Origin of the sequence: Piscicoccus intestinalis NBRC 104926, from assembly GCF_001515525.1 — a bacterium.
Lineage (GTDB): Bacteria > Actinomycetota > Actinomycetes > Actinomycetales > Dermatophilaceae > Kineosphaera > Kineosphaera intestinalis.
The window spans coordinates 1-82,179 of sequence record NZ_BCNQ01000005.1 but is presented as its reverse complement, the minus strand read 5'-3'; the positions used below and the strand labels follow the sequence as shown (position 1 = coordinate 82,179).

The window sequence follows — 82,179 nt, the reverse complement described above, 5'->3', positions numbered from 1 at the left end:
GCGGCGGTGGCGACGACGCCCAGCGCGAGCGAGCCGGCGACGAGCAGCGTGCCGACGAGCAGCGGCGGGTTGATGACCCGGCGGGTCTTGCGCGCGAGCCACACCCCGGTGCCGGCGAGCAGCACGGTGCCGGCGCCGCCGACGAGGATCGGCAGCAGCGTCGCCACCGTGGAGCCGGTGGTGGTGCGCCCCTCGAAGGCCAGCTGGGAGACGGTGTTCGTGGCCTGCGCGAGGGCGGCGTCGGCGGCCTGCAGCCGCTGCCCGGCGGCCCTGTCGGTGGACCCGGCGGAGACGGCTGTGGACGAGGTGGCGGCGTACCCGGTGAGGGCGCGTTGCGCCTGCTCCACCGCGGCGGCGCTCTGCTCGGACGCCGGGCGCAGCGCGGCGAGGCTGACCGCCGCGTCGCCGACCGCCTCCTGCACGTCGGCGGCCGACGCGCCGGAGGCCCCGAGGTAGGCGCTCGTGGCCTGGCCGCGGGCGACGTCGATGTCGGTCAGGGCGCGGGTCGCCGACGAGGCCGTGGCCAGCGTGGCGGCGTCGGTGCGGGCGGTCGATTCGCCGATCGTGATCGCGCCGAACGAGGCCGCGCCCGTCAGCACACCGGCGAGCAGCCCGAGCGCGGAGAGGCGTCGCAGCATCTGCGGGGTCGAACGCGCCGGACGGCCGCCCGGCGCGGTGTTGGTCGCCTTTCGGTCCGGACGCCCCTGCCGGCGGCCCGGGCCGCGTGCGCCGGGGGCCTGCGCGACGCCGGTAGCTCCCGCCCCGGCCGAGGCACCCGAGGTCGTCGAGGCCGTGGACGCTGTCGAGCCCGCCGAAGACGCCGCGGCCGCGGAGCCGGCCGAGGCCGTGGCAGCCGTGGAACCCGGCGAGGCCGTCGCGCCGGGTGCGCCCCGCCCGGAGCGCTGCCTCGCGCCCCGTCCTGCGCCTCGTCCTGTGCCCTGCCCGGAGGGGCCCCGTGGGGGTGTGCTCACGGCGCCTCCTCCTGGCTTTTGTCCGGTGTGTCTGGGCCGTCGATGCTACCCGCGGCGCCGGCGGCGCCCCCGCCCCCCACGGACCCCGGCTCCGCGTCCGGCTCAGAGTCGGGCTCCGCGTCGGGCCCAGAGTCGGGCTCAGCGCCGGGCTTCAGGTCTGGCCCCAGGTCGAGCCCCACGTGGCGCCCCGACGCGGGCCCGGACCCGGGCTCCGACTCGGGCTGCGGACCCGCCGGCGCCGCGAGGTCGTCGTGCTCCTCGAGGTCGACCATCTCGATGGTGCGCAGCTGCTCGGTGGTCGGCTCGGCCTCGTCCTGCAGCCGCCAGGCGTGTCGCCCGATGGCGCCCTCGAGCATGTTGCGGGCGAACCGGCCATTGCCGAACGTCTCGTCGCGCGGGGTGGCGGCGAGGATCTCCCGAAAACGCGTGAGCGCCTGTGGGGACAGGTCGTAATCGGTTGCGGTGGCCATCGATTGCAGGATCGACGTGATCTCGTCGTCGCTGTAGTCGTCAAAGGTGATCGTTGTCCGAAAGCGACTGGCCAGGCCCGGGTTCGTGTCGATGAACCGGGCCATCGGCTCGGGGTAGCCGGCGACGATGACGACGAGGCTGGAGCGGCGGTCCTCCATCTCCTTGACGAGGGTGTCGACCGCCTCCTGCCCGTACTGGTCGCCGGCGAGGGTGTACGCCTCGTCGATGAACAGCACTCCGCCCTCGGCGGATTCGACGACCGTGACGGTCTTCTCGGCGGTCTGCCCGAGGTAGCCGGCGACGAGTTCGCTGCGGTCGACCTCGATGAGCTGGCCCTTCTCCAGGAGCCCGAGCGCGTGGTAGATGCCGCCGACGAGCCGCGCGACGGTCGTCTTGCCGGTGCCGGGGTTGCCGACGAACACCAGGTGCCGGGTGACGGTGGCGGTCTTCAGGCCCGCCTCCTGGCGGCGCAGGTCCATCTTCAGCATCGCGACTTGCCGGTGCACTTCCCGCTTGACGCGCCCCAGCCCGATGAGCTCGTCGAGCTCGGCGAGCAGCTCCTCGACGGATTTCTCCGGAGGCGGTGCCTCCTCCGGCTGCGCCGGTTCGCCCGCCGCGGCCTGGGCGGCGGTGCCGGCCGGCGCGCCCTGGGTCGGGGTGCCCGACGAGACGCCGGTCTCGGCGGACGTGCCGTCGTCGAGCGTGGGCGTGGGGAACTGGATCGGCTGGTCCGGCGCGGCCGGCTGGGGGTCTGGTGCCCGCCGAGGTGGTCGCGCAGCACCTGCCGGGTGGCGTCGGAGAGCGCGCCGAGCTGGTCGAGCACGCGCGCAGCGTTGAGCGAGACCGGAGGCGGGGTCGAGACCTGCGGCCCGAGATCCAGGCTCGACCCGGAACCGGTTCGCGCGCCCGGATCGGCGCCGCGCCGGGTGCCCGGGGCGGGGGAGGGCACGCTGACCGGCGGCGTCAGGCCGGGCACGTTGGAGGCCACCCCGGCGGCCCGCAGCTGGGTGGCGCCGGTCATCGTGGCGCGCCCGATCGACTCCTGCGGGGCGCCGGGGATCGCCGCGGCCGCGGTGGCCACCTCGGCGAGGGCCTTCGCGTAGGCGGGCGCGTCGGCGGGCCGGTCGAGCAGCAACTCGCTGAGCAGGGCGGTCGGGCCGGTGGCGAACCGCCTCCCGCGGGAGGCGTCGTCGAAGAAGTCCTGGACGCTGCCGCCCATGACCTCCTGCCATTGCCGGTGCACCCCGCCCGGCCGGGACGTCTCGAGCACCCCCGCCGCCAGCCGCCGCCCCTCCCGGCGCGCCTCGTCGCCGGACAACCCGGCGGCCTCGCCCACGCGAGCGAGGTCGGCCACGGCATCCGGCAGGCTCGGGGCCTTCGTGCGGGTCATCGGGTCAGCTCCATCGGCATCATCGGCATCATGCTCGTTCACTCACGGGTGGGTGGGGCCACGCAGGTCGGCGCGCAGTTCCGTTCATAGGTCGAGTCACAGGTCGAGTCACAGGTCGAGTCATCGGTCCAGTCACGGGTCCAGTCATCGGTCCAGCACAGGTCCGGTCACAGGTCGAGGCTGCTCGGCGGCCGGAGCCGGTCGACGCGCGGCTCCGGCGGGGACGCGGGCGTCTCGGTCCTCACCGGCTCCTCGGTCTTCACCGGCTCCTCGGTCGTCGTCGGCTCTGGCTCGTCGACCGTCCGCTCGTCGGTCTTCGGCGCGCCCGGCTCGTCGGACCCCTGCGTGACCGGCGCGACCGGCGCGACGGGCCGTTCGAGCCGCCCGCCCGAGCCGCTCGACGCGCTCGAGTCGCTCGACGCGCCCGAGCCGCCCGAGCCCGCTTCCGCCTCCTCGGTTGGCGCAGCCGGCTCGGAGGGCGTGGGCGGCATCGGCGGCACAGGCAGTCCGGCCACCTCCAGGTCGCCGCCGCGGGACCGGGCGCCGAACTTCTCGGCGAGGAACCGCCCGTGGGCGACGAGCGCGTTGGCGTCGTCGCGGCAGACCGCATCGAAGACGGCGTCCATGGTGGCGCCGAGCAGGTCGAGCTGGTCGACGAGCACCATGAGCGCGGTCTTGGGCCCGTCGATGGGGCGCGTGTCGGCGAACCGCCGCGGCAGCCGCAGGTATCCACCGACGGCCTCGGGCAGGTAGTCGGTGGCCGTCGCCATCACCGCGTACGCGCGGTCGCTGCCGGCGCCGAGCGCGTCGAGCCGGGGGATCGTGTCGCGCACCGTGCCCGTGACCCGCAGCACCCGCGCGGTGACCGGTGAGGGCACCCCGCCGTCGGCCACGAGCCGCTCGGTCTCCGCCAGGGCCTCGCGCAGGGCGTCGCCGGTCGGTGGTCGTTGCGGCTCGGGCTCGGGCGCGGGTTCTTCGCTCCGGCCGCCGAGGCGGGAGAAGAAATCCCCGATTGCCATGCCGTCGTCCCCTTCGTCTCACGTGGGCTGGTGCCCCCATCGGTGCCCTCGCTGCGGCTACGAACCGCGGGGCCGCGCGGTTCCGCCCCGGCACCTGTTGGACAGCCTGTCAGATCCCACCGACAAGACCCGTCGGCGAACAGTGCGCACCGTGCCGGAACCGCCCCGCGTCGGCTGTCCCGGCCGGCCGACAGCGGGCGAGTGCGGTCCGGCCGGCGCGGGCGCGTCAGGCTCAGATCCGTTGGCCGCCGCCGAGATCGAGGGTGCCGGTGCGCGTGCGCTGGTCGCTCTTGACGACCCGGTCGAGGTACTCGCGTGACTTGCCGACCTCCGACTCCAGCACCCCGATCGTCGCGGCCATGTTGTCGAGCGCCTCGACCTTGAACGCGTCGATCGCGTCCATCGTCTCGTAGATGTTCTGGAACGCCGCCTGCAGCTGCGGCAGCCCGATCGTCGCGCTCGCGGCCTGCTGCTGGATCGCCACCGAGTTGTCGCGCAGCATCTCGGACGTCGACTGGATCATGTTGCTCGTCGTCGTGTTGAGCGCGGTGATCTGGTCGAGCACGAGCTTCTGGTTGTTCAGCGCCTGCGCGACGATGACCGCCGTGCGCAGCGCGGAGACCGTGGTCGTCGAGGCCCGGTCGACGCCCTTGATCAACTCGATGTTGTTCTTGATGACGATGTCGATCGCCAGGTAGTTCTGGATCGAGACCGCGAGTTGGGTGAGCAGGTCCTGGTGCTTCTGCCGCACGTAGAAGAGCACGTCCTCGCGCATCGACTTGGCCCGGTCGGGGTCGGTGGCCTCGAGCTCGGCGATCTGCGCCGCGATGCGGGCGTCGAGCCGCTCGGCGATGTACACGTACTGGTTGAGCCGGCCCATCGAGTCCCACAGCTGCTGCTTCTCGAGGTTGAGCGCCGCGTTGTCGCGCAGCAGCTCGTCCTGACCGTTGCGCAGCGAGTGCAGGATCGCGTCGAGCTGCTTCTCCGCCGACTCGTAGCGGCGGAAGTAGTCGGTGACCTTGTTGCCCATCGGGATCATCCCGAGCAGCCGCTTGGGCACCGACGCCTGCTTGGGGTCGAGATCTTCGACGGTGCGCCGCAGCTGCTGCAGCGTCGTGCCGACCTTGGAGCCCGACGTGAGGTTTCCTTCGTTGAGGGCCTTCACCGGCGACTTCAGGAGCCGGTTCGAGGTCTCGGCCGCGCGCCGGATGTCGGCGTCGCCCATCGTGCGCACGTCGGCGGCCCGGGTGTCGAACTCCGGCGACTTCGTCGCGGTGCCGCTCAGACCCTCCAGGTACGACTCGACCTTGGCGTCGAGGGCGGGAATGGCTTCCTGCGGCACGGCCGGCGCCATCTTCGGAGCGGCGGTCTGCGCGACCGGCTGGGTCGCGGCGGGCGCCTCGAGCGTCAGCGGGGCCGCCTGGGCGGCGGGCGGGGGTGTCAACGGCTGGGTCATCGATGTCCTCCGTGTGTGGTGTCGCTGTGCCCACGAGTGGTGCAACGGTCCTGCTATCGAGGATCGCAGACGTTGCGGCGATGCGTCGTCTCGCATGTCGGCCCGCGCCCGTCGAGGCCGGTGAGCCCGCCGAACCCGCTCAGCCCACCGAGCCCGCCGAGCCCGCCGAGCCCGCCGAGCCCGCCGAGCCCGCCCGCCGAGCCCGGGGTCAGCGGAACCGGCGACCCTCGTCTCGCGCGTACGCCCGCGCGGCGCCGACGAGCGCCGCCACCGCCCAGGCCGCCCAGACGAGTACCGGTACCCACCCGCCCCCGCCGGCCCACACGGGCTCGACGAAGCCCTGCCCGAGCACCGCGAGCACGCCCTCGCGCACGGCCCGCGTCGGCAGCGCCCATGACAAGGCCTCCAGCCAGGGCGGAAACACCCCCGGAGGCAGCACCAGCCCGCCCGCGAACGCCAGCGGCACAACGAGCAGTTGGGTCATCGCCACCGTCGTCGAGGGGGAGAACGAGTAGCCGACGATCAGCGCGAGCCCGAGAAACGGCACGCACCCGACGATGGCCACCACCCAAGCCCCCAGCATCGACGCGAGCCTGGCGAGTGCCCCGGCTGCCCCGCTGGTCGCGGCGCCGGACACGTGCCCGAGCGCCTCGGGCAGCGCGGTCGTCGCCAGCGCGGCGAGCGTCAGCGGCAGCAGGCATCCGGCCACGGCGATGAGGGTGACGGCGAGCCGGCCGGCGGTCATGATCCACCCCGACGCGGGCAGGGTACGCACGTACGTCGACCACGCGGAGGCGCGTTCCTCCGCGGCGTTGATGCCGAGCCCGAAGACGCTGACCGCGAGGCCGCCGAACACTGCCATCTGCGCGAAGGCCTGTGCCGACTGGGTCGGGTCGCCCGCCAGCGCGTCGATCGGCGCGACGATCGCCAGCAGCGCCACCGCCGGCGCCAGCAGGAGGAACACCAACTGGGCCGGGGAGCGCAGCAACACCTGGCCCTGGGCCCGGGCGTGCGCGCGCACGAGGCGGGCACTCGGCACACGCGCCTCGTCCGGCCCATTCGGCCCGCGTGAGTCGTCACGAGTCATGTCTGCTCCGCCCCGCGCAGGGTGCTGCGCAGCACGTCGTCGAGGTCGGCGCGCTGCACGAGGATGTCGTGGGCGTCGGGGTCGAGGCTCAGCAGCGCGCGCAGCGACGCGTCCGAATCGGCGCTGTCGAGCTCCACGAGCCGTCCGGCACCCGCGGACGTTTCGCCGAATCGACTATCCCGATCGCTGCCGCGCCGCGCACCGCCGGTATCGTCGCAGGTCAGCGACTTGGGGGTGACGGTCGGGAAGAATCGCGATCGTCGATTTGGCGATTCCTTCGGCGAGCCTGCACCGGATGCCGTCGCGGTCGAGCCCCCGGACTCCTCGGCGCGGCGCTCGTCGGGCGCCCCAGACCCCGCCAACCCCGCGAACCCCTCGGACCCCTCGGGCGCCGTGGACCTCTCGGGCGCTGCGGACCCCTCGGAAGCCTCGGATGCCTCGAACCCCCCGGACCCCTCGGACGCCTCGATCGTCGCGCCCGCCTCGACGACGCGGGCCCCGAGCACTCCCGGCAGGTCGCGCAGCCGATCCAGGCCGACGGTGGTGCGCGCACGCAGCCGCCGCGCTCGGGCCCGGGCGCGAAAGTCCTCGAGGGTGTCGTCGGCGACGATGCGCCCGCCGCTCAGAACGACGACGCGCTCGCAGCCACGCTCGACGTCACGCAGGTCGTGGCTGCTCAGCAGCACGGTCACACCGTCTACCCGGGCCCGCTCGACGACCCGACTGACGACATCGCGCGAATCGGTGTCCAGCCCGGCCGTCGGCTCGTCGAGCAGCAGCACCCGAGGCCGTCCGGCCAGCGCGAGTGCCAGGCTGATCCGGCGCCGCTGCCCGCCGGACAGCGCCCCGCACTGCCGGTCGCGCGCCGACTCCAGCCCGACGAGCCGCAGCAGCTCTCGCGCACCGACCGGGTCGGGGTGGTGCGCGCGCACCAGGTCGAGCACCTCCTCGACGCGCAGCGTGTCCGGCAGCGCGTCGACCTGCGGCGTCATCCCGAGCCCCCGGCGCGTCGCGGCGCGCACCGGATCGGCGCCCAGCAGCCGCACCTGCCCGGAGTCGGGGCGCCGCAGCCCCGCGACGAGCCCGAGCAGTGTCGACTTTCCCGCGCCGTTCGGGCCCAGCAGCCCCACGCTCTCACCGGGCCCAACCGCCAGGTCGATGCCCTCCAGCGCGCGGACCGGCCCGAACGACTTCGACACCCCCGCGCACGCCACGGCCGCGTGGGACGTGCTGCCCATCAGAACACCCCCGGTCACGTCGCGTGGTCTGCCGCCAACCGTAGGTCGCCCGTGCCAGCAGCGCGCCCCGAAACTCCCGTGAGCCCGCACGAAGCCGCCCCGGCCCGAGGTGCCCCGGAACGCGTTGAATCCTCCTGCCCCGCATCGGCGTAGCCCGGGCCCGCGGTGGGCACAGGGAGGCATGCCCGTCGTCCACCTCGTCGCGCTCGGCACGCGCGGCGACGTCGCGCCCGCGGTGGTGGTGGCCGCGCAGCTGCGCGCCCGCGGGCACGAGGTGCTCGTGCACGGCGCGGACCGCTACGCCGGGCTCGCCGCGGCGGAGTCGGTGCCGTACCGCGCCGCGGGCGACGTCGACCTCTTCGGCAGCACCCCGACGAGCCGACGGCTCACCCTCTCGCAGGCGGGAATCACCTACGCGCTGCTACGCCGTCGCTACCGTGCGTGGAGCGCGGGCCTGTGGGCGCGGCTGCGTGACGCCGACCCGCGCGACGTGCTGCTGTGCGGTCTCGGCAGCGCCGCCCTCGCCTCCGCCTGGCGCGGACGAGGCGGGCGCGCGGCCCTCCTGCTCGTCGGCGACGTGCGCCCGCCCGGGCCACCCGCCCCCGGGGTGTCAGGGCAGAACGGGCAGCCAGGGCAGCCCGGGCGGCTGACCGTCTCCGAACGCTGCCGGCGCAGCCTGATGTGGCCGTTGACGATGCAGATGTCGGCGGCTCCGGGCGCCGCGCGACACGACGTGCCGCTGCCGACCGTGCTCGCGGTCAGCCGCACGCTCGCCGGTGGCGCGCCGCTGCCCGCTCACGTCGTGCGCACCGGACACCTGTTCGGCCCTGTTCCGGCGGCGGCAGCCCCGCAGCCGGCGACACCCGTGGTCTATGTCGGCCTCGGCTGGTTGACCGACCCCTCCGGCCGGCTCCTGCACCGGCTCGCCGACGCCGCCGGCGCCGTCGGCTGCCGGCTCGTCACCGATGCGGCGCCGCTCGCGGAGATCGACGACCCGCCGCGGTCGGTGGCGAGCGCCGACGAGACCGATCATCGCCGGCTCTTCGGGCAGGTCGCCGGGGTGCTGCACCACGGCGGCGCGGGCACCACCGTGACCGGACTGCTCGCCGCGCGCCCGACGGCGATCATCCCGATGCTCGGCGACCAGTTCGCCCTCGCGCGCCGGGTGCACGACCTCGGAGCCGGCCCGCGCCCGCTGCACCGCCACGTCCTCACCGATCGGGCCCTGCGCCGCACGCTCGCCGCGCTCGCCGACCCGCCCGAGCGGTTTCGCCGCGCGGCTAGCGAGCTCGCCGACGCCCTGACGGCCGAGGATGGCGTCAGGCGCACGACCGAGGCGTGCGAACGGATCATCGAGGGAGGCCGACCTGCGTGCACGTCGTCGTGAGCACCACCCCGATCCCCGCGCATACCTTCAACGCGAGCGTGTTCGTCGCGGCGCTGGTGGCCGGCGGCGACCGGGTGACCTGGCACGCTCCCCGCGAATACCACGCGGCGATCAGCGCGCTCGGCGCCGAGCCGGCCGACGTCGAGCGAGCCTGGGACCCGCAGCGCGACAGCGGCGGCATCCCGGTCATGGGCACGCTGCGCGAGGTGCGCCGCGGGTACGCCCGCCACATCGTCGGGCGCGCCGCCGGCCGGGTCGACGACGTCGAGCGGCTGCTGCGCCGCACGGGCGCCGACCTGGTGCTCGCCGACACCCTCGCCTACGGAGCCGGGCTGGCCGCCCAGGCCGTCGGTGTGCCCTGGGCGAGCTTCGGCGACGGCCCGCTGCACGACCGCGATCCCGACACCCCGCCCTTCGGCTCCGGCCTGCCGTACCGCACCGGCCCGCACCAGCGGCTGCGCAACCGTGTCGTGCATCGCGCCAGCGACGCGCTGTTCACCGCCTCCGCGCGCGCCCTGCGGGAGACGGCCCGCGCCCGCGGCCTGCCGCCCGACCCCCGTGGGGTGCTCGCCGCCGGGGTCTCGCCGCAGCTGCACCTGCACGGCGGGGTGCCGGGGCTGGAGTACCCGCGCCACCACGGTCTGCCCGCCGGGCTGCAGTTCGTCGGGAGTCTGTACCGGCGCCCACCCGGGGCACAGTCTCCGCGGTGGTGCGCCGGGCTCGGCGCCGATCCCCGGCCGGTGATCGCCCTGACCCAGGGCAGCCTGCGGCGCGACCCGGCCGAACTCATCGAGCCGACGCTGCACGCGCTGGCCGACGAGGACTGCACGATCGTCGTCGCCGCAGGCTCCCCGGCCGTCGCCGCGCGCCTGCGCCCGCCGGCGGGGCGCGCGCGAGTGCTCGCCGACGCCTACGTGCCGTACGACGACCTGCTGCGCCACGCCACGGTCTTCGTCACCAACGGCGGCTGGACGGGAGTGACCACCGCGCTGGCGTACGGCGTGCCCGTCGTGCAGGCCGGGCGCACGGAGGAGAAGGCCGACATCGGGCGCCGGGTCGAATGGAGTTCCTCGGGATGCTCGCTGCGCGGGCGCCGCATCACTGCGCGAGCCCTGCGAGCCGCCGTTCGTCGGGTGCGCACCGATCCCGCGATCCGACGCGGGGTCGCCGCGGTGCGAGCCGAATTCGACGCGCGCGACGCCGGGATCGCCGGGCGAGAGCTGCTGCGCCAGCAGGCGGGTGCCGACCCCGCCGCACCCACCCGCTCCTGATGTATACATGGCCGTCTCGACACGAGAACGACTCGCGGGAACCAAGTTGTGGTGGCCGCCCTCGAAACCGGTAGCGTCGCGCTCGAACGGTGGTTCCACGCGGGGGGTCTGACGTGGGCATCGTTCGTCGTTCGGGGGGTGTCTACCGCCGCTACCGACCCCGGTCGGTACGGCAAATGTGTTGTAGCGCATACGGACTCGCAGGCACGAGAGTGCTCAGTGCGGCGCCCCGGATGCCGAAGAGGAGGCAACGCCCAGCAGTACCAGCAGGCAGGAGGTGACACGATGACCAGCACATTCGACCTTTCGCTGCTGCTGCACGCGGCAGCGGCCGAGACGGGTCGTTTCGTCACCGGCGACGTGCGATGGATGCCCGCCGCGCCGGACGATCTGCGCGTTCTCACCGAGTCCGATCGCGAACTGCTCGAGGTCGTCACCGGCGAACGCTTCGGCCGCGACACCGCCCCCGGGAAGCCTGGCGCCGAGCCGAACGAGCTGAACGGGCCGACCGAGCCGACCGAGCCGACCGAGCCGACCGAGCCGACCGAGCCGACCGAAGCGACCGAACCGGCTCCGGCCAGCTTTCTTGCCTGGCAGCTCATCTGCGACCGTCGCACCGGCGCCCTCACCGGCCCGGTGACGGTGCCGTACGTCGAGTCTTTGTTCACCGACTACGAGATGTGCGTCGACGGAAACCCCATGTCCGACGACATCTTCGACCTCGCGCTCGCCTACCTCGTGGGCCGCGACCTGCGGGTCGACCCCACCGTCATCTGGGTCTGAGCCCACCTGAGCCCATCTGAGCCCATCTGAGTCCACCGGCACCGGTCAGAGGAACAGCCGACCCAACCCCTCGACTCGGCCGTGCCAGCCGGCCAGCCGCAGCCCGTACCACGCGGTCACCTGATTGGCCGTGAGCACGATCTTGTCGAGACCGCGCTCCAGATCGTCGATGAGCCGCAGGGTGTGCAGCGCGGTGTCCGGCACGACGACGGCCTGCACGTCGGCGGGAAACCGGTCTCCGATGAGGTCGCGCACCTGCTCGGCGCTCAGGGCGTCCGCGTGCTCGCCGATGCGAGGCCGGCTGCAGCACGAGGCGACCGAGAAGCCCTCGTCGGTGAGCAGGTGCACGAAGTGCCCGGTGACGGCCGGCGGGTAGGTCGCCGCCACCGCGATCCTCGTCACCCGCAGGGCCCGCAAGGCCTCGACGAAGGCGATGCTCGTCGACGAGGCGGGCACTCGCGCGGCATCGGCGATCCACCGCGCCTGCCGCTGGACGCCGGCCGTGCCGTAGACGAAGCTGCCCGACGTGCAGGCCCACATCACCGCGTCGGCCCCGTGGATCCGCGCCGCGCGCAGCGCCGCCGGCGCCAGCCGCTCCTTGGTGCCCAGCGCGAGCAGCGACTCGACGTCGTGCAGGGTGGGCCCCCGCCAGGTGTGCTCGACGGGCAGGTTGACGCCGTCGAGCTGCTCTGCGAGCCAGGCGTATTCGTCCTGCGCGCCGTGCCCCGGATAGAGCATCGCGACCGTGTGGGTGCGTTCGGAGACCGTGGTGACCGACCCGGTGGCCGGCTCCCCGGCGGGCCCGCCGCGGGCGGTGTCGTGACGCCGGCCTCCGGCTCCGGCCAGCGGCCGGATCACCGACAGCGACCCGGTGGGGGAGTCGGAGACCGAAGAGAAGGACGAGGTGGACATTCTTGAACTCTCTCAGCCCGAGCCGATGCTGTCGACACGCGCGGAGGCCGCCCCGGCACACTGCGCGGGGCGGCCCCTGGGCGTCATCCGGCGGTGCGGTCGCGCCCGCGACCTCCCGCCGAGGGGTCAGGCCTTCTGCGCCTCCATCGTGAGCACGGTGCGGTTGACGATGGTGAACGTCAGCAGCAGGGTCAGGGCGGCGGTGGCCGCGAGCATCCACAATCCGATGGCGTAGGAGCCGGTGTTGCCGTAGACGGCGCCCATGATGAGCGGCGGCACGAACCCGCCGAGGCCGCCGGCCGCGCCGACCAGACCGGTCACGCCGCCGACCCGGCTCGGCTCGGTGGCCTGCGCGATGAGTGCGAATGTGGCGCCGCTACCGGCGCCGAGGGCGGCGGCCAGCACGAGGAAGGCGATCGTTCCGCCCGCCTCCAGGGCGGGGGAGGCCGCGGCGATCGCCGCGCAGACGGCGACGTGCGAGAACACCATGCCGAGCACGGGCACGGCGCCGAACTTGTCGGCCAGCCAGCCGCCGACCGGCCGCATGAGCACCGCGATGACCACGAAGCCGGCCATGCGGTTGGCGGCGTCGGCCGTCTCCAGGCCGTGCGCGGTGCGCAGGTAGGCGGGCAGGTACACGGAGAAGGCCACGTAGCCACCGAAGGAGACGGCGTACAGGATGCAGGCCTGCCACGTGATCGGCAGCTTGCTCGTGGCGGCGAGCCGGCTCATGAGGGTGCCGGGGGCCTGGGTCCGGCCGGGCGCATCGCGCATGAGTAGCCAGGAGATGACGGTGAACGCGCCGAGCGCGGCGGCGGTGATGAGGAACGGCAGCAGCTGACCCTGCTTGAACAGCGGCACCGTGGTCAGCGCGCTGATCGCCGTGCCACCCATGCCGACACCGAAGATGCCGACCACCAGTCCGCGCTTCTGCGGCGGGAACCACGCGTTGACGAACGGCACGCCGACCGCGAACGCGGTGCCTCCGATGCCGAGGAAGAAGCCCCCGATGAGGATCAGCACGTAGGAGTGGATGCCGATGAAGCCGAGGAAGAGCACCGGCACGATCGTGATCGCCGAGACCAGCGGGAACATGATGCGGCCGCCGTAGCGGTCGGTGAGCGCGCCGACGGGGATGCGCCCGAGCGAGCCGACGATCACCGGCACCGCGACCATGAGGGAGACCTGGAACTCGGAGAGCTCACCCAGCGTCTTGTCCGCGCGGAACAGCGGGCCGAGCGGGCTCAGCAGCGCCCAGGCCCAGAAGTTCAGCGCGAAGCCGAGGGTGGCCAGACCGAGCATGAGCCACGGGTTGCCCGGCGACTTCGCGCCGGTGTCGGTCGGGTGGCCGGGACTGCTCATCGTCGCTCCTGTGCGGGTGGGTGGGGCGTGGGATGTGGCGTCAAGCTAGCCCCCCATGGACGTGGGGCCGGTGTAACAGTAGGCGGTACGTCGGCGGCACTGGCCGGGACGAGCCGGGCATATTGCTACCCGTCGGCCTGGCCGACCGGGCCGGTGGCCTGCCTAGTATTAGACCGAAGTTTCAAGTAACAAATATAGGAGCGATCGTTGTCGCTCCACGCTCGCTGACCTGAGCAGTTTCCGGCGGGGGCCCGTGGACGTCGACGGTTCCCGCCTCGCGGCGTTCGACGACAGATGGCCTGACGACGAAGGAGACACGGGTGAGCACCACGGCACAGCGGCCGGCTTCCGGGCACAACGGTTCTGGGGACGGGGTCCTCGGGATGGGGCGCTTCTTCCACAAGCGGGGCGAGGTCTCGCAGGACGGGCGCAGCATCACCCACGAGGGCGGGCGCGGAGCCGACAGCTTCTACCGCGACCGGTGGAGCCACGACAAGGTGGTGCGCTCCACGCACGGCGTCAACTGCACCGGCTCCTGCTCGTGGAAGGTCTACGTCAAGGACGGGATCATCACGTGGGAGGCGCAGCAGACCGACTATCCGACGACCGGTGACGACAGTCCGGAGTACGAGCCGCGCGGCTGCCCCCGCGGCGCCGCCTTCTCCTGGTACACCTACAGCCCGACGCGGGTGCGCTACCCGTACGCGCGCGGCGTGCTGCTGACGATGTACCGCGAGGCCAAGGAGCAGTACGGCGACCCGGTCGAGGCGTGGGCGAGCATCGTCGAAGACCCGGAGAAGTCCCGCACGTACAAGCGGGCCCGCGGCAAGGGCGGCCTCGTGCGCACCTCCTGGGAGGAGGCCGTCGAGATCGCGGCCGCGGCCCACGTCTACACGACGAAGACGTACGGGCCCGACCGCCTCGCCGGGTTCTCGGTCATCCCCGCGATGTCGCAGATCTCCTACGCCGCGGGCACGCGGTTCTACTCGCTGGTCGGCGGAACCGTGCTGTCGTTCTACGACTGGTACGCCGACCTGCCGCCGGCTTCGCCGCAGATGTTCGGCGACCAGACCGACGTGCCGGAGTCGGCCGACTGGTGGAACTCCGCCTACCTCATGATGTGGGGGTCGAACGTGCCGGTCACCCGCACGCCCGACGCGCACTTCATGGCCGAGGTGCGCTACCGCGGCACGAAGGTCGTCTCGGTCAGCCCCGACTTCGCCGACAACGCCAAGTTCGCCGACGAGTGGGTGGCGGTGCACCCCGGCACCGACGCGGCGATGGCGATCGCGATGGGGCACGTGATCCTCAAGGAGTTCTTCGTCGAGCAGCCGACGAAGGAGTTCATCGACTACACCAAGACGTTCAGCGACCTGCCGTTCCTCGTGCAGCTCGAGCGCCGCGGCGACGCCTTCGTGCCGGGCAAGTTCCTCGTCGCCTCCGACCTCACCCACGACGACTGGGCGCACGAGGACGCGGCCTCCGAGAACGCCGACTTCAAGACCGTGCTCATGGCCCCCGACGGCGGCCCGGTCGTGCCGAACGGCTCGATGGGCTTTCGCTACGGCGAGTCCGGCAAGGGCAAGTGGAACCTCGACCTGGAGGGCCTCGACCCCGTGCTCAGCGTCATGGACGTCGACGGCTCCGACGAGCAGACCTACGCCGTCGAAGTCGAGCTGCCGCGCTTCGACACCCCCGGCGGGCAGGGCGCCGTGCTGCGGCGCGGCGTGCCCGTCCGCGAGGTGGCGGGTCGGCCGGTCTGCACCGTCTACGACCTCATGCTCGCCAACTACGGCGTCGCCCGGGAGGGCATGCCCGGCACGTGGCCCGCCTCCTACGACGACCCGAGCCAGGTCGGCACCCCCGAGTGGCAGGAGTCGTTCACCGGCGTCCCCGCCGCGCAGTGCATCCGCATCGCCCGCGAATTCGCTACGACCGCACGCGATTCCGGCGGTCGCTGCATGATCATCATGGGAGCCGGTACCAACCACTGGTTCCACTCCGACACGATCTACCGCTCGTTCCTCACGCTGACCACGCTCACCGGCTGCCAGGGCAAGAACGGAGGCGGGTGGGCCCACTACGTCGGTCAGGAGAAGGTGCGCCCGCAAACGGGATTCGCGCAGATGGCGTTCGCTCTCGACTGGCAGCGCCCGGCCCGGCAGAACATCTCCGCGGCGTTCTTCTACCTGCACACCGGTCAGTGGCGCTACGACTCCCACGGCGCCGACGTGCTCTCCTCGGCCACGGGCACCGGTCTGTTCGAAGGCAAGTCGCCGGCCGACCTGCTCGCCGCCTCCGCCCGGATGGGGTGGATGCCGAGCTATCCGACGCTGTCGGGCAACATCCTCGACCACTGCGACGCCGCGAAGTCCGAGGGCATCAGCCCGCAGGAGTACGTGCTGCGCGAACTGCAGAACGGCAACATCCGATTCGTCGCCGAGGATCCCGACGGCGAGGGCAACTGCCCCAAGGTGCTGACGATCTGGCGCTCGAACCTGCTGGGCTCCAGCTCGAAGGGCAACGAGTACTTCAACAAGATCCTGCTCGGCGCCGACAACTCGCTGCGCGCGCAGATGGCGCCCGAGGGTAAGCGCGGCAGCGAGGTGCGCTGGAACGACGACCTGCCCGAGGGCAAGCTCGACATGGTGCTCACCCTCGACTTCCGCATGACGAGCACGACGCTGTTCTCCGACATCGTGTTGCCCGCGGCCACCTGGTACGAGAAGCACGACCTGTCGACCACCGACATGCACCCGTTCGTGCACGCGTTCAACCCGGCGATCAACCCGCCGTGGCAGACCCGCACCGACTACGCGACGTTCGGCGCCCTCGCCGAGAAGTTCAGCGAACTCGCCCGCGTGCACCTGGGAACCCGCACCGATATGATCCTCGCGCCGCTGCAGCACGACACCCCCGATCAGCTGGCGTACTCGCGGGGCATCGTCAAGGACTGGCGCCACGGCGACTGCGAGCCCGTTCCCGGCAAGACGATGCCGAAGATGATCCCCATCGAGCGCGACTACACCGCGATCGCGCAGAAGTGGGGGGCGATCGGGCCGCTGGCCGAGAAGCTCGGCATGCCGACCAAGGGCGTCGTTTTCGACCCGACTCCGGAGATCGACAAGCTGCGCCACCACAACGGCACCGTGCGGGGCGGCGCCGGAGCCGGGCGGCCCTCGCTGGCCCGCGACCGCGACATGGGCGACGCGATCCTGCACCTGTCCGGCACCACCAACGGCCGGCTGGCGACCGAGGGCTGGAAGCAGGTCGAGGCCCGCACCGGCAAGCACTTCACCGACCTGTCCGAGGGCGAGGCCGGGCACCTCATCACGTTCCGCGACACTCAGGAACGGCCGCAGCCGGTCATCACCTCCCCGGAGTGGTCCGGCTCCGAGCACGGCGGCCGGCGCTACAGCGCCTTCGTCGTCAACGTCGAGCGGCTCAAGCCGTGGCACACGCTCACCGGCCGGCCGCAGTTCTACATCGACCACGACTGGCTGCAAGAGATCGGCGAGGCGCTCCCGGTGTTCCGGCCGCCGCTGAACCTCACCGCCTTGTACGGCGAGCCGGGCATCGGCCAGCCGGGCGCCGACGGGGTCGGCATCACCGTGCGCTACCTCACGCCGCACAACAAGTGGTCGATCCACTCGGAGTACCAGGACAACCTGCTCATGCTCAGCCTCGCGCGCGGCGGCCAGGTCATCTGGATGAGCGTGCAGGACGCCGCGAAGTGCGGCATCGCCGACAACGACTGGATCGAGGCGGTCAACCGCAACGGCGTCGTCGCCGCCCGTGCGATCGTCTCCTCGCGCATGCCCGAGGGACTGGTGTACATGCACCACGCCCAGGACCGCACGATCGACGTGCCGATCGCCGAGGCATCCGGCAAGCGCGGCGGCATCCACAACTCGATCACCCGGGTGATGTTCAAGCCCTCGCACGTGGCCGGCGGGTACGCCCAGATCAGCTGGGCCTTCAACTACTACGGCCCGACCGGCAACAACCGCGACGAGGTCACCGTGATCCGGCGCCGTTCGCAGGACGTGACGTACTGATGAACGCGACGAGCAGCAACCAGCACCGGCAGGCGAAGGCAGGAGAGCTCTGATGCGTGTCATGGCCCAGATGGCGATGGTGATGAACCTCGACAAGTGCATCGGGTGTCACACCTGTTCGGTCACGTGCAAGCAGGCGTGGACCAACCGCACCGGCACCGAGTACGTGTGGTGGAACAACGTCGAGACCCGGCCCGGCCAGGGCTACCCGCGCACCTACGAAGACCAGGAGCGCTGGAAGGGCGGCTGGATCGTCAAGAACGGCAAGCTCGAACTCAAGGCCGGCGGGCGCATCAAGAAGCTGCTGCAGATCTTCGCCAACCCCGTGCTGCCCGGCATCGAGGACTACTACGAGCCGTGGACGTACGACTACGACACGCTCATCAGCGCGCCGCTCGGCGAACACACCCCGGTCGCGCGTCCGTACTCGCTGATCTCCGGCAAGCCGATGAACATCTCGTGGTCGGCGAACTGGGACGACAACCTCGGCGGCTCGCCCAACCTCACGCGCAGCGACCCGATCCTGCGCAAGGTCAACGAGGACGTCAAGCTCGAGTTCGAGAAGACGTTCATGTTCTACCTGCCCCGCATCTGCGAGCACTGCCTCAACCCGGCGTGCGCGGCCAGCTGCCCCAGCGGCGCGATCTACAAGCGCACCGAGGACGGCATCGTGCTCGTCGACCAGGACGCGTGCCGCGGCTGGCGGCAGTGCATCACCGGCTGCCCGTACAAGAAGGTCTACTTCAACCACCGCACCGGCAAGGCCGAGAAGTGCACGTTCTGCTTCCCGCGCGTCGAGGTCGGCATCCCCACGGTCTGCTCCGAGACCTGCGTGGGCCGGCTGCGCTACATCGGCCTGGTGCTCTACGACGCCGACAAGGTCGCGGAAGCCGCCGCCAACCCCGACGACAAGGCGCTCTACCAGGCGCAGCGCGAGTGCTTCCTCGACCCCGACGACGTCGAGGTGCAGCGCGCGGCCGTCGCCGCCGGCATCCCGGAGGACTGGCTGGAGGCGGCCCGACGGTCTCCGGTGTGGGCGCTCATCAACAAGTACGAGGTGGCGCTGCCGCTGCACCCGGAGTACCGCACGATGCCGATGGTCTGGTACATCCCGCCGCTGAGCCCGATCGTCGACGAGGTCACCAAGACCGGTGTCGACGGTGAAGACAGCGACGTGCTGTTCGCCGCCATCGACAGCCTGCGCATTCCCACCAGCTACCTGGCCGAGTTGTTCACCGCCGGTGACGTGGCCGTCGTCGAGGGCGTGCTGAAGAAGCTCGCGGCGATGCGCTCGTACATGCGCGACATCAACCTCGGTCGCGACCCCCGCGGCGAGATCCCCGCCGCCGTCGGCATGGAGGAGGAGGAGATGTACGACATGTACCGCCTCCTGGCCATCGCCAAGTACGACGAGCGCTACGTCATCCCCACCGCCCACGCCGAAGACGCCCACCGCCTCGAGGAACTCGCCACCGACTGCGCCGTCTCCGAATACGGCGGAGGCAGCCCGTTCGGCCAGGACTCCGGCCGCGGCGGCCCCGTGCCGGTGGCCATCCAGACGTTCGCGGAGACCAAGCGCCGTCAGGAGTCCGACGCGATGGGTACGCCCGCCGACCGCGAGGGAGGCCTGACCCAATGAGGATCCCGCTGACTCTGCTGCGCCGGCCTCCCAAGTCCGCGCAGCCGAAGGACGCCGCGGGCTCGGCGCCCGCCCGCCGGCCGGCCCACGAACGCGCCGCCGGCGTGCACGTCGACGACGCGACCCGGCAGTTGTACCAGGTGCTCTCGCTCGTGCTCGACTACCCGACCCGGCAGCTGCAGGACCGGCTCCCGCTGCTGCGCGAGGCGGTCGACGGCGCCGCCGGCCACGGCGTGAAGTCGGCGCGCACCCTCCTGCCGCTGCTCGACCGGCTCCAGCACACCCCGCTGGAGGCCCTCGAACGGGAGTACGTCGAGACCTTCGACCTGCGCCGCCGCTGCTGCCTGCACCTGAGCTACTACGGCTACGGCGACACTCGTAAGCGCGGCATGGCGCTGCTCGACATCAAGCAGGCGTATCAGGCCAGTGGTGTCGACCTCTCCGAGGACGAACTGCCCGACCACCTGTGCGTGCTGCTGGAGTTCACCGCCACCGTCGACCCCGCCGTCGGCCGCGTGCTGCTCCTGGACCACCGGGCTGGCATCGAGCTGCTGCGCATCTCGCTCGCCGACCGCAGCTCCGCCTACCTGGCCGCCATCGAGGCCCTCACCGGCACCTTCCCCGTCCTGGTCGGCAGCGACCGCGACGCCGTGAGCAAGCTCATCGCCACCGGCCCTCCCGACGAGGAAGTCGGCATGGAGGCATACCAGTCCGGCAGTTTTTCGAGCGAATTCGTGAGGGCGTAGTCATGGCAGTCTTCTTGTGGGTCATCATCCCCTACATGTGTCTGATCACCTTCCTGGTCGGACACTGGTGGCGCTACCGCTACGACAAGTTCGGCTGGACCACCCGCAGCTCCCAGATGTACGAATCGAAACTGCTGCGCATCGGCTCCCCGATGTTCCACTTCGGCCTGCTGTTCGTCATCGGCGGCCACTTCCTCGGCCTCGTCATCCCCAAGTCGTGGACCCAGGCCGTCGGCATCAGCCAGGAGATGTACCACTTCATGGCCATCTCCATCGGCGCCGTCGCCGGCGTCTGCACCGTGCTCGGCATGATCATCCTCATCTACCGACGCCGATTCACCGGCCCCGTCTTCGCCGCCACCACCGCCAACGACAAGATCATGTACGTCTTCCTCGCCGCCGTGATCCTGCTCGGCCTCGCCAACACCGTGCTCGGCAACATCGTCTCCCACTACGACTACCGCGAGGGCGTCTCCATCTGGTGGCGGCAGTTCTTCACCCTCCACCCCAACCCCGACCTCATGAGCGCCGCCCCGCTCACCTTCCAGCTGCACACCCTCATGGCCTGCCTGCTGTTCGCGCTCTGGCCCTTCACCCGGCTCGTGCACGTGTTCAGCGCCCCGCTGGAGTACCTCTGGCGCCCGTTCGTCGTCTACCGCTCCAAGCCCGAAGGCCACCTCGGCGCCCGCGACGCCCGCCGCGGCTGGGAGCGCAGCGAGCTCACCCGCCGCTGAGGTTGCACTCCGCTATGCCAGACGGGCGATATGTCGCCCGTCTGGCATAGCGCTGTTCGGGGTCGGCCCGGGTGATGCCTGGCCGTTGGGGCGGGCGGCCGTTGGGGACCGCGTGGCGGGCGGTGGGCCCTGCGGTCGGCGACCATCCGCCCGACCTGCGCTAGCGCTCCGGTCGGGCTCCCGCCAGACCCAGCCAGCCTCCCTTAGGGCCCACCGCCCGCCACGCTCCTTTGTCTGCGCGCGTCACCTCTGCGGTCGGCGACCATCCGCCAGGCTCAGGCTCAGCCAGCCTCCCTTCGGGCCCACCGCCCGCCGCGCGGCCCCGACGCGGGGCAACCGAACGAGGCCGCCGACCGCAGGGCCCACCGCCACGGTGCGACCATTGACGCTGACTCCGCTATGCCAGACGGGCGATATACCGCGCGTTTGGCAGAGCGCCTTCCGGACGCTGAAGTCCGCCCAGGCTCTGGCCACGGACGCGGAACGCCCTGCAGGCCGGGCAACTGGTGACCGACCTGCAGGGCGCGTGGCGAGCGGCGCTTACGCGGAGGTGCGCTCGCGGTAGGTCTTCTCGATCGAGGCGCCGACCTCGTCGTCGATGTTGCGCCAGTAGGCGAACACGTTCGAGAGCACCGGCTCCTCGACGCCGGCCTCCAGCATCGTGGCGACGGTGTCGACGAGGCGCTCGCGCTGGGCGTCGTCGTAGACCTCACGCACGAGGGTGTGCGCCTGGCCGAAGTCGTCGTCCTCGGCGTGCAGGGTGTAGGCGGCGCGCACGAGGGTGCCGTCGGTCTCCCAGCCGTTGTCGACCTTGCCCTGCTGGTCCTGGAACGCGCGCCCGTACGAGTTCGGCGCGTACACCGGGGCGTTGCCGCTGTGGTGGTACTGCATCTGCCCCTCCTTGTCGAAGGAGTTGGTGGGCACCACCGGCGCGTTGACGGGCAGGGAGTTGAAGTTGGTGCCGATGCGGTTGCGGTGCGCGTCCGGGTAGGAGAACACGCGGCCCAGCAGCATCTTGTCGGGGGAGACGCCGGTGCCCGGCACCGTGTTCGACGGGCTGAACGCGGCTTGCTCGATCTGCGCGAAGTGGTTCGAGGGGTTGGCGTTCAGGGTGAACCGGCCGACCTCGATGAGCGGGTAGTCCTTGTGCGACCACGTCTTGGTGAGGTCGAACGGGTTGAATCGGTAGGTCTTCGCGTCCTCGTACGGCATGACCTGCACGTGCAGGGTCCACGACGGGAAGTCGCCGCGTGCGATGGCGTCGAACAGGTCGCGGCGGTGGTAGTCCGCGTCCGCGCCCGCGATCTTGGCCGCCTCCTCGTTGGTCATGTTCTCCACGCCCTGGTCGGTGTGGAAGTGGTACTGCACCCAGAACTTCTCGCCCGCCTCGTTGACCCACAGGTAGGTGTGTGAGGAGTAGCCGTTCATGTGCCGCCACGAGCGCGGCAGGCCACGGTCTCCCATGAGGTAGGCCACCTGGTGCGCCGACTCCGGCGACAGCGACCAGAAGTCCCACTGCATGTTGTTCGAGCGCAGCCCGGAGTCGGGCAGCCGCTTCTGGGAGTGGATGAAGTCGGCGAACTTCATCGGGTCGCGCACGAAGAAGATCGGCGTGTTGTTGCCGACCATGTCGAAGTTGCCGTCCTGGGTGTAGAACTTCAGCGCGAAACCGCGCACGTCGCGCCACGTGTCGGGGGAGCCCAGCTCGCCGGCCACGGTGGAGAAACGCGCCAGCATCGGGGTCGTCGCGCCCGGCTGCAGAAACTTGGCCTTCGTGTAGGCGGAGACGTCGCCGGTGACGACGAACTCACCGAACGCGCCGGAGCCCTTGGCGTGCGGGCTGCGCTCCGGCACTCGCTCCCGGTCGAAACGGGCCAGCTTCTCGACGAGCGCGACGTCGTGCAGCAGCAGCGGGCCGTCGGGGCCGACCGACAGCGAGTTGGCGTCGGACTCCCGAGGCGCGCCGACCTCCGTGGTCGAGGGGATGCTCGGGTCGAATCCCGCGTAGTCGTGATCCTGGTGCTGAGCCATGGGGTGCTCTCCTTCGTCATCGTGCGGTTTCCGTGGGCGGCCCACGCGGCGACTCCCAGGTGCTGCGCGACCGAGGTTGGGGGGCACCGCGATTCGGCCGATGCCCCGGGGCCTCGTGTGCTCGTCGATGAGCACGAGCCGCCCTCGCACCCCACGGTAGCCGCAGGACTTGAATGAATCCAGAAAACTTAGCCTTAGCTGACTACGGCTCCGTGGCCGCGGGTCGGCGTGCTCAGCGATCGCTGAGCAGGTCGCCGAACCCGATGCCCAGGTGCCGTTCGAGGTCGGCGGCGGAGTGGTTGCACAGGAAGTCGGAGAACCGGCGGGTCACCTCGCCCATGTACTCCTCGGCGGTCTTCGGCGCGATGTCGAGCCTGGTCGCGATCGACTTGTACGTCTCACCGCGGGCTCGGCCGCGCAGCACGTCCACCTGGCGCGGTGAAAGGTGCGGCATGCCGCCGCGGCGCTCGACGACCTCGGCCAGGCCGGCCAGGGCCGTCGTGATGACGACCTGACCGATGGCCACGCGACGCACCGCGTCGACGATCGTCTCCAGCGACTCCGACTTGTGGATGACGCCCAGGGCACCGGAGGCGAGACAACCCGCGAGCACCTCTCGGCGCCGCTCGTTCGTGTAGATCAGCGCCCGGTAACCCGCGCGGTGCACCGTCGTCACTCCCGACGCCCCCTGGCGCAGACCCGCGTCGCCGTCCGGCTCCCGCAGCCACAGATCCAGCAGCACGACATCCACCGACGGCTGCGCCTCGATGAGTGCCTCCACCGTCTCGTAGGTCGCCACCACCCGCAGCCCGGGCAGCAGCCGCGCCACGCCCTCCCGGATGAGCGTGTCGTCGTCGACGCAGGCCACCGTCACGTCGTCGCTCGAGCGCGGCCCGTCCGAGCTGTACCACGACGGCATCCCCGACATCGAGAGCCGGTCCGGTGCCGAGCCGCGCGCCATCCCGCCCGAACCGCCCGACCCGCCGGAGGCCGATCGGCGCGCGGAGTGCCGACCGGGAGACGCACCCATGCCGAAGATCAACGGTGCCCCGGCAGGTCGGCGACGCTGCTCCTCGGCGGCCGGCCCACCCGTCTCCGGGCCTGTGTCCAGGGCGCGGCCGGATCGCGGATCGTGTTCCGGCGCGTGGCGATTGCCTCGCCCCCCGGGGGGAGTGGTTCCCGTGTCTCCTGCGGCCACCTGGATATCTTGACCGCTGCAGGGTCGTCTGCCTACCCAGGAAAGTCCCGGGGCCTCGCCAGCCACTCGGGCCGCTCTCGCGGCTCCCGGCCGCGCCGTCAGGAGGACCACAGCGTCGCTCGTCCCTTCGGCCCCGTCATCGACTCACCCGACGCGCGCTCTTCTCGCACGGTGGTCTCCGGGCCTCCGCGCAGCGTCACCGTCGTGCCCTCGCCCGGCGCCGACTCCACCCGCACGTCGAGGCCCGCGCGGGTGCTGGCCCGCTCGACGAGCTCGCCGAGCCCGTAGCCGATGCGGCTGTTCTCACGGTCGAAACCGACTCCGTCGTCACGCACCGTCAGCTCCCAGGCGCCCGCGTCGGCGTCGGCGTGAATGACGCACAGGTCGGACTGCGCGTGCCGGCGCACGTTGTGCAGCAGGGTCGTCAGCGCCGAGCCGACGACGGTCGCGACCGACGCGCGCACCACGGTGCCCTCGGCCAGGTCGACGCTGACCACCGGGTTGAGATCGGCGAAGTCGTGCGCGTCCGCCCGGGCCAGCGACGCCAGGTCAGTGTCCTGCGCGGGCGCCGTCGTCAGCGGCGGCTCGGTCATGAACGCGGCGACCTTGCGGGCCTCCACCGCCGCCTGCCGCCGCTCGGAGTCGGCGAGCGTCGGGTCCTCGATGCCCCGGGCCACGAGGTCGAGGATCGTGGCCTGGTCGTGTAGCAGCGCCCGGTGCCGGGCTGCCTCCGCCTCGGCCGCGGACCGTGCCGCCGCCTCCGTCGCGAGCCGGCGCGCCTCGTCGGTGGCCTCCGCCACCCGCCGGAAGTAGTCCGAGACCAGCCAGCCCACCGCCGTGTAGGCCGGGTACACCAGCGAATTCGTCCAGCCGATGAGCACGATGTCGGGGTGCCCGGAGACGAAACCGGTCGGGATCACCGCGCACACCCACAGCAGCAGCGCCGCGAGCAGCCGGCTGCGGTGCCGCTTGAGGGCCATGCCCGCGAACAGCGCCGACGTGTACGTCACCGAACCGCCCCAGGCGTCCCACTGGCTGATGCGCAGCTCCGGCGGCGTGATGACGAGCACCGCGAGCAGACACACGCAGCTGATGAGCACGTCGACCTTGACGAGCCAGCCGCGCCGACCCAGCGAGCCGTCCCGCAGGCCGATGACGATGAGCACCGCGCTCCACACGACGAACAGGGTGCCCAGCCCGAGGCTGAGCGCCGGCTGCGGGGAGCGGCCGGCGGTGCCGAGCACCGCGGGGATCAGCTTGGTGACGTCGATGGTGCGCAGCGCGAGCACGATGTACAGGAACACCCGGTCCAACCCGGCCAGGGTCGTCTCGGGGCGCGGAAACAACAGGCGCCGCAGCACGCGCCAGGCCGGTCCGGAGACCGATGGCGTGCGGCTCGACCGCCGCGCCCGCGAGCGTCGCTCAGGCTCGTCGTACCCGTCGAACCCCACAGCCGGCCGCGTTCAGGCCTCGACGGGTGGTGTGACGTGCACCCGACGCACGCCGAGCACGGAGTGCGCGATCGCCGCGGCGATGTCGCGTTCGCGGGTGGTGCCCGTGCCGGTCACCTGGACGACGCCGTGATGGACCTCGATGTTCCAGCTGTCCTGGCCGTAGTCGTGGAAGACCGCGCGCAGGTCGGCGGTGAGTTCCTCGTCGCTGCGCCACAGCGCGCGGATGACGTCGCTGCGGCTGATGACGCCGATGAGCCGGCGGCCCCGCACCACCGGCAGGCTCTTGAAGCTGCTCGTCGTGAACAACGTGATGAGGTCTGCGACGTCGCTGCTCTCGGTCGTCGTGCGCGGGTTCGGCGTCATGATCTCGCCGACCGACTCCGGCAGCGGTTCGCTCTCGTGCACGGGCGTCGCGTGGGCCCGGCGATCGGCCTCCACCGCGCGGCGCAGCAGATCGATCTCGCTGAGCACCCCGACGAGCACGTCCTCGTCGTCGACGACCGGCAACGAGGTGACCTTGCGCTCTGCCATGAGTTGCAGGGCCTCGTTCAGGGAGGACTCCCTGTGCACGCTGAAAGCCGGGCAGGTCATGATCTCGCGCACGAGCATCGTGAAGCACCTCGTTGGTCGTCTTGCGGTAGGCGTCATCGTCTGGCCCGCCCGACGCCTCGACGACCCCTCGCCGGTGGCGTAGGACTTGACCGGTCCCAGTGTCGCAGCCCGGTGGCAGGTATCAGTCTGTCAGTTCCGTGACTCGCCCGGGTCGGCAGTTGCGGGGCTCGTGCGGCTCGCCGTCGCATCCGCGCTGGCATCCGCGCTGGTATCGGCGGGTGGGAGAACGAAGGCCGGTCCGGCGGAGCCGTTCTGGCGGAACCGCAGGATGCACGCGCCGGTCTTGGCGAACGGCTCCAGCGAGACCTCTTCTGCCGGGGCGCCGTGGGCCATGTGCAGGGCCTGCGCCATGCCGAGATGCACGCCGCAGACGATCGTCGGGTTCTGCTTGGCGGCCTCCAGCAGCGGGCATTGCCGCAGGTCGACCGAGCCGTCGGGGCGCTCCGCCGGATCGAACCCCAGGCTGTCGATGACCTCGATCGTGCGGCTGCGGGCACCCTCGCGGCCGTCCGGTCCCTTGGCGCCGAGGGCATTACCCCACAGGAGCCCGGCGGCGATCGCGTCGCCGACGGGGTCGCGGCTCGTGCGGCTGATCTGTTCGGCGAGCACCGACGCGAGCGTGGCGTACTCGCGCAGCTGCGGGCGGGACCGCTCCGGTGGCACCGCGCGGTAGTGGATCGGCGGCCGCCCCCGGCCGGTGGCGACCCCGGGGATGCGGTTGGCCAGCCCCATGGCGACGAGGGCGTCGAGATGCTCGCGCACCGTGTTGGTGTGCTGCCCCAGCCCCGCGGAGAGCTGTTGCACTGTGACCGGCTCCGTCGTCTCCGACAAGGCGTCGAGGACCCCCGTCCTGGCTGCGGACAGCTGGGTCGTGGGATCGTGGTTGAGACGCACCGGTCGAGGCCCCAGCCCCGCCACGGTGGCGTCGGACGTTTCGGTCACCAGACCAGTGTATTTACAATGTCGCGCCGTGCGATTATCGAGCGCCGGGAGGTTATTTTGAGCGCCGAATGTGGAGGTTGCGGCTGTGGAGCGGGCGGATGCGGCTCCGGGGCGCGCCGTGTGCCGGAGCTCGACGCGCGGACGATCGATCCGCAGATCCGGCAGGCGGCGATCTTCGGGGTGCTCATCGGGCTGACTCCCGGAGGCGGCGCCACCATCATCACCGACGAGTCGCCGGACCTCGTGCGCACGCTCATCGAAGGCCAGTTCGGCGGCCAGTACCTCGTCGAGGCAGGCAGTAGCGAGAGCGACGACGAGTGGCGCACGACGTTCACCCGCGTCGCCTGAGCCCACCCGACTGCTCGCCTCTCATCGGACTCACCACCTACGTCGAAGCGATCGACCGGGGCGAGTGGGTCGCCCAGCGCACCGCCCTCCTACCGCACGACTACGTGCGGGCCGTCGAGGCGTGCGGGGCGCTGCCGGTGCTCGTGCCGCCCCGCGCCGATCTGACTCCACGCCTGGCCGAGGAACTCGTGGGTCGGCTCGACGGCCTGATCATCACCGGCGGCGCGGACGTCGCGCCGGGGCGCTACGGGCGGCGGCCGCACCCGGCCACCCAACCGCCGCGGCCGGACCGTGACCACAGCGAGTTGCTGCTCACCCGGGCCGCGCGGGCGGCGCAGCTGCCGCTGCTCGGCATCTGCCGGGGCATGCAGATCATGGCGGTCGAGGCGGGCGGCGTGTTGGAGCAGCACGTGCCCGACCGCGTCGGGCACGGCGCCCACGCGCCCGGGTCGGGCACCTTCGGTCGGCACCAGATCCGCGTCGTGGCCGACACCCGCCTCGCCGCGGTCCTCGGCGGGGGTCACAGCCCGCACGGCGACGTCGTCGAGGGCCACTGCGCCCATCACCAGTCGGTGCTGGCGCACCCGGGCTATCGGCCCGCGGCCTTCGCCGCCGACGGCACGTTGGAGGCGATGGAGGCCGACACGTCGGGCCCGCCTGGCGCCGGCGGTGAGCCCGCGCAGTTCGCCCTCGCCGTGCAGTGGCATCCCGAGAACGGCGCGGACGCGCGGCTCTTCGCGGCGCTCGTCGCCGCCGCCCGCGACCGGATGAGGGCGTCAGGGGCCTGAGGGCCGCTGGCCCGCTGGCCCGCGGACCCGTGGACCCGTGGACCCGTGGACCCGCCGAATCGCCGAATCGCCGAATCGCCGAATCGCCGAATCGCCGAATCGCCGAATCGCGGAATCGCGGAATTGCCGAATCGCCGAAACGACGATCCCGATCCGGTTCGACGACGCCCGAGCAGGGCACTTGTGGTTCGAGCCTCCATCGGGAGTGTCGATCCGGCGATACCTCTCGACCGGCCCGGCCGCCGACCCGGCCCGGCGGCGGCCGACCACGGTCTCGCCGACGTACTTGTTGAGCAGCTCGGGGCCACGTCTGGCGACGCCGGCCGGAGGCGCCGGCCGGAGGCGCCGGCCGGAGGCGCCGGCGAAGCCCCGAGGGAAGATCCGCTCTGGGTCTCAGTCGGCCGAGGCGCGGTGCCGGAACCCGGCCGCGACCTCGAGCCGAGTTATCCACAGAAGCCGCCGCCGCTCGGACACGGTTGCGCGGGGTGCGCCAGGCTCGTCGCATGCCCCGCCCCTCCCGCCGCCGTGAACTGCTCGAGGCGCTCGTCGCTGCCGGCGGCGTGGCCGATCGGTCGGTGCTCGTTGCGGCCACGTCGGTGGGTACGGTGCGCGGGGCGGTGGCCGACGGCTCGATCCGGCGACTGCGCCACGGACGGTACGGCCTGACGACCGATGCCGATCCGCGTCTCGGCGACCGGCGCCTCGCGCGCTCCTGGGCCACCTGGAACGACGAGGAGCCGACCCCCGAGGAGGTCGCGGCGCTGACCGCGCGGCACCGGCTGGCTCAGGCCTGTGGCGGTGCCCTCTCCCACCGCTGCGCGGCCGCCCACCATGACTGGCCGATTCTGCGGGAGCCGTCGACCCTGGAGATCGCGCTGCCTACCGGACGCCGGGGGCTCGTCGGGGTCGACACGTGCGTGGTGACCGCCCGTCGAAGCGTGTTGACGGAGGACGAACTGCGGGATGCCGTGCGCAGCCCCTTGGCCACGGTCGCCGACTGCGCGCGGGACCTGCCGTTCACCGAGGCGCTCGCCATCGCTGACTCGGCGCTGCGCAGCGGCGCGGTCGGCCCGAGCGAGCTGGTGCAAGCCACGGCCGCCGGCGGCGGGGTCAACGCGGCGCAGGTGCGTCGGGTCGGTGCCTGTGCCGACCCGCGCGCGGCCAACCCGTTCGAATCCGCCCTCCGGGCCGTTCTGCTCGACGTGTCCGAGCTGACCCTGGTGCCGCAGCTCGAGATCAGCGGCGACGGCTTCGCCGCGCTCGCCGATCTCGGGGATCCGCTGCGGCGCATCGTCTTCGAGGCAAACAGTTACGAATTCCACGGCAGCCCATCGGATTTCGAGGCTGACCTGACGCGTTATGCGGAGCTGACCGGGCGCGACTGGCTGGTTCTGCCTGTCACGCTGTCCCAGGTTTTGGACAAACCTGAGTGGGTTCGCAGCATGGCCAGGGCAGCGGCGTACGTGCGTCGGGCGCACGGATACGGAACCGGCAGGGCGGCCTAACCCTGCGTTGCCGGCGAAGGATTCACCGAATCGACGATCGCGACGCCCCGGCGCCGCGCGCTGACCAGGGGATTCACCCTCGATCGACGGATCGGGATCGTCGATATGGCGATTTTCCCGAGGGTGCCTCCCGAGCCGGGGGCCCGCTGCGCCGGGGCGAGGGGGTGCCCGTCCCGCGGTCGTGCGTCCGCGCGGCGCGGATTGTCCGTATTCCCGTTGCGCGGGTCGGTCCCGGGCGCTCGGCGAGCGCCGCCATACGATGGCGCGCGACACCGGTCGATGTGTAAGGAGCGACATGAGGACCCGTCGGCGAGCCGTCGCCCCCGTGCTGGTGAGCGTGAGCGCGGTCGGCGCCCTCGCGCTGAGCGCCTGTTCGATCGCCCCCGAGAATCCCACCGCCAACGGCACCGGGATGCCCGTCAACGCTCAGGTCGATGAGCAGTCGCCGACCCCCACGCCCACGCCGAAGGAACTGCCCGGCGGCGGTCGTCAGATCTTCCCGACCTACCGGCTCGTCGGCTACTCGGGCATCATCGGCAGCGGCCCGGGCCTGGGCCGCGCGGGCGTCGGCGACATCGACGACCGGATGAAGGAGATCATCGAGCGGGCCAAGCCCTACGCCGTCGACGGTCGCAAGATCATGCCGACCCTCGAGTACATCGCCACGATGGTGCACCCCTGCAAGAACGCCCCGAAGTGCCGCACGCGCTCGACCGACGCGAAGATTCAGGAGCACCTCGACGCGGTGCGCAAGGTCGACGGCTACCTGCTGCTGGCCATCCAGCCCGGCCGCTCCGACTTCCCGACCGAGGTCAAGGCCTACGAGAAGTTCCTCAAGGAGCCCGACGTCGGCCTCGCCATGGACCCCGAGTGGCGGATGGGCCCCAACCAGGAGCCGATGCGCACCTTCGGCTCGACGAGCGGCACCGAGCTCGACCAGGTCAACCAGTACGTCTCCAAGCTCGTCAAGGACAACGACCTGCCGGACAAGGTCGTGCTCTACCACATGATCCGCACCAACTGGGTGCGCGGCCCGGAGAACCTCAAGCAGCACCCGGGCGTCGTCAACATCGTCAGCGTCGACGGCATCGGCTCCAAGTCGATGAAGACCGAGACGTGGAACGCGATCATGAAGGTCAAGCCCGCCCATGTGCACCCCGGGTTCAAGCTGTTCTACCAAGAGGATACCGCCCGCCCCAGCTGGAAGCTCATGACGCCGCAGGAGGTGCTGGCCCTCACGCCGCGCCCGGAGTACGTGCTCTACGAATGAGCCGGCAGCACCGGCCCGGTGTGACCCGAAGCCGGGATTGATCCGACTCCGGCGCATGACCGGCGCGCGATAGGGCAAGGGGAAGTCGAGGCGGCCACCGGCCGACCTCGTTTTCCACGCGCGGTCCAGCCCCGGCCGTTCGTGCCGCCCGGGAGTCCGAATCGGTCGCACGTCGGTCGCTTGTCGGTCGCACGCCGGTCGCGCTCTGGCGTCGAGTCGGTCGACCCTTTGCCGTCCGCGCCGTCCCCTCTGAGCCGGACCTCGGGCCTGAACGTGTCGCACCGACGCAGTACAGGAGCCCGTTATGCCCGCCGACGCATCCTCCCCGTCCTTCGACGAACCCCGCGACCCCCGCGGACCGCTGCCCCCCAAGCCCGACCAGCGCGCGCCCCGCCCGATCAGCGCCACCGGCACCAACGGCGACCAGCCCGCCGACGCCCGCGCCCAGCGCGGCGAGTACCTGACGACCTCGCAGGGGCTGCGCCTGCCCGACACCGACCACTCCCTCAAGGCCGGTCGGCGCGGCCCGACGCTGCTCATGGACCACCACCTGCGCGAGAAGATCACGCACTTCGACCACGAGCGCATCCCCGAGCGGGTCGTGCACGCCCGCGGCGCCGCCGCCCACGGCACGTTCGTGGCCAACGGCAACGCCGCCTCCGTGTGCCGCGCCGGCTTTCTCGAGGAGAACGCGACGACGCCAGTGTTCGTGCGGTTCTCCACCGTGCTCGGCTCGCGCGGCTCGGCCGACACCGTGCGCGACACCCGCGGCTTCGCGACGAAGTTCTACACGACTCAGGGCACCTTCGACCTGGTCGGCAACAACATGCCGGTCTTCTTCATCCAGGACGGCATCAAGTTTCCCGACATCGTGCACGCCGGCAAACCCCACCCGGACCGGGAGATCCCGCAGGCGCAGAGCGCCCACGACACGTTCTGGGACTTCGTCTCCCTGCACACCGAGGCGCAGCACCTGACGATGTGGAACATGTCCGACCGGGGCATCCCGCGCTCGTTCCGCATGATGGAGGGCTTCGGCGTGCACACCTTCCGGCTCAGCAACCACGACGGGTCGACGAGCCTGGCCAAGTTCCACTGGAAGCCCGTCAACGGCATCCACTCGATGGTCTGGGAGGAGGCCCAGCTCACCCAGGGCATGGACCCCGACTTCCACCGCCGCGACCTCGCCGACGCGATCGAGGCGGGAGCCTTCCCGCAGTGGCACCTCGGACTGCAGGTCGTGCCCGACACCGAGGACGAGGTTTTCGAGGGGGTCGACCTGCTCGACCCGACGAAGATCATCCCCGAGGAACTGGCTCCGGTGCAGATCGTCGGCACCATGACCCTCGACGCCAACCCGACGAACTACTTCGCGGAGACCGAACAGGTCGCCTTCCACCCCGGTCACCTCGTGCCCGGCATCGAGGTGACCAACGACCCGCTGCTGCAGGCGCGGCTGTTCTCCTATGTCGACACGCAACTGACCCGCCTGGGCGGCCCGAACTTCTCGCAGATCCCCATCAACCGCAGCCACGCGCCGGTCAACGATATGCTGCGCGACGGCTTCCACCAGCACGCCGTGCACTCCGGGGTGGCGCCGTACCACCCGAACTCCCTCGACGGCGGCAACCCCTTCCCGGCCACCGCGCAGCAGCACGCGTACGTGGAGGTCAGCCGGCCCGTCTCCGGGGAGGTCGGGCGGGGTCATCCGCAGAGCTTCGCCGACCACTTCTCCCAGCCGCGCATGTTCTACCGGAGCCTGAGCCCGACCGAGCAGGCCCACGTCGCCGCCGCGTACACGTTCGAACTCGCCAAGTGCTTCGAGCAGACGGTGCGAGAGCGGCAGCTCGTGGCGCTCGCGAACATCGACGAGCAGCTGTGCGAGACCGTCGCACAGGGCCTCGGGATGCCGGCGCCCAAGGCCACCGGCGCCGCCGCGGACGAGCGGCTCAGCCCGGCCCTGTCGCAGCTGCGTGACGAGTCGTACCCGGTCGCGGGCCGGGTTGTCGGCATCGTCGCCGACGAGACCAGCGACCTTGGGCTCGTGGCGACGGCCGTCGAGCAGTTGACCGGCGCCGATATCACCGCGCTGGTCGTGGCGCCGCACGGCGGGTTCCTCGGCGGCGACGAGGTGGCGGTGCAGCGCACGTTCGCCGCCGCGCGATCGGTGGAGTTCGACGCGGTGCTGGTCGTCGGTGCGCCCGCCCCCGCGGCGGACGCGCACCCCGCCTCCGACGCGAAGGCCGGGGCGCCGGTGGCCCAGCGCCCGGCGCTGGACCCGCGGGTCGCCCTGCTGTTGCAGGAGGCGTACCGGCACGCCAAGGCGATCGGCGCGGTGCACGCCGAGGACGCCCTCACGGCGGTCGGGATCGGCGCCGGTCCGGGCGTGGTCGCCGGCACCGACTCCGGGCAGGTCGCCGTCGAGGTCATCGAGTTGCTCGGGCACCACCGCGTTTGGGAGCGCTTCCCGATCGCCTGAGATCGCTCAGTCGGTGGCGGGGTCGAGACACGCGCTCGACCCCGCCTCCGGTGTGTCGGCCCCGCATCGTGGCCGGTGACGAATCGGTCACATCGACGGTTGTGAAAACTCTCAGAAACGTGGGTCCGATAGTTTCCAGCGACAACATTCGCTGAACTACCCGAGGAGGGCGCGCTGTGCTCGACTTCATCACCGGCCCGCTGAACGAATTCCTGGCCACCTACGTGCTGGTGCCGATGTTGGCGCTCGCCGGAATCCTGTTCACCGTCTGGTCGCGTGGCGTGCAGTTCCGTTCGTTCGGCAAGATGCTGCGGGTCATCCTCGGGTCGCGCTCGAACGCGGGCGAGGGCATCTCGTCGTTCCAGGCGTTCTGCATCAGCCTCGCGAGCCGGGTCGGCACCGGCAACATCGCGGGCGTCGCGATCGCCCTCGCGCTCGGCGGCCCGGGCGCGATCTTCTGGATGTGGGTCATGGCGCTCATCGGCATGGCGACCGCGTTCACCGAGGCCACGCTGGCCCAGCTGTACAAGCAGCCGCACCACGACGGCACGTTCCGAGGCGGCCCGGCCTACTACATCCAGCGCGGCCTGGGCTCACGCGGCTTCGGCGCCCTCTTCGCGTGCCTGCTGATCTTCACCTTCGGCCTGTCGTTCAACATGGTGCAGGCCAACACCATCGCCTCCGTTCTGGAGTCGGGTCACGGGATCTCCCCGACGGTCACCGCCGTCGGCCTGGCGATCCTCACCGGCGTCATCATCTTCGGCGGGCTGAAGTCGATCGCCCGGGTCACCGAGATCGTGGCGCCCGTCATGGCGCTGGTGTACTTCCTGCTCGCCGTCTTCGTCGTGCTGACCAGCCTGCCCGCCGTGCCCGGGGTCATCTCCGACATCTTCCGCGGCGCCTTCGGTCTCGACCAGGCGCTGGCCGGCGTCGCGGGCGGTATGGCCGCAGCCCTCATGAACGGCGTCCAGCGCGGCATGTTCTCCAACGAGGCGGGCATGGGCTCGGCCCCCAACGCGGCCGCGACCGCCACCGTCAGCCACCCCGCCCACCAGGGCCTCATCCAGGCCGCCGGTGTCTTCGTCGACACGATCATCGTGTGCACCGCCACCGCGACGATGATCCTGCTCGCCGGCCCCGAGATCTACACCCCCGGCGTGACCACCCGCGAGCAGGCCGGCGCGGCCCTCACGCAGAACGCGCTCGCCTCCGAACTCGGCACCTGGGTGGTGCCGGTGATGACCGTGCTCGTCTTCGTGTTCGCGTTCTCCTCGGTGCTCGGCAACACGACCTATGCCGAGATCAACGTCGACTACCTCGGCGGCGGGCGCATCGGTGACATCGTGCTGCGCACCGGCGTCGTCATCGCCGTCGTCGTCGGCGCCCTCGTCAGCCTGTCGACCGTGTGGTCGCTCGCCGACGTCGCGATGACCCTCATGGCGGTCGTCAACCTCATCGCGCTGTTCCTGCTCGGCAAGTACGCCATGGCGACCCTGCGCGACCTCGACCGGGCGCCGAACGTGTCCGACGCCGAGTTCGACCTCGACCACCTGTCGCAGCGCCCCCGCGGCGTGCTCGACGAGGTCTGGGGCCCCAAGCCCACTCCCGAGCGCACCCCACAGCCCTGACCGACCGCCCGGGCGTGAGCTGCCGGGGCGTTGAGGGGCGTTCGACGGCGTCCGGCGACGCGGGCCTCAGAGGTACTGACCAGTGGGGCCGCCGTCCCCGGGCGCTCCGAATCCCGGTTGGCCGGGCTGACCCGGCTGGCCCGGCCCGCTTGGCTGGCCCGGCTGCCCGGGCTGGCCCGGCTGCCCGGGCACGACGGAGCCGGGCAGGGCTCGCCGCATCTGCTGCAGCTGCTGCTGCGCGGCCATCTGCTGAGCGAACAGCGCCGCCTGGATGCCGTGGAACAGCCCCTCGAGCCAGCCGACGAGCTGCGCCTGGGCGATCCGCAGCTCGGCGTCGCTGGGGGAGTCCTCGGTGAACGGCAGGCTGATCCGCTCCAGCTCCTCGACGAGCTCGGGCGCCAGACCGTCCTCGAGCTCGCGGATCGAGCGGCGGTGCACCTCGGCGAGCCGGGCCCGACCCTTGTCGTCGAGCGGCTGGTTGCGCACCTCTTCGAGCAGCTGCTTGACCATCGAGCCGATCCGCATGACCTTCGCGGGCTGCTCGATGAGGTCGGCCGGGGCCTTGTCCTGCTCGGGGTCGTGCACCCCCATGCCACCCTCGGTGACGACGACGACGCGCTCGCGGTCGCCCCGGGCGGGCTCCTCGGGCTCCGCGCCGGAGGCGGGCTGCTGGGCAGAGGTCGGATCGGTCATCCACCCATCGTGCCCGACCCGCCCCTGACTCGACACCCCGGACCACCCGCGCCCGCGAGCTCCTGCTCCCCGCGCCGCGTCCGTATCGTGGGGGAATGCCGACGCCCGACGCCGCAGCCCGTCTCGATCACGTCGCCGGCCTGTGCGACTTCATCGACGCATCCCCGTCCCCGTTCCACGCCGTGCAGACCGCGGTCGCCGCGCTGGAGGCCGCCGGGTTCAGTGAGCTGCGCGAGACCGACCCCTGGCCCGGCTCCGGACGCCACTACGTGCGCCGCGCCGGCTCGCTGGCCGCCTGGTCGACCGAGGCCGTCGGTGACCTGCCGTCGAGCGCGGGCTTTCGGGTGCTCGGCGGGCACACCGACTCCCCGAACCTGCGGATCAAGCCGAATCCCGATGTCACCCGGCTGGAGTGGGACCAGCTCGGCGTCGAGGTGTACGGCGGTCCGCTCATCACGACGTGGCTCGACCGCGACCTCGGTCTCTCCGGCCGCGTCGCGATCCGCGACGCCGAGGCGCCCGGCGGTATCGCCCAGCGCCTCGTGCTCGTCGACGAGCCCCTGCTGCGGGTGGCGCATCTGGCGATCCACCTCGACCGGGCGTCGGCGCAGGAGGGGGTGCGGCTCAACGAGCAGCAGCACCTCGCGCCGGTCTGGGGCGCCTCCGCCGGAGCCGGTCCGAGCCTGCGGGCCTTTCTCGCCGACCGCCTCGAGGTGCCGGAGCGCGACGTGCTGGCGCACGACCTCATGACCCACGACCTCACGCCCGCCACGCGATTCGGGCGCGACGCCGACCTCGTCGCGGCCCCGCGGCTGGACAACCTCGCTACCGCCTACGCGGGGGTGCAGGCGCTCATCGCCGCCGACGCCGCGCTGGCCGGCGACGGCGGGCGCATCCCCCTGCTCGTGTTGTTCGACCACGAGGAGATCGGTTCGATGACCGACCGAGGCGGGTTCAGCAGCTTCCTGCCGACCCTGCTCGAACGCGTCGTGCTCTCCCGGGGCGGCGACCGGGAGGACCTGCACCGGGCCCTCGCGGACAGCCTCGTGTGCTCGGCCGACATGGCGCACGCGACCCACCCCAACTACATCGAGCGGCACGAACCCGAACACCGCATCGCGATCAACGGCGGCCCGGTGCTCAAGGTCAACGCCAAGGGCCGCTACGCCAGCGACGCCCCGGGCGCGGCGGCGTTCGCGCTGGCCTGCGAGCAGGCGGGGGTGCCCATGCAGCGCTTCGTCGTGCGCTCGGACCTGCCGTGCGGCTCGACGATCGGGCCGATGAGCGCCGCGCTGACCGGCGTGGTCACCGTCGACGTCGGAGCCCCGATGCTGTCGATGCACTCTGCCCGCGAGATGTGCGGCGCCGACGACCCGGCGATGTACGTCGCGGCGCTCACCGCGATGCTCGCCCCGTCGTGAGCGGCCTGAGCGGTGCGGCCACTGCGCGGGAATGCCGACCGTGACCTCCGTGTTGAGAGCCACTATCAAAGTCGTAGCGATGGAGGAGAGATGGACAACACCCGCGTGACGGCGTTCTCCCAGGGCGACTCCCCGGAGCGGTGGTCGGAGTACGACGAGTTCCGTTGGGCGCAGGAGCTACTCGACCAGCGTCGCCCGGGTCGGGCGGTGCCGGTGCTCGAGACGCTGCTGACCCAGGTGCGGGAGTCGGCCCCCGAGCAGGTCGGTGTCGTGCGTGCCGAGTTGGCCCGCGCCTACTTCCACGCCGCCCGGTTGGGGGCCGCCGAGGAGCTGGCCCGGGAGGCGTTCGACGCCGACCCCACCGACGCCCAGGCAGGCGTGCTGCTGGCCCGCGTGCTGCAGCGGCGCAGCCGGCACACCGAGGCCGCCGCCCTGCTGCCCCGCCTCGAGGCGCTCCTCGGGCCGGCGCACGAATCGATGGTCTGCCTGCGCGAGCGCGCCCGCTGACCGGCCGGCGTCCATGGGTCCCCAGTTCCCCGGGAACTGAGGACCTAGGGCCCCGGGCGCCAATAGTGTGACTGCCTACGCTCGTGGCGTCGAAGAGGACGCTCAGTTGGGAAGGGACCCGCATGTCGGCCTATGTCTATGACCTGTCAGAGGGCAACAAGGACCTCAAAGACCTACTAGGCGGCAAGGGGGCAAACCTTGCTGAAATGCACAATATGGGCATCCCGGTGCCGCCGACATTCACCATCACGACCGACGCATGTCGCGAGTACCTGACCACCGGTCAAGAGCCCGAATCGCTCGCCGGCGAGATCGACGAGCACGTCACGGCCCTGGAGCAGGCGGCCGGCAAGACGCTCGGTGGCGGCGACGACCCCCTGCTGCTCTCCGTGCGCTCCGGCGCCAAGTTCTCCATGCCCGGCATGATGGAGACGGTGCTCAACATCGGCCTCAACGACACTTCGGTCGAGGGCCTGGCCAAGCAGTCCGGCAACCCGCGCTTCGCGTACGACTCCTACCGCCGCCTGCTGCAGATGTTCGGCAAGACCGTGCTCGGGCTCGAGGGTGACCTGTTCGAAGACGTCATGGACGAGGCCAAGCGCGACGCCGGCGCGGCCAGCGACACCGAACTCACGGTCGATCACCTCAAGGAGATCGTCGAGAAGTTCAAGGGCATCATCAAGAACGAGACGGGCAACGACTTCCCGCAGGAGCCCCGCGAGCAGCTGCTCGCCGCGGTGCGCGCCGTCTTCAACTCCTGGAACAGCGAGCGGGCGATCCTCTACCGCAAGCGCGAGAACATCCCCGCCGAGCTGGGTACGGCCGTCAACGTCTGCACGATGGTCTTCGGCAACCTCGGCGACAAGTCCGGCACCGGCGTCGCGTTCACCCGCGACCCCGCCTCCGGCGCGCAGGGCGTGTACGGCGACTATCTGCAGAATGCGCAGGGTGAGGACGTCGTCGCCGGTATCCGCAACACGATCCCGCTGACCGACCTCGAGGGCTTCGACAAGAAGTCCTACGACGAGCTGATGAACATCATGTCGACGCTCGAGGGTCACTACAAAGACCTGTGTGACATCGAGTTCACGGTGCAAGAGGGCAAGCTGTGGATGCTGCAGACCCGCGTCGGTAAGCGCACCGCGGGCGCGGCCTTCGTCATCGCCTGCCAGCTCATCGACGAGGGCGTCATCGACGAGGCCGAGGCGCTGCGCCGCGTCGACGGCGACATGCTCGCCCAGCTGATGTTCCCCCAGTTCGACCCGGCCGCCACGAAGAAGAAGATCGCCAAGGGCATGAACGCCTCCCCGGGCGCGGCGACCGGCCACATGGTGTTCAACTCCGCGGAGGCCGTGGAGCGGGCCGCCGCCGGCGAGCGGGTCATCCTCGTGCGCCGCGAGACCAACCCCGACGACCTGGGCGGCATGATCGCCGCCCAGGGCATCCTCACCAGCCGCGGCGGCAAGACGAGCCACGCCGCGGTCGTCGCCCGCGGCATGGGCAAGACCTGCGTGTGTGGCGCCGAGGAACTCGACGTCGACACGAAGAACGGCACCGTCGGCCTGCCCGACGGGCGCACGCTCAAGGCCGGCGACCTCGTCTCCATCGACGGCACCACCGGCGAGGTCTTCGACGGCGAGGTGCCGGTCGTGGCGCCGCCCGTCGTGCAGTACTTCGAGGGCGAACTCACGCCGGAGCAGATCGAGGCCGACGACCTCGTGCGCGCCGTCTCCCGGATCATGGACGCGGCCGACAAGCACCGCGCCCTCGGGGTGCGCGCCAATGCCGACAACGGGCCCGACTCCGCCCGCGCGCGCCGCTTCGGCGCCACCGGTGTGGGCCTGTGCCGCACCGAGCACATGTTCCTCGGCGACCGTCGCGCCCTCGTCGAGCGGCTCATCCTCGCCGACACGCCCGAGGAGCGCGGCTCCGCGCTCGACGCGCTGCTGCCCCTGCAGCGAGGCGACTTCGTCGAGATCTTCGAGGCGATGGACGGGCTGCCGGTCACCGTGCGGCTGCTCGACCCGCCGCTGCACGAGTTCCTGCCCGACCTCACCGAGATGACGGCCCGCGTGGCGGTGGCCGACAAGTCCGGTGAGGAGGTCAGCGAGAAGGACCGGACGCTGCTGGCCGCCGTCGAGCGCCTGCACGAGCAGAACCCGATGCTCGGTCTGCGCGGTGTGCGCCTCGGCCTGTCGATCAAGGGTCTGTTCACCATGCAGGCCCGGGCCATCTGCGAGGCCGCGGCCGAGCGCACCAAGGCCGGCGGCGACCCCAAGCCGGAGATCATGATCCCGCTCGTCGGCGACGTGCACGAACTCGACATCATGAAGGACGCGATCCGCGCTGTGCAGGCCGAGGTCTCCGAGGCCACCGGGGTCGACCTCACCCAGATCCCGATCGGCACGATGATCGAGCTGCCGCGCGCCGCCCTCACGGCCGGCGACATCGCCAAGTCGGCGGAGTTCTTCAGCTTCGGCACCAACGACCTGACCCAGACCACCTGGGGCTTCTCGCGGGACGACGTCGAGGCCGAGTTCTTCAGCAACTACCTCGAGCGCGGCATCTTCAAGATCAGCCCGTTCGAGTCGCTCGACACCACCGGCGTCGGCCGCCTCGTGCAGCTGGCCGCCAAGGAGGGCCGCGAGACCCGGCCCGAGCTGCACCTCGGTGTCTGCGGTGAGCACGGCGGCGACCCCGCCTCCGTGCACTTCTTCCACCAGGTCGGGCTCGACTACGTCTCATGCTCGCCGTTCCGGGTTCCGGTGGCGCGCCTGGAGGCCGGTCGCGCCGCGGTCGAGGAGGAGGGCGGCTCCGACACCCGCTGACCCCCTGCCTGGCAGATGGCCGACGGCCCGGTTCGCTTCGTGCGAGCCGGGCCGTCGGGTCGTCTGTGGGCTGTTCGGGGGTTGGTGTGGCCGGGTCAGTCCGGGATCGGGCTGTAGTGCGAGGAATCGCCCGTGAGGGCCCGGCTGCGGGCGCCGTCGACGCCGACCGGGATGTCGCCGCCGACCGTCACGCGGGTGAGCTTGCGGGGCAGGCCGGCGTAGTTGTCGATCGCGTAGTGCTGGGTGATCCGGTTGTCGAAGATGACGAGCTGGTCGGGCTCCCAGGTGACGCGCACGACATTGCGCGGGCGGGTGATGTGGCTCTGGAAGAGCCGGATGAGGTCGCGGGAGTCCTGCCCGCCGAGGCCGACGATCCGCTGCGCGAAACCGCCGAGGAACAGGCCTCGTTCGCCGGTCTCGGGGTGCACCCGCACGAGCGGGTGTTCGCTCTCGAAGCGGGTGGCGATGAACTCCGAGCGGTAGTCGTCGTCGGCGTCCTCGTACTGGTCGTTGTCGCCGCTCGTCACGTAGTCGTGCACGTTGGTGTGCACGGCGCGCAGCGAGTCGGCCAGGGCGCGCAGCGGCTCGGGCAGTTCGCGGTAGGCCGCCGCGGTGTCGGCGATGAGCGTTTCGCCGCCGAACGGCGGGATGATCTTGGCCGCGAGCGTGCTGATCGCCGGCGGGTTGACGATGAACGTCACGTCGGTGTGCCAACTGTTTGCCACATTGCGCTCGCTGTCGACCGCGAGCACCTCCGGGGCGCCGGGGGCCGCGGAGACCGTGGGATGGGCCAGCGTGAGCGGGCCGAGCGCGGCCGCGATGCGGCGCTGGCGGTCGAGGTCAAGCGGGGTGTTCGGGATGACGAGCACCTTGTGCGCGAGCAGCGCTTCGCGCAGCGTGGCGACGGTGTGCTCGTCGAGGTCGCCGGTGAGGTCGAGGCCGGTGAGCCGGGCGCCGATGCGGTCGGTGAGGCGGGTGATCTGGGCGCCGGTGGCGGTGATGGTCATGCTGATTGCTCCTGGGGTCTCTGTCGTCGAGTGGCTGTTGTGTCAGTCAGTTGCACTTTTGTGTCAGTCAGTTGCAACAGAGCGACGACGTCAGGATCAGCAGATCGAGGTACCGGCGCGACGTCAGCCGCGGCGCGTTCGGGCGCCGGCAGCTGTGGGGCATGGGCGGTCTCCTCCAGTTCGGGGGCACCTCTCGTCTCGCGTCGAGAAGTTATGGGACACATAACCTCATGAGTGGCGGTCGTGGCAAGGGTCTGGGGTGTGTCGCTCGCTGGCCATCGGCATCGGCTCGGACCCGACGGGCGCGCGTCGTTGCGGGTCGGTCTGGTTCTGGCGGCGGTTGGAATGACGCAATCTCTGTCGCTTGCTGCCGCCCGGGCGACGGGCGATGCGTGTCTAGAAAGCCTTTTCGTGGCGGTGTAAAGAGTTGTGCGGAGGGAGGATGTTATCGATGGCGGAAAAGTCGCAGACGATGATTCTCGGGCAATGCCGCGGGAGTTCCTCAGGGGGAGGAGATGCACGCCGAAAACCTGCCTCGACCTGGCCTCACATGTTGCCGGGTTATCCACAGAGTCTCGTTGGGGTCTAGATTCGCACTGGCTGATGAGTAAGAATCGAACTGTTGCTCGAAACTGACTCAGCCCAGAGGAAAGGGGGGCGTGTGATGTCTGTGGGGGCGGCTCCGCGGCCTGATGGCGCGGCGATTTCGCGGTTGATTTCGGCCGCACGGGATTTGCGTGACCAGCCCGAGAATGGCGGGTGGGTGCTGTTGCGGGAGATTTCCCAGGCGTATGACGAGCTTGATGTGCAGGCCGCGGATGCCGCGGGCGAGTTGGCGCAGGCCCAGGCGGCCGCGGACCTGGCGGTGCAGAACGAACAGATCGACCAGGGCCGGTTGGCCCCGCGGCATCGCAAGTCGGCAGGGGTGTTGTTGGACCAGGCCCGCGCCTGCATCGTCGACACCGCGGTCGCGACCCTGGGTGGGCCGGCCGGGACATGGCACGGTCGGGTTGCGCTCGGGGTGGCGCCGGAGTCGGTCGCGGTCCCGATCAAGGAAGCGGTCGCGGCCCGCGCGATCACGTTCGGCCAAGGGTGTGCGCTGGTGCGTGAACTCGACGCGCCCGAAGTGACGCCGGAGGCAGGGCAGAAGGTGTGCGACGCGGTGCTCGCGTATGCGAGTCAGAAGGCCGCTGCGACGGGGGCGCCGTTGGGGCAGGGGGCGTTCTGTCGCAAGAAGCGCCGGGAGATGGTCAAGCACGTCAACACCCGCGCCCGGCGGGCTCGCGCGGCGCGGCAGCGGGACGCCTGGGTCACGATCGGTGACGACGGCGCCGGCAGCTTCGGGGTCAGCGGCGCGGACGCCCGCTGCCAGGGAGCGTTCCGGCGGGTCGACGCGATCGCGCGTGCGGCGCGAGCCGGCGGTGACCCGCGGACCTTGGCGCAGCTGCGCTACGACGTCGCCCTCGACCTGCTGCTGTTCGGTCAGCCGCACGCCGACGCGCCCACCGCCGTGGACCACCCCGGCGAAGGCGGGTGGCCGGCCGCGACGGTGTCGGTCGTCGTGTCTCTCGCTTCCTGGCCGGGCTCAACCAGGAGCCGGGCACGGTCGAGGGTGTCGCTGTCGACGCCGACACCGTGCGCGAGGTCGCGTTCGCAGCCGGGTCGACGTGGCAGCGGCTGGTGGCTGACCCGATCAAGGGGTACGCGATGGCGCAGGTCTCCAAGTCGTATGCACCGCCGCCGCGGATGGCCCGCGCGGTCCGCGACCGCGACGGGGTCTGCCGGGCGCCCGGCTGCGCCATACCCGCCGCGCGGTGCCAGCTCGACCACGTCGTCGAGGTCCGTGACGGCGGTACGACTCGGGGCGACACGATCGCTGATGGGTGCGAACGACATCACGCGAAGAAGACCCGCCGGCACTGGGCCGCCCGGATCACCCCCGACGGGGTCGTCGAATGGCGACTACCCGACGGACGCGTCTACCCGACGTTCCCGATGGACTACCGCGAATTCGGGCTCCACGTGGACGACCGCGGCGACGCATCGGCCGCGTCTGACGCCGAACCCGGCGACCAAGCGGCCGAGCGCTCCGGCGTGCCCGGCGCCGACCGCCCCATCGAGCAGACCGGCGGGCAGCCTCACGAGCACCCCGGAGACCGGCAACCGCGCAAGGTCCTCATCGACGCCGAAGACCTCCAAGCCATCGACTACGACGCCATCGCCCACCCCCGCGAACTCAACAGGCTCCGCGACGAGATCACCCGTCTGCGAGACGAACTCACCGCCGCACGAGCGAGTCGCGCCGCCACCGCGCCCCGGCAGCAGGCGCTGGGTGCCGAACCCCCGCCCTTCTGAGATCGGTGAAGCCCCTGTGCGTCCGCGGGGCTCACCGCCGAACGCGCCGAATGCGCCGGGCGCGCGACCGGTCGCGCGCCCGCACTGACGGGACGTCGCGTGCTCACGGCCGCGTCGGTCAGGTCGTCAGCAGCACCTTGCCGATGTGCTTGCTGCCTTCGAGGATCCGGTGCGCGTCGGCGGCGCGCTCCAGCGGCAGCACTTCGTGCACGATCGGCTGCACCCTGCCCTGCGCGATGAGCGGCCACACGTGCTCGTACGTCGCCGCCACGATCGCCGCCTTCTCCGCCGGCGGCCGGGCCCGCAGCGACGTCGCCGCGATCGCGCCCCGCTTGCTCAGCAGCGTCCCCAGGTCGAGTTCGCCTTTGCGGCCACCGAGCATCCCGATCACGACGATCCGGCCGTTGACCGCCAGCGCCGCCACGTTGCGCGACAGGTACTTCGCGCCCACCACGTCGAGGATGACGTCCGCCCCCGCGCCGTCGGTCTCCTCGCGCAGCGCCTCGACGAAATCTGTCTCCGTGTAGTTGATGAGGATGTCGGCGCCCAGGGCCCGGCACGCCTCCAACTTGTCCTGCGAGCCCGCAGTCACCGCGACCCGCGAACCCCGCGCGTGCGCGAGCTGCACCGCCATCGTGCCGATCCCGCTCGACCCTCCGTGCACCAGCAGCAGCTGCTCCGGCTGCAGGTCCGCGGTCATGAACACGTTGCTCCACACCGTGCACGCCACCTCCGGTAGCGCCGCGGCATCGACGAGGCCCACGCCCTTCGGGATCGGCAGCAGTTGCTCCACCGGCACCGCCACCCGCTGCGCGTAGCCGCCGCCGTCGAGCAGCGCGCACACCTCGTCGCCGATCCGGAACGACGTGTCGGCTCCCGAGCCCAGTTCGACGACCCGCCCGCTGACCTCCAGCCCCGGATACTCGCTCGCGCCCTTGGGTGGCGGGTAGAACCCTCGCCGCTGCATGATGTCGGCCCGGTTCACGCCGGCCGCCACCACCTCCACCAGCACCTCGTCGTAGCCGAGCTTCGGGTCTGGCACGTCGGCGAGCACGAGCGCGTCGGCCTCACCGGGTTCGGGAATCGTCACGGCCTTCATGCAGCCGAACCTACCTGCGCCGAACCCCGAGGGCAGGTGCTTCCGCCGCCCCGGTCGGCCCGGCTCCTCGCGGCTTCAGGCCTGGGCGGTCTCAGGCCCGGGCCCGCAGCCGCTCGAGGTCTTCGCGGGTATCGACGTCCCACACATGCTCGGGAGGCAGGTCGATCGTGCGCACCCGCAACCCCGCGAACGTGCGGTACACCCCGACGTCGCGCACCGGACCGCGCAAGGCCGCCGCCAGCGGCTCGCGCCGATAGGCGGCCAGCAGCATCGCCGGCCGGCCGTCGCGGGCGAGCGGGGCCGCGACATCGACGTCCGCCGGCGCCTGCGCCAACTCCTGCGCCACCCGACACGCGCCCGCCCCCGCGAGCGGCTGGTCGCCGGCCACGACGACGACGATCGGCGCCTCGACCGTGCCCAGCCCCGCCGCGATCCCGGCCACCGGGCCACCCAGCGGCGGGTCCTCCCGCGTCCACGTCACCGGCCGGCCGGTGGGCCGGGGCACCCCCACGCACGTCACCGGCCACTCCGGCGGCAGCGCGTCGAGCAGCGAATCCAGCACCGTCACCGAACCCAGAGCCTGCGCCGTCTTGTCGACGCCCCCGAACCGCCGCGACGTGCCCCCGCACAACACCACCGCCGCGACCGGAGCCGGGTCGCCCGCCAGACCGCCCCCGCTCACGTCGCTCACGTCGCCGACATCGCTCACGGCGTCGAGTCCAGCGCAGCCTCGATCGCCGCCAACGTCTCCTCATCGAGCGTGGACGAATTGGCCGCCGTGGGGAATTCGCGCGCCCGCACATCGGACTCGTAGGCGCTCAGCGCCTCGGCGGCCGTGTCGGCCAGCGTCGCGTACCGCCGCGTGTGCCGCGGCACGAAGTCGTCGTACAGCCCGAGCACGTCGTGCCACACCTGCACCTCACCCGAACAGTCGGGGCCGGCGCCGATCCCAATCGTCGGCACGTCGACCCGCTGCGTGACGAGCCTGGCCAGCGGAGCCGGCACGAGCTCGAGCACCATGCCCCAGGCGCCCGCCTCCGCGAGCGCCTGCGCGTCGCGCACGAGCCGGGCCCCCGCCTCCACGCTGCGGCCCTGCACCCGCATCCCGATCTGGTGCACCGACTGCGGCGTGAACCCCAGATGACCCATCACCGGGATGCCCGCTTCGGTGAGCCGCCGCACCGTCGGCGCGAACGGGAGTCCGCCCTCGAGTTTCACGCTGCCGCAGCCGGTCTGGGCCATCAGCCGGCCGGCGTTGCGGAGCGCGTCGTCGGGGGTGCTGTAGGTCAGGAACGGCAGGTCGGCCACAACCAGCGGCCGCTGCGCCCCGCGCACCACCGCTCGCGTGTGGTACTCGATGTCGTCCAGGGTCACCGGCAGCGTCGAGTCGCGGCCCTGCATCACCATGCCGAGCGAGTCGCCGACGAGCACCAGCGGAATGTCCGTGCGGTCGATGATGCGGGCCGCCGTGTAGTCGTAGGCCGTGACCATCGTCAGGCGCTCACCGCGGCGATAGCGATCGAGCACCCCGTGCACTGTGAGTCTCACGTGTTCCTCCGGCCGGTCGGACTCCCGGGCGGTTCGGCGGGAGACCGCCTCACCACTGCGACATGTACGTCTCCATCATGCGGCGTCGCTCGTTCTTGCGGTGCGCCGCCCACAGCGCCCACGCCATGCCCCAGACCCACGCGAACGGCGCGAACCCCTGGAACAGCAGCACGGTCCAGAACCACACGCCGGTCAGGACGAACGCGCCGAGGAACGTGGAGTACAGCATGCCCAGCGGGCCGAGCACCCCCGCCAGCAGCACCGCGAGCAGCAGCGACTTGCGCGGCAGCACGACCTGGCCCTGCGCGTTCGTCGCGGTGAAGATCGGCGGCATGCCGGGGTGGCCGGGGCTGCCGGGGTTGCCCGGGTTTCCGGTGGAGCCAGAGTTGCCCTGGTGACCGGGCGCCCCCGGGAAACCCGAAAAGCCCGGGAAACCGGGGAAGGCGGAGCGCGGCGGCATCGGCTCGGCGCGTACGTAGCGCGGCTCGCTGCGCGGCCCGCTCTCGTCGTGCGGGCGCTCGTCCGCCGGCTGGTAGGGCGGGATGGGCGCCGAGTAGCGCGGGTCGTCGGATGCGTTGCGGGAGTCGCCGTGGGGGAAGGAGGACTGATTCATGAGCTCGTCACCTGTGGGCAGACGGGGTCGCGGGACGCGACACGGACTTACCTGTAACGACGCCTCACCGGCCCGCGCTGTTCCCGCACGGTGCCGGCTCCGGCTCCAGCAGCAGGTTGTCGATGAGGCGGGTCGTGCCGAATCGCACGGCCAGCGAGCACAGCGCACCGCGGGTCGGGTCGACGGTGTCGAGCTCGGCGAGGGAGTCGGGATCGGCCACGCTGACGTAGTCCGGGCGCGCCTGCGGCTGCCGCGCCAGCACCTCGGTCATCGCGGCGCGCAGGGCGTCACCGTCGCGCACCCCCGCGGTCCACTCGCGGCAGGCGGCCCGCAGCGCCTCGACGAGCGCCGTCGCACCAGCGCGCTGGGTCTCGTCGAGATAGACGTTGCGGCTGCTCATCGCCAGCCCATCGGCCTCCCGGAACGTCGGCACAGTGACGATCCGGGTCGGGATCGCCAGGTCCTCGACCATGCGCCGCACGACGAGCACCTGCTGGGCGTCCTTCTGCCCGAAATAGGCCCGGTCGGCTCGGGTGGCGTTGAGCAGGATCGCGACGACCGTCGCCACGCCCGTGAAATGCCCCGGGCGGGAGGCGCCTTCGAGCACGTCGGTGATCCCGGAGACCGACACGCGCGTGGCCGACCCCGGCGGGTAGACGTCGTCGACGGTCGGGGTCCACACGAGGTCGACGCCCTCCGCCGCGAGCAGCGCGAGGTCGCGCTCGGGATCGCGGGGATAGCGTTCGAAATCCTCGCCCTCACCGAACTGGGTGGGGTTGACGAAGATCGACACGGCCACGGCGTCGTTGGCGCCGCGGGCCGCGCGCACGAGACTGAGGTGCCCCTCGTGCAGGTAACCCATCGTCGGCACGAGCCCGAGGCTGCCGACCTCGGCTCGGGCGCGGGCGAGCTCGGCGCGGGTGGTGACGACCTTCATTGGCCCCTCTCCTCCTGATCGGCCACCGCAGCCTAGCGAGCGAGGTGCGACTCAGGCGGTCCGGTCGTCGCCGGTCTGCTCGCGGGCGTTGCGCTCGGAGCGATCGACATCCTGCTGCGCCTTGGCGGTCAGCACGAGCGGGGTGACGTCGCCGATGTACCGGTGCTTCTCGCGGGCGCCCTTCGTGCCCGTCTCGGGGTCGTCCTTCTCCTGCGCGACAAGGTGTTTCGCGGAGTCGGCGACCGCCGAGTGGCCGTGGGCCAGCAGCGGGAACTTGTCGTGCCCGGTCCAGTAGAGGATGACCGTGTTGGTCACCGCGAGCACCGGCACGGCGAACAGGGCGCCGACGATGCCGAAGAGGAACGAGAACGCCGCCACGCCGAGCAGCACCGCCAGCGGGTGCAGCGAGACGGCCTTGCCCATGAGCAGCGGCTGCAGCAGGTGGCTCTCGAGCTGCTGCACACCGATGACGACACCGAGCATCGCCAGCGCGATGATCGGGCCCTGCACGACGAGCGCCAGCACGACCGCCAGGGCGCCGGAGACGACGGCGCCGACGATCGGCACGGCGGAGGCGAAGAAGATGATGAGCGCCAGCGGGATGACCAGCGGCAGCCCGAGGAGCCACGCCCCGAGGGCGATAAAGAAGGCGTCGATGAACGCGACGAGCACCTGCGTCTTGACGTACGACCCCAGGCTCACCCAGCCGCGACGGAAGCCCTCGTACACCGGCTCCTGCACGGGCTTGGGCATCATCCGCACGAAGAACGACCAGATCGAGTCGCCCTCGGCGAGGAAGAAGAACATGCAGATCAGCGCGATGATCGCGCCGACGAGCACCTCACCCGCAGTGGAGGCTCCCGACAGGGCGCCGCTGGTCAGGCCGGCGCCGTTCTCCCGCAGCCAGGTCTGCGCGGCGGTGATGGCCTGGTTGATCTGGTCGCTGCCGATCGCGAACGGGCCCTGGGCGAGCCAGTCCTGGATCTGCTGCACGCCGGTCTGGATCTGACCGGACAGGTCGGCGATGCCGGAGACGAGTTGGTTACCGGCCACGGAGATCAGCGCCACGACCACCGCGAAGCTGCCGAGCGTCGTGATCGCCGCCGAGAGGTGGCGGCCCAGGCCGAACTTGTGGTTGAAACGCACCATGAGCGGCATGGCCAGGGCCGTGAGCAGCAGACCGATCGCCACCGGGATGGCCACGGTCTTCGTCATGGCCAGCGCCCGCAGCAGCCCCCACAGCACGACCGCCACGATGATGAGCCGCCAGCCGATGCCGGCCGCCACCCGCAGCGAGTAGGGCACCGCGTGTTCGGCGTGCCGGTGCGAGGCGATCGTCGGGTCGATGAGCGCGGTGGCGCCCGGCCCGGCTCCAGGATGTGACGCGCCGGCCGTGTGCGCGACGGGGTTGCCGTCGCGGTCGACCGGCCGGTCGGGGCGCGGATCGGGGTCGGGGTGTGCAGCCATGGCAGTCCAATCGGAAGCGGCGGGCGTCACGCGCGCAGTTCGTGCATGAGCAGGTGTTTTCGTCGCTCGCCAGTGTCACATGCCCGCCCGGTCGCGGCGAAGGCGACTGGCGCGTGTGGCACGGGCTCACCCGAACTCACCCGAACGACGGCTGCTCGCGTGTCACGTACCCCGGGCGGGATGGGGTACCAGCTGTGCCCGAGGGGCGGGCGGGGCTTGACCTTCACACGGTGGCAGGGGTGACAACTGAGGGGTGTTGTCGATCTCGGATTTCGCCCGTTTCGGGCAGGTGTCGGTGCGCATGCTGCGCCACTACGACGCGATCGGGTTGCTGCGGCCCGCGCGCGTCGACGAGTCCACGGGCTACCGCAGCTACCGCGCCGACCAGCTGGCGGCCCTCAACCGGGTGGTCGCGCTCAAGGACCTGGGGTTCACGCTCGACCAGGTGGCCCTCATCCTGCGCGACGAACTGCCCGCCGAGCAGCTGCGCGGCATGCTGAGAGCCCGGCGCGCCGAGCTGGAGACCGAACAGGCCCGGGCGCGGCTACGCCTCGCCGGGGTCGAACACCGCCTACGGATCATCGAGAGGGAGAATCACATGTCCGAGTCCGGTTACGTCGTGAAATCGCTGGCCGCCCGGCCCGTCGCCGTGCGACCGGGTGTGGCCACGGAACAGAGCGAGATCGCCGGGGTGGTCGAGCCGCTGTTCGCGCAGGTCGCCGAGGCCATCACGGCCGCGGGCGGCTGCCCGCACACCGGGGTCGCCACGTACGAGATGACCGAAGCGGGCCTGCAGATGCGCGTCGGTTACGACTACGCGGGACCGCCCACCGACGGCTTCGAGGTGCTCACCCTGCCCGCCGCAGAGCACGCCGTCTGCGGCGTGCACCTCGGAGAGATGAGCGGCATCGACGCCTCGTGGCAGGCCCTGAGCCGCTGGGTGGACGCCGAGGGCTGGACCCCCAGCGGCCCGTGCCGCGAGGTGTACGTGCGCGCCGAGCCCCTCGACGACCAGTCCGGATGGGTCACCGAGCTGCAACAACCCGTCACCCGCCCCTGAGCCGCCCGCCCAACGACCCTGAGAACTGCGTGTCGTGGTCGGGACTGCTGTTCGTGTCGCAGTCCTCACCGCGACACGCAGTTTCACGGTTGACGGCGGGGGCGCAGGGTGGCGCCGGGGATGGCGGGGGCGGGCAGCCTCGCGGTCTTGCCCTCGTAGCCGACGACCTCGCCGAACCGCTCGGAGTGCGTCTCCCACTGCTCGCGCAGGGCGACGATCTCGTCGTGGTCGCGGCCGATGAAGTTCCACCACATGACGATCTGCTCCTCGTACGGCTCCCCGCCGAGCAGCACGAGCCGGGCCGCCGAGTTCGCCCGCAGCGTCAGCGTCGCGCGGCCGGGGTCGACGATGCCCAGGCCGTGTTGCGGCACCGCCTCACCGCAGAACTCCACGTCACCGGAGTCGACGAGCACCGCGTACTCGTGCGCCTCCTCGACATCGACCTCCCAGGTCGTGCCCGCCTCCAGGAGCACCTCGGCGCCGAGCAGCGGCGTCTGCGTGCGCACCGGAGACGACTGGCCGGCGAGTTCGCCGAGGAAGACCCGCAGCCGCACCCCCGGGGCGACCTCGACGCTGGGGGCTGCGAAGTGCTCGAAGTTGCGCGGCAGGTCGCGGTCGGCCTCCGGGAGCACGACCCACAGCTGCACGCCGTGCAACGTGCTCGTTTCCGGCGTCGAGACCTCGGAGTGGCAGATGCCGCGCGCGCCGGTCATGAGGTTGACCTCGCCGGGGCGCACCATGCCGTGCACCCCGCCGGAGTCGCGATGTTCGATCTCGCCCTCGAACAGCCAGCTCACGGTCTGCAGGCCGGTGTGCGGGTGCGGCGGCACGTCCATGCCGCCGGTGACCGACACGTCGTCGGGGCCGTAGTGGTCGACGAAGCACCACGCGCCGACGAACGAGCGCTCCCGGTGCGGCAGGGTGCGGCGCACGGTCATCGCGCGCGGCCCGCCGAGCGGCACGTCGCGAGCCACCAGCACCTGCACGCCCGGCGTCGATTCGCCGCGCGCGCAGACCACTTCGGCCGTGTCGGTCTCGGTCCGGCTCATCAGGGGTCCTCTCTGGGGGTCGGGCGCTTCGCTCCATTGTGACCGCGACCTTCCGCAGAACGCCCCGCAAGGGCGCGGCCGAGCGCCCGCGAGGCCGTGCGGTCATACCGGAGGCGGGGCCGAACCGAACACGACGGCGGCCCCCGACGCGCTCGTCGGGGGCCGCCGTCACGCGGGAACCGAGGTCAGCTGACGGAGTCGGCGTTCTCGGGGATGCTGCCGGTGGACTTGGCGTAGTACTGCGTCCACTTGCGCGTCATGACGAGGCGGGCCAACGCGATCGCGGCGCCCGAAACGAGGGCCCAGGTGACGGCCTCCCACATCTGGGTGTCCGGGTCCTCCGGGTTGGCCGGCGGGTCGTCGTTCATGACGAGCTTCCAGCCCTGCGTGGCCACCTGCTTGGCAGCGACGCCGGCTGCGATCGCCAGGCCGGTGCCCAGCAGCTTGAAGACTTTCTCGCCCATGGGGCTCTCCTCCTGCGAACGGGTGTAGTGCTCGGGTCGAGTCTGCCAGCGCCCGCGTCCGTGGGCGAGCGGGGCCCGGCGGCGGCGGGTCGGGCGTGACCACGCTCACGCTGTCCCCACGCCGGAACCGGCGGTGCTACGGTGCACGGACACACGACAGGGGAGCGCACCAGGCGCTGAGAGTGCGGGCGACCGCAGACCCTCGAACCTGATCCGGTTCACACCGGCGTAGGGAGTCGGGCCATCTCGGGCTCGATCGTCGCGACGACGATCGTGGCCTCCCCGAGGCAGCCGGAGCGATCCGCCTCGACCACGGGAGAGTTACGTGTCACGCACCGAATCATCGTCGGCCTCCTCGGGGTCCGCGGCGTCACCCACCGGCGACATCCCGGCGACCGGGCGACCCACGAGTTGGCGCGGCATCGACTTCGTCACGCTCGCTGTGCTCGCCGTCGCCTTCGGCGTCGCCTTCTGGGGCTGGGACATGTTCCTCTACCCCTTCGTCATCGCCGGGCTCGCGTTCCCGCCGGCGCAGAGCCTCACCCTCGGCGTGTGGCTGCTGCCGGCCGTCGTCGGTGGCCTCGTCGTGCGCCGCCCCGGGGCCGCGCTGTTCACCGAGCTCATCGCGGCCAACGTCGAGATGCTGCTCGGCAACCAGTGGGGCCCGGGGGTGCTCGTCTCCGGGGTGCTGCAGGGGCTCGGGGTCGAACTCGCGCTGGCGGCGTTCCGGTGGCGTCGCTTCGGAGTCGGCGTCGTCATGCTGGCCGGTGCCCTGGCCGCGACGTTCGAGCTGGTCTTCTACGAATGGTGGGCGTACCAGGCCGAATTCGCGTTCGAGTGGAAGCTGCTCGCGCTGGTGTTCGCTGTGGTCTCCGGTGTCGTCGTCGCGGGCATCGGCGGGTGGGCGCTCGTGCGGGCGCTCGCGGGGGCCGGTGCCCTGCGCCCGTTCCCGCCGGGGCGCGAACAGCTCGCCCGCAGCGCCCGCTGAATGGGCCCGCTCGTTGCGGCCCGCGGGCTGACGTGGACCCCCGACGGGGCGGCCGCGCCGGTGCTCGACCGCATCGACCTGCGGATCGAGCCAGGGGAGCGGGTGCTGCTCGCCGGGCCGTCCGGCTCCGGTAAGTCGACCCTGCTGCGGGCGCTGGCCGGCGTGCTGCACGTCAACGGAGGCGGTGAGCTGGGCGGGCAGGTGCGGTTGGCCGGCCGGCCCGTCTCCGAGGTGGGGGCGAGCGTCGGTCTGCTGCTGCAGGATCCGCGCGACGCCCGGGTCGCCGAGACCGTCGGGCGCGATGTGGCGTTCGCGTGCGAGAACCTCGGCCTGCCCCGCGACCGGATCGAGCGGGCGGTGCTCGCGGCGCTGGAGTCGGTGCGTTTTCCGTACGGGCCGCGGCACGCGAGCAACGCGGTCTCCGGCGGGGAGGCCCAGCGACTCGCGCTCGCGGGCGTCATCGCGGCCGGACCCGAGCTCGTGCTGCTCGACGAGCCGACGTCGATGCTCGACCCCGAGTCGGCCGCGGCCGTGCGGGAGGCGGTGGCGCGGGTCGTGCAGGAGAGCGGGGCCGCGCTCGTCGTCGTCGAGCACCGGCTGCAGGGCTGGCTGCCGATGGTCGACCGGCTCGTCGTGCTCGACGACGACGGCCGGATCGTGGCCGACGGACCCGCGGATTCGACGCTCGCGCGGTACGGCGACTCGCTCGCCGCGGCCGGGGTCTGGGTGCCGGGGCTGCCCGATCCCGAACCGCTGGCGATCGACCCGGACCTGCTCGCCCCCGCCGTCGAGGGCGACGACGAGCTCATGCGGGCGGTCGGGGTGCGGGTGGAGCACCGGGCCCCGGTGCGCTTCGCGGGCGCCCGGCTCGGCGTCGAACCCCCGCGGGTCGCGCTCGACGGGGTCGACGCCCTGGTGCGCGGCGGTCGGGTGCTCGCGCTGCGAGGCTCCTCAGGAGCGGGTAAGTCGACGCTGGTCAGCGCGCTGTGCGGACTGACCCGGCCGGTCGGAGGCTCGATCGAGGCCGGTTCGCGGCTGGCGGCGGGGCTGCCGTCCGAGCCCTATCGGTGGCGCAGCAAGCAGCTCGCGGCGCGAGTCGGCTGGGTGCCGCAGGAGTCGTCGGCCGTCGTCGTCGGAGCCAGCGTGCGCGACTGCTTGCGCGCGACGGTGGCCGCCCTCGGCGAGTCGCGCGGTTCGGCCGCCGGGAACCCCGACGTCGCCGAGACGCTCGCGGGGGCGCTCGGGCTCGAGCCCCTGCTCGACCGCAGCCCGTACGCGCTGTCCGGCGGCGAGGCCCGCCGGCTCGCGGTCGCCTGCGGGGTCGCGCACCGGCCGGCCATGATCTGTCTCGACGAACCGACGGTCGGTCAGGACCGCGCCACGTGGGCCGCGGTCGCCGGGGTCGTCTTGGCGGCGGCCACGGCGGGAGCCGGTGTCACCGTCTCCACGCACGACGACGCGCTGGCGGCGCGGGCCCACGACTCGCTGACGCTGCGCGGCGGGAGGGTGGCATGAGCGAGCTGTTCGCGGCGGCCCCGGACCGGTCGGTCAACCCGGTCGGGCTGCTGGGGCGGGCCGGGCCGCTGTCGCTGCTGCTCGGCTCGTTCGTGCTCATGGCCGGTGGGCTGTCGATCCCGGACCTGCGGGCCGGGGCGTGGGCCGGCGCGGTGCTCGCGGTCGTGCTCGTCGTCCTCGCCGGGCGGTACCGGGTCGGGTGGCTGCGGCTGCTGCCGGGCCTCATCGCGTTCGCGTCGGTGACGTGGTCGAACTGGTACCTGGCCAGCCCGCGCGACCTCGAGGCCGCGGTGCTCACCGGTGTGCGGGTGGCGTACTTTGTCGTGCCGGGCGTCGTGTTCGCCGCGTTCATCGACCCCTCGGCGCTCGGGGACCAGCTGGGCCAACGGCTGCGGATCCCCGCGCGGCCCGTGCTCGCGACGGTCGCCGGGCTGCAGCGGCTCGACACGCTCGCCGACGACTGGCGCACGCTGGCGCGGTCCCGCCGCGCGCGGGGGCTGGGGCCGACTCGGTCTCCGGTCTCGCAGGCGCGGCACTACGCGTCGATGACGTTCGCGCTGCTCGTGCAGGCGCTGCGCCAGGCGGAGCAGATGTCACTGGCGATGGAGGCCCGCGGGTACGGGCTGCTCGCTCGACCCGGGCACCGCCGCACCTGGGCGCTGCCCGCGCCCTGGCTGCCGGCCGACTCCGTGCTCATCGTGCTGTGCGTCGCGCTCTCCGTGCTGCCCTGGGCGCTTCACCTGGCACCCTGACGCCTCCTCACGCAGCCCCCTCCCCACCAACCGCCTCCCAACGACGCTGAGAACTGCGTGTCGTGGTGAGAACTGCAGTCCGGACTGCAGTTCCGACCACGACACGCAGTTCTCAGGGACGTGGGGGGAGTCAGACCGTGAACCGGCCGCGGGCGACCTCTGCGACGTGGCCGCCGACGAAGACCTCGCCGCTGTGGTCGATGCGCAGGTCGAGCAGCGATCGCCGGCCGGCGACGCGACCCTGGATGACCCGGCGGCGGATGCCGCGCTCGCCGTGGGCGAGCAGGTAGGCGCCGAGGTTCGTGCCGCCGGTACCGGTGGCGGCGACCTCGAGCACACCACCGCGGGGGCCGTAGAACATACGCGAGACGATCGTGCCCGCCTCGTCCTCGGAGTTGGCCCACACGTACACCCGCGGCTCGGTGTTGAGCAGCATCGCGTAGGAGTGCAGCATGCGGGCGTCGAGGCGGGTGTTGCGCACGTCCTCGACCGTGCGCACCGGCAGCACGATGCCGCCCGCGCCCTTGCCGACCGTCATCACGTCACCGCCGATGGCGTCGGTGTTCAGCCCGACGAGCGAGGCGAGGATCTGCGGGGTCGCCTTCAGCGTCTCCGCCTGCGGCTCGTGCACGTCGAGCACCCACAGGTCATCGCGCTGCAGCACCGTGTAGGAGCCGGGTACCTCACCCTCGCGCAGGCGGTGACCCCGAGTCGAGGTGTCGGCCCCGTCGCCCTCGGCGGACGCGTCCTCCTCGCGCTCCTCGATGAGCGTGACGTCGCCCTCGCCGCCGCGCAGCTCGCGGATCACCGCGGCCGTCGCCAGCGAGGCGCTGCCCGCGAACCCCGTCTCCTTCTCGGGGGAGAAGAACCGCACGGTGGCCTCGTCGCCGTTGTTCTTCGGCAGGACGAAGACCGTCTCGATGTTCACCTGGAACGCCAGGGTCTGCATCTGTTCGGTGGTCAGGTCCGACCCGTCCTCGAAGACCGCCACGCCGTTGCCGGTGAACGGGTCTTTGCCGTCGGTGAACACGTTGAGCACTCGGTACGTGAGGTCCATTCCCGAAGACTAACCGCCACAACCGATCGGAGCAGGCGGCATCGTCGACCCCACGTTCCTCGGAAGGGTCCGGCGGGTCAGGGCATGCGCCGAACGGTGAGAATCTGCTCGGCCCGCCCCACCGGGCCCCGCGCGTCGTGTAGTCGCGAGGTCGTCAGGCCCACGCCGGTGGCGCCGATCGCCACGGACGTCTCGAAGCCCACCCAGCCGGGCGCCGGCTTGCGGTAGAGGTAGATGCTCAGGTCGGTGTTGGGGAACATCCAGCGCCGGGGATCGAGCCGGGTCGCAACCCCGTTGGCGGTGTCGACGACGCCCAGATACGCGGCCACCGGGTGCACCGGCTCGCCCTCGACGAGGGTCTGGCGTGGGCGGACCCAGGCGCGCCCGCGGCCCGGCTCGCCGTCGGGGTCGGTGCGCACCTCCAGCGAGGAGATGAACCCGCCGCCCCACACCTGGGCCAGGTCGGCGGGCGGCATCGACTCCGGCTCCGGCAACGGCGGGGTGTCGTCGGCGGCGACCTCCGCCGTGTCCTGCCGGGACAGGCGCCAGGCGCGCGCCCGGATCGCCACCCGGCCGTCGATCGTCACCGTCGCCTCGTCGAGCTCGATCGTGCGCCCGGAACGGACCGTCTCGCAGTCGACCCGCGTCGGCCGCGCCGGGATGACCCCGAGGATCTCCAGCGACAGCCGGGCCAGCTGCAGGTCGTCGCGATCGTTGAACCGCTGCAGGCAGTGCGCCACGAGACCGGTGACCGGCGCCATGTGCTGCTCGTGCCGCAGCCACGCGCCCTGGGCGTGCAGGGTGGGCTGGTACGTGCCGTCGCCGAGCGCGACGTAGTAGGCACCCGGTTCGGCCGGCAACCCGAGCGGGTTCTCGGGGTCTTCGGGGGTCTCAGGGTGCTGCGCGGAGGTTGCGGCCTGGTCGGAGTCGGTGCCCTCGGGGGCCGCCATCACGCGGGCGGAAGGTGGTCGCGCACGAAGCCGATCACGTCGTCCAGCACCTCGTCGCGGTTGCTCTCGTTGAAGATCTCGTGGCGGGCCCCGTCGTAGCTCTTGTCCTGACCGCTCTCGCCGCGGACGACGGGCCAGCCAGCGGCGCTGCCCTCGTACGGGACGAGTTGATCGTCGCGGCCGTGCAGCCAGAGCACGGGATGCCCGATGGGCCCGCCGGCCTGGATCGACTCGATGCAGCGGCCCAGCGCCTCCAGGGTCGGGCGCTTGAACGGCCCGTGCCATACGAGCGGATCCTCCAGATACGCCTGACCGACGGCCGGCACCCGTGACAGCACGTCCGGGTCGATCGGGTCGTCGGGGATCTCGTCGGCGCCGAGCAGCGCCTCGAGCGCGGCCCAGTGCCCCATGACCGGCCCCGACAGCACCGTGCAGGCGAGGTCCGATCCGTGCAGCTGGGCGTAGCGGGCCGCGATCATCCCGCCCATCGAATGCCCGACGAGAACGACCGGGGTGCCCGGGTGCTCGAGGACCGCGCGGTCGTGCATGAGCCGGAAGTCGGCGATGACCGGGTCGAAGTCGTCGATGAGCACCCGTTCGCCCTCGCTGCGGCCGTGCCCGACATGGTCGACGCCGTACACCGCGGCGCCGTCGTCGACGAACCGCTCCGCGACCCAGTCGTAGCGGCGGATGTGCTCGCCGTAGCCGTGGCACAGCAGCACGACATACTCCGGCGGGCGCTCCCGGCTCCCTGCCAGCGGCAGCCGTACATGTAGCCGGCGTGGCCGGTCATGTCCAGGTCGGTGGCGAGCTCCATCGGTCGTCCCAGGTCCATCGGTCCTCCCCGTCGTCGGCGTCTGTCGGCGTCCCGAGCGGCGCCGCAGACGTTGCGTCGATGCGGGCAGCCTACGTCGCATCATGGAACAACCTGACCGGCCCGGCGAGAGGACCTGTGTGAACCGGCTGCCGCGCACCGACGCGAACCGTCGCCAGCTCGTCACCGAGACGGCGCTCGTGCTCGGCGTCTCACTCGGGGCGTCGGCCATCTGGGCGGTGCTCGCGCTGATCCGCAAGCTCACCGAGCAGGTCGGCCTCGGCGACCAGACGACGGCGATGAACGAGGCGGTCACCCGGACCGCCCGTGGCTCGACCTCGCCTATCAGCTGGCGGGCATCGGGATCGCGCTCGTTCCGGCCTTGCTTGCCCTGCACCTGCTGACCCGTGACGACGCCAGGGCCCGCGCGCTGGTGGGCGCCGACGGCCGCCGCCCGGGCCGCGACCTGCTGCACGGGGCCGCGTTGGCCGCGATCATCGGCGTCCCGGGTCTGGGCCTGTACCTGGCCGCGCGGGCGATGGGCCTGAACACGACGATCGCCGCCGCGAACCTCGACCAGACCTGGTGGGCCGTGCCGGTGCTCGTGCTCGCCGCGGCGCAGAACGCCGTGCTCGAGGAGATCGTCATGGTCGCCTACCTGTTCACCCGCTGGGGCCAAGCGGGCTGGCGACTGCCGACGATCATCGTCGTCTCCGCGCTCATCCGCGGCACCTACCACCTGTACCAGGGCTTCGGAGGCGGTGTCGGCAACCTCGCGATGGGCCTGCTGCTCGGCGTCGTCTACGCCCGCACCCGCCGCGTCATGCCGCTCGTCGTCGCGCACACGCTGCTCGACGTCGTCGCCTTCGTCGGGTACACGCTGCTGCGCGGCCACGTCGGCTGGCTCTGAGCGCGGATCGTCGGCGGGCAGGCCGGTGGCCCACGCCTACTCCCACCTGCGCTCGCCCTCTTGTCTCGCCCGAGTCGCCCGAGTCGCCCGAGTCGCCCGAGTCGCCCGAGTCGCCCGAGTCACCCGCGTCGCCCGAGTCGCCCGCCACAGGCTGGGCGGTGCCCAGCGGCCAGGCGTTGCCCTCGGCCTCCGCCTCGACCCCGGTGTCGAGGATCCGCCGCCACGAGCGCCCCGGCGTCGCCGCCGGCACGACGAATCGGCAGGGCTCATCGGTCATCGCGACGAGCACGAGCAGATCGCCGCCGCCGGTGTGGGAGGCGTCGATGCGCACGGCGACGGCACGGTCTCCCGGCGCGGGCGTGCCGCCGTGGGGTGCGGCGAACAGGTAGGAGACGTCGTCGCCACCCTGGGCGGCGTCGCCCCATTCGCGCTGCCGCAGCGCCGGATGCTCCCGCCGCAGCCGCGCCACCGCGCGGGTGAACGCGAACACCGGGTTGACCCCGTCGGGGGAAGCGGCGGCCCCGAAGACGTCGAAGTAGCCGCCGGCGCCCGGGTCGGTCGGGTCGACCGCCAGCCGCGTGGGGGTGCGGCTGACGGCCTGCGCCCAGTTGTTCCAGATGCCGGCCGTGTCGATCGCCCACGGGTTGTTGTTGCCGTTCTGGGTGCGGCCGTACTCGTCGCCGGAGACGATCATCGGCACGCCGCGGGCGAGGAACAGGATCGCCAGCAACGCGCGGGCGCGGGCCCGGCGCAACGCCTGGTCGCCGCCGGAATCCCACGACAGGTTGGTGTCGGCGCCGCCGTCGCTCGGCCCGAACGGCGGCCCCACGGCGTTGTTCTTGGCGGGAAACGAGACGAGATCCATGAGGGTGAACCCGTCGTGCGCGGTGACGAAGTTGATCGACTTGGCCGGTCCGCCCTGATCGTGGAAGTGCGCGAAGTCGCCGTTGAACAGGTCCATGAAGGCCTGCACATTGCCGTCGCCCTTCGCGAAGGCGCGCACGGCGTCGCGGAACCGTCCGTTCCACTCGCCCCAGCCCGCGGGAAAGTTGCCGACCTCATAGCCCCACAGATCCCACGCCTCGGCCACGACCTCGATCCGCTGCTCCTGCGCCCACTGCGCGATGTCGGTCAGCAGCGGGTGCGTGGGGAAGAACCGCCGCTGGGCGCCCCAGTCGTCGCGGGCCGCGTCGTCGGGACGCCGCCCGAGCACGGGGGCCAGGTCGAACCGGAAGCCGTCGACGCCGAGTTCGTCGTGCCAGTAGGCGAGCGAGTCGAGCGCGAGACGCTGGCTGGCGGGAGCCGAGAAGTTCACCTGGTTGGAGCATCCGGTGGCCCCGTCGACGAGGCGGTGCTCGTCGGTCAGCACGTAGTACTCGGCGGTGGCGAAGCCGCCGAGGCTGGTGAAGCCGGTGGTGTCGAGGTCGTCACCCCAGTGGCCGCCCTCCCCGGTGTGGTTGTAGACGACGTCGAGGTACACCTCCAGCCCGGCGTCGTGGAAGGCGTCGACCATGGCCCGGAACTCGCGCGTCGGCCCACCCGGCGACCGGTCGGCCGCGTACCGGCGGTTCGGCGCGAAGAACGCGAGCGTCTGGTACCCCCAGTAGTTCGTCGGCCCGGAGTCGGTGGTCGCGTCGTCGCCGAGGCAGTCCATCTCCATGACCGGCAGCAGTTCGATGGTCGTCAGCCCCAGCGCCGCCAGGTACGGGGCGAGGTGGGCGGCCCCGGCGTAGGTGCCCTGCAGCTCCCGGGGCACGTTGCGCACCGCCTCGAATCCCGGTGTGTGCGCGAACAGCTCACCGAGACGCAGGGCGCTCGGGTGGCGCGTCAGGCTGCGCACGTGCGCCTCGTAGATCGCGGCGTCGTGCGGGTCGATGGCGGGCCGGCGGAACGTTCTCGGTTCGCTCGCGAGCACGACACCCTTGGGGGCGTACGGCCCGGTGTCGAGCCCCCTGCGGGGGCGGCCGTGGTGTTCCTGGCCGCCGGTGCCGAACCAGCCGCCGTCCGCGCCCGCGGCCGCGATGCCCGGGTCGAGCAGGTTGTGGCTGAGCTCGCGCGCGTAGGGGTCGAACAGCAGCTTGTTGGGATTGAATCGGTTGCCGTCCTCGTCGAGGTCGGCGCGGAATCCGACGGCGCTGCCGGGCGCCCAGCCCGGCTCGAACCCCCAGTTGCGCCCCCAGCAGCGAAAGCCGTACAGCGCGCCAGGGCCGACGTTGTCGACCTGGGCGCGCCACGCGCCGTCGTCGCCGCGGGCGCACTCGAACGACCCGAACGCCGCAGCGCCGATCGCGGTGGCGTAGAGCTCGAGCTGGACCCGGGTGGCCGCGGGCGCGTGCACGGCGAACGTCACGCTCGAGGCGGCCGGGTCGTAGTGCGCGCCGAGGGGCCACCCCGCACCCGCCCAGGCGGACGGGTCGTGGGCCTGTGGGAGCCGGACGGTCATGGCTGTCTCCGATCGAGCGTGCCTCGGGGTGGTTCCTGAAACAGCATCCAAACACCGACCCCCGACAAGATCGCCCGGTCCGTCTCGGCGTGAGCGTGCGCAGTGACGAGTTACGGCCTGGTGTCGGTGGATTCGTGCGCCGCGCCGGCAAGGTCCGGCAGCCCCGCGCGCAGCGCGTCGAAGCCCTCCGCGACGGAGACGGTCAGGTCGGCGCCCGGGGTCGACAGCGCCGAGCGCAGCACGGCCGTGGCGCACAGCACATAGCGCGCCGGGCGCGGATCGACGCGTCCGTCGACCCCCAGGTGCGCCGCCACCGCCTCCCGCAGCGCCCGTTCCATGCCGGTCAACGGGCCGCTGAGCGCCGGCACCAGCTGCGGCCAGCGCTGGAAGACCTCGGCGCGCTGCCGGCGCAGGGCGCCGTCGCTGGCCAGGCCGCTGACGCGGCGAGCGAGCGCCCGCTCCAGGGCCGTCAGCACCCCGGCGTCGCGTGCCGCCGCGGTGAAGTCCGCGACGACGAGGTCGGCGAACTCGGGCGTCACCCCGGCGATCGCCGCGTCCTTGGTCGCGTAGTAGTTGAAGAACGTGCGGGTGCTGACCTGCGCCTTCGCCGCGATCTGGTCGACGGTCACGTCGTCGGGGCCGTGCTCGAGCACGAGGTCGAGGGCGGCGCGGTGCAGCAGCGAGCGTGTCTGCTGCTTCTTGCGCTCGCGCAGGCCCAGGGGTGCCGCTGCCGTCACGCTCGTCAGCTTAGAACGCATCGAGGGAATAGCTGCATCGGGTGTAACTTTGCAGAGAGTGCAACCAAGATTTTCCCCCGACCCGAGAAGGACGCTCGTGACCTCGTCTTCCCCCGCGGCCCCGGCGCAGGCCGCTCGTCCCGACGACGCGGACGCCGCGGCCGGGTACCGCCTCGACCGCACCGGCAAACGCGTGTTCGCCGGGCTCATGCTCGGCATGTTCGTCGCGGCCATCAGCCAGACCATCGTCTCCCCGGCGATGCCGCGTATCGTCGCCGAACTCGGTGGCATGGAGCACTACTCGTGGATCGCCACCGCCGCGATGCTCGTCTCCGCGGTCGCCGTGCCGATCGTCGGCAAGCTCTCCGATCTCTATGGCCGCCGCCGCTTCTACCTCGGCGGGCTGCTGCTGTTCATGACCGGCTCACTGCTGGCCGGCATCGCCCAGAACTTCTGGTTCCTCGTCCTCGCCCGCGCCGTGCAGGGGGCCGGCATGGGCACGCTGATGCCGTTGTCCCAGACCATCATCGGCGACATCATCCCGCCGCGGCAGCGCGGCAAGTATCAGGGCCTGATGGGCAGCGTGTTCGGCTTCACCTCGATCGCCGGGCCGCTCATCGGAGGCTTCGTCACCGACCACTGGGGCTGGCGCTGGCTGTTCTTCATCAGCCTGCCGGTCGGCATCGTGGCCTTCGTCGCCATCCACCGCTTCCTGCGGCTGCCGCACACGCCCCGCGACGCGAAGGTCGACGTGGCCGGCATCGTCACGCTGACGATCGCGCTCGTGCTCCTGCTGCTGGCCACCTCGTTCGGGGGCACGACGTACGCGTGGACCTCGGCGCAGATCATCGGCATGTACGTGGTCGGTGCGCTCTTCCTCGCGGCGTTCGTCGCCGTCGAACTGCGCGCCGCGGAGCCGGTCATCCCGCTGAGCCTGTTCCGCAGCTCGATCTTCACGTTCTCCAACATCGCCAGCTTCGCGGTGTCGATGATGATGTTCGGCGCGCTGATCTACATCCCGGTGTACGCCCAGGGCGTGCTCGGCGTGAACGCGACCAACTCGGGTCTCATCGTCATGCCGATGAGCGTCGGCATGATCGGGTTGAGCATCCTGTCGGGCCTGTTCATCACTCGCACGGGGCGGTACAAGGGGCTGACGCTCCTCGGCCCCACGATCATGGGCGTCGGCCTGTGGATGCTCACCCGACTGGAGTACGGGGCCACGCAACTGCAGCTCACCGCGGCGATGATCGTCTTCGGCATCGGGCTGGGCATGTGCATGCAGGTCTACACGCTCATCGTGCAGAACTCGGTGATGCGCCGGGATCTGGGCGTCGCCACCGCCTCCACGCAGTTCTTCCGCAATGTCGGCTCGACGGTCGGCATCGCGGTCTTCGGCACGATCCTGTCGAGCCGGATGGGCGAGGCGATCGTCTCGCACCTGCCCCCGGGCGCGGCCGCGGCGATGCCGGAGGGTGGGCTCGACGCGGGATCGGTGCTCGACCCGTCCGCGCTCGCGCAGCTGCCGCCGGCCATCGCGGAGGCGGTCCGGTTCGGTCTCGCCGACGCGCTGCACGACGTCTTCCTCGCGGCGCTGCCGCTGGCGGTGCTCGCGCTGCTCGCGTCGGCGATGATCCGGGTCGTGCCGCTGCGCGACACCGTGCACACGCCCGACGAGGGCGGCCGCGAGATGCTCGACACGATGGGCCAGGCCGCGGCGGGCGGCGAGCTCGTCGTGCCGCTCGGCCGCGACTCCGGGGCCTCGCGAACCCGCGAGCGGCTGCTCGGCCTGCAGCTGTCGCTGCTGTGCGATCAGGCGGTGCGCGACGATCGGCCGCTGTTGCGCCGGGCCGTCGCGGACGTCGGCGACGGCGACTTCGACCGGGGGCTCGCGCTGCTGTCCCGCACCGCGGTCATGCTGACCACCGAGGACCACGCGGTCGCAGCCCGCACGGAACGGTATGCGGTCGAGGTGGGCCGGCGCGGCGCGCGCCGGGGTGGGGTGCTCGCCCCGGATCTGCGGCTCGAGTTGGCCAGCGCCGCAGCGCGACTCGACACGGGTGACGTGACCACGCGGGAGGAGCCGTCGGTCGCCGAGCGGCACGAGGCCGTCGACGTCGCCAGCCTGAACGCCGTGGGCAGCGACATCACCGCCGCGCTGCTCGTCGACCTGCGCCGCGTCCGCGACGGGCACTGAGGGCGCTGAGGGCGCGTCGGTCGCCGACAACGCGGCGGCAGTGGCGGCCGGGGCGTGCGCGGCGCGCCGGAGGGGCGATACTGACACGGCCATGAGCAGCCAGACCGCCGCCGCGAGCGCGCGCCCACCGATTCCGCGCGAGATCCGCGTCCTCATCGCGTCCGCGTTCGTCATCGCGATCGGCTTCGGCCTCGTCGCGCCGGTGCTGCCGCAGTACGCCGCGAGCTTCGACGTGGGAGTCGCGGCGGCGTCGATCATCGTCAGCGCGTTCGCCTTCATGCGGCTCGTGTTCGCGCCCGCCGGGGGCGTGCTCATCACGCGGCTGGGGGAGCGGCCCGTCTACCTCGCCGGGCTGCTCATCGTCGCCGCCTCCACCGGGGCGTGCGCCGTGGCCGGCGGCTACTGGCAGCTGTTGATCTTCCGCGGGCTCGGCGGCGTCGGATCGACGATGTTCACCGTCTCCGCGATGGGGCTCATCGTGCGGTTGGCGCCGCCGACCATCCGGGGGCGGGTGTCGTCGGCGTACGCGGGCGCGTTCCTCATCGGCGGCATCGCCGGACCCATCCTCGGGAGCCTGACCGCGGGCTTCGGGTACCGCGTGCCGTTCGTCATCTACGCGGTGGCGCTCGTCATCGCGGCGGGCGTGGTCGCGGTCTTCCTGAAGGGTGCGGCGCTGCGGCCACCGCCGGGGAGCACTCCGCCTCCGGCGTTGTCGGTCACCGAGGCCCTGCGCGACAGCGCCTACCGGGCAGCGCTCGTCGGGGGATTCGCCAACGGGTGGGCGAACTTCGGGGTGCGTGTGGCGCTCGTGCCGCTGTTCGCGGCCTCCTCCGCCGGGCTGGGCGCGGCGTGGGCGGGGTTCGCGCTGACGATCTTCGCGGTGGGTAATGCGCTGGCGCTGCAGGTCTCCGGGCGGCTCGTCGACGCGCACGGCCGGCGTCGACTGGTGATCCTCGGGCTCCTCGTGAGCGCCGTCGGCACCGTCTCCTTCGGGATGGCGCACTCGCCGGTGCCGTTCCTGCTGCTTTCGCTGCTGGCCGGAGCCGGTGCCGGCATCGTCAACCCGGCCCAGCAGGCCGCCGTCGCCGACGTCGTCGGACAGGGGCGTTCGGGGGGCAAGGTGCTCGCGACGTTCCAGATGGCCACCGACGGCGGGGCGATCCTCGGCCCGGTCCTCACCGGCTGGGTCGCCGACGCCGTCGGCTTCCCGGCCGCGTTCGCGGTGACCGCGGCCGTGCTGCTCATCGGCGCGCTGGCGTGGGTGCCGGCGCGCGAGACGATGCCGACCCTGCAGGCCGTGGCGGAGACGGGCCCGACCGGCCCGGATAGCCCGGGAACGCCCGGAGCGCTGGGAGACCCGGATCAGGCGGGCGGCAGCAGGTAGAGGCGGTCCTGGTCGTCGACGCGAGCTCGCACGGCGGCACCCGCGTCGGTGACGATCTCCGGGATCGTCACATCGGCGCCGATCTGCGCGCGGTCCACCTTCGGGCCGGCCTGCACGGAGTCGCCGTCGACGGTGCCGTAGGCGCGGTCCTGCGTGATCCACGTCGTGGTCCACGCGCCGAGGTCGGTGACGCTGCCCGCCTCCAGGTCGATCAGCGTGCGACCGAGCACGCCCCACGTGCCGGCGGGTGACGGCCACCAGGGCTGCCCGGCGCCGTCGGTGGCCACCGCCTTGCCGCGAAAGCTCACCCGCATCGTCGGGCCCTCGGCGGCGTCGGTGTAGACGACGACGTGCTGGTCGCCGTTGCGGTCGGCCGGGTAGAGCGTGACGACGGAGTCGCCGAGGTAGCCGATCACCGTCGGGTTGGTGTTCGGGGCCTCGTCGTCGGGTGCGGCCCGTTCCCATGCGGTCGGCTTGGTCGCAGCGGCCCCGGCGGTCAGGCGAAACCATCCGGCGCCGGAGCCGGCGGTCACGCGGCCGGTGTTGTCGGCGGCCAGGGCGTACGCCCCGGCGGGCACGGCGACCTGGGCGAGCTTGTCGCCGGAGAGCACTGCCACCGTGCGTTCGTCGATGCCGACCAGCGGCGATTCGCCGAGGTAGGTCGTGCGGGCCCCCTGCGGCAGCGCGAGCGTGCGCCGGTCGGAGCCGTCGTCGGCTTGCCACCAGATGAGCGTGTCGCCGAGCTGTGCGGCGACGACGCCCGTGCCGCCGATCGTGGTGAACGCCAGGCCGCCCCGCAGGTCGCCCTTGGGCAGTTGGGCCCGCCAGCGTGGGGAGCCGGTGAGGGCGTCGACGACTTCGAGGCGGTGGTCCGCAGTGACGTAGGCGACCGCGTCGTCGACGGCGAGGATCCGGCCGCCGCCCTCTTCCAGGGTCGGGGAGACCCACCGGGGGGTCGTGCTCCAGCCGGGGGCGACCGAGCCCGGGAAGGCGGTGGCCTGTGCGGTGCCGCTCGCGCTGCCCGCGTGCAGGCTGTCCGGCTCGAGGATCGCGGTGACGATCGCGGCGATCGCACCCACGATGAGCAGGGCCGCGATGACGACGGCCACAACCGCCGGACGGGTGCGTCGCTGGCCGGGCGGGGGCGGGCCCGCCTCGGGCTCGCGACCGGGGGACTCGTCGTTGTCGGCCTCGGAGGTGACGGGGCGCAGATCACGCGCGGCCCGCACGAGCCCGGCCAACCGGTCCGCGGACAGTTGCTTGGGCGGGGTGGCGATGAGTCCGTCGGGTGGCGGACGTCGGCCCCACCGGCGTCGGCGCCGTTTCACGTCGCGACGGCGTACCGGTCCCGCGGGTGCGGCGCCCGACGCGGCGCCCGCGGTCGACCCGGTCTGCTCCTGCGGGTCGGCTCGATCGTCGAGGAACGTGCGACTCCAACCGCGCGGCCCCTGAGCGGCGGACTCGCCGTGGGTGTCGCCGAGCGCCGCGTCGGGTGGCGCGTCGGGTGGCGCGGAAGGGCCGGGGGAGCGCAGATCGGGGCCGAACGGCAGGGGCGTCGCGGGCGGAGCCGGTTCGGGCTCGGGCTCGTCGGCGGCCGCACCGATCGGCACGTACAGCCGGGCGTCCCGATCGACCGCGATGTCGTAGTCGCGAAATCCGCTGCCGTTGATGCGGGCCCGAACCCCGGCCGGTCGGCGTCCGGAGGGCTGCAGCGCGGGCAGGTCGTCGACGATCGTCGCGACCGTGCGCACCGCGGCCGCCCGGGCCGACTCCCCGAAGCGGCGTCTGACGGGCTGCCCGTCGACGGTCGCCCGCTCCTCGCCGGTGGCATCGAGCGCGAGGTCGATGGCCACGATCGGTTCGTCGGGGAGACTGTAGGGGTCGAACGCCATGGATCAGCCCGAGAACAGCGTTCGGTAAACGGCGGGGCCCGCCCCGGTGAAATCGTCCGGGGCGGTGAATGCCTCATATGCAAGCTGCTTGCGGACCTGGGCGCGCACCAGCCAATCATGCATGTTCTGGATGTACGGCGCGTTTGTGTGTGACGTCGCCGAGCCCGGGAACAGGCCCCAGCGAGCCAGGGCGATCTGGCGGCCGTTGCGCGCCGCGAAATCGGCCCACCAGTTCAGGCCGTAACGGCCGTTGATCGTGCGGCCCCAGTCGTTGCCGGTGTCGACGGCGTCGACCCCGACGATCATGACGACATCGGCGCCCGGCCACGACAGCAGCGGATCCTGACCGGGCTGGATGCCCCGCGGAACGCTCCACTGGGTCTGCATGCGCGGTTGGCTGCTGCGCAGCGACTGCACGACCCGGCGGTAGCAGGCGGCGTACTCGGCGGGGTTCTTCGCCGCGAGATCGGCGGTGTCGGGTCGCAGGTCGATGATCGCGTCGCCGAGACCGTTCGCCTCGACGGCTTGGGCGAACTGCCGCCAGTACCCGTGGTAGCGGCCCTTGGCGCAGGACGTCAGGCTGCCGCCGGCGTCCGGCAGCACCGGCACCTCGAGCACCTTGCGCCCGGGCACCCGGCTCAAGACGCCCAGGGCGGACGTCGGGCGGGCGATGTCCTCCCACGTGCGCGCGAGGAGGCGGGCCGCCACCACATCGAACGGCCGGCCCCGGTCGGTCGCCAATTGTTGTGCGCGGCGGAGGGAATCGGCGTTGGGCTCGTTCAGGTGGGTGCCGCTGCGCCAGGTTGGTGCGGAGTGCCGCGAGGACAGGTCCGGGTATGAGCGCTGCGTGGGGGCGCCAGGCCCGGACGGCGTGGGCAGCCGGGGCGTGACCTGCGGCGCGGCGGGGTGATGAGGACCGGCGACCTGCGGCCCGCCCGTGGCCGCGAGCACCGGGGCGACCCCGTGGCCGGTGCGTCCGGCGGTGTCCGCCGTCGACGGCGCCAGCCACCGGCCCCGCGGGGCGATCGGCGCAGACGTGCTCGTCGGGGTGCTGACAGGGGTGCTCGCCGGCTCAGGGGTGGTCGAGTGAGCCGGCGCGGGTGCGGGTGACACAGAGTTCTGTGGCGTGGGCGCCGGGCCGGCCGGGTGATGCTCGCTGTACGAAGGAAGTGACGACGGCAGGCCCGGGACAGGCCACGACCATGAGGGCGAGGCCGGCTTCGGCGGAGTGGACCTCGGCGCCGGGGTCGCCGCGACGGCCGGCGGCTCGGCCTCCTTCACCTCGTCTCGGGTGGTCGACGGCGTCGGCTCAGGTGCGCGGGTCGGCGTCTGCTCAGGTGCGCGGGTCTCGTTGGGCGTGGACGGTCTCGTGCGTGCCGTGGACGATGGCGCCGACGACGGCGCCGGTGCCGAGGACGGCGCCGGTGCCGACTCCTGCCGGCTGGGAGCGCTGAGCCGGTCGACCGCGTCCCTGGCCGCGCTGACCTGAGCCTCGACCGCGGTCTCGACCGGCGAGCGGTACTTCTGCGTGGCGGGCTCCGCGCGCTCCTCGGTTGCGCGCGTCGTGCTGCGGACGAGCTTCTTCGCCTGACCGGGTGGCAGGTCGGGCTCGTGGTCGGAGGTACGGTCGAGCTTCTTCGCCTGACCGGGTGGCAGGTCGGGCTCGTGGTCGGAGGTGCGGTCCAGCTTCTTCGCCTGACCCGGCGGCAGGTCGCGCACAGTTTCGTCGGCTTCGTCGGCGCGGTCGGCCTTCTTCGCTTGGCCGGGCGGCAGGTCGGACCCGGTTTCGGAGGTGCGGTCGAACTTCTTCGCTTGGCCAGGTGGGAGGAGGAGGTCGAGCTTGGGGTCGGCGGTGCGGTCGAGCTTCTTCGCCTGACCGGGTGGCAGGTCGCGCTTTCGGCGTCGCGTTCGAGCTTCTTCGCCTGGCCGGGTGGGAGGTCGGTGAGGACGGGCGTGCCGCCGAGGGCCTTCGTGGCCTGGCCGACAAGAGCATCAGCCGCGCCGGCCGCGGGACCGATCACGTCAGCGTCCACTTCCACCCAACGCGTGCCGGCCCCACCGAATCGCAGCTCGTCGACATCTTGAGCGGGTGGCGAGCCCGCTCCGCGCACGGGGCCGACGGTCGCGGCGGCGTTCTCGCCAGGTCGCGCCGCCTGCGCCTCGGCCAGTTCCGCGGGCCGGACGACGATGGGGCCGGCATCGCGACGATCTTCGCCCGATGCGTCCCACGACTGCCGTTCAGAGGACTCGGCTCCGCGTCCGTCCGCGACGTCAGCCCCTGATTCCGCGACACGCTTCCACGACCCCTCGCCGGACAGATCCGTCGCAGGGCGAAGGTCGTCGATGCCCTTGCCCGGCGCCGCCAGCGGAGACCAAGCGTTTTGTGCAAGAGCCACATTCGAATCACCCTCGGGCGAGTTCGTCGTCAGGTGCGGCTCGTCCTGAGGGTACTCGCGTGGAGCGACATCGCCGTGGCTGTCGCGGTCGTACGGTGTGCCTGCCTCAGAGCGGTGATCGCTGTCGGCGCCCTCGGCAGACACTCCCGGCTCAGTTGACTCGGCGCGTGAGTCGCTGGCGGAGCCGGCGTCGGTCGCAGTCTCGTGGTGGGTGACGGACCGCGCGGGCTGGTCGTCACCGCCCGCCGAGGGCGTCGATTCTGCCCAGGGCTGTTCCGGAGCCTGAGGTGAAGACTCAGAACGACTCCCGGCCTCAGCCTCCGGCCGGGCATCGGACTCGGGTTCGTCACCAGCCGCCTCGGCGGATTCGGGCGCGTGTTCGGGCTCGGGTGCGTGCTGGTCTTCCGGCTGGGAGTCGCTCTGCTGTTCGGGTCGCGTCTCGGTCGGTGCGTCGGGCTTCTGCTCGTGCTCGTGGTCTGTCTCGGCGAGTTCGGGCGCCTTGTCGGCTGCGTGCTCGGGCTCGGGTGCGTGCTGGTCTTCCGGCTGGGAGTCGCTCTGATGCTCGGGTCGCGCCTCGGTCGGTGTGTCGGGTTTCTGCTCGCGCTCGTGGTCTGCTTCGGAGGCCTCGTCGGCTACGTGCTCGGCCTCGCGCGCCTGCTCGGGCTCGGCTGTCCGCTCGGGCTCGGGTTCGGCTGTCTGCTCGGATTCGGCTGCGCGCTCCGGCTCGTGCTCGGGTTCGGCTGCCTGCTCGACCTCGGCTGCGTGATCGGATGCCTGCCCGGCCTCGGCTGCGTGTTCGGACTTGGCCGCCCGCTCGGTCTCGGGCGCGTGCTCCTCCGGGGCCTGGGTTTCGGGCTTCGCCGAGGCGCCCGACTCGCCCGTCTCATGGGTCGACTGCGCGGGGGCATCGACGACGGCCTCATCCGGGAGATCGGTCTCCGCACCGTCGGCCGCATAGGCCGCGGCCGGAACGGCCGACAGCGCCATGAAGATCGCGGCACCGAGCACCCGGGCGGGAGTTTTCGACCGGTGGCCGGGCAGGGCTCGATGGTGGGGCCGGCGGGTGGCGTCAGTGGGCACGAAGAGCTCCTGGAGGGGCAGGTGGAGCGTGGCAACGCGTCACGTTACTCAGGTGCACCGACTCGTGACGCGCGTTATCCACAGCTCCTCGGAGGCTGCCACGAGTCCACTGAGCCTCCAACCGAATCACTCCGAAGGCGTTCTTGGTCACACTCCGGAATGTCCGCCTGGTGAGCGGTTCTGCTCTCACGGGATGATTCACACACCAGTGTGGGTGGTTTGTGGCAAGGGGCGCCCCGCCCCGCATCGACCGGCGGGACACGCGGCCGGACCGACTCCGAGCGATGGATTTCTTGCTTCCGCTTCCCAAAGCCCCAGGTCGGGAGCATAATCATGAGCAAGGACGGCGGTTAGCCGCCGCCGGTCGTGAACGATACCGGCACCCACTCGCGGTCGGTCCACTGATGGACAGGTCCGCGGGGCCAGGTGCCCCCGGACGGCTCAGATTGCACGCTTGGTAACCGGTGGAGTCCACGACCCGAGGGCACCTCGCAACGAGGTGCCCTCGCTCTGCGTCACGGCTGCCGACGCTTGCGGTGGCGCCACCTGGTCGGTCGAGGTAATGCCCTCGGTCGTCCTGACCGACTGGGCCGTCGGCGCCGTGCGCGCCACCAGAGCCAGCTGGGCCATGAGGCCGGAATCGAGTCAGGGCGACCAGAGTCCTCGGCGGCTTGCCAGCGGTGGGTCTGGGCCCGCCTCGCTGCACAGCAGCGCCATTCGGTGCACATCGTGCGGTCACCTCAAAGCGTTACACCATGCTCCGCTAGTTTTGCGCAAACTGTGTGTCACAGCGCTGCAGATGTGAAGTCGACTGGTCGTCAGTCGTCGCGTTGGAAGTTCACAAAGTCGCAGATCAGCGGTTTCTCACCGACTGGTCCAGACGTCCGTGAGGCGCCGAAAAGGCGTTGCGTATCCTGGTCGCCGGATGCCATCACAGCCGTTTGCTTATCGGGCGTCCGACCTACACAATGATGTCAGCGCTCCCTACGGGTTGAGCGCGGCGCACCAGCTCCTCCCCCCCGGGGCTTGGCGCGTTGGTGGCCCCCGCTGTCCCCCCAGCGGGGGCCACCCGTATGTCTGCCCCTTTTTCGAGCCAGGAGCGAACCGCTCGTGCCGAAATCATCCACAGGCGCGCGGACGGGGTGGTGTTTATCCACAGGTCGCGCTCTGCCCCCTCGCCTCCGGCCGTGTCGGTGCCGCACCGTGACCTCATGACTCGAGCTCGGATCATCGGCGTGAGCGGCGCCTCGGGTGGCGTTGGTGCCTCCTGCCTCGTGGCCGCACTGGGGGTGCGCGCCCGGCAACGGGGCGCCGTCTGCGCGCTCGTCGATCTGCGAAGGCACGGCGGTGGACTCGACGTGGTCTTGGGGGTCGATCACGAGCCGGGGCTGCGCTGGCCCGATCTGGCTCGAGCGCGTGGACGCCTCGACATCCCAGACATCCTGCCGAGGCTGCCGCGCGGAGCCGGGGTGCCCGCGGTCTCCTTCGAGCGCACGTCCGCCGCCGCGCCCGATGCTCACGCGATCCGGGCGGTGATCGACAACCTGGCCTTCTACTGCGACCTCATCGTCGTCGACCTGCCGGAGCTGTCAGCGCCGGAGTTCGGGGTGGCTGCCGCCCTGCTGCACGAGGGGCTCATCGTGTGCGGTTTCGGGCCGACCCAGCTGGCGGCTGCCGGAGTCCACGCCAGGGCGCTCGAGGCGAGCGGCGTCGCCTGGTCCATCGTGCAGCGGGTGGCTCGTGGTTCCCCGGAGGATCTGCCGGCACTTGTGTGTGATGCCCTCGGGCTGCGGGTGGTCGCCGTGCTGTCCGACGACGACCGAGTCACCGCGGATCTCAGACGGGGACGGGTGCCGGGCGGTCGAGGCGCGCTCGCCGAGGCCGCCGACCAGGTCCTCGAGTCGATCCGGGTGCCGCTGGGGAGGGCAGCATGAACCAATCCGTGCTGTGGGAGCACATCCGGGCAGGGCACGCGCCCACTCCTCGACGCGTCGACGACGTCGTGGCCCGATCCGCCCTGACGCTGGGCCGCGGGGGAGTCGAGGACGCCACCACCGAACTCGGCGACGCGGTGCTCGGGGCCGGTCCGTTGGAGCCGCTGCTGCTCGACGAGGCGGTCACCGACGTGCTCGTCAACGGCACCGACGGCGTGTGGGTCGACCGCGGCGCGGGTCTCGAGCCGGTCGCCTGCGACCTGGGAGACGCCCAGGCGGTTCGCCGGCTCGCGGTGCGGCTGGCGGGTCTGGCCAGGCGGCGCCTCGACGAGGCGAGCCCGTTCGTCGACGGACTCCTGCCGTCCGGTGTGCGGCTGCACGCGATGCTGCCGCCGCTCGTCGACGGCGCCGCCCACATCAGCCTGCGGGTTCCGCGGCGACGCATCAGCACCCTGGAACACCTTCAGCGCAGCGGATCGATGCCGCCCGACTGGATGCCGGTGCTCGACGCGATCGTTCGCGGCCGGCACTCCTTCGTCATCTCGGGTGGAACGTCGCCGCGAGTGGAACAGGTAATGCTGTTGTGAGACGGTTGCGGCGTTCGGTGGACCGTATCGGCGCAGGCTCGATACGGTCCCACAGTGACTGACGATGACCAGTTGGAGTTCGAGGATGGAGACGTGGCCGAGGCCACCGAGTCCACGCCGACAGCCGTCGCGGCAGCACCGATCAGCGCTCCTACCCTGGAGGACGTCCTTCGCGACATGAAGGCGAAGTACGACGCTGACCCGATCGGCGCCGTACGCAGTCAGGGCTTCATCAAGATGCTCCACCGCTACATCGCGGACGACTTGCGCGGGCGCCTCACCGACGAGGCTCGGAAGCAGGGCGTGGAGGTCAAGGAGGAGGCGAAGCTCTTCGGTTCACACAAGCCGAAGGACGCCGACGTTGCAGTCATCCACCCCGACAACGGCGTGCTGATGAGCATCGGCGTACGGAGCCAGATGAGCTCGGTCGGGCAGAACGTGCTGGAGTACTACCAAGGGATCATCGGCGAGTGCATCAGCCTCCAGGATCGCTTCCCTATGGCGGTCTACGGCTACGTGTACCTGCACCCGGTCCTCAGCAAGAAGTCGGCCAAGCGGAAGGGTCAGAAGGTCATCGTCGACGAGCACCCCGACCACCCGCGCTACGCCCGGATGTACAGCGCGATCGCCGGTCGCGATGGCACGCAGTACAAGGACATCCGAGGCATCTACGACCAGTTCGCCTACATGGTGGTCGACTTCGACACGACACCGCTGCCGGAGATCAAGGACGGCCTCGTGCAAGGCGCCGTCCCCCTCGATGAGCGGGACATGCAGATCAGCACGTTCGTTGACCGGCTCGTGGAGACGTTCAAGAAGCGCAACATCTGGCTCGACTACTTCAGCTGAGCGGCTTCGCCACCCGCCACGCTTCGAGCACGGCGATGCCCTCACGCAGCAGCTCGACCGCGTCGGCGCCGTACTTCCGCGCCAGTGCCTCGTCGCCTGCCGCGTACGCCCCTCGGAGGTCTCCAGCGCGGAGAGCCTTGGCCACTGTGGGCAGGAGCTTCTTCGGGACGGTCCTCGGCTTGGGCACTCGCACGTTGCCAGCCTCGTTGGGCACGAGGACCAGCACGCCTCCTCCGAGCGAGTGGACTTCCAGCTCGGCGTTCAGCAGCGTGAGCGACGTGTACCAACTCGCGGCGAAGGAGTCCGCGTCGCCCTGCTGGAGGTAGCCGCACAGCAGGCTGTTCGTCGCGACGTACTCGCCGTCATTGACCATCAGGACCGGCAGCGACGAGAACACCGACAGCACCAAGTCGGGGACCTTCACGCCGGGTACCCGGTACCACGGATCGCGCACGCGGCACTTGTACGCCTTGTGCACGCCCAGCCGTCTCCCGCGCCGCTCGTATGCCTCCTCGGCCTCCGTAAGCTCGTCGCCGGGCAGCCACAGCGTGGCGGTGGCCGACTCGTCCAGCCGAGATGTGTAGAGGCCCCTACCGCGCATGCCGCGCGCGTTGGTGAGCGCAGGGCGCAAGCTCGTTTCGGGGAGGTCGTGCTCCGGCCCAGGGTGGAAGAAGTGCTTGTCGCCGGTGACGTAGCCGATGTTGAACGTAACCAGCTCGCGCGCAGGCACGGTCCATGAGCGGGTGGACGCCAGTAGCTCAGCGACGCCTGAGGGCAGCAGCGCCTCTTGGAAGGCGCGGTCGCCGGCGACGATCCGGTTGATCGCTACGGCGGACGTCGTCTCGGGTGTGCCCGCGATCAGGTCCTCGACGGTGCTGTGAGCCTCGAACGCGACCGTGTCGGTGGTGCGCCCCTTGCCGTCCGCGAACAGCAGGAGCACGTCTTGGCCGATCTCCGGGAACAGGCGCTCGCGCACCCGTACCACGCGGAGGGCGCCGAACGTGTCCGCGAGGTAGCGCCACAGCGGACGGGCGTACTTCACGTACGTCATGTCCCACGGCAGCACCAGGGCCATGCGACCGTCCGGCCCGAGGAAGCGCGCCGTGCGGGAAACGAACGGCATCCACACGCTGCCACTCGTCAACATCGGCGCGCCAAGGTCGGCGCCCGACGCCCGGAGAGCGGTCTCGGCCTGCTCTGCTGGGAGCGCCCGAAGGCGAACGTACGGCGGGTTTCCGATCGCGGCTTGCACCGGACGGATGGGCGCTCGTAGAAAGTCGCCAACGGCGAGCTCGTCCGGGGCGACCAACCCGCATGTCACAGCCTCAGCAGCCGTGCGCGGGTTCAGCTCGGCGGCGATGAAGCGCGGCTGTTGCCACCGACGAGCTGCCGCCACGTCGCGCGCGGCGGCGATGAAGGAGCCGTCGCCGATGCTGGGTTCCAATAGGACGTCACCCTCGGTGCGCATTGCCCACGAGGCCATGTAGTGGGCTGCGTCCTTCGGCGTATAGAAGGCGCCGTACGCCTTCCGCTCCATGAGGAGCATCGCCTCCGACACGCGGACCTCCGTCACCTGGCAACCCTCCCTCATCTTGAGCCAAAAACGACCCGTCTCAACGACGACAGGCCGGCCAAGAGCAACTTTCGCAGGTGGGTCCGACAACGCGCTATGGGCGTCTCAAGACTCGAGACGGCGCGCCTGTGCTATAGGCCCGCGCCCGGCGAGAAGGGAACTCGAACCAGTCCAACGCCGGGCGCGGGAGCTCTATGTGCGGCGACGGCGCCGGCTCACCACAGGTCCGCCTTCTGGAGCGCCGCAAGGTCCGCCGCGACGCGCTTGGGCATCTTGGCGGACGCCTGCGGACGGTCGACGTTGCGGGCCTCGATCGCGTCGGGCGCCCTGTCCTCGGCGGGCTCCTCGACCAGCTCGGCGTCAACAACGTCGCCGTCATCACCGCCGACGAGCTCGGCCCAAGCCGCGCGCCGCTTGGCAAGCTCGGCGTCGGAGACCTCGCCCGTGGAGGGCAGCGCCAGCGCGCCCGGCGTGCCGAGTAGGTCGCGGAACAGAGTCTCGACCGGGTCCAGCTCGGCCACGCCGACGAGGAGCTTGTTCGTCGCACCGAGCCCGCCACGGTCCAGCAAGTCGTGGAGGATCTTCACCTTCTCGCGGTTCTCCACGCTCGGGTCGTCCAGCATGGCCTGTAGCCGCTTGACGGCATCCTCGACCGATCCCTGAATCCGCCGGGCGGCAGCCGCCTGCACCTGCGGGAGGTTCGCGCCGTGCTTGAAGCAGACCGTTGCGCCGGGATGGGCCTCCATCGCGCACTGCTGGCCGGTCGTCTTCAACAGCTCCTTGCATCGCACGACCTCCGGGTGGGCCGCGTACCACTCGTCTCCGTGGCTCTTGCGTCGCGCCACGATCAGCTCCACACCAGAGCGCGGAAGGAGCCGTCCAGCTGGTCGCGGCATCGCTCGCAGACGTGAAGCTCCACCACCGTGGCGCCTGCCGGGACGCGGAGGGTGTGGCGGCACGACACGTCGCGGTCGCACCGGTCGCACGGCGCCTCGTCCACGTCGCGCAGCGTCCAGTTGGTGCGGTTGAGCCCAACGAGCAGCGGGCGAACCTGCGAGAAGTGGGCGCCGGCCCGCCGGTGCAGAGCCTTGCCGGTCGGCGCGTCGGTCGGCTTGTCGAGAGCCGCGAGAACGGCCATCTCGACGCCGATGTCCTCGGTGGCCTGCTCGTTGTGCGGCCACAGGATCGCGCCGGTCTCCACGGCGCCGAGGATCGTGTCAGTCGTGAGGTTGTTGCTGGTCATGGTTGACCTCCTGAGCCTGCCCTTGCTGCCCTTGACCGGTCCGGCGAGAGAAGGGCAGCAACCCTCGCCGGACCGGGGTTCATCAGGCGTACTTCGCCGGCGTGGCGTAGACCGCGTTCGCGGTGATCTGCATGACCGCGCCCGCGCCACGGCGCCGCGTGCCCACGCCGAAGCCGCGCAGGTAGTACGAGTTGATGAGCGGGTAGTCGGCGCTGCCGCCACCGACCTGGATCAAGCCCTGAAGGCTCGGCACGGCCTCCTCGCGGAAGCCCAGCGGGTTGCGCTCGCTGTTCGGGCCACCGGTCGCCAGCGCGACCATGTAGCCAGCCGGGATGCCACGGTCCTCGACCACCCACGCGTCGCCGTAGGCGACCTTGACCGTGAGCCCGTTGAACTCGCCCGGAGGACGGGCGCCCTCGATGGTCTCGGCGGTGATGAACGCGGGCGCGTCCGTGGAGGGGATCGCGTCGTGCTTCGCGCCGCCGGCGCGGGTGAAGCTCGCGATGACGTCCGCCTGCTCGGGGTTGACGAGGACGATGATCCGGTCGCCGTTCTCGCGCAGCCCGAAGCCCTGCGACTCGACCGCACCGACCAGCTCGTCCACGTCGGCGCTGGTGAGGTTGGCCGCGCCGGAGGTCCGGTAGTGGGTGTAGTTGGCCGCGAAGGTCTCACCCCACTGGTTGGCGGGCGGCTGGCCGTCCACGCCGTTCCAGAAGCCGTAGACCGACGTGCCGTCCTCGTTCTGCCACGTGGTCGGGTTGAACACCCGCCGCATGACCTTGTCGAAGATGAGCTTGTTGTCGGCCTCCAGCGCGGACGCGTGCACGCTCGCGACCTGCGCCGAGCTGGCGCGGGAGAGGAACTGCCAGGTGAAGCGCGTGGCCTTGTCGTACCACTTGTGCGGGTAGCCGACCTTGACGGTGTCGGCGGTGGGCCGGATGCCGGTCGGGACGCCGTACTCGCTGGCCTCGTCGAAGTCGTCGCCGGTGAGGGCCTGCGGGACCAGCTCGGTGGCGAGCGTGGTGCGGAAGGTGAACAGGTCCGCCAGCGCGCTGCGGCGCTGGTTGCGGATGGCGATGGTCTGCTGGAACTCGGCCCAGACCTCGTTGAGGTCCTGCCCGTCCGTAGTCGTCTTCACGACGTCGGCCATCGAGTTGTAGCCGCGTGCCATTGGTGCTCCTAGGTGGGTGTCTCGGATGGGTTGTCGCGAGCTCTGCTCGCTACTTCCTCGGTTCCCGCCCACCTGGGCCACGCTGCTGGGCCAGCTGGCCCTACGAGTCGAAGCATGTCGCTTCGACTTGTGCCCAAGCAACGCTTACGCGCCCAAAACGCCAATCGCCCCACCGCCAGTGAGGGGACGGTGGGGCGAGCGGTGCTCGCGAAAGCGAGGCAACGAGTCGAACGATGGAGCCCCGACCCGAGCCGAGCAACCTAGGAGGCGCGAGAGCGCACGCCGGCGCGGCGGATCGCGCCGAGCACGTGGCTGTGGTCCCAGTGGAAGACCGTGGTGCGAGCGGCCTTCTCGCCCTTCCGGGCGGTGCCAGTGGTCGGGCGCGGCACCCGCTCGTCGGTCAGCAGGCGGGCAATCGCGCTGGCGCTCATGCCCTCGGCAGCCAGCGCGGCGATGCGGTCCTCAACCTCAACAGGGATGAGGCTCTTGCGCCCGGTGTGCTTCCCCTCCTTGCGGAGCTGGGCGAGGGCGAGCTTGGTCCGCTTGGCGGTGAGACGCCGCTCGAAGTCACCGAACAGGGCGAACTGGGCGAAGGCGAACCAGCCCTCGGGCGTGGTGGTGTCGAACGCCTGCTCCACGCTGTAGACGTTCCACCCGTCGCCACCCTCGGCGACCGGGTCCACGAGCTTCAGCAGGCGCCAGCCCTTCCGGTACAGGCGGTCCACGTGCCGCACCACGACCACGTCGGCCTCGCCGCTGGTCACCGCCTCGGTTACCTCGATGAAGCCGGGACGCTCGCTGTCGTTGCCTGACAGGGCGAAGTCCTCAACGATCCGCAGAAGCTCCCAGCCCTTGGCCTCGCACGCCGCGCGGATGGTGTCGGCCTGCTGCCGCAAGCTCAGCCGCTGCTGGTCCTCGGTGGCGCCTCGGTCTGCCTTGCTGATCCGCACGTAGCCCACTGCCCGCATGTCCGTCCTCCTGTTCGGTCCGGGAGCAACCGCCCGCTGACGGCCTCGGCCCCTCGGCCGGGGTCGTCAACCGGCTCCCCATCGGGCTCTCGACTCGACCCCCAGTCCGGCCGCAGCGTGCGTTTATCCACAGGCGTGTTCGGGGGGTGTCGGTCGTCCACAGCCCGCGGTCGCGGGCTGCGCGCCGACATCGACGACGACCGCACGATGGCGGCGCAAGCACACCAACCCTTCGGAAGGACACGACATGTCTGTCACCCTCGTGCGACGCACCCGGACCTCCACCGCCGCCCTCGTGCGTCGCCTGCGACTCTCGGCCGAGGCGGGCATGACCACCGCCGAGTACGCCGTCGGTACCCTCGCCGCCTGCGCGTTCGCGGCGGTTCTCATGGCGGTCATCAAGTCCGGAATGGTCAAGCACCTCATCGAGGCGCTGTTCAAGACCGCGCTGGCCGTGATCAAGTGAGCGTTCGCCGAGCCCGGGACGACCAGGGCATGGTGACCGCAGAGTTCGCGGCGGCCATGCCCGCGGTCGCGCTGATTCTCGCCCTGGCCTGCTCGGTGCTCGGCTTCGTCGTCGACGAGATCCGCTGCCTCGATGCGGCCCGGGCCGCCGCCCGGTCCGCATCGAGGGGCGACTCCGTCCGCGAGACCCGCCAGGTCGCGCGGCGGCTGGCTCCGCCCGACGCCGCGGTCACGATCTCCGGGCGCGACGTCGTCACGGTCGTCGTCCGCGCCCCCGCGCGACGACTCGGTGGCTGGATGCCGACCGGGCCGGACGCGCAGGCCAGCGCGGTTCTGCCGCGGGAGCGTCCCCGATGAGCCGCCGACGCCCGCGCGGCGCGCCTCGGCCCCGCGAGGCACCCGAGACCGCCAGGCGTTCGCCGGCTCTGGACGGCGAACCCGTTCCCGAGCCTCGTGCCGATCTCGCCACGCGGCCGGCCAGGTGGAGCGGCGAGACCGGTAGCGGCTCGATGTTGGCGCTGGCGATCATCGGCGCCACCTTGGCGCTCATGACGGCCGCTTTCCTCCTGGGCGTGACGATCACGGCGACCCACCGGGCGCGGGCCGCCGCCGACCTGGCGTCGCTCGCCGGCGCGGCCAGGCTCCTGCGCGGCGCGGACGAGGTGACCGCCTGCTCGGTCGCGCGACGCGTCGGTGCCGAGAACGGAGCCCGCGTCCGGGCCTGCGAGGCCACCGGTGCGGCGAGCGAGACCGGCGCGGGCGAGCGCGGGGCGCAGCGGGCGCTGGGGTCACCCGGCTCGGTCCGCGTGGAGGCGGTGGTGCGCCTGCCCGCGCCGCTGACCCGGCTCGGCCCGGCCCGGTCGAGCGCGGTGGCGGGTTCCGCGGACCTGCAGAAGGCCGCACCGCGGGGCCGACGATGACCGCGCCGGGACCTGACCACAGCCTGCGCCCGGATAACGCACAGTTCAGTGTGTGGATGTCGGGGGTGGTCGCGCGAGCGGCGCAGGCCGCCGAGTCGCTCGCGCGGGCGGCCGTGGTGCTCGTCCTAGCTGGCCCGACGGTCTCTATCTGCGGGGTCCTGCGCCCCATCCTCCTGCGACGTGGGCGCCGGGCACTCGGTGAGCAGCAGGTCGAGCAGCCGCACGGCCCCGGCCTTGTCCAGGGGCTCGTTGCCGTTGCCGCACTTGGGCGACTGCACGCAGGCCGGGCAGCCTCGCTCGCAGGGGCAGGAGGCGACGGTCTCGCGGGTGCTGCGCAGCCAGGCGTGCCGCCGCCCGAAGCCGCGCTCGGCGATGCCGGCCCCACCGGCGTGCCCGTCGTAGATGAGCACCGTCGGCAACCCCGTGTCGGGGTGGCAGGCGGTGGAGACCCCGCCGATGTCCCACCGGTCGGCGGTCGCCAGCAGCGGCAGCAGCCCGATCGCCGCGTGCTCGGCGGCGTGCGCCGCCCCCGGGATGTCGTCCGCGGAGATCCCGGCGGCCGCGAGCGCCTCCGGTGTGACCGTCCACCAGGTGGCGCGAGTCGGCAGCCGCCGCTGTGGCAGGTCGAGAGGGTGCTCGCCGATGACGTCGCCCGCCGGGGTGCGCCGCAGGAACGAGGTCACCTGCTCGCGCACGATCACGTGGCCGTGGCTGACGCTGATCGGGCCGGCGCGGTGTTCGTCGATCACCCCGACGATGTCGAAGGAGCTCACCGAGCGGGCCTGGGTGCGCCAACCCGGGTCGCCCGCCACGACGAGGGCGGTCCCCGACTCCAGGTCGAGCTCGGTGACGACGTAGGTGCGCTGCTGATGCACGTAGACCGCTCCGGTGTGCACGACCGCGTCGGCGCGAGGCACATCGACGGTGCCGAGCACCCTGCCGCTGCGGCTCTCCACGATCGCGACGCTGGAGCCGCTCCCGCGCAGGCTGGTCAGGCCGCAGGCCCGGTCCTGCCGGGTCCAGTACCAGCCGTCGCGTCGGCGACGCAGCAGGCCGCGTCGCTCGAGTTCGGCCGCCAGTTCCAGCGTGCCCGGCCCGAAGACGCTCTCGTCTGCCGCGGTCAGCGGCACCTCGGTGGCGGCCGCCGCCAGGTGCGGGAGCAGCACGTAGGGATTGGCCGGGTCGAGTCCGCACGCCTCGACAGGTTCCGCGAGCACCGCGTCGGGGTGCGCGACGAGATAGTGGTCGAGCGGGTCGTCGGAGGCCAGCAGCACCGCCAGGCTGTCGCGGCCCCTGCGCCCCGCCCGGCCGGCCCGCTGCCACAGGGCCGAACGAGTGCCGGGCCACCCCGCCATGACCACCGCGTCCAGCCCGCTGATGTCGATGCCCAGTTCGAGCGCGCTCGTCGCGGCCAGCCCTCGCAACCGCCCGTCGCGCAGGCGTTCCTCGAGGTCGCGGCGCTCCTCCGGCAGGTAACCGCCGCGGTAGGCCGCGACCGCGTCGGCCAACTCGCCCCCGCCGGTGCCG

The 82,179-nt window shown here is 71.7% G+C and carries 67 protein-coding genes, 1 pseudogene and 1 riboswitch; of the genes and pseudogenes, 31 read left to right on the top strand and 37 right to left on the bottom strand.

Annotated features, from left to right (window positions below):
* From PINTE_RS02280 to PINTE_RS02255, 7 genes are all read right to left on the bottom strand, one after another.
* Positions 1–638 (bottom strand): hypothetical protein (locus PINTE_RS02280; RefSeq protein ID WP_217996467.1); only part of this gene is annotated, 638 nt, incomplete at its 3' end.
* 329 nt (positions 639–967) lie between these two features.
* Complete coding sequence (locus tag PINTE_RS24860; RefSeq protein ID WP_306304837.1) at positions 968–1,930, bottom strand: AAA family ATPase; 963 nt, start codon at positions 1,928–1,930, stop codon at positions 968–970.
* Positions 1,924–2,832, bottom strand: a complete 909-nt coding sequence (locus tag PINTE_RS24855; protein WP_306304836.1) for a hypothetical protein — start codon at positions 2,830–2,832, stop codon at positions 1,924–1,926. The genes PINTE_RS24860 and PINTE_RS24855 overlap by 7 nt, the downstream gene beginning before the upstream one ends.
* Positions 2,833–2,999: 167 nt before the next feature.
* On the bottom strand, positions 3,000–3,851 hold the full coding sequence (locus PINTE_RS21640) for a hypothetical protein (RefSeq protein WP_084343118.1): 852 nt from the start codon (positions 3,849–3,851) through the stop codon (positions 3,000–3,002).
* A gap of 232 nt (positions 3,852–4,083) precedes the next feature.
* On the bottom strand, positions 4,084–5,307 hold the full coding sequence (locus PINTE_RS02265; protein WP_068425645.1) for a toxic anion resistance protein: 1,224 nt from the start codon (positions 5,305–5,307) through the stop codon (positions 4,084–4,086).
* 208 nt (positions 5,308–5,515) lie between these two features.
* Positions 5,516–6,346 (bottom strand): hypothetical protein, encoded by an 831-nt coding sequence (locus tag PINTE_RS02260; RefSeq protein ID WP_068425642.1) that lies wholly within the window; start codon positions 6,344–6,346, stop codon positions 5,516–5,518.
* Between the two features lie 44 nt (positions 6,347–6,390).
* Positions 6,391–7,632, bottom strand: a complete 1,242-nt coding sequence (locus tag PINTE_RS02255) for an ABC transporter ATP-binding protein (RefSeq protein ID WP_068425639.1) — start codon at positions 7,630–7,632, stop codon at positions 6,391–6,393.
* Between the two features lie 181 nt (positions 7,633–7,813).
* Here PINTE_RS02255 and PINTE_RS02250 point away from each other — a divergent pair, with 181 nt between their 5' ends.
* The 3 genes from PINTE_RS02250 (at position 7,814) to PINTE_RS23770 (ending at position 11,073) form a co-directional block, all read left to right on the top strand.
* The gene (locus PINTE_RS02250; RefSeq protein WP_068425636.1) at positions 7,814–9,019 is read left to right on the top strand and encodes a glycosyltransferase; all 1,206 of its coding nucleotides are present in this window, start codon (positions 7,814–7,816) and stop codon (positions 9,017–9,019) included.
* Complete coding sequence (locus PINTE_RS02245) at positions 9,004–10,290, top strand: glycosyltransferase (protein WP_068425633.1); 1,287 nt, start codon at positions 9,004–9,006, stop codon at positions 10,288–10,290. Before PINTE_RS02250 ends, PINTE_RS02245 begins: the two co-directional genes overlap by 16 nt.
* Before the next feature lie 285 nt (positions 10,291–10,575).
* Entirely contained in the window at positions 10,576–11,073 is a 498-nt protein-coding gene (locus tag PINTE_RS23770; RefSeq protein ID WP_068425630.1) for a hypothetical protein, read from the top strand.
* A gap of 45 nt (positions 11,074–11,118) precedes the next feature.
* Here PINTE_RS23770 and PINTE_RS02235 read toward each other — a convergent pair whose 3' ends face one another.
* A complete protein-coding gene (locus PINTE_RS02235; RefSeq protein WP_245642755.1) occupies positions 11,119–11,985 on the bottom strand; it encodes a maleate cis-trans isomerase family protein in 867 nt (288 codons plus the stop codon).
* Positions 11,986–12,111: 126 nt separating this feature from the next.
* Entirely contained in the window at positions 12,112–13,347 is a 1,236-nt protein-coding gene (locus PINTE_RS02230; RefSeq protein ID WP_068425627.1) for an MFS transporter, read from the bottom strand.
* A 320-nt stretch (positions 13,348–13,667) separates the two neighbouring features.
* On the opposite strand from PINTE_RS02230, the gene PINTE_RS02225 reads away from it, so the two are divergent.
* From PINTE_RS02225 to narI, 4 genes are read left to right on the top strand one after another with little or no spacing between them, the layout of a single operon-like run.
* Positions 13,668–17,405, top strand: coding sequence for a nitrate reductase subunit alpha (locus tag PINTE_RS02225; protein WP_217996466.1), 3,738 nt, complete (start codon positions 13,668–13,670; stop codon positions 17,403–17,405).
* A gap of 52 nt (positions 17,406–17,457) precedes the next feature.
* The gene (gene narH / locus PINTE_RS02220; protein WP_068425620.1) at positions 17,458–19,044 is read left to right on the top strand and encodes a nitrate reductase subunit beta; all 1,587 of its coding nucleotides are present in this window, start codon (positions 17,458–17,460) and stop codon (positions 19,042–19,044) included.
* Entirely contained in the window at positions 19,041–19,790 is a 750-nt protein-coding gene (gene narJ / locus PINTE_RS02215) for a nitrate reductase molybdenum cofactor assembly chaperone (protein WP_068425617.1), read from the top strand. The genes narH and narJ overlap by 4 nt, the downstream gene beginning before the upstream one ends.
* A gap of 2 nt (positions 19,791–19,792) precedes the next feature.
* A complete protein-coding gene (gene narI, locus PINTE_RS02210) occupies positions 19,793–20,524 on the top strand; it encodes a respiratory nitrate reductase subunit gamma (protein WP_068425614.1) in 732 nt (243 codons plus the stop codon).
* A gap of 540 nt (positions 20,525–21,064) precedes the next feature.
* On the opposite strand, the gene PINTE_RS02205 is transcribed toward narI, so the two are convergent.
* The 5 genes from PINTE_RS02205 to PINTE_RS02185 form a co-directional block, all read right to left on the bottom strand.
* On the bottom strand, positions 21,065–22,555 hold the full coding sequence (locus tag PINTE_RS02205) for a catalase (protein ID WP_068425611.1): 1,491 nt from the start codon (positions 22,553–22,555) through the stop codon (positions 21,065–21,067).
* Between the two features lie 232 nt (positions 22,556–22,787).
* On the bottom strand, positions 22,788–23,585 hold the full coding sequence (locus PINTE_RS02200; protein ID WP_245642754.1) for a response regulator transcription factor: 798 nt from the start codon (positions 23,583–23,585) through the stop codon (positions 22,788–22,790).
* Positions 23,586–23,851: 266 nt separating this feature from the next.
* Positions 23,852–25,204: a sensor histidine kinase gene (locus tag PINTE_RS02195; protein WP_068425609.1), complete on the bottom strand. Its 1,353-nt coding sequence runs from the start codon at positions 25,202–25,204 to the stop codon at positions 23,852–23,854.
* A 12-nt stretch (positions 25,205–25,216) separates the two neighbouring features.
* Positions 25,217–25,816 (bottom strand): CBS domain-containing protein, encoded by a 600-nt coding sequence (locus PINTE_RS02190; protein WP_068425606.1) that lies wholly within the window; start codon positions 25,814–25,816, stop codon positions 25,217–25,219.
* Between the two features lie 132 nt (positions 25,817–25,948).
* Positions 25,949–26,761, bottom strand: a complete 813-nt coding sequence (locus PINTE_RS02185) for a helix-turn-helix transcriptional regulator (RefSeq protein ID WP_169798436.1) — start codon at positions 26,759–26,761, stop codon at positions 25,949–25,951.
* A 120-nt stretch (positions 26,762–26,881) separates the two neighbouring features.
* On the opposite strand from PINTE_RS02185, the gene PINTE_RS23065 reads away from it, so the two are divergent.
* From PINTE_RS23065 to PINTE_RS02155, 6 genes are all read left to right on the top strand, one after another.
* Complete coding sequence (locus PINTE_RS23065; RefSeq protein ID WP_068425601.1) at positions 26,882–27,109, top strand: DUF2249 domain-containing protein; 228 nt, start codon at positions 26,882–26,884, stop codon at positions 27,107–27,109.
* Positions 27,079–27,897 carry a gamma-glutamyl-gamma-aminobutyrate hydrolase family protein gene (locus PINTE_RS02175; RefSeq protein WP_245642753.1) on the top strand — a complete coding sequence of 273 codons (819 nt, stop codon included), beginning with the start codon at positions 27,079–27,081 and terminating at the stop codon, positions 27,895–27,897. Before PINTE_RS23065 ends, PINTE_RS02175 begins: the two co-directional genes overlap by 31 nt.
* A 503-nt stretch (positions 27,898–28,400) precedes the next feature.
* Complete coding sequence (locus PINTE_RS02170; RefSeq protein WP_068425598.1) at positions 28,401–29,402, top strand: hypothetical protein; 1,002 nt, start codon at positions 28,401–28,403, stop codon at positions 29,400–29,402.
* Between the two features lie 295 nt (positions 29,403–29,697).
* Positions 29,698–30,672 carry a hypothetical protein gene (locus PINTE_RS02165; RefSeq protein ID WP_068425595.1) on the top strand — a complete coding sequence of 325 codons (975 nt, stop codon included), beginning with the start codon at positions 29,698–29,700 and terminating at the stop codon, positions 30,670–30,672.
* Between the two features lie 304 nt (positions 30,673–30,976).
* Complete coding sequence (locus PINTE_RS02160; protein WP_068425592.1) at positions 30,977–33,151, top strand: catalase; 2,175 nt, start codon at positions 30,977–30,979, stop codon at positions 33,149–33,151.
* Positions 33,152–33,327: 176 nt separating this feature from the next.
* Positions 33,328–34,779, top strand: coding sequence for an alanine/glycine:cation symporter family protein (locus PINTE_RS02155; protein WP_068425589.1), 1,452 nt, complete (start codon positions 33,328–33,330; stop codon positions 34,777–34,779).
* 66 nt (positions 34,780–34,845) lie between these two features.
* On the opposite strand, the gene PINTE_RS02150 is transcribed toward PINTE_RS02155, so the two are convergent.
* Positions 34,846–35,472 (bottom strand): proteasome activator, encoded by a 627-nt coding sequence (locus PINTE_RS02150; RefSeq protein ID WP_068425585.1) that lies wholly within the window; start codon positions 35,470–35,472, stop codon positions 34,846–34,848.
* Positions 35,473–35,567: 95 nt separating this feature from the next.
* Here PINTE_RS02150 and PINTE_RS02145 point away from each other — a divergent pair, with 95 nt between their 5' ends.
* The 3 genes from PINTE_RS02145 (at position 35,568) to ppdK (ending at position 40,228) form a co-directional block, all read left to right on the top strand.
* The gene (locus PINTE_RS02145) at positions 35,568–36,893 is read left to right on the top strand and encodes a M18 family aminopeptidase (RefSeq protein WP_068425582.1); all 1,326 of its coding nucleotides are present in this window, start codon (positions 35,568–35,570) and stop codon (positions 36,891–36,893) included.
* A 90-nt stretch (positions 36,894–36,983) separates the two neighbouring features.
* Positions 36,984–37,400, top strand: coding sequence for a hypothetical protein (locus PINTE_RS02140; RefSeq protein ID WP_068425579.1), 417 nt, complete (start codon positions 36,984–36,986; stop codon positions 37,398–37,400).
* A 122-nt stretch (positions 37,401–37,522) separates the two neighbouring features.
* On the top strand, positions 37,523–40,228 hold the full coding sequence (gene ppdK / locus PINTE_RS02135) for a pyruvate, phosphate dikinase (RefSeq protein ID WP_068425576.1): 2,706 nt from the start codon (positions 37,523–37,525) through the stop codon (positions 40,226–40,228).
* Positions 40,229–40,323: 95 nt separating this feature from the next.
* Here the strand turns inward: ppdK and PINTE_RS02130 are convergent, their stop codons facing one another.
* A complete protein-coding gene (locus PINTE_RS02130) occupies positions 40,324–41,235 on the bottom strand; it encodes a TauD/TfdA dioxygenase family protein (protein WP_068425573.1) in 912 nt (303 codons plus the stop codon).
* Positions 41,236–42,768: 1,533 nt separating this feature from the next.
* Between PINTE_RS02130 and PINTE_RS02125 the strand changes: the two genes are divergently transcribed.
* Positions 42,769–43,590 (top strand): HNH endonuclease signature motif containing protein, encoded by an 822-nt coding sequence (locus PINTE_RS02125; protein ID WP_068425570.1) that lies wholly within the window; start codon positions 42,769–42,771, stop codon positions 43,588–43,590.
* A 118-nt stretch (positions 43,591–43,708) separates the two neighbouring features.
* Here the strand turns inward: PINTE_RS02125 and PINTE_RS02120 are convergent, their stop codons facing one another.
* The 6 genes from PINTE_RS02120 to PINTE_RS02095 all read right to left on the bottom strand — a co-directional run bounded on the left by PINTE_RS02120 (position 43,709) and on the right by PINTE_RS02095 (position 49,254).
* Entirely contained in the window at positions 43,709–44,689 is a 981-nt protein-coding gene (locus PINTE_RS02120; protein ID WP_068425567.1) for an NAD(P)H-quinone oxidoreductase, read from the bottom strand.
* Positions 44,690–44,780: 91 nt separating this feature from the next.
* Entirely contained in the window at positions 44,781–45,398 is a 618-nt protein-coding gene (gene mobA, locus PINTE_RS02115) for a molybdenum cofactor guanylyltransferase (protein ID WP_068425564.1), read from the bottom strand.
* Positions 45,395–46,237, bottom strand: a complete 843-nt coding sequence (gene panB, locus PINTE_RS02110; RefSeq protein WP_068425559.1) for a 3-methyl-2-oxobutanoate hydroxymethyltransferase — start codon at positions 46,235–46,237, stop codon at positions 45,395–45,397. Before panB ends, mobA begins: the two co-directional genes overlap by 4 nt.
* A gap of 49 nt (positions 46,238–46,286) precedes the next feature.
* The gene (locus PINTE_RS24115; protein WP_068425556.1) at positions 46,287–46,850 is read right to left on the bottom strand and encodes a collagen-like triple helix repeat-containing protein; all 564 of its coding nucleotides are present in this window, start codon (positions 46,848–46,850) and stop codon (positions 46,287–46,289) included.
* 64 nt (positions 46,851–46,914) lie between these two features.
* Positions 46,915–47,787, bottom strand: coding sequence for a pantoate--beta-alanine ligase (gene panC / locus PINTE_RS02100; RefSeq protein ID WP_068425553.1), 873 nt, complete (start codon positions 47,785–47,787; stop codon positions 46,915–46,917).
* Between the two features lie 51 nt (positions 47,788–47,838).
* Complete coding sequence (locus tag PINTE_RS02095) at positions 47,839–49,254, bottom strand: AI-2E family transporter (RefSeq protein ID WP_245642752.1); 1,416 nt, start codon at positions 49,252–49,254, stop codon at positions 47,839–47,841.
* Positions 49,255–49,507: 253 nt separating this feature from the next.
* Here PINTE_RS02095 and PINTE_RS02090 point away from each other — a divergent pair, with 253 nt between their 5' ends.
* A complete protein-coding gene (locus tag PINTE_RS02090; protein WP_068425550.1) occupies positions 49,508–50,314 on the top strand; it encodes a MerR family transcriptional regulator in 807 nt (268 codons plus the stop codon).
* Between the two features lie 83 nt (positions 50,315–50,397).
* Here PINTE_RS02090 and PINTE_RS02085 read toward each other — a convergent pair whose 3' ends face one another.
* Both PINTE_RS02085 and PINTE_RS02080 read right to left on the bottom strand, forming a co-directional pair.
* Positions 50,398–51,363 carry a pirin family protein gene (locus PINTE_RS02085; protein WP_068425547.1) on the bottom strand — a complete coding sequence of 322 codons (966 nt, stop codon included), beginning with the start codon at positions 51,361–51,363 and terminating at the stop codon, positions 50,398–50,400.
* Positions 51,364–51,548: 185 nt separating this feature from the next.
* Positions 51,549–51,827: a DUF4235 domain-containing protein gene (locus PINTE_RS02080; protein ID WP_068425544.1), complete on the bottom strand. Its 279-nt coding sequence runs from the start codon at positions 51,825–51,827 to the stop codon at positions 51,549–51,551.
* Positions 51,828–51,975: 148 nt separating this feature from the next.
* A riboswitch (TPP riboswitch) is annotated at positions 51,976–52,079 on the top strand.
* A gap of 73 nt (positions 52,080–52,152) precedes the next feature.
* Here PINTE_RS02080 and PINTE_RS02075 point away from each other — a divergent pair.
* Genes PINTE_RS02075 through PINTE_RS02065 form a run of 3 tightly spaced genes read left to right on the top strand, consistent with a single transcriptional unit; the run spans position 52,153 to position 55,082 of the window.
* Complete coding sequence (locus PINTE_RS02075; protein WP_084343111.1) at positions 52,153–52,815, top strand: ECF transporter S component; 663 nt, start codon at positions 52,153–52,155, stop codon at positions 52,813–52,815.
* Positions 52,816–54,330 carry an ABC transporter ATP-binding protein gene (locus PINTE_RS02070; protein WP_068425542.1) on the top strand — a complete coding sequence of 505 codons (1,515 nt, stop codon included), beginning with the start codon at positions 52,816–52,818 and terminating at the stop codon, positions 54,328–54,330.
* Positions 54,327–55,082: an energy-coupling factor transporter transmembrane component T family protein gene (locus PINTE_RS02065; RefSeq protein WP_068425540.1), complete on the top strand. Its 756-nt coding sequence runs from the start codon at positions 54,327–54,329 to the stop codon at positions 55,080–55,082. The genes PINTE_RS02070 and PINTE_RS02065 overlap by 4 nt, the downstream gene beginning before the upstream one ends.
* A gap of 130 nt (positions 55,083–55,212) precedes the next feature.
* Here the strand turns inward: PINTE_RS02065 and PINTE_RS02060 are convergent, their stop codons facing one another.
* The 3 genes from PINTE_RS02060 to PINTE_RS02050 all read right to left on the bottom strand — a co-directional run bounded on the left by PINTE_RS02060 (position 55,213) and on the right by PINTE_RS02050 (position 57,811).
* Positions 55,213–56,139: a PhzF family phenazine biosynthesis protein gene (locus PINTE_RS02060; RefSeq protein WP_068425538.1), complete on the bottom strand. Its 927-nt coding sequence runs from the start codon at positions 56,137–56,139 to the stop codon at positions 55,213–55,215.
* 77 nt (positions 56,140–56,216) lie between these two features.
* Positions 56,217–57,089: a thioesterase family protein gene (locus PINTE_RS02055; protein WP_084343123.1), complete on the bottom strand. Its 873-nt coding sequence runs from the start codon at positions 57,087–57,089 to the stop codon at positions 56,217–56,219.
* A complete protein-coding gene (locus PINTE_RS02050) occupies positions 57,089–57,811 on the bottom strand; it encodes an alpha/beta fold hydrolase (protein WP_217996465.1) in 723 nt (240 codons plus the stop codon). Before PINTE_RS02050 ends, PINTE_RS02055 begins: the two co-directional genes overlap by 1 nt.
* 196 nt (positions 57,812–58,007) lie before the next feature.
* Between PINTE_RS02050 and PINTE_RS02045 the strand changes: the two are divergent.
* Positions 58,008–58,813, top strand: a pseudogene (locus PINTE_RS02045) (CPBP family intramembrane glutamic endopeptidase).
* Here PINTE_RS02045 and PINTE_RS02040 read toward each other — a convergent pair.
* On the bottom strand, positions 58,725–61,256 hold the full coding sequence (locus PINTE_RS02040; RefSeq protein WP_084343110.1) for an alpha-amylase family glycosyl hydrolase: 2,532 nt from the start codon (positions 61,254–61,256) through the stop codon (positions 58,725–58,727). The pseudogene PINTE_RS02045 and the gene PINTE_RS02040 overlap by 89 nt on opposite strands.
* Positions 61,257–61,366: 110 nt before the next feature.
* Positions 61,367–62,014: a TetR/AcrR family transcriptional regulator gene (locus tag PINTE_RS02035; RefSeq protein ID WP_157087033.1), complete on the bottom strand. Its 648-nt coding sequence runs from the start codon at positions 62,012–62,014 to the stop codon at positions 61,367–61,369.
* A gap of 76 nt (positions 62,015–62,090) precedes the next feature.
* Here PINTE_RS02035 and PINTE_RS02030 point away from each other — a divergent pair, with 76 nt between their 5' ends.
* Both PINTE_RS02030 and PINTE_RS02025 read left to right on the top strand, forming a co-directional pair.
* Complete coding sequence (locus tag PINTE_RS02030; protein WP_068425533.1) at positions 62,091–64,190, top strand: MDR family MFS transporter; 2,100 nt, start codon at positions 62,091–62,093, stop codon at positions 64,188–64,190.
* Between the two features lie 91 nt (positions 64,191–64,281).
* Entirely contained in the window at positions 64,282–65,574 is a 1,293-nt protein-coding gene (locus PINTE_RS02025; protein WP_084343109.1) for an MFS transporter, read from the top strand.
* Here PINTE_RS02025 and PINTE_RS02020 read toward each other — a convergent pair.
* The gene (locus tag PINTE_RS02020; protein WP_068425531.1) at positions 65,553–67,466 is read right to left on the bottom strand and encodes a hypothetical protein; all 1,914 of its coding nucleotides are present in this window, start codon (positions 67,464–67,466) and stop codon (positions 65,553–65,555) included. The two genes, PINTE_RS02025 and PINTE_RS02020, sit on opposite strands and share 22 nt — an antisense overlap.
* Positions 67,467–67,469: 3 nt before the next feature.
* Positions 67,470–68,417, bottom strand: coding sequence for a hypothetical protein (locus tag PINTE_RS02015; protein WP_157087032.1), 948 nt, complete (start codon positions 68,415–68,417; stop codon positions 67,470–67,472).
* Between the two features lie 1,916 nt (positions 68,418–70,333).
* Here PINTE_RS02015 and PINTE_RS23640 point away from each other — a divergent pair.
* From PINTE_RS23640 to PINTE_RS01980, 4 genes are all read left to right on the top strand, one after another.
* Positions 70,334–71,116: a hypothetical protein gene (locus tag PINTE_RS23640; protein ID WP_174523979.1), complete on the top strand. Its 783-nt coding sequence runs from the start codon at positions 70,334–70,336 to the stop codon at positions 71,114–71,116.
* A 1,037-nt stretch (positions 71,117–72,153) separates the two neighbouring features.
* Positions 72,154–72,876 carry a CpaE-like family protein gene (locus PINTE_RS01990; RefSeq protein WP_157087031.1) on the top strand — a complete coding sequence of 241 codons (723 nt, stop codon included), beginning with the start codon at positions 72,154–72,156 and terminating at the stop codon, positions 72,874–72,876.
* The gene (locus PINTE_RS01985; protein WP_084343107.1) at positions 72,873–73,463 is read left to right on the top strand and encodes an ATPase, T2SS/T4P/T4SS family; all 591 of its coding nucleotides are present in this window, start codon (positions 72,873–72,875) and stop codon (positions 73,461–73,463) included. The genes PINTE_RS01990 and PINTE_RS01985 overlap by 4 nt, the downstream gene beginning before the upstream one ends.
* 54 nt (positions 73,464–73,517) lie before the next feature.
* Complete coding sequence (locus PINTE_RS01980; RefSeq protein WP_157087030.1) at positions 73,518–74,312, top strand: hypothetical protein; 795 nt, start codon at positions 73,518–73,520, stop codon at positions 74,310–74,312.
* On the opposite strand, the gene PINTE_RS01975 is transcribed toward PINTE_RS01980, so the two are convergent.
* The 5 genes from PINTE_RS01975 to PINTE_RS01955 form a co-directional block, all read right to left on the bottom strand.
* The gene (locus tag PINTE_RS01975; RefSeq protein WP_169798434.1) at positions 74,305–75,885 is read right to left on the bottom strand and encodes an N-6 DNA methylase; all 1,581 of its coding nucleotides are present in this window, start codon (positions 75,883–75,885) and stop codon (positions 74,305–74,307) included. The genes PINTE_RS01980 and PINTE_RS01975 overlap by 8 nt on opposite strands.
* Before the next feature lie 215 nt (positions 75,886–76,100).
* A complete protein-coding gene (locus PINTE_RS01970) occupies positions 76,101–76,742 on the bottom strand; it encodes a hypothetical protein (RefSeq protein WP_068425502.1) in 642 nt (213 codons plus the stop codon).
* Positions 76,733–77,128 carry a hypothetical protein gene (locus PINTE_RS01965; protein WP_068425501.1) on the bottom strand — a complete coding sequence of 132 codons (396 nt, stop codon included), beginning with the start codon at positions 77,126–77,128 and terminating at the stop codon, positions 76,733–76,735. The genes PINTE_RS01970 and PINTE_RS01965 overlap by 10 nt, the downstream gene beginning before the upstream one ends.
* Before the next feature lie 82 nt (positions 77,129–77,210).
* The gene (locus tag PINTE_RS01960; protein WP_068425500.1) at positions 77,211–78,299 is read right to left on the bottom strand and encodes a hypothetical protein; all 1,089 of its coding nucleotides are present in this window, start codon (positions 78,297–78,299) and stop codon (positions 77,211–77,213) included.
* A 260-nt stretch (positions 78,300–78,559) separates the two neighbouring features.
* Complete coding sequence (locus PINTE_RS01955; RefSeq protein WP_084343106.1) at positions 78,560–79,267, bottom strand: recombinase family protein; 708 nt, start codon at positions 79,265–79,267, stop codon at positions 78,560–78,562.
* 247 nt (positions 79,268–79,514) lie between these two features.
* On the opposite strand from PINTE_RS01955, the gene PINTE_RS01950 reads away from it, so the two are divergent.
* The 3 genes from PINTE_RS01950 to PINTE_RS01940 are packed head-to-tail and all read left to right on the top strand — an operon-like array spanning position 79,515 to position 80,652.
* Positions 79,515–79,733 (top strand): DUF4244 domain-containing protein, encoded by a 219-nt coding sequence (locus PINTE_RS01950; protein WP_084343104.1) that lies wholly within the window; start codon positions 79,515–79,517, stop codon positions 79,731–79,733.
* 29 nt (positions 79,734–79,762) lie between these two features.
* Positions 79,763–80,089 carry a TadE family type IV pilus minor pilin gene (locus PINTE_RS01945; RefSeq protein WP_068425494.1) on the top strand — a complete coding sequence of 109 codons (327 nt, stop codon included), beginning with the start codon at positions 79,763–79,765 and terminating at the stop codon, positions 80,087–80,089.
* Positions 80,086–80,652 carry an Rv3654c family TadE-like protein gene (locus PINTE_RS01940; RefSeq protein WP_084343103.1) on the top strand — a complete coding sequence of 189 codons (567 nt, stop codon included), beginning with the start codon at positions 80,086–80,088 and terminating at the stop codon, positions 80,650–80,652. Before PINTE_RS01945 ends, PINTE_RS01940 begins: the two co-directional genes overlap by 4 nt.
* A gap of 125 nt (positions 80,653–80,777) precedes the next feature.
* On the opposite strand, the gene PINTE_RS01935 is transcribed toward PINTE_RS01940, so the two are convergent.
* Positions 80,778–82,179 (bottom strand): DEAD/DEAH box helicase (locus PINTE_RS01935; RefSeq protein WP_157087028.1); only part of this gene is annotated, 1,402 nt, incomplete at its 5' end.

Excerpts from the sequence above, each read along its gene's own strand:
- PINTE_RS01940 (WP_084343103.1), top strand. The coding sequence starts at position 80,086 with ATGAGCCGCCGACGCCCGCGCGGCGCGCCTCGGCCCCGCGAGGCACCC.
- PINTE_RS02205 (WP_068425611.1), bottom strand. The coding sequence starts at position 22,555 with ATGGCTCAGCACCAGGATCACGACTACGCGGGATTCGACCCGAGCATC.
- PINTE_RS23770 (WP_068425630.1), top strand. The coding sequence starts at position 10,576 with ATGACCAGCACATTCGACCTTTCGCTGCTGCTGCACGCGGCAGCGGCC.
- PINTE_RS01960 (WP_068425500.1), bottom strand. The coding sequence starts at position 78,299 with ATGGCACGCGGCTACAACTCGATGGCCGACGTCGTGAAGACGACTACG.
- PINTE_RS02150 (WP_068425585.1), bottom strand. The coding sequence starts at position 35,472 with ATGACCGATCCGACCTCTGCCCAGCAGCCCGCCTCCGGCGCGGAGCCC.
- PINTE_RS02040 (WP_084343110.1), bottom strand. The coding sequence starts at position 61,256 with ATGACCGTCCGGCTCCCACAGGCCCACGACCCGTCCGCCTGGGCGGGT.
- PINTE_RS02190 (WP_068425606.1), bottom strand. The coding sequence starts at position 25,816 with ATGCTCGTGCGCGAGATCATGACCTGCCCGGCTTTCAGCGTGCACAGG.
- PINTE_RS02080 (WP_068425544.1), bottom strand. The coding sequence starts at position 51,827 with ATGGGCGAGAAAGTCTTCAAGCTGCTGGGCACCGGCCTGGCGATCGCA.
- PINTE_RS02020 (WP_068425531.1), bottom strand. The coding sequence starts at position 67,466 with ATGGCGTTCGACCCCTACAGTCTCCCCGACGAACCGATCGTGGCCATC.
- PINTE_RS02035 (WP_157087033.1), bottom strand. The coding sequence starts at position 62,014 with ATGCGTTCTAAGCTGACGAGCGTGACGGCAGCGGCACCCCTGGGCCTG.
- PINTE_RS02265 (WP_068425645.1), bottom strand. The coding sequence starts at position 5,307 with ATGACCCAGCCGTTGACACCCCCGCCCGCCGCCCAGGCGGCCCCGCTG.
- PINTE_RS01965 (WP_068425501.1), bottom strand. The coding sequence starts at position 77,128 with ATGACCAGCAACAACCTCACGACTGACACGATCCTCGGCGCCGTGGAG.
- PINTE_RS24860 (WP_306304837.1), bottom strand. The coding sequence starts at position 1,930 with ATGCTGAAGATGGACCTGCGCCGCCAGGAGGCGGGCCTGAAGACCGCC.
- PINTE_RS02060 (WP_068425538.1), bottom strand. The coding sequence starts at position 56,139 with ATGGACCTCACGTACCGAGTGCTCAACGTGTTCACCGACGGCAAAGAC.
- PINTE_RS02120 (WP_068425567.1), bottom strand. The coding sequence starts at position 44,689 with ATGAAGGCCGTGACGATTCCCGAACCCGGTGAGGCCGACGCGCTCGTG.
- PINTE_RS02200 (WP_245642754.1), bottom strand. The coding sequence starts at position 23,585 with ATGGGTGCGTCTCCCGGTCGGCACTCCGCGCGCCGATCGGCCTCCGGC.
- PINTE_RS02145 (WP_068425582.1), top strand. The coding sequence starts at position 35,568 with ATGCCGACGCCCGACGCCGCAGCCCGTCTCGATCACGTCGCCGGCCTG.
- PINTE_RS21640 (WP_084343118.1), bottom strand. The coding sequence starts at position 3,851 with ATGGCAATCGGGGATTTCTTCTCCCGCCTCGGCGGCCGGAGCGAAGAA.
- PINTE_RS01945 (WP_068425494.1), top strand. The coding sequence starts at position 79,763 with ATGGTGACCGCAGAGTTCGCGGCGGCCATGCCCGCGGTCGCGCTGATT.
- PINTE_RS02255 (WP_068425639.1), bottom strand. The coding sequence starts at position 7,632 with ATGGGCAGCACGTCCCACGCGGCCGTGGCGTGCGCGGGGGTGTCGAAG.
- narJ (WP_068425617.1), top strand. The coding sequence starts at position 19,041 with ATGAGGATCCCGCTGACTCTGCTGCGCCGGCCTCCCAAGTCCGCGCAG.
- PINTE_RS02250 (WP_068425636.1), top strand. The coding sequence starts at position 7,814 with ATGCCCGTCGTCCACCTCGTCGCGCTCGGCACGCGCGGCGACGTCGCG.
- narI (WP_068425614.1), top strand. The coding sequence starts at position 19,793 with ATGGCAGTCTTCTTGTGGGTCATCATCCCCTACATGTGTCTGATCACC.
- PINTE_RS02140 (WP_068425579.1), top strand. The coding sequence starts at position 36,984 with ATGGACAACACCCGCGTGACGGCGTTCTCCCAGGGCGACTCCCCGGAG.
- PINTE_RS02095 (WP_245642752.1), bottom strand. The coding sequence starts at position 49,254 with ATGGCTGCACACCCCGACCCCGATCCGCGCCCCGACCGGCCGGTCGAC.
- PINTE_RS01955 (WP_084343106.1), bottom strand. The coding sequence starts at position 79,267 with ATGCGGGCAGTGGGCTACGTGCGGATCAGCAAGGCAGACCGAGGCGCC.
- PINTE_RS02085 (WP_068425547.1), bottom strand. The coding sequence starts at position 51,363 with ATGAGCCGGACCGAGACCGACACGGCCGAAGTGGTCTGCGCGCGCGGC.
- PINTE_RS02055 (WP_084343123.1), bottom strand. The coding sequence starts at position 57,089 with ATGGCGGCCCCCGAGGGCACCGACTCCGACCAGGCCGCAACCTCCGCG.
- PINTE_RS02130 (WP_068425573.1), bottom strand. The coding sequence starts at position 41,235 with ATGACCATCACCGCCACCGGCGCCCAGATCACCCGCCTCACCGACCGC.
- PINTE_RS02165 (WP_068425595.1), top strand. The coding sequence starts at position 29,698 with ATGAGGACCCGTCGGCGAGCCGTCGCCCCCGTGCTGGTGAGCGTGAGC.
- narH (WP_068425620.1), top strand. The coding sequence starts at position 17,458 with ATGCGTGTCATGGCCCAGATGGCGATGGTGATGAACCTCGACAAGTGC.
- PINTE_RS02230 (WP_068425627.1), bottom strand. The coding sequence starts at position 13,347 with ATGAGCAGTCCCGGCCACCCGACCGACACCGGCGCGAAGTCGCCGGGC.
- PINTE_RS01950 (WP_084343104.1), top strand. The coding sequence starts at position 79,515 with ATGTCTGTCACCCTCGTGCGACGCACCCGGACCTCCACCGCCGCCCTC.
- PINTE_RS01985 (WP_084343107.1), top strand. The coding sequence starts at position 72,873 with ATGAACCAATCCGTGCTGTGGGAGCACATCCGGGCAGGGCACGCGCCC.
- panC (WP_068425553.1), bottom strand. The coding sequence starts at position 47,787 with ATGAAGGTCGTCACCACCCGCGCCGAGCTCGCCCGCGCCCGAGCCGAG.
- PINTE_RS24115 (WP_068425556.1), bottom strand. The coding sequence starts at position 46,850 with ATGAATCAGTCCTCCTTCCCCCACGGCGACTCCCGCAACGCATCCGAC.
- PINTE_RS02065 (WP_068425540.1), top strand. The coding sequence starts at position 54,327 with ATGAGCGAGCTGTTCGCGGCGGCCCCGGACCGGTCGGTCAACCCGGTC.
- PINTE_RS02025 (WP_084343109.1), top strand. The coding sequence starts at position 64,282 with ATGAGCAGCCAGACCGCCGCCGCGAGCGCGCGCCCACCGATTCCGCGC.
- PINTE_RS02170 (WP_068425598.1), top strand. The coding sequence starts at position 28,401 with ATGCCCCGCCCCTCCCGCCGCCGTGAACTGCTCGAGGCGCTCGTCGCT.
- PINTE_RS02160 (WP_068425592.1), top strand. The coding sequence starts at position 30,977 with ATGCCCGCCGACGCATCCTCCCCGTCCTTCGACGAACCCCGCGACCCC.
- PINTE_RS02235 (WP_245642755.1), bottom strand. The coding sequence starts at position 11,985 with ATGTCCACCTCGTCCTTCTCTTCGGTCTCCGACTCCCCCACCGGGTCG.
- PINTE_RS24855 (WP_306304836.1), bottom strand. The coding sequence starts at position 2,832 with ATGACCCGCACGAAGGCCCCGAGCCTGCCGGATGCCGTGGCCGACCTC.
- ppdK (WP_068425576.1), top strand. The coding sequence starts at position 37,523 with ATGTCGGCCTATGTCTATGACCTGTCAGAGGGCAACAAGGACCTCAAA.
- PINTE_RS02070 (WP_068425542.1), top strand. The coding sequence starts at position 52,816 with ATGGGCCCGCTCGTTGCGGCCCGCGGGCTGACGTGGACCCCCGACGGG.
- PINTE_RS01990 (WP_157087031.1), top strand. The coding sequence starts at position 72,154 with ATGACTCGAGCTCGGATCATCGGCGTGAGCGGCGCCTCGGGTGGCGTT.